At 47.2% G+C, this 86197-nt stretch carries 69 protein-coding genes and 2 tRNA genes; 40 read left to right on the top strand and 31 right to left on the bottom strand.

Annotated features, from left to right (window positions below; translation table 11 throughout):
- Window positions 1–190: 190 nt before the first annotated feature.
- Window positions 191–1009: an enoyl-CoA hydratase/isomerase family protein gene (locus Q1A08_RS20205; RefSeq protein WP_299776215.1), complete on the bottom strand. Its 819-nt coding sequence runs from the start codon at window positions 1007–1009 to the stop codon at window positions 191–193.
- Window positions 1010–1201: 192 nt separating this feature from the next.
- On the opposite strand from Q1A08_RS20205, the gene Q1A08_RS20200 reads away from it, so the two are divergent.
- The 3 genes from Q1A08_RS20200 to Q1A08_RS20190 are packed head-to-tail and all read left to right on the top strand — an operon-like array spanning window position 1202 to window position 5260.
- On the top strand, window positions 1202–2857 hold the full coding sequence (locus Q1A08_RS20200; protein ID WP_299776214.1) for a caspase family protein: 1656 nt from the start codon (window positions 1202–1204) through the stop codon (window positions 2855–2857).
- A gap of 18 nt (window positions 2858–2875) precedes the next feature.
- Window positions 2876–3688, top strand: coding sequence for a dienelactone hydrolase family protein (locus Q1A08_RS20195; RefSeq protein WP_299776213.1), 813 nt, complete (start codon window positions 2876–2878; stop codon window positions 3686–3688).
- 12 nt (window positions 3689–3700) lie between these two features.
- A complete protein-coding gene (locus Q1A08_RS20190) occupies window positions 3701–5260 on the top strand; it encodes a serine/threonine-protein kinase (RefSeq protein ID WP_299776212.1) in 1560 nt (519 codons plus the stop codon).
- A gap of 41 nt (window positions 5261–5301) precedes the next feature.
- Here Q1A08_RS20190 and Q1A08_RS20185 read toward each other — a convergent pair whose 3' ends face one another.
- From Q1A08_RS20185 to Q1A08_RS20170, 4 genes are all read right to left on the bottom strand, one after another.
- Window positions 5302–6525, bottom strand: a complete 1224-nt coding sequence (locus tag Q1A08_RS20185) for a hypothetical protein (protein WP_299776211.1) — start codon at window positions 6523–6525, stop codon at window positions 5302–5304.
- Window positions 6525–7127: a hypothetical protein gene (locus tag Q1A08_RS20180; RefSeq protein ID WP_299776210.1), complete on the bottom strand. Its 603-nt coding sequence runs from the start codon at window positions 7125–7127 to the stop codon at window positions 6525–6527. The genes Q1A08_RS20185 and Q1A08_RS20180 overlap by 1 nt, the downstream gene beginning before the upstream one ends.
- A gap of 34 nt (window positions 7128–7161) precedes the next feature.
- Window positions 7162–8343 carry a matrixin family metalloprotease gene (locus Q1A08_RS20175; RefSeq protein ID WP_299776209.1) on the bottom strand — a complete coding sequence of 394 codons (1182 nt, stop codon included), beginning with the start codon at window positions 8341–8343 and terminating at the stop codon, window positions 7162–7164.
- 289 nt (window positions 8344–8632) lie between these two features.
- The gene (locus tag Q1A08_RS20170; RefSeq protein ID WP_299776208.1) at window positions 8633–9772 is read right to left on the bottom strand and encodes a matrixin family metalloprotease; all 1140 of its coding nucleotides are present in this window, start codon (window positions 9770–9772) and stop codon (window positions 8633–8635) included.
- A gap of 281 nt (window positions 9773–10053) precedes the next feature.
- Between Q1A08_RS20170 and Q1A08_RS20165 the strand changes: the two genes are divergently transcribed.
- From Q1A08_RS20165 to Q1A08_RS20120, 10 genes are all read left to right on the top strand, one after another.
- A tRNA-Met gene (locus tag Q1A08_RS20165) sits at window positions 10054–10130 on the top strand.
- Window positions 10131–10304: 174 nt separating this feature from the next.
- A complete protein-coding gene (gene rimP / locus Q1A08_RS20160) occupies window positions 10305–10757 on the top strand; it encodes a ribosome maturation factor RimP (RefSeq protein ID WP_299776207.1) in 453 nt (150 codons plus the stop codon).
- 55 nt (window positions 10758–10812) lie between these two features.
- Window positions 10813–12306, top strand: a complete 1494-nt coding sequence (gene nusA, locus Q1A08_RS20155; protein WP_299776206.1) for a transcription termination factor NusA — start codon at window positions 10813–10815, stop codon at window positions 12304–12306.
- Window positions 12307–12327: 21 nt separating this feature from the next.
- Window positions 12328–15024 carry a translation initiation factor IF-2 gene (gene infB / locus Q1A08_RS20150; RefSeq protein ID WP_299776205.1) on the top strand — a complete coding sequence of 899 codons (2697 nt, stop codon included), beginning with the start codon at window positions 12328–12330 and terminating at the stop codon, window positions 15022–15024.
- Between the two features lie 15 nt (window positions 15025–15039).
- Window positions 15040–15438, top strand: coding sequence for a 30S ribosome-binding factor RbfA (gene rbfA / locus Q1A08_RS20145; protein ID WP_299776204.1), 399 nt, complete (start codon window positions 15040–15042; stop codon window positions 15436–15438).
- A 5-nt stretch (window positions 15439–15443) separates the two neighbouring features.
- Window positions 15444–16397: a tRNA pseudouridine(55) synthase TruB gene (truB, locus tag Q1A08_RS20140; RefSeq protein WP_299776203.1), complete on the top strand. Its 954-nt coding sequence runs from the start codon at window positions 15444–15446 to the stop codon at window positions 16395–16397.
- A gap of 172 nt (window positions 16398–16569) precedes the next feature.
- On the top strand, window positions 16570–16839 hold the full coding sequence (gene rpsO / locus Q1A08_RS20135) for a 30S ribosomal protein S15 (protein ID WP_299776202.1): 270 nt from the start codon (window positions 16570–16572) through the stop codon (window positions 16837–16839).
- A 259-nt stretch (window positions 16840–17098) separates the two neighbouring features.
- Entirely contained in the window at window positions 17099–19234 is a 2136-nt protein-coding gene (gene pnp, locus Q1A08_RS20130; RefSeq protein WP_299776201.1) for a polyribonucleotide nucleotidyltransferase, read from the top strand.
- Between the two features lie 192 nt (window positions 19235–19426).
- A complete protein-coding gene (locus Q1A08_RS20125; RefSeq protein ID WP_299776200.1) occupies window positions 19427–19780 on the top strand; it encodes an SPOR domain-containing protein in 354 nt (117 codons plus the stop codon).
- Window positions 19781–19893: 113 nt separating this feature from the next.
- Window positions 19894–21825, top strand: a complete 1932-nt coding sequence (locus tag Q1A08_RS20120; protein ID WP_299776199.1) for an SPOR domain-containing protein — start codon at window positions 19894–19896, stop codon at window positions 21823–21825.
- Window positions 21826–21866: 41 nt separating this feature from the next.
- On the opposite strand, the gene panB is transcribed toward Q1A08_RS20120, so the two are convergent.
- From panB to dksA, 9 genes are all read right to left on the bottom strand, one after another.
- Window positions 21867–22694 carry a 3-methyl-2-oxobutanoate hydroxymethyltransferase gene (panB, locus tag Q1A08_RS20115; RefSeq protein ID WP_299776198.1) on the bottom strand — a complete coding sequence of 276 codons (828 nt, stop codon included), beginning with the start codon at window positions 22692–22694 and terminating at the stop codon, window positions 21867–21869.
- A gap of 21 nt (window positions 22695–22715) precedes the next feature.
- Window positions 22716–23372, bottom strand: coding sequence for a deoxynucleoside kinase (locus Q1A08_RS20110; RefSeq protein WP_299776197.1), 657 nt, complete (start codon window positions 23370–23372; stop codon window positions 22716–22718).
- Complete coding sequence (gene folK / locus Q1A08_RS20105) at window positions 23369–23866, bottom strand: 2-amino-4-hydroxy-6-hydroxymethyldihydropteridine diphosphokinase (RefSeq protein ID WP_299776196.1); 498 nt, start codon at window positions 23864–23866, stop codon at window positions 23369–23371. Before folK ends, Q1A08_RS20110 begins: the two co-directional genes overlap by 4 nt.
- Window positions 23863–25218: a polynucleotide adenylyltransferase PcnB gene (pcnB, locus tag Q1A08_RS20100; RefSeq protein WP_299776195.1), complete on the bottom strand. Its 1356-nt coding sequence runs from the start codon at window positions 25216–25218 to the stop codon at window positions 23863–23865. The genes folK and pcnB overlap by 4 nt, the downstream gene beginning before the upstream one ends.
- Window positions 25219–25949: 731 nt before the next feature.
- On the bottom strand, window positions 25950–27344 hold the full coding sequence (locus Q1A08_RS20095; RefSeq protein ID WP_299776194.1) for a sigma-54 dependent transcriptional regulator: 1395 nt from the start codon (window positions 27342–27344) through the stop codon (window positions 25950–25952).
- Between the two features lie 80 nt (window positions 27345–27424).
- Window positions 27425–30352 (bottom strand): ATP-binding protein, encoded by a 2928-nt coding sequence (locus tag Q1A08_RS20090; protein ID WP_299776193.1) that lies wholly within the window; start codon window positions 30350–30352, stop codon window positions 27425–27427.
- A complete protein-coding gene (locus Q1A08_RS20085) occupies window positions 30349–30528 on the bottom strand; it encodes a hypothetical protein (protein ID WP_299776192.1) in 180 nt (59 codons plus the stop codon). Before Q1A08_RS20085 ends, Q1A08_RS20090 begins: the two co-directional genes overlap by 4 nt.
- 117 nt (window positions 30529–30645) lie before the next feature.
- The gene (gluQRS, locus tag Q1A08_RS20080) at window positions 30646–31527 is read right to left on the bottom strand and encodes a tRNA glutamyl-Q(34) synthetase GluQRS (RefSeq protein WP_299776191.1); all 882 of its coding nucleotides are present in this window, start codon (window positions 31525–31527) and stop codon (window positions 30646–30648) included.
- A 36-nt stretch (window positions 31528–31563) separates the two neighbouring features.
- Window positions 31564–32010, bottom strand: coding sequence for an RNA polymerase-binding protein DksA (gene dksA / locus Q1A08_RS20075; RefSeq protein WP_299776190.1), 447 nt, complete (start codon window positions 32008–32010; stop codon window positions 31564–31566).
- Window positions 32011–32230: 220 nt separating this feature from the next.
- On the opposite strand from dksA, the gene sfsA reads away from it, so the two are divergent.
- Window positions 32231–32941 (top strand): DNA/RNA nuclease SfsA, encoded by a 711-nt coding sequence (sfsA, locus tag Q1A08_RS20070; RefSeq protein ID WP_299776189.1) that lies wholly within the window; start codon window positions 32231–32233, stop codon window positions 32939–32941.
- Window position 32942: 1 nt separating this feature from the next.
- Here sfsA and Q1A08_RS20065 read toward each other — a convergent pair whose 3' ends face one another.
- From Q1A08_RS20065 to Q1A08_RS20055, 3 genes are all read right to left on the bottom strand, one after another.
- Window positions 32943–33845: a hypothetical protein gene (locus Q1A08_RS20065; RefSeq protein WP_299776188.1), complete on the bottom strand. Its 903-nt coding sequence runs from the start codon at window positions 33843–33845 to the stop codon at window positions 32943–32945.
- A 131-nt stretch (window positions 33846–33976) separates the two neighbouring features.
- Window positions 33977–34315 carry a Rieske 2Fe-2S domain-containing protein gene (locus tag Q1A08_RS20060; RefSeq protein ID WP_299776187.1) on the bottom strand — a complete coding sequence of 113 codons (339 nt, stop codon included), beginning with the start codon at window positions 34313–34315 and terminating at the stop codon, window positions 33977–33979.
- Between the two features lie 236 nt (window positions 34316–34551).
- The gene (locus Q1A08_RS20055) at window positions 34552–34839 is read right to left on the bottom strand and encodes a TfoX/Sxy family protein (protein WP_299776186.1); all 288 of its coding nucleotides are present in this window, start codon (window positions 34837–34839) and stop codon (window positions 34552–34554) included.
- Window positions 34840–35034: 195 nt separating this feature from the next.
- Here Q1A08_RS20055 and Q1A08_RS20050 point away from each other — a divergent pair, with 195 nt between their 5' ends.
- The 3 genes from Q1A08_RS20050 to Q1A08_RS20040 all read left to right on the top strand — a co-directional run bounded on the left by Q1A08_RS20050 (window position 35035) and on the right by Q1A08_RS20040 (window position 37358).
- Window positions 35035–35688, top strand: a complete 654-nt coding sequence (locus Q1A08_RS20050) for an HAD-IA family hydrolase (protein WP_299776185.1) — start codon at window positions 35035–35037, stop codon at window positions 35686–35688.
- 30 nt (window positions 35689–35718) lie between these two features.
- Window positions 35719–36522 (top strand): serine O-acetyltransferase, encoded by an 804-nt coding sequence (cysE, locus tag Q1A08_RS20045; protein WP_299776184.1) that lies wholly within the window; start codon window positions 35719–35721, stop codon window positions 36520–36522.
- Window positions 36523–36596: 74 nt separating this feature from the next.
- Complete coding sequence (locus tag Q1A08_RS20040) at window positions 36597–37358, top strand: hypothetical protein (protein WP_299776183.1); 762 nt, start codon at window positions 36597–36599, stop codon at window positions 37356–37358.
- Window positions 37359–37455: 97 nt separating this feature from the next.
- Here the strand turns inward: Q1A08_RS20040 and Q1A08_RS20035 are convergent.
- Window positions 37456–37530: transfer RNA gene (locus tag Q1A08_RS20035), tRNA-Asn, on the bottom strand.
- A 166-nt stretch (window positions 37531–37696) separates the two neighbouring features.
- Window positions 37697–38233 (bottom strand): inorganic diphosphatase, encoded by a 537-nt coding sequence (ppa, locus tag Q1A08_RS20030; RefSeq protein ID WP_299776182.1) that lies wholly within the window; start codon window positions 38231–38233, stop codon window positions 37697–37699.
- 246 nt (window positions 38234–38479) lie between these two features.
- Between ppa and msrA the strand changes: the two genes are divergently transcribed.
- Entirely contained in the window at window positions 38480–39124 is a 645-nt protein-coding gene (msrA, locus tag Q1A08_RS20025; RefSeq protein WP_299776181.1) for a peptide-methionine (S)-S-oxide reductase MsrA, read from the top strand.
- 43 nt (window positions 39125–39167) lie between these two features.
- Here the strand turns inward: msrA and Q1A08_RS20020 are convergent, their stop codons facing one another.
- On the bottom strand, window positions 39168–40427 hold the full coding sequence (locus tag Q1A08_RS20020) for a 6-phosphofructokinase (RefSeq protein WP_299776180.1): 1260 nt from the start codon (window positions 40425–40427) through the stop codon (window positions 39168–39170).
- 186 nt (window positions 40428–40613) lie between these two features.
- Here Q1A08_RS20020 and mpl point away from each other — a divergent pair, with 186 nt between their 5' ends.
- Together mpl and Q1A08_RS20010 are read left to right on the top strand one after the other, a co-directional pair.
- Window positions 40614–41972, top strand: a complete 1359-nt coding sequence (gene mpl, locus Q1A08_RS20015; RefSeq protein ID WP_299776179.1) for a UDP-N-acetylmuramate:L-alanyl-gamma-D-glutamyl-meso-diaminopimelate ligase — start codon at window positions 40614–40616, stop codon at window positions 41970–41972.
- Window positions 41972–42571 carry a flavin prenyltransferase UbiX gene (locus Q1A08_RS20010; RefSeq protein WP_299776178.1) on the top strand — a complete coding sequence of 200 codons (600 nt, stop codon included), beginning with the start codon at window positions 41972–41974 and terminating at the stop codon, window positions 42569–42571. The genes mpl and Q1A08_RS20010 overlap by 1 nt, the downstream gene beginning before the upstream one ends.
- A 26-nt stretch (window positions 42572–42597) precedes the next feature.
- Here Q1A08_RS20010 and Q1A08_RS20005 read toward each other — a convergent pair whose 3' ends face one another.
- Window positions 42598–43554 (bottom strand): D-2-hydroxyacid dehydrogenase, encoded by a 957-nt coding sequence (locus Q1A08_RS20005; protein ID WP_299776177.1) that lies wholly within the window; start codon window positions 43552–43554, stop codon window positions 42598–42600.
- A 358-nt stretch (window positions 43555–43912) separates the two neighbouring features.
- On the opposite strand from Q1A08_RS20005, the gene Q1A08_RS20000 reads away from it, so the two are divergent.
- The 3 genes from Q1A08_RS20000 to Q1A08_RS19990 are packed head-to-tail and all read left to right on the top strand — an operon-like array spanning window position 43913 to window position 47610.
- Window positions 43913–46426, top strand: coding sequence for an MMPL family transporter (locus Q1A08_RS20000; protein ID WP_299776176.1), 2514 nt, complete (start codon window positions 43913–43915; stop codon window positions 46424–46426).
- 24 nt (window positions 46427–46450) lie between these two features.
- A complete protein-coding gene (gene xrtH / locus Q1A08_RS19995) occupies window positions 46451–46963 on the top strand; it encodes an exosortase H (protein WP_299776175.1) in 513 nt (170 codons plus the stop codon).
- Window positions 46960–47610: an exosortase H-associated membrane protein gene (locus Q1A08_RS19990; RefSeq protein ID WP_299776174.1), complete on the top strand. Its 651-nt coding sequence runs from the start codon at window positions 46960–46962 to the stop codon at window positions 47608–47610. The genes xrtH and Q1A08_RS19990 overlap by 4 nt, the downstream gene beginning before the upstream one ends.
- Here Q1A08_RS19990 and Q1A08_RS19985 read toward each other — a convergent pair.
- From Q1A08_RS19985 to Q1A08_RS19975, 3 genes are all read right to left on the bottom strand, one after another.
- The gene (locus Q1A08_RS19985; RefSeq protein WP_299776173.1) at window positions 47582–48844 is read right to left on the bottom strand and encodes an ATP-binding protein; all 1263 of its coding nucleotides are present in this window, start codon (window positions 48842–48844) and stop codon (window positions 47582–47584) included. The two genes, Q1A08_RS19990 and Q1A08_RS19985, sit on opposite strands and share 29 nt — an antisense overlap.
- Window positions 48845–48940: 96 nt before the next feature.
- Window positions 48941–49621 carry a response regulator transcription factor gene (locus Q1A08_RS19980; RefSeq protein ID WP_299776172.1) on the bottom strand — a complete coding sequence of 227 codons (681 nt, stop codon included), beginning with the start codon at window positions 49619–49621 and terminating at the stop codon, window positions 48941–48943.
- Window positions 49622–49725: 104 nt separating this feature from the next.
- Complete coding sequence (locus Q1A08_RS19975; protein WP_299776171.1) at window positions 49726–50043, bottom strand: hypothetical protein; 318 nt, start codon at window positions 50041–50043, stop codon at window positions 49726–49728.
- Between the two features lie 451 nt (window positions 50044–50494).
- On the opposite strand from Q1A08_RS19975, the gene Q1A08_RS19970 reads away from it, so the two are divergent.
- The 12 genes from Q1A08_RS19970 (at window position 50495) to lipA (ending at window position 61712) form a co-directional block, all read left to right on the top strand.
- Window positions 50495–51775 (top strand): glutamate-5-semialdehyde dehydrogenase, encoded by a 1281-nt coding sequence (locus tag Q1A08_RS19970; RefSeq protein ID WP_299776170.1) that lies wholly within the window; start codon window positions 50495–50497, stop codon window positions 51773–51775.
- Window positions 51756–52439 carry a nicotinate-nucleotide adenylyltransferase gene (gene nadD, locus Q1A08_RS19965; protein WP_299776169.1) on the top strand — a complete coding sequence of 228 codons (684 nt, stop codon included), beginning with the start codon at window positions 51756–51758 and terminating at the stop codon, window positions 52437–52439. Before Q1A08_RS19970 ends, nadD begins: the two co-directional genes overlap by 20 nt.
- An 18-nt stretch (window positions 52440–52457) precedes the next feature.
- Window positions 52458–52814, top strand: a complete 357-nt coding sequence (gene rsfS, locus Q1A08_RS19960) for a ribosome silencing factor (protein ID WP_299776168.1) — start codon at window positions 52458–52460, stop codon at window positions 52812–52814.
- A gap of 7 nt (window positions 52815–52821) precedes the next feature.
- Entirely contained in the window at window positions 52822–53289 is a 468-nt protein-coding gene (gene rlmH, locus Q1A08_RS19955; protein WP_299776167.1) for a 23S rRNA (pseudouridine(1915)-N(3))-methyltransferase RlmH, read from the top strand.
- A 137-nt stretch (window positions 53290–53426) separates the two neighbouring features.
- Window positions 53427–55298: a penicillin-binding protein 2 gene (gene mrdA / locus Q1A08_RS19950; protein ID WP_299776166.1), complete on the top strand. Its 1872-nt coding sequence runs from the start codon at window positions 53427–53429 to the stop codon at window positions 55296–55298.
- Window positions 55298–56443, top strand: a complete 1146-nt coding sequence (rodA, locus tag Q1A08_RS19945; RefSeq protein ID WP_299776165.1) for a rod shape-determining protein RodA — start codon at window positions 55298–55300, stop codon at window positions 56441–56443. Before mrdA ends, rodA begins: the two co-directional genes overlap by 1 nt.
- 180 nt (window positions 56444–56623) lie before the next feature.
- Window positions 56624–57637, top strand: coding sequence for a lytic murein transglycosylase B (gene mltB / locus Q1A08_RS19940; protein WP_299776164.1), 1014 nt, complete (start codon window positions 56624–56626; stop codon window positions 57635–57637).
- A gap of 4 nt (window positions 57638–57641) precedes the next feature.
- Window positions 57642–58496 carry a septal ring lytic transglycosylase RlpA family protein gene (locus Q1A08_RS19935; protein WP_299776163.1) on the top strand — a complete coding sequence of 285 codons (855 nt, stop codon included), beginning with the start codon at window positions 57642–57644 and terminating at the stop codon, window positions 58494–58496.
- 22 nt (window positions 58497–58518) lie between these two features.
- On the top strand, window positions 58519–59661 hold the full coding sequence (locus Q1A08_RS19930; RefSeq protein WP_299776162.1) for a D-alanyl-D-alanine carboxypeptidase family protein: 1143 nt from the start codon (window positions 58519–58521) through the stop codon (window positions 59659–59661).
- Between the two features lie 124 nt (window positions 59662–59785).
- Window positions 59786–60058: a DUF493 domain-containing protein gene (locus Q1A08_RS19925; RefSeq protein WP_299776161.1), complete on the top strand. Its 273-nt coding sequence runs from the start codon at window positions 59786–59788 to the stop codon at window positions 60056–60058.
- Window positions 60059–60721 carry a lipoyl(octanoyl) transferase LipB gene (lipB, locus tag Q1A08_RS19920; RefSeq protein WP_299776160.1) on the top strand — a complete coding sequence of 221 codons (663 nt, stop codon included), beginning with the start codon at window positions 60059–60061 and terminating at the stop codon, window positions 60719–60721.
- Window positions 60702–61712 (top strand): lipoyl synthase, encoded by a 1011-nt coding sequence (gene lipA, locus Q1A08_RS19915; RefSeq protein WP_299776159.1) that lies wholly within the window; start codon window positions 60702–60704, stop codon window positions 61710–61712. Before lipB ends, lipA begins: the two co-directional genes overlap by 20 nt.
- Before the next feature lie 99 nt (window positions 61713–61811).
- Here the strand turns inward: lipA and Q1A08_RS19910 are convergent, their stop codons facing one another.
- Window positions 61812–62594 carry a glycerophosphodiester phosphodiesterase gene (locus Q1A08_RS19910; protein ID WP_299776158.1) on the bottom strand — a complete coding sequence of 261 codons (783 nt, stop codon included), beginning with the start codon at window positions 62592–62594 and terminating at the stop codon, window positions 61812–61814.
- A 307-nt stretch (window positions 62595–62901) separates the two neighbouring features.
- Between Q1A08_RS19910 and Q1A08_RS19905 the strand changes: the two genes are divergently transcribed.
- The 3 genes from Q1A08_RS19905 (at window position 62902) to Q1A08_RS19895 (ending at window position 67605) form a co-directional block, all read left to right on the top strand.
- Window positions 62902–63801 (top strand): hypothetical protein, encoded by a 900-nt coding sequence (locus Q1A08_RS19905; RefSeq protein WP_299776157.1) that lies wholly within the window; start codon window positions 62902–62904, stop codon window positions 63799–63801.
- Between the two features lie 18 nt (window positions 63802–63819).
- Window positions 63820–65238, top strand: coding sequence for an SLC13 family permease (locus Q1A08_RS19900; RefSeq protein WP_299776156.1), 1419 nt, complete (start codon window positions 63820–63822; stop codon window positions 65236–65238).
- Between the two features lie 84 nt (window positions 65239–65322).
- Window positions 65323–67605 (top strand): bifunctional diguanylate cyclase/phosphodiesterase, encoded by a 2283-nt coding sequence (locus tag Q1A08_RS19895; RefSeq protein ID WP_299776155.1) that lies wholly within the window; start codon window positions 65323–65325, stop codon window positions 67603–67605.
- Between the two features lie 26 nt (window positions 67606–67631).
- Here Q1A08_RS19895 and Q1A08_RS19890 read toward each other — a convergent pair whose 3' ends face one another.
- The 6 genes from Q1A08_RS19890 to Q1A08_RS19865 all read right to left on the bottom strand — a co-directional run bounded on the left by Q1A08_RS19890 (window position 67632) and on the right by Q1A08_RS19865 (window position 75177).
- On the bottom strand, window positions 67632–68768 hold the full coding sequence (locus Q1A08_RS19890; RefSeq protein WP_299776154.1) for a methyltransferase: 1137 nt from the start codon (window positions 68766–68768) through the stop codon (window positions 67632–67634).
- 14 nt (window positions 68769–68782) lie between these two features.
- Window positions 68783–69832 carry a DNA polymerase III subunit delta gene (holA, locus tag Q1A08_RS19885; RefSeq protein WP_299776153.1) on the bottom strand — a complete coding sequence of 350 codons (1050 nt, stop codon included), beginning with the start codon at window positions 69830–69832 and terminating at the stop codon, window positions 68783–68785.
- Between the two features lie 2 nt (window positions 69833–69834).
- On the bottom strand, window positions 69835–70344 hold the full coding sequence (gene lptE, locus Q1A08_RS19880; RefSeq protein ID WP_299776152.1) for an LPS assembly lipoprotein LptE: 510 nt from the start codon (window positions 70342–70344) through the stop codon (window positions 69835–69837).
- Window positions 70345–70364: 20 nt separating this feature from the next.
- Window positions 70365–72989, bottom strand: coding sequence for a leucine--tRNA ligase (gene leuS / locus Q1A08_RS19875; protein WP_299776151.1), 2625 nt, complete (start codon window positions 72987–72989; stop codon window positions 70365–70367).
- 96 nt (window positions 72990–73085) lie between these two features.
- On the bottom strand, window positions 73086–74021 hold the full coding sequence (locus Q1A08_RS19870; protein ID WP_299776150.1) for a lipid A biosynthesis lauroyl acyltransferase: 936 nt from the start codon (window positions 74019–74021) through the stop codon (window positions 73086–73088).
- Between the two features lie 103 nt (window positions 74022–74124).
- Entirely contained in the window at window positions 74125–75177 is a 1053-nt protein-coding gene (locus Q1A08_RS19865; RefSeq protein ID WP_299776149.1) for a methyltransferase domain-containing protein, read from the bottom strand.
- 134 nt (window positions 75178–75311) lie between these two features.
- Between Q1A08_RS19865 and Q1A08_RS19860 the strand changes: the two genes are divergently transcribed.
- Entirely contained in the window at window positions 75312–76439 is a 1128-nt protein-coding gene (locus tag Q1A08_RS19860; protein WP_299776148.1) for a PatB family C-S lyase, read from the top strand.
- 628 nt (window positions 76440–77067) lie between these two features.
- A partial coding sequence (locus Q1A08_RS19855) for a retention module-containing protein (RefSeq protein WP_299776147.1) occupies window positions 77068–86197 on the top strand: 9130 nt, incomplete at its 3' end.

Raw genomic sequence — 86197 nt, 5'->3', positions numbered from 1 at the left:
GCGCCGATGGTAGTGTGGGCTTTGCCCATGTGAGAGTAGGTCATCGTCAAGCTTTTATTCCAAAGAACCCCTGTCGGATATCCGGCAGGGGTTTTTTATTGCCTGTGGTTTATGCAACGTTTTTAGACATCTTTTTTTGGGTAATAAAAAGGCGCCTACGGCGCCCTTTAACGTGTTTTGAGTAAGCCGCTTAGTCGTCTTTAAACTCAGGTTCAGATTTACTGAGGAAGGCCATAAGGGCGGTCATTTGATCGCTGGAGTAGCCACTCAGGATCTGCTGCCTGTCTTCAAGGGCTAAGGCAGCCTCTAAGCTTTGCGCATTACTATTCACCCGAATTCCCTCTTTGGTAAGTCTAAGGCCCATAGGTGAATTGCGTAGCATATCGTTAGCTGCTGCCAGTGCTGTTTCAATAAGGTTTTCTTCACTTACGATGTCAGCCAAGAAGCCTTTATCCATGAGCTTTTTAGCGTCGTAAAATCGTCCAGTTAGCATCATTTCATTAGCTGCTGTACTGCCGATTATTCTGGGGAGAAAGTAACTAACGCCCATATCGCACCCAGTGAAACCTAAGCGAATAAATGCAGCGTTAGCCTTAAGACTCTCACTGCCATACCTCAAGTCACAAGCACACATTAGACCGAGCCCAAATCCACAGGCGGCGCCTTTGGCGATTGCGATGGTGGCCTGTGGAAGCTCATAAAGGAGCTTTAGTAGTCGTGAGAGTCTCTTTTGAATTTTTATGCGCTCTTTGTTATTCAGCGTTGCTCCTTCAGATAGGGGGCCCTCTAAGTCTAAACCTGCGCAAAACGCTTTGCCTTCGCCACAAATAATTACCACGCGTATATCATCATCGTAGCTTAGCGCGCTAAATACGGTCCAAAGCTCTTCTAGCATATCTAAGTTGATAGCATTGAGTTTGTCTGGTCGGTTTAGTTTAACCTGTAATGTTTTATCTTTATCGTTGAGGCTTAGAAACTGATAGTGGGCTTGTTTATAGTTATTGCTCATAGTGAATTTGCTTTTATTACGGTTGATGTTGTTTATGTTCTTATCAGGTTAAATATGTCATGCTGATTAGTCATACTAAGTTTTGGTGGTGTATAGACCTTACACACTGATTTAGACTGGTAAGCAATGGTAATGGAGCTACGTTCTTTACTATCTTACGCTCTTGATGTTATGGCACAAAAGGTACTTAACATGCATTCTCATTTATATGGCCAGTTTTCAAATAATATACGGTCAGCAGTTTTAATCTTTGGCACTGTATTGTTGGCATCAGCGGAGCTCACAGCAAAGCCTGCTAATGTACAGGATGAAATAAGCGGTTTATATGTTGTCGATTGTCTTTTGCCCGGTCAATTGCGAAAACTGGGGCGCACCACCTATATGACAGCAAGGCGGCCAATTAAGACAACTGCTGCTGACTGCAACATACGTGGTGGTGAATATACAGCCTATGACAGGGCAAATTATAAAACCGCTCTTAAGGTATGGATGCCAGCTGCCGAGCAGGGGGACCCAGAAGCGCAGGTCAATGTCGGTGAGATATTCGAGAAAGGCCTTGGCGGAGCGCCTAACTATGAGGCTGCCCTTATTTGGTATACCAAGGCGGCTGAGCAAGGTAATAAGCGTGGCCAATTCAATTTAGGCACTATGTATGAACAAGGGCTGGGTATTGAAAAAAACCAAGTAGTGGCACTTAACTGGTATCGTAAGGCTTGGGGTTTACCTGAAGATAGTGTGATGTTCCAGTCAGTCGCTAATGAGCAGCAAGCGGAACTTCGTAAACAATTAGAGGATGAACTGGCTGAGAAAAATGGACAGTTGAAGCTGCTTGAAACCCAAATTCAAAACCTTGAAGAAAAAAATAAAGGATTGAAGTCGACGCAAGCATTAAATACTCAGCAAAAATCAGAGCTTGCTTTATTAAAAGGCTTGGTAAAGGGCCTGCGGGAATCACAGAAAGAGGCAAAGACTAAACTAGAGGGGTTAGTATTAAGAACACCTGTCGCAGTTAGTCAGTTTGAGGCCCCTGCTACCGTTGAGGTGCAAACCAGTGGCGCCGCTGATGATATAAAACTAGATGATTTAAATTTTGGTAAATACTACGCCCTAATCATTGGTAACGAAGATTATGCAATGCTGAATGACCTCAGCACGGTTAGGAATGATGTAAAACAGTTAGCTGATATATTAGATAAGCAATATGGATTTGAGGTGCAATTGCTGCTGAATGGGGATCGCTTGAGTGTAATGAAAGCGGTTAACGCATTAAGTGAAAAACTCGAGGAAAACGACAACCTCCTAATTTATTACGCAGGTCATGGTAATCGTATTAGCACGGGTGAGCGAGAAGCGGGTTACTGGTTGCCAGTTAATGCTAACCCGCCGCCAGATGACAGTAGTTGGGTTCCCAACGAATTTGTAACTAATCACTTGGCTCGCCTTAAGGCCCGTCGCGTATTTGTAATCTCTGACTCATGTTACGCCGGCTTGTTGTCGAGCTCCCCAGGCTATTTGTTTTTCGCTGGCCAGCAAAAGAGTGAAAAGCAAACTAAAGAATATATTAAGTATAAGCTGCCTCGCCGTTCGAGATTGTTATTGACCTCTGGCGGAGATCGTCCAGTAATTGACAATGGTGATAATGGCCATTCCGTATTTGCCACAGCGTTATTGGATAAACTGAAAAGTAATAATCGTATATTAGCTGCACCTGAGTTATTCCAAGGTATTAAGTCAAAAGTTACCGATGAAGCCGGTAAATATGAATTTTTACAAGAGCCGGTGTACAAGTCGATCAAAGGTGCAGGACACGAAATCGGCGACTTTTTCTTTGTCCCCAAAGGTGTTTAGCTTTAGAAGCCTAGTTTAATGTCGCTTGAAAGATACCAGAGTGCCTTCATTGTCTTATGGGCGCTCATTGCCCAGGGCTGCGGAACGCAGCCCTTTAATTATGATGAATACGTGGACAACAATGGCCTTAATGCCTATTGGCAAGATGGTAGTAGTTTTCGGCATTGGTTAGTTGAAAAAAAAGGTGTTCGATCGAACGGGGTACTTAGGGTGTATATTGGTGGTGACGGGACCCCTTGGTTGCTGGGGCGCTATGTCAACGATGACCCAACGCCGCTAAACCCAATCGCATTGAAACTGATGAAATATGATTCTCAGCAGAGTTTGTATCTGGGGCGACCTTGCTACCATGGCTTGGAAGCTGCTTGTAACAATAGCTTGTGGACGAGTGCAAGGTATTCGCGAGAGGTGGTCGACTCCATGGTGAGTGCCCTTGAGGGGTATTTGTCTGATCGCGCTGGGAGCGAAAAGGGCGTCGAGCTTGTTGGGTATAGTGGAGGTGGCGCACTAGCTATGCTATTAGCATCTCGTGTAGATGCCGTGACTAAAGTGGTAACAGTGGCTGGAAACTTAGACCACTTTACCTGGACAAAGCGCTTGTCATATCTGCCTTTGCACGAGTCGTTAAATCCGATAGATCAAGCTCCGTTGGTAGATGTTGATGCTGTGCATATTATTGGCAGAGAAGACAGAAATATTCTTGCTGCAACGGTTAAAGAATTTGTTTCCCGTAAGGGTGGGAAGTACATTGAGCTAGATGGTTTTGATCACAGCTGTTGCTGGGAAACCGCATGGCCTTCACTGTTAAATGAAATAGATAAAGTTGACTAGAGATTTTCAAATATGAGCGATGATAAAACAACAATTAAAAGCAATGCTGATTTAGAGAAGACTCAAATTGCTTCAAACAATCAAGACAAGACTGTTGTATTGCCAGCTGAGGGTGAAAAAACAACGATTGTTGGTGATGAGACGACGATATTAGCCGACACTGTAAGCGGCCATGATGACGCTACTACAGTCCTAGCGCCAGCAGGCGGTGAAGATGCTACGATTGTTGCTAATGAGGCTGCGACCATAGTAAAAGATGATGCTACTGTTGTTAGCACCTCAGCCAAAACCTTGCTGGCAGAGGGCACGCGAGCCATGCCAAGGGTCGATGCCTCGCCCTTAGCTAAAATGGTGCAGGGATACGTTATCAAAGACCGCTTTGTTTTGGAGCGAAAGCTTGGCGAAGGCGGTATGGGAGCGGTATTTCACGCTAAGGACCTGCGCAAAGAGGAAGCCCGCGATCCAAACCCTTACGTTGCTATTAAGGTTATCACCGGTTTATTGCAAAAAAACTCAAAGGCCGTAATTGCACTACAACGTGAAACCAAAAAATCACAGACTCTAGCTCACCCCAATATTATTACTGTCTACGATTTTGATAGAGATGATGATATTTACTATATGACGATGGAGTCACTCAAAGGGCAAACTTTGGATGACTATATTCAGTCCGGGAAAGGAGAAGCGACTGAGAAAATTCGTTTTATCAATGATATTGCTAACGGAGTCTCTTATGCCCATAAGCGCAATATTATTCACTCAGATCTAAAGCCCGAAAATGTTTTTGTCACCGATGAGGGTGAAATCAAAATTCTGGATTTCGGTATTGCTAGGGCTTACGCCCAAGGTGAAGAGCAAGCCGCAGATCCTGATGAGCTGGTTGGTTTGACTCCTACCTATGCGAGTTATGAAATGTTTGAGGGCAGCGACCCTCACCCAAGCGATGATGTATATGCACTGGGCTTGATTGCCTATGAGCTGATGCAGGGTGCACATCCGTTTGGGAGAAGATCAGCACTTGAAGCTGAAAAAGAATCCCTTTCTGCAAAGAAACTAAAAAACCTTAAAGGTTATCAGTGGCAAGCTATCAGCAAAGCCTTGCAGTTTAAAAGGGCAGATCGCTTTGACGATGCCATTAGTTTTCAAAAGAAATTCTCTGGCGCAGGCTTATTGGTTAAACGCTTGAGTTTTGCCATGGCGGCAATGTTAACGGGCTTTGCGGTTTATATTGCTTTCTTTCAGCCAGAGGCTGGGCCAGATATTCCCTTTGATGAACTGCCGCCTGCTCAGCAGCAAAGTGTTTTGGCGAAACTTGAAGAAGGCAGGCAAGCAATACAGTTTGGTGACATCAACGGAGCACTATTTTATTTCGATGCGGCCTATCAAGAACACCCTAGGAACAAAGAAGCTGTTTTAGAGCTGCAAAAAGTAGTAGATCAATTAGTGGAAAACTTTGCTTCTGAAGGTATTTCTAAGACAGCTCAGTACGAAGCTGTAATCGAATTACTTAAATATGAATCTTTGTCCCAGAATAAAGGTCTTGTTGATTTAAAGGCTGAGCTGGAGAATTAGAAGGGGAGGTATCGGGCCCAAAAGGCTGGGCCCGTAAAGTATTAATTAGCTTGTGTGCTGACAATATTAAATTTTTGAGCGGCGTTGTCCCACTCTAGCTTAACAGTGTAATTTTGATTGTCGGCATTAACATTGTTCAGCGTGACCGTTTTCTGGTTGCTGATTGAAGAAGAGCCTCCAATGTTGACTGCGCTTACATAGCTGTCGTTAAAACTGGCAACCGTTACATTGCGCGTTATTGTTGCAACATTATCGTCAATGTCGTGAGCACGTACGCGAATCTGATGTTGGCCAGGGCTTAGTAGGCCCCAGTTAAACAGCATGGAATAGCCTGAGTTCCCAGATTTAGGGTACTGGCTAAAAGCCGATGCTACATCAGTTCTAACGCCTCCGTAAGGGATGCTCTGATAGCTACCGTTATCGATGCTGACTTCAACCAAGCGAATATCTTTTAAGCCAATAGCCCAGCCGCGAATATTGCTAATCCCGCTTTTCACTTGACTGCTATTTGGCTCTTCAATTGATAAGCGTACATCAGGGTCGTTGCTAGAGACGGGGTTAGGGTAAAGGATTCTCATCCCAGCCAAGTCGTCAGAAGTAGGACTAGTGATCGTACGGGTAGCAGCATTTGGGTGCATGATAGAGGGCTGATTGCTCTCGTCCCTAAGGCCTAAAGCATAGCCAATTTGCTTAATGGCAATTCTACGGACGTCTAATGGGTTTCCTGCAGTGCCCGGCTCGCTCCCCGATCCAAAGCCGTTATTATGACGGTCATATTGATACGCTTGGTTAAAAACAATATCTGCTTCACGATAAAACCCTGGCTGGCTTGGTCGGGTTTGCAATAAAGTAACTGCGTAAACGCCGCTGCCAAATACTTCACCGCAGACATCTGCGCTTAGGCCAATTCCGTTCTCAAATGGGGCTGTGTCGTTTCTAGTAGGAGCGTCTTCATTTGTTGCAACTGGCGAATTTGCTATTTCAGTATTTACACCGGTATAGCCCTCGCAAGGATCTCTGGTTTCATCGACAATTTCTATGTTTAACCCTTGGACTGGGTTGTTCCAAGCGCCCAGTGCTTCTTGAACAATGCTGTTCCAAGTTATAGGGTTGTCGTCGAAATCTAGGGATGGGACTGTCGCGGCGACGCCTACGTACATTTTAAATTGTCCGTTTTCCCATCTTGAGCCGCTAACCTCATACGCATTTGCAGTGGTAGCAATAGCTGCTCCTAATGAAATGCCTATTGTTTGCCAGGTTTTCATTATTTTAAGCCTCGGATCGCATCCTTAAATGAGCCTAAGTCCATAACTTGCTTTGCACCTGTGTCAAACTCAACACCCGCAGCAGTGTGATTGTTGATCTTTACAGCGCTGCTGATATTAGCTTGTTTGCCAGTATCAATTTCAGTAATCGCTTTGCCTAGGCTGTTGTAAATTTTGTCGCCGTTACTGCCTTGCTTAACAATGAAATGACCTTGCCCCCAACCTCTAAGCGGGTGTACGGTGTTGCCGCCAAGCTTCTCAACAAAGTAGATACCTCTTTCACCATAAGATGGCAGTTTCATGTCGCCTACTCTCATGGTGGCGCCATTGGCGGTGCCACCTAAGTAGCGTAGCTCAATTGTATCTTGAGCATATTTGCCTCGAACGACATCATTAACCTCAAAGCTGATGTAGGTATAAACTTTTTTACCTACCGCCTCGGAGCGAATGCCAACTACTTGCCCTTCGAAAATCATGTCTGATGTGGTCGCCAGATCGTTAATCGATTTTTGAGCGACACTGCTCGCAGAAACATTTAGAGCAGGTAGGGCCAAGGCGCAAGCCATTACGGCGGTGGCAATAGTACTGCGTAAAGTGTTCATTGTGTTTACCTTTTGTGTCGGTAGAGCAGGGCTCTTAAAATAATTTAATAATGTTGACGATATCAAATTGCTGGCTTGATGCGTTCCACTTAAGCTCAACTCGATACGGCTTGTTAATCACCATCACATCGTCGAGGGTTACCTTGTCGCCATTGGTGCTAACGCTTCCGGCTAGCTTTACTAGGTCAGCTGAAGATACAAACTGAGTGTCAAACTTTTCTACAATAGCTAGACCGCTGTCCGTTTTGATGTTGCCTAAGTTATCGATTGCTCGAGCGATAACCGTATGCGGACCTTCATCTAGGAGCGACCAATTTACGGCCATTGAGAAGCCAGAGCGGTCAGAGTTAGGATAGTTAGGGTAGGCACTGCCTACGTCGCCTCTAGCTGCCCCATAAGGGCTATTACCTTGCAAAACATTATCTATGTATATTTCTACTTCAGCGATACCTGCGTTAGCCACCGCCCAGCCGCGAATATTGCCGATTCCTGCGGTAATTTGGTTTGAGCTCGGTTCTTCAAGGTTGATAGCCATTGGAGAATTTGCACTTGAATATAGAGCGTTGAGCCCCTCAAAATCATCAGGGGTTGGCATTTCCATATTCATGTCGTCAATATTGTCAGCGTCATCGTAAAACGGCTGCATAATGGCTAGGTTTTCGGTTTCATGTCCTAGGCCAAATAGGTGCCCAAGCTCATGGACAGCTACACGCTTGAAGTCAAAGATATTTGGGCGAATCGGGCCGCTGTAGACATCCCAATTGACGGCGGTATTGAAGAGGATGTCACTATTTGAATAAAAGCCGCCGCTCGAAAAGGATACATTTACTGCTAGCGTTCCTGCATTCCAAGCTGTGCCGCAAATATCCCCCGCGAATGCTACGCCTGATAGGTCCCCGTCGTGAGGTGAGACAAAGCCCCCTGAGCCATTAGATATTCCGGCGCAGGGGTTGGCGGTGGCTTGAATCTTATTAATCTTAAGGCCTGGAGCACCTTGTGCCCAAGAGTCGATGGCCTCAGACATTGCATTATTCCAGTGGCTGAGCCCAGCAAGTGGCACTCCCGGTACAATTGGGATGTAGTTAATAGTAACTTCGCTATCCTGCCAACGCGGGCCTAGCAGTTGAAAAGATTGGGCGGGCATAACCAGTGCGGTACACAGGGCCCCTGCCAACAAAACTCTAGCTGATTTCTTCATGGTCTCATGTTTATCCATTTGAGCCTGAGTCAATTATAGACGTAGTTTGAAAGCTTTGCTTTCTAAGCGTCTGATTTTGCGGGATTTTCACATAGTGAAAATCAACCTTTAGTCAATGGTCGATTATTGGCCATATATGAGGATAATGCAATCATATAGGGTCTTAAAAGCGTATGTTAGTTCACTAAAAGGGCAAGTTTTAAGTGTGAATGGTTCATACATCCCGCTTTTTGCGCATTGAGTCATCTTTATTTATCTGGCTATAGAGGCGCTTCAGGGGCTCATTCATCTATCAGTTTTTTTACCCTTAGTCGATTTCGGCGACATCCCATTTTTGGGTGGCTGTGTTCCAGCGTAAAACGACTTTGTAGTTTTTACCTTCAGCTCTTACTTGGTTCAAGGTGATAGTATTGTTGCCGCTTACAGTTGCGCTGCTCAGGATCTGAACTTGGCTAGGGTCGCTGATGAATGCTGTGTCAAAGGCGTGAACCGTAAAGTTAGAAGACGTTGACTCTGTTCTGCCGGCGCTGTCGTAGGCTCTAACTTCCATATTGTGCTGGCCTGCTGGTAAGTTGCCCCAATTAAATATCATCGAGAAACCGGATTTGCTAGAGTTTTGGTAGCTAGGAAATCTTTGGCCTACATCTGCCCGGTCCCCACCGTAGGGAATATTTGTTGCATAGCTTCCGTTAACATAAAGCTCAATCCTTTGAATTGTGCTGATCCCTACGGCCCAGCCGCGAATATTTGTTACGCCGTTTGCAGCTTGATTGCTAGAAGGTTCCTCCAGGCTGATTTGGATGGCTGGAGTTGAATTGCCGCCGCCAGAGTTCCCTCCTCCACCGGTCGCGGGAGAGTAGATATCTCTGGCTCCATTTAAGTCATCTGTAGTTGGATTGAATATACTTCCAATAAACGGCGCCATAATGGCAGAATTTGTTTCTTCGTGATCAAGTCCAATTAAGTGCCCGAACTCATGCACAGCGACACGGCGAAAATCTAATGCGGATTGGGTGGTGCCGTCATAGACGCTCCAGCTTTCATTGCTATTGAACACAATGTCTGACTCGACATAGAAAGAGCCGAAGCTACGCGACAGTGTTACCGCAATTACATCTGTACCAAAGGCTTCATCGCAGGCTTGGGTATAAAAGCCGCTCGCGTTTTGATTGCCGTCTTCTGGGAATGCGCCGGTATAGCCAGCGCAGGCGTGAAAGCCATTATCTGTAAAGGTGATATTTAAGCCTTCGACCTGATCGCCCCATTTATTCGCAGCTTGCTGCATGGCACTGCTCCAATTTTGGCCTGCTGGGGTGGCGCCAGGAAAGGATGTGTCATAAGTCACGCTACCATTTTCCCAAGACGGGCCTAGCAACTTAAAAGCATTACTTGCGCCGCTAAAGACAATGCAGGTGACTGCAAGGGGTAAAAGACACTGTTTGAGCATAATACAGATCCATCAACATGTTTTAAAAACCTCGGGCTTTGAGTCGAGGCTAATGAGCTAATTCCACTACTATATAATGATATCGTCGCTTTTTGCCAATGCTTGACCGTGCAGCGGGTAGTTCTGCCGTTAGGCGAAAGTCGTTATTTCGGCAGCTTGTACTATTATTAGCCAAGGTCTTGAGAAATAAGACAAATCTATAATAAAGGGCTTGACGCCGGTATACCACCTCCCTATAATTCGCGGCCTTGGTTGAGGGCAAGCCCAATAAACCATGTTGATGCGGGGTGGAGCAGCTTGGTAGCTCGTCGGGCTCATAACCCGAAGGTCGTTGGTTCAAATCCAGCCCCCGCTACCAAATTCAGCGCGTGGCATTACTTAATTTGGTAGTGTGGACGCCTTCGAGAGGCCCCTTATTAGGGGCTTTTTCGTATCTGAGCGTTGGCGATTGAGACGCCAAATGTAGGAAATGGGCTATAGGCCCATTTTTTGTAGCTGTCTATAGGCGGTGTTGACCGTCGGGAAAAATTTTATGGCATCTAAACAGCAATTGGAGGAGCTACTGCGGCCAGTGGTAGAATCCCTTGCTTGTGAACTCTGGGGTTTGGAGTATTTGTCACAGGGTCGTCATACTACCTTACGACTCTATATTGAGTCTCCAGATGGCATCGGTGTTGAACACTGTGAGCAGGTCAGCCGCCAAGTGAGTGCGGTCATGGATGTAGAAGACCCAATTACTGGAGAGTATACCCTTGAGGTGTCATCCCCAGGGCTTGACCGTCCTTTATATACCTTGGAACAGTTTCAGCAGTATGTTGGAGAGAAGGTAAGTATTAAGTTGCGTCAGGCATTTGAAGGGCGCCGAAAATTTCAGGGCCGGTTAAATGGCGTTGAAGGTGATGAAATTCTCGTGGTAGTGGATAACGATGAGTATGTACTGCCGATCGAGTGGATAGAAAAAGCCAATGTCGAACCAAGCTTTTAGTGGTTTCGATTTTAATTAATGCGATTGCAATTAAGTGGTGGATTAAGAGGCACTTATGAGTAAAGAAATTTTATTGGTTGCTGATGCGGTTTCCAATGAGAAAGGCGTAGACAGGGAAATTATTTTCGAAGCTATTGAGTTAGCTTTGGCGACTGCGGCTAAAAAGCGATATGACGAAGAGTCAGACATCTATGTGGTGATTGACCGTCGTAATGGTGATTACGAGACTTTCCGTCGTTGGGAGGTTGTGGACGATGACACTTTGGCAATCTTGGGAACTCAGTTCACCACAGAAGAGGCCGCTGAGGCGAACCCAGATCTAAAAATTGGTGATGTTCACGAAGAGCAGATCGAAAATGTTGACTTCGGTCGTATCGCCGCCCAAACAGCAAAACAAGTTATTGTACAAAAAGTTCGCGAAGCTGAGCGCGCGCAGATCGTTGATGAGTATCGCGATAAAGTAGGCGAGCTAATCAGTGGTACCGTTAAAAAGGTCACTCGCGACAATATTATCGTCGACCTTGGTAATAATGCCGAAGGTTTGTTGGCTCGCGATCAGTTGGTTGGTCGTGAAGTCTTCCGTATGGGGGATCGAGTTCGTGCTTTCTTGGCTGATGTACGCCCAGAAGCTCGTGGCCCTCAGCTTTATTTGAGCCGCTCTGCGCCAGGCATGCTGATCGAGCTGTTCAAGATTGAAGTTCCAGAAATCTCTGAAGAAGTAATTGAGCTAAAAGGCGCTGCTCGCGATCCTGGTTCTCGTGCGAAAATTGCAGTTTCAACCAATGATGGTCGTATCGATCCAGTTGGAGCTTGTGTTGGTATGCGTGGTTCACGTGTACAAGCGGTTTCTAACGAGCTTGGTAATGAGCGCATTGATATTGTGTTGTGGGATGATAATCCTGCTCAATTTGTTATCAATGCAATGGCGCCGGCTGAGATTGAATCCATTGTGGTTGATGAAGATTCCTCTTCAATGGATGTTGCTGTTGAAGACGATAACTTGGCACAGGCAATTGGCCGCGCTGGTCAAAATGTTCGTTTGGCTTCTGAGCTTACCGGCTGGGAAATCAACGTCATGAGTGTTGCTGAGTGGGAAGAAAAACAACAAGCAGAAAGCGGCAACTATATGGAGCTCTTTATGGAAGCTCTGGATGTTGATGAAGATGTTGCTGGCGTGTTGGTTGAAGAGGGCTTCACTTCTCTTGAGGAAGTGGCGTATGTGCCGCTTGAAGAGATGTTAAATATCGAAGGCTTTGATGAAGACATTGCTGAAGAATTGCGCGCTCGTGCAAAAGATGCCTTGTTGACCCAGGCTTTGGCAACTGAAGAAGCTATTGAAAGTGCTCAGCCTGCTGAAGACCTGTTAACTATGGAAGGCATGGATAAAGCACTGGCTGTTCAGCTTGCAAGCCGTGGCATCCCAACCATGGAAGATTTAGCCGAGCAATCCGTCGATGAATTAATGGAAATTGATGGAATGGATGAAGAGCGTGCCGCGGCCTTAATTTTGAAAGCGCGTGAGCCCTGGTTTGCGGAAGACGCGGAATAATTGATTAACTGAGGAAAGATAATGGCTGAAGTAACAGTAAGCGAACTTGCCAAATCCGTAGGTGCCTCAGTTGAGAGGCTCCTCTCTCAAATGAAAGATGCTGGTTTGCAACAGACGTCTGCGGAACAGACCGTGACCGATGAAGAAAAGCAAACGCTTTTGGCTTTTTTGAAAAGTAGTCACGGTGATACCGGTGAAGCTCCTAAAAAGATCACTCTCAAACGTAAAACCACTACGACCTTGAAAACAGGCAGTGGCTCGGCCCGTAAAACTGTAAATGTAGAGGTACGTAAAAAACGTACTTACGTTAAGCGGGATCCTTTGGAGGAACAGTCAGAAGCTGCCGCTCCGGTAGAAGAGACTACTGTTGAGCCTGTGCTAGAAACTGAGCCTGCTCCGGTGGTTGAACCTGTGGTAGAAGAGCCAGCTGTAGAGGCTGCTGCAGAGCCAGAAGAGCCTGAGACTCCAGAAGTTGAAGAGGCGCCCAAGCAAGAAGAACCGGCATCTAGCTTTGTCGATGAAGCTGAGCAAAAGCGCCTTGCTGCAATTGAAGCTCGCCGCCAAGCTGAGGAAGAGGCTAAGCGTAGCAAGCAGGAAGCCGCCGAGAAGAAGAAACAAGAGACTGCTAAGAAGGCCGAATCTGCACCAGCAGACCCAGCGGCTATCGAAGCAGCTGCAAGCAAGCAGGAAGAAGAAAAAGGCAAACATGGTCAGGCTCCGAAGAAGCGTGCTAAGCATGAAGAAGCATCGGAAGAGATTGATAAGCCTAAAAAGGTTGTTAAGAAACCTACTGGCACCAAGAAGGCGCCAAAAGTTGACCTTTCTGTTCTAGATGACGAGATTGAGCCGGTACTTAAGGAGAATCCTCGTCGCAGCAAACCTGCCAAAGCGGCTAAGCCTGCTAGGCGTGCAGCCATCAAGCTGGCAGGTAATAAACACGGCTTTAAAAGGCCGACAGGAAAAATTGTGCACGAAGTAGAAATTGGCGAGAACATTATTGTTTCAGAACTCGCTCAGCAGATGAAGGTGAAGGGTGCCGAAGTTGTTAAAGCGCTAATGAAAATGGGCGTAATGGCTACCTTGAACCAAGCTATTGATGGCGAAACAGCAACATTAGTTGTTGAGGAGATGGGACATAAAGTAGTCGAGAAGGTTGAGAATACCCTTGAGTCCCAACTAGAGCAGAGTTTGTCTACTGAGGACGGTGAAAAAGCTCCACGTTCTCCGGTTGTTACCGTAATGGGTCACGTTGACCACGGTAAGACTTCTTTGCTGGACTATATTCGCAAAACCAAGGTTACCTCTGGCGAAGCGGGTGGTATTACTCAGCACATCGGTGCTTACCGAGTACCAACCAGTCACGGTGAAATTGCCTTCTTGGATACACCAGGTCACGCAGCCTTTACTGCTATGCGTGCACGTGGTGCTCAGTGTACCGACGTCGTTATTTTGGTGGTCGCTGCTGATGACGGTGTGATGCCGCAAACCGAAGAGGCTATTCAGCATGCTCGTGCCGCTGGTGTGCCTTTGGTTGTGGCTATCAACAAGATTGATAAAGAAACCGCTGATCCAGATCGTGTTAAAAACGAATTGGTTGCCAAAGAGGTTGTGCCAGAAGATTGGGGTGGTGATACACAGTTTATTGCTGTTTCTGCCCATACCGGTCAGGGTATCGATGAGCTTTTAGAAGCGGTTTCTCTACAAGCAGAATTGCTAGAGCTAGAAGCGCCAATTAATGTTCCTGCTCGTGGTGTTGTTGTTGAGTCGCGTATGGAAAAAGGCCGCGGTGTTGTCGCTACCCTATTGGTTCAAGGTGGCGGTTTGAAGCGTGGTGATGTCATTCTAGCTGGTCAAAGCTATGGTCGCGTTCGTGCGATGGTTAATGAGCACGGCAAGCAAGTTAAAGAAGCTGGGCCTTCTACTCCAGTTGAGATTTTGGGCTTGGATAGCGCCCCGAATGCTGGTGATGAGTTCGCGGTATTGGCCGATGAGCGTCAAGCTCGTGAGCTTGCTACCCAGCGTGCAGACAAGGCTCAGCAAGAGCGTCAGCAGCGTCAACAGGCAGCTAAACTTGAAAATATGTTTGCCAATATGGGCAGCGCCGATAAGAAAGTTTTACCAGTTGTTCTGAAAACTGACGTGCGTGGTTCCTTGGAAGCAATTGCGGCAGCACTTGCTGATATTGGTAACGATGAGGTAGAAGTTAACGTTGTTTCTTCTGGTGTTGGTGGCATCACCGAAAATGATGTCAACCTGGCTTTGACTAGTGGTGCAATTGTAATCGGATTTAATGTTCGAGCTGCGGCGGCGACTCGTAGCTTGGCCGAAGCGGAATCCATCGAAATTCGTTATTACAGCATTATTTACCAGCTAATCGATGAAGTGAAAGGCGCTCTTTCTGGCATGTTGGAGCCAGAGCGTGTTGAAGAGATTGTTGGTATTGCGGATGTTCGTGAAGTGTTCCGTTCACCGAAATTTGGTCAGGTTGCCGGTTGTATGGTTACCGAAGGTACCGTATATCGCAGCAAGCCAATTCGCGTACTGCGCGACAATGTTGTAATTTTTGAAGGCGAACTAGAATCTCTACGTCGCTTTAAAGACGATGTCCAAGATGTGCGTAATGGCATGGAGTGTGGTATCGGCGTTAAAGATTACGACGTTAAAGTTGGTGATCAGATCGAAGTTTATGATGTGAAAGAGGTAGCGCGCGAGCTCTAAGCTGGCGCCCCAACGATGGCTAGAGAATTTAAGCGTACTGACAGGCTGGGTGATGCAATTGCACGCAGCCTAGCTCAGCTGATTCAATTCGAAGTTCGCGATCCGCGTGTTCCCATGGTGAACGTTAACGATGTGCAACTTAGTCGTGACCTTTCTATGGCTAAGGTGTACGTGGCGTTTGTTGGGGAAGATGACCCCAAGAAATGCGAAGAGGCAGCTGAAGCATTAAATAATGCGGCTGGTTTTTTACGTAGCCAATTGGCTCGAGAGCTTGATGTGCGCACGACCCCTCGTTTGCAGTTCTTTTATGATGCAACTGCGCTTACCGGAAATCGCATGAGCAAGTTGATTGACGATGCGGTAGCAAAGGATCTCGCCAATAAGGGCGATGAATCTGAAAATACAGCAGAATAGTTATCATGGGTCGTAAACGTTTTAAAGGGCGCGCCTTAGACGGCGTGCTGGTTCTGCATAAAGATGCAGGCATGACATCGAACGATGCTCTACAGCAAGCTAAACGCTTATTCTTTGCGGCCAAAGCCGGCCATACCGGTGCTTTAGACCCTTTAGCTACCGGTGTTCTGCCGCTTTGTTTTGGTGAGGCTACCAAGTTTTCCCAGTATCTCTTGGATGCCGATAAGCGTTACAAAAGCACCTTTTGTTTGGGGGTGAGCACCGAGACAGGGGATGCCGACGGAGAGGTTAGAGAGCGTCAATCGGTGGATGGTCTTAACGAACCCGCTGTGGCTAAGGCTTTAGAAAACTTTCGCGGTGATATCAAACAAGTCCCTTCGATGTACTCGGCGCTTAAGCATAATGGCCAACCTTTGTATAAGCTGGCCCGTCAGGGCATCACGGTAGAGCGAGAAGCTCGTGATGTAACTGTTTACGAGCTTAAGTTGCTGGAGTTTCGCAGTGCAAAGGCCCTAGGTGAGGAATACGCCGAGCTTGATGTCGAGGTGTTTTGTTCAAAGGGGACCTATATTCGAAGCATCGCAGAGGATCTTGGTGAACTTCTAGGCTGTGGGGCCCATGTAAGTATGCTGCATCGTATGGCTGCTGGCCCCTTTGAAGAGGCCAGCGCTGTTAGCCTTGAGCAGCTTGCAGAGGAGCGCGGTGAAGGTTTGGCCGAAGTGTTAGATCACCACCTGCTAGCGACCGATGCTCCGGTGGCCCAGCTGGCGAGTATTGTACTGCAAGATGATTCTGCTTATTACTTCAAGCAGGGCAATGCCGTTATGGATGCTCAGGTCTATCGTATTGGCGATGAAGGTGATATGGTGCGGGTTTTTGACTCCGCTGAGCGCTTTTTAGGCGTTGCAGAGTTGACAGATGATGGTCGAGTGGCGCCTAAACGCTTATTGGCCAACTAAATATTTAGGTTTAGTCGTTAAAAACGGCTAAAATACAGGATCCAACCTCGTGTTGGTTGTTCTGCGTCCCTTTTAGAAGGGCTCAGGCGATATGCCCGCAAGGGCTTAGCCCCGCTGTAAATATGCACGGCTGGGCCGAATGACTTTATGCATATTAAACGAGGATATGACTATGGCACTAAGTGCTCAAGAAAAAGCTGCGATTGTACAAGAACATGCTCGTGGTGAAGGTGACACTGGTTCTCCAGAAGTTCAGGTAGCTTTGTTGACTCACAACATCAACAAGTTGCAAGGTCACTTTTCTGATCATAAGCAAGATCACCACTCTCGCCGCGGTCTGATCCGCATGGTAAACCAGCGTCGTAAGTTGTTGGATTACTTGAAGGGTAAGGACTTGAATCGTTACGCTGCCCTAATCAAGAAGTTAGGTCTGCGTCGATAAGACCTTCGGAAGTGCCCGCTTGCGGGCACTTTTTTTTGCGGCTGCGTTTAGCGCTAAGGCTTATTAGCTTTATCCAGAATTTCCCAATGAGTCTCAAGGACTAATTGGTTAATCCGACACTGTCGGTTTGGGTTGTCAGAACTTATCTGCAGAAGAGTTTGCTTCTGTCTAGTAAAGCTGCGCCCAGAATGTATAAATCCCTCCGGCAATGGGGCCTGAGGGCAGAGAAGATATATAGAAGATAAAAGAAGGAAACGTCGTGAATCCAGTAATCAAGACATTCCAATACGGTAATGAGACCGTAACCCTAGAAACCGGCCGTATTGCTCGTCAGGCAACCGGCGCGGTCATGGTAACGATTGGTGAAACCAGCGTATTAACCACCGTTGTAGGTGCAAAAAGCGCTCGTGAAGGCCAAGACTTTTTCCCACTTTCTGTGCATTACATGGAGAAGGCTTACGCTGCCGGTAAGATCCCTGGTGGATTCTTTAAGCGCGAAGGTCGTCCATCTGAGAAAGAAACTCTGACATCTCGTTTAATCGACCGACCAATTCGTCCGCTATTCCCGAATGGCTTTATGAACGAAGTTCAGGTCGTTTGTACAGTGATGTCAACTGACAAAAAGACCGATCCTGATATTGCTGCCATGATCGGTACCTCAGCGGCTCTAGCTGTTTCAGGTATTCCTTTTGCGGGCCCAATTGGTGCTGCTCGCGTAGGTTATTCTGAAGCGGGTGGTTACTTGCTAAACCCAAGCTATGAATCCCTAGCGGCTTCTGAGCTAGACATGGTTGTAGCAGGTACCAAAGACGCAGTATTGATGGTTGAGTCCGAAGCGGCTGAATTGCCTGAAGATATTATGTTGGGCGCGGTATTGTATGCTCACCAAGAGTATCAAGCTGTTATCCAAGCTGTTGCAGAACTTGCCTCTGAAGCGGGTAAAGATACTTGGGAGTGGACAGCTCCAGCCGTTAATGAAGAGCTTACTGCGAAAGTTACTGAGCAATATGGCGCTGGCATTGGTGACGCATATCGCATCACCGACAAGATGGAGCGCTACAATGCACTGGGTGCATTGCGTGATCAGGCTGCTGAAACCTTGGCGGATGATGAAGCTGGTGTAAGTGCTGATGAAGTTCGCTCTATTTTCAGCAAGCTTGAAAAGAAAACTGTTCGTTCTCGTGTTGTTGCGGGCGAGCCTCGTATTGATGGCCGTGATAGCACAACCGTTCGCGCGATCGAAGTTGAAGTGGGTGTTTTACCAAAAGCTCACGGTTCAGCTTTGTTTACCCGTGGCGAGACCCAGGCTTTGGTTGTTAGCACTCTAGGTTCTGCTCGTGACGCACAGATTATTGATGCCTTAGAAGGTGAGCACCGCGATAACTTCATGCTGCACTATAACTTCCCTCCTTACTCTGTTGGTGAGGCTGGTCGTATGGGTGGTACAGGTCGTCGTGAGATTGGTCATGGCCGCTTGGCACGTCGCGGTGTTGCTGCGGTTCTACCAAATGAAGAGGCTTTCCCATACACAATGCGTGTAGTGAGTGAGATCACTGAGTCTAACGGTTCTTCTTCAATGGCTTCTGTTTGTGGTTCTAGCTTGGCTTTGATGGATGCTGGTGTTCCTCTTAAAGCTCCTGTTGCGGGTATCGCGATGGGTCTTGTAAAAGAAGACGAAGGCTTTGCCGTATTGACCGATATCCTAGGTGATGAAGATCACTTGGGTGATATGGACTTTAAAGTAGCTGGTACTTCTTCTGGTATTACTGCTCTGCAGATGGATATCAAGATTGAAGGTATTACTGAAGAAATTATGAGCATTGCTTTAGAGCAGGCTCTGGCCGCACGTTTGCACATTCTTGGCGAGATGAACAAGGTTATTGAAACCGCTCGTGAAGAAGTGAACGACAACGCGCCACGCTTTGAAACCATCAAGATCGATCCAGATAAGATTCGCGACATCATTGGTAAGGGCGGTGCTACTATCCGTGCTTTAACCGAAGAAACTGGTGCATCTATCGATATCGAAGATGACGGTACCGTTAAGATTTACAGCGATGACGCTGATTCCTTAAAGGCCGCTCTTGATAAGATTCAAGCCATTACGGCTGAAGCTGAGATTGGCACGATCTACGAAGGTAAAGTTGTTCGTATCGTTGATTTCGGTGCATTCGTTAACTTCTTGCCTGGTAAAGATGGTCTAGTGCACATTTCGCAAATCGCTGAAGAGCGCGTTAATGCTGTGACTGATTACCTTGAAGAAGGTCAGACAGTTAAGGTTAAATGCCTTGATGTTGATCAGCGTGGCCGTATCAAGCTATCCATCAAAGAAGCAGCTGCTGATGCGGCCGCAGCTGAAGGTGGAGAGGCAGCAACTGAGGGCGATGCTGAGTAATTAGCAGAGCAATAGTTGTACTAAAAAGCCCGCCATTGGCGGGCTTTTTATTGTCGAAAAAATCTTTTGCGTAACGATCTAAAAATAAAAGTGATCGCATCAGAAGCCGCGATAAATAATTCATTTCAAGGACGACACCTAAAATTAGAGGCAGGGTATGCTTCTGTGAAGTAGATAGTCAAAGGTGTTATTGTGATATTTAGGTATGTTGTTTTGTTTTTGGCGGTACTTTTTACTGCTAAAAGTGGTTTGTCAGAGGCAGCTCAATACGACCGAGTATTTAGTATCCAGTTGGGCGCATATCGAACTGAGGCCGCAAGGGCTGAATTAATCGATAAATACCAGCAATACCCGCTCTATTGTCGCCGCAACAGCCGAAATGCCTATGTTGTTTATTACGGCGTTTATGAAAGCTTTAAAGATGCCCGTCCTCACTTGTTTGACCTGCCTGGGCAGGAAAAGTTGGGTGCTTATATTGTCAAGTTGGATAATGTTAGCTTAAGGCCTTGCTTGAATCTCGAGGAGAGACTTAAGCAATTGCTCTAAATGAACGCTTACTCTGAGCTTAGGGGTTCTTTCAATCTTTCGTACGGCTGTGAATCAACTCAAAGTGACGTAGAATCGGGGTACTTAAGAGCTACAGAACAATAGGAATGCTTATGGCTTTAGGGAAGGGCTTATTAGGCCTCTTAATGGTATTGGGCAGCTGGCAGCTGGGGGCAGTCCCAAAATCAGCAGATTTAGCGGTAGAGGACGAGCTGCTAGATACTGCGGAAAGTCAGTCTATCAACAGTACTAAAACTGAAGACTTTAATGAAAGCTTCTGTCTAAGCGCAGGCTTACTAAAAAAATACCGTTGTGATAGTGACACCGTGGAAGCTCAAATCGAAGCTGGCCAACGTTACTCTATTCAATTGCTTACCTCTGGGGATGCCATGCCCCAGTTACCTGAAGAACTGCCTGTTTTCCACCGCACCCAATTATCTGGGCAACAAGCTTTTGTTTATGTCGGGGAGTTTATTAAGCAGCAAGAAGCGCTAGATACCATGGTAGCTCTAGTCATGGTTGGTACTCTTGAGCCTAGTTTGTGGCGCCCTGCAGTCGTGCAAGTAGATAAAAGCCGAGAAGTCCCCGGTGTTCGCCTTATTCAAATGTATGACGATAAGAACTACGGAAACTTAACCGCGAAGTCTAAAGAGGTTTCTACTGAATCAGCCGCTACAGTTTCAATAGCCCCAACAAGCGGTGCAGCAGTCATGGCCAGCTATTACACCGTTCAGCTGGCAAGTTTTGAAGGGCAAGAAGCGCGAAATAGTTTCGTTGCTGAAAACAAAATTGAAGAATTACTTTGTCGACAGAGGCGTAATGGCCGCTACACCGCTTATAGTGGTGCATTCGAAACGGAGTCTGAGGCGCGGGCTCGCTTAAAGAGTTTACCAAGTCGGATCAAAGGTGCTTATGTTTTAAGGCTTAAGCAAGAGGATATGTTTAGTTGTGATGGTGCGCGAGAATTGTGGCTGGTATCGCACCCAGATTCGATTGCAAAGGTTTCACCTGCTCAGCTACCTTATCAAAAGAGCTACTTTACCTCCCAAATAGCTAGCTTTGCGACCCACGAAAAGCGCTTGCAGTTTATCAACAACAATAAGCAGGTTGATTTTATTTGCCGCACCAGACGAAATGGTAAGTTTGTAGCCTATAGTGGTGTGTTTGAAAGTCGTAAACAGTTAAAAAGCTACATCAAAAACTTACAGCGCAAAGGTGTTAACGCCTACGAGCTTAAGCTTAGTGAAGAAGATATGTTCGATTGTAGCGATAATGATAGGGTCGTACTCTACTCAAAAACCCGACCTAAAGTTGATATTGTTAAAAAGCCTAAGCCGAGCTCAATTGCTCAAGCACTTGCTGGAACTACAGAGGGTGTGATGCCAGCCTCCAGTGCATTGAAAAAAGAACCAAGCAGTGCCACTAAAAGAGTGTCAGGTTTGCAAAGCCTTTCTCAAATTAATTTGGGGGATTCATCTATCAGCCAAGCGCTCGCCAATCAAGGCGGCGGCTTGCGATCTCGTAACCCGGTGGTTCAGCTTGATGTAATAGCGCCGGATAAAAATCCAGAAAGAAGAAGCCCTTCGGTTGTTGAAGAAGAAGCAGCGCAAACACCTGCTTTTTATCGGAGGCGGAATATAGAACTTGTCGCTTCCAGCGAGAGATTCGCAGAGAGTTCACAAGGGCAGCTTCAATATCAGCAAACGGACGACATTTCTGCCAATACGGAAAAGTTTGTAGAGGATCAGGAAACAATTTTTGATAATGGCAGGCTGGATAATCTTTGGCAGCCACAGGAAGGCCAGGTATTTTACACAGTCCAGCTGGCGACTTTTAGGGGGCCAATTAATGAAGGGCGTTTTGTAAAGCAGAATCAGGATCTCGAACCGTTATGTAGAGTTCGCCGTAATGGCCAGTTGGCCGTCTATTCTGGAAAATTTCTAGATTTTGAAAACGCTCGCCAATATTTACGTAGTTTCCAAGCAAAGATTGATGGCTATGTCGTGAGGTTGAAGGGAGAGTTGTTGCCCCCTTGTAGTATCTAGATACAGTATCTAGGGGCAACAGTCATTAGGATCAAAGCTTTCTAGTTGAAGCTGTGCTCGTCGGCAGGAAATACCTTGGATTTAACGTCAGCCGCATACTTATTTAAAGCGCTGGGGATGTCTCCTGCTTCGATTAAAAAGTTCTTAGAGAACTTTGGCGGCTTTTCAGTCAAACCTAGAATGTCGTTTATAACCAAAACCTGAGCATCAGTGTCTCGGCCGGCGCCAATGCCGATCACAGGCATGGAAACAGCTTCGGTAACGCGCTTAGCAAGCTCGCTGGGAACACACTCTAAAACCAGTAAGTCTGCTCCGGCTTCATTGAGTAGCTTTGCGTCACGCAGGATAGTTTCGGCCTGCTTATCATCGCGCCCTTGAATTTTAAAACCACCCAGTTTATTCACGGATTGGGGGGTTAGGCCTAAGTGTGCGCAAACAGGAATGCCTCGTTCACCGAGCATTTTTACGGTTGGTGCCAGCCATTCACCGCCTTCGATTTTCACCATGTGAGCGCCCGCTTGCATAATGCGGGTCGCATTGATCATGGCTTGTTCTGGTGTGGCGTAGGTCATAAAGGGCATGTCACCCATGATTAATGATTTGTCATTGCCTCGCCTTACCGCTTCAACGTGATAAATCATTTGTTCCATAGTAACGGGGACTGTGCTGTCATAGCCTAGAACGGTCATGCCTAAGCTGTCGCCAACTAGCAGAACCTCAACACCACAGCGTTGCGCCATCGCAGACATGGGGGCATCGTAAAGGGCAACAGTAATAAACTTTTCACCCTCAGCTTTCATTTTGCGCAGCGTGCTTGTCGTTACAGCCGTTGTAAGTTTGCTTTCGGCTTGTGGGCTGGCGTAAGGCATAATTGACTCCTTAGCAGTGAATTAAATCGCAGGGTTCGGGTTATAGTAATGGCGGCCTGAGTGAATATTTTGCATGTATTCAAGCAGCTCTAAAAAGTGCTCTTCATTATTGATCGGGTCAATCTCGCTTGCATTTACGAGCAATAAGGGAGATGACTGGTAGTGATGGAAAAACTGTGTGTAGGCTTCATTTAAGCGCTGTAAATACTCTAAGCTGATATTTTGCTCTTGCTCAACTGCGCGTTGATTAATACGCTCCATTAAAACTTCAGCAGGTGCTTGCAGGACAACGACTAAATCGGCACTAGGGGCTTTGAATTTTAAGTGGCTAAACACCTGCTGGTAAATCTTTAATTCGTCTTCGTCGAGAACGACATGTGCGAATAGCTGGTCTTTATCAATTAAAAAGTCGCAGACAGTATTTCCTGCAAAGAGGTCACTTTGCTGCAGGCCTTCAAGTTGCCTAATGCGTTCAAATAAAAAGAACAGTTGGGTCTGCAGTGCAAGTGACTTGGGGTCGTTGTAGAAGCGAGTTAGAAATGGGTTACTCTGAGTATTGTCCAATAAAGTGCTGGCGCCGATATGTTGAGCCAGCTTGCTGGCAAAAGCGGTTTTTCCTACCCCTATTGGCCCTTCAACCGCGATCAAGCGACGCGATAAGCTCTCAGTATGACTCATTGTGCTTCCTCTGGCAGACGCTCTAAGCCTTCCCAGCCTAAAGCCTTTGCAGATGTTTTTAAAGAATCCATTGTAGGAATCTTTAAATCTTCATCCAGCTCTAAAAGTGGTTGCATGACAAAGTTTCTATTGCTTATTTGGGGGTGGGGGACAGCCAGTCTTGAGCTGCTGATTTGCTGTTGGCCAAATAGCAAGATATCTAAATCAATGGTCCTTGCGCCCCAGCGTTTTTGGCGAACTCGTCCGAGTTTGTCCTCAATAGATTGCAAAAAATCCAATAATTGAATGGCTTCAAGTTGAGTTTCTATTTTGCATGCGGCATTAAGATAGTCATCTTGAGGCTCGTCATCTAAGGTCAATGCTTTGCTGCGATAAAAACTCGAGCAAGCAAGCAGCTGGCATTGTTCATGAGCCTCTATAAGCTTTAAGGCACTCTTCAGGGTCGTCAGCACATCGCCCTGATTGGCGCCTAAGCCAATAAAAGCCTCTGTCATGAGGAGGCTTCTTTATTGGCAGGCTTACGTCTTTTTCGGCGTGGTCGCTTCCCTTTAGGAAGAGCTGCTAGCATTTCCTCTTGTCTGGCCTCATCAGCATCCTGGAACTCAGTCCACCACTTGCCCAAACCTTGGCAATCTTCCCCGGCGTTTTCTCTTAACAGTAGGAAGTCATAGGCTGCACGGAAGCGTTGATGCTCCATTAGGCGTACAGCGCGTTTTCCTGCACGTAAGGGCAGGCGGCCCTGTAAATCCCAGATCTCTCGCATGGTAATCAAAAAGCGCTTGGGAATTGCAGTATGCTTTAATTGTGCATCGATGACTTTTTGGGCGGCCTTATGCATCCGCATTGCGGGGGGATTTTTAGGGTCCTGTTGTGCGAGAGCATCTTGCAAAGGCCCCCAAAGTAAGGCCGCAAGAATAAAGGCTGGAGTAACTCTTTGCTCATTGGCAAGTCTGCGATCGGTGTTTTGCATCACCAGTTTTAACAGGGCTTGATCGAAGCCCTCGTCACGATCGAGTCTTGCCGCCGTAGCGGGAAACAGGGGCGCTAGTAGTTCATATTCTCTTAGCTTATCCAGTGTAGCCTGGGCCTTGCCACCTAAGAATAGCTTTAGACATTCATCAAATAGGCGGGCAGAAGAAATATTCTCTAATAGGGGCGCCATTTGCTTAATGGGGGCGGCGGAATTCGGCTCGATATCAAAACCTAGCTTGGCAGCAAACCTTGCTGCACGCAGCAAGCGCACAGGGTCTTCTTGGTAGCGGGTTTTGGGGTCGCCAATCATACGAATAAGTTTATTGTCGAGATCGCTAACGCCATTGGTGTAATCGTGGATGCTAAAACCATCTAAAGAATAGTAGAGTGCATTCACAGTGAAATCACGGCGCAAGGCGTCTGAGCGTAAATCGCCGAAAACGTTGTCGCGTAACAGCATACCTTCTTTGGACTGGCGTGACTCGGTGCTGTTTGAGGAGCTGTCGTGATTGGCTCTAAAGGTTGTAACTTCGATGATCTCGCGGCCAAAGCGTACATGAACAATTCGGAACCTACGGCCAATTATCCGGGCGCTTCTAAAGAGCTTGCGCACCTGCTCAGGAGTTGCATTAGTGGCAACATCAAAATCCTTAGGACTGCCTCCCAATAAGGTGTCGCGCACACCTCCGCCAACCAGATAAGCTTCGAAGCCTGCTTCATTGAGCACCTTCATTACTTTGATCGCACTGCGGCTAATGCGCTTTCGTGAAATACTGTGTTGATCACGAGGGATAATCTTAGCTTCTTGCGGGTATTCATACTGGCTAGAAGACTTAAACAAGCTATTAATAGAACGGATAACGCGTGTAAACATATTATTAGGACAGGGCCTGATTCTCGGCTCAATAAGGCAATAAAGGCCGCTCTTTAGGGCAGGCTAGGTATTGCGTTTTTAGAATGGGGCAAAGTGTAACATGGTTATTCGAATAGGCCCATGTAAGGGAATAAAGGTAGCAAACTAGAAATACTGATATCGGAGATAGCAAAACGGGAAGCATAAAGCTTCCCGTTCAAGCAAGGTGGTAACTTGTACTAACGAATACCTCGTTATTGTTATTAGTGGGGCGAGTCCTTGCCCCCATTAGCAACTTGCTTTTCTGGCAAACCCTGTCCAGTGCAGTCAGTCAGTTTTACGCTTGTTATTGTTATTTTTTGTTGTTGTGCTTATTTTTAGAGGTCAGCAGTATCAATATATTCACTACTGTAATCACTATGCATTAACCATGCATATTAAGTATCGTTATTATTATTGTGTCTGTTGATTTATTTTTATTATTTGTTGTTATTATTTGGCGACTATAAAAGCATTTAGCGTGCCAATATTTAAAATTCTTTTAAAAACAATGACTTATAAAAATTTCTTGAAAAAAGCAGATTATTTGCTACCCAAATTCGTTACCGAAAATCTCGCAGAACGTTACGTATTGGCTTGCGCGGGTAACACTTTGGGTCAAGATGGGGAACTTTTTGGTCAATCGTATGCCAGCCCACCATGGGCTTGGCACTTAAGTTGTGCTTAGGACTGAGGTGGGCTTGAGAGGTCTACTATTTTGCTTGATTGGTTTTTTTGCGTGGAATGCCCAAGCGCTGACGTCGTTCCCATAGGCATTTGCGGCTGACTCCCAACTTGCGAGCGAGTTCTGTTTCACTCATTGTGTCTTGGTGTTCTAACACAAAGCGTTGGAAGTAGTCTTCTAGAGAGAGGTCTTCCGCTGGTTCTTGGGTCGGTTTGCGGGGTCTTAAAGTAGATTGAATAATTTTAATATCGGTCGGGTCGTCTATTTCGACAAGGTCGAGGTCGATCCCTAGAAGGTCGTGTGAGATCTCTTTGTCGTCCTCGCACAATATGACGCTGCGCTGCATGGCGTTTTCCATTTCGCGCACGTTACCAGGCCAGGTATAGGTGGTTATCGCCTGTATCGCTTCAGGGCTTAGACGTAAAGCTGGCTTTTTAAAGGCTTCACAGTAGCGTGTGAGCATGTGTTCGGCTAATGAAATAACGTCTTTGCCTCGCTCTCGCAAGGGCGGTAGATCCAGTTGCACTACATTAATGCGGAAGTACAAGTCTTGGCGAAAGCGCCCTTCATCGGAAAGCTTCCTCAGATCACGGTGGGTAGCCGCGACGAGACGAACATCCACTTTTTGAGAGTGGATAGAGCCAATAGGGCGAACCTCTCCTTCTTGTAGCACCCGTAGCAGTCTCGCTTGAGCTTCAAGGGGGAGTTCACCAATCTCGTCCAGAAACAAGGTGCCACCGTCAGCGGCGGCAATAAGCCCTTCACGATGGCTGTCAGCACCGGTAAATGCCCCTTTCTCGTGACCAAACAGCTCTGATTCAATCAAGGTTTCTGGAATCGCCGCGCAGTTTACGCTGATCAGTGGGTTCTGGGCGCGAGGGCTCTCTTGGTGAATAGCTTTTGCTGCGAGCTCTTTACCTGTGCCGGTTTCACCATGTACCAATACGGTTGCGCCTGTCGGCGCAACTTTGTGTATGCGATTGTAGAGGTTCTTCATTACCTGGCTGCTGCCAATCATGCCGGCAATAGCTTGGCTTGAGGATTTTGATTGATTGAGGGCCTTTGCGGCAGCGTTGGCTTTACCTATTGCTCGACGCACCGAGGCTAGCATCTCATCGTGGTCAAATGGCTTGGCGATATAATCAACGGCACCCATCCGCATAGAGTCTACAGCGGAGCGCAAGCTGGCATAGCTGGTCATAATCAATACTGGGATATCACCAGCTAGTTGAATGAGGTCGGTCCCCGGTCCGCCAGGCAGGCGTAAATCACTAATGATCAACTCGAAATTGGTGAGCTTATACTTGGTGGTAGCTTCTTTAACCGAGCTGGCTTCACTCACGGTATATTTGTGGCGCTCTAATAGCTTGCGCAAGGCGGTCCGGATAATGGCTTCATCTTCCACAATCAAAATGTTGCTCATAGCTTAGCTGCTCACCAATTGATCAGTGTTACTGTTACTTTTTCAGGGGAGGCATAGTGTTACCTCCATAGCACACAGTTTCAAGGCTTAAGGGGGAATTTTAAGATGAATTGCGCGCCTGAGGGGTTCTCTTTAGGGCCTAGGTTGCGTATTTCGACGCTTCCAGAATGCTCCTCCATGATGCTATAAACCATTGCGAGGCCAAGGCCGGTGCCTTCTCCAGGGTCTTTGGTGGTAAAAAATGGTTCGAGTATGCGCTCCATTATCATTTCGGGTACACCTGGGCCCTGATCCGTTACTCTCAGTATCAACTGATCTTTGCTTGGCTCTGCCTCTACTGTAACTTCGGCCCCAGCAGGGCTTGCGTCTCTAGCGTTACTGAGCAGGTTGATAAACACTTGAATCAAGCGTTGGCTGTCACCCAGTATCAGATACTGCTCGGATACCTTATTGATGAACTGCAATTCTTGCTTCTCTGGGTGTAATTCCAGAAGGTGGATAGCCTCGGCTACACACTCACGAATCTGAATACTTTGAAGTTGGCTTTGATCACCTTGGCCAGTATGAGAGAAGTTAACTAGTGACTGCACTATTCGGGTAATACGGTCGGTTTGCGAAAGAATCTGTGCAACCGTTTCTTGAGTGTCTTCAGGTTCTGACTCATAGCGTAGGTTTTGTGCTAGACAGGCAATGCCTGTTACTGGGTTGCCAATTTCATGGGCGACCCCTGCCGCTAGACGACCAACCGATGCTAGGCGCTCATTATGCATAAGCTCCTGTTCAAGTCGGTGAGTTTCGGTAACATCTTCTAACAGTATGACGGTGCCTTGGGCGCGGCCTTCCATAGGCGTTTGAACTTTTGCCACATGCAAGCTGATCCAATGAGGCTGGCCATCAATCTCTACTTCTTGATTAGCCCAGTGAGTTGCTCCACTGTGGTAAAAGTTTCTAATAATCGGCCCCCATGGAGGAGGCAATTCGTTTAAGTGTGAGCCGCTAATTTTGTCGCCAGCTAGGCGTGTTAAATGTCCCATTGCTTTGTTCCAAAGTACGACCTCTAAATCTTGGCCAATGGAACAAACGGCCATGGGAAGCTCTTGCAGGGTTTGGCGGTGATAAAGTCGCAGATTGTTTAGTTCAGCCGGGAGGCCTACCAGTTTGTTTTGATTCTGCTCAAGCCGCTCTTCCATAAAGGTAACATCGGTAGATGAGCCTTTGTGTTTTCGCAGCGGGATGTACTTGCTGATAATTTCTTGAGCCATATTAACGCCCAAAATTCCGCTCAGGTTCGCTTCAAGTTGATCGCGTAATCGTCGGAGTGCGTATGGACGTCGTTCATTTTCATCCAGTTTGAGTTGGCTCAAGGCTTTGCTGATAGCTTCACGGCTTGGTTGATTGCCGAGCGCGGAGCTTAAGCGCCGCTCAACATCGCTGACAGAAAAAACGTCTAAGCTGCTGCGCTTCGGTTGGCTCAGCTCGTTTTCCGCACAAAGCTCTGCGCTATAAACTTCTTCTGCTGTAGCCTGGCTGCGATAAGATACCCAGGCAAATATCAGGCTGTTGATGGTAAGTGATAAGAGCGCCACTGTATCCCAATGTTCTAAACCCAGTTGAAGGTGCGGCCCGTAGCCTAAATTAATACTCTTAATATTAAATAGTGTGGGCATGGCCAAGCCTAAAAGCCAAATCGCGGCCCCCGCACTCAGTCCTGCTAAAAATCCTTGGCGATTACCGCTGGGCCAATAACTGATGGCAATTAAACCAGGCACAAATTGTGCCCCTGCAATAAAACTCAGCAAGGCAAGCTCGGTTAAACTGTGTTGGCCTTGCCACAAACTATAAAGCCCAAGGGTAATAATCATTAAGCAGCAAATAGCGATTTGCTGTAGCCTTTTCAATTGCTTGCTGAGCCCACTACCACGGCGGATTCCAGCCATAGGCAATAAGCAGTGATTGACGACCATAGTGCTAAGGCTGATCAATATCGTGATCAAAGCTGTTGCTGATGCCGATGCGCCAGCGATAAACATAATGAGTGTCCAGGCGGGTCGCTCCATAGAGATTGGAAGCCCTAAAGCAAAAAATTCTGGTTGAGTTAGTACGCCTCTCTCAAAGCCGGCCCAAAGTACAGGGAAGATAGGAAAGGCAAAAAGCAGCAAAAGCGTAGGGAAGGCCCAGGGCAGAATTCTCCTGATATTACTTCTTGGTTGCTGAATAACGGCACTATGAAAGAGATTGGGGGTGATCAGAGAGCTGGCAATAAAGACAAGTAGCAGAGTGTGAGATGATGTTTCTCGTAACGGCGAATACAGAAGGTTAACGTTTTCTGGGTGCTCTAATAGCCAATTGTCAAGTTGATCAAAGCCGCCAAATACAGCAAAAATCGCCAGCAGACCGATTGCATTAAAGGCAAAGATTTTAACAATGGTATCGGCGGCCAGTACCAGCGGTAGTCGAGAATAATGTTGTTTGCTAGCGGCAATCAGGCTGATGATGAGTACTAAGACAGCAAAACCTAAAGTAGCAAAATCGTTACTGTGAATGCTATCTTCGGCGTAATGATTGCCATGGGTGATGAGCTCATAGCTCAACGAGAGACTTTGCAATTGCGCTGCCAGCAAGGGCATTAATGCAAGCGCGAGGAAGAGGGTGGCGAGTTGTCCAGCGCTATTGCTGTGATACCTAAACACCAATAGATCGGCTAGCGACTGCAATTGATAGCGTCTGCATAATTCAGCTAGTGGAGCCAAAGCTAAGGGCGCAAAGAGAAATAAGGTGCCGGTTCCTAGGTAGTAAGCAAATGCACCATAACCGTACTCTAAGGCCAATTGACTCGAACCGTATAAGCTCCAAGCGCTGGCAAAAACGCCTAGAGCTAAAGTTTGGGTTGCAGGGTGCTGGCTTAAGCGTCGTAGCCAGCGAAATTTTCCCGCGACTAATAGAATGGCTAAAAAAGAAAGCAAATAAGCTGTGGTAGCCGCTATTACCAAAGTTTCTGACAGAGTCATGATTGATCGTCTTTACGCCATGGTTGGTAAACAAAAATTGCCGCAATAATCATAAAAAACCAAATGATGTAGGGCCTCAACCAGCTTCCTTCTGGGTTGATCATCCAATTTAGCAGGGTGGGCGAAAAGACATAGGCAATGATGAGCACGGCGATCAATGTTTGTTGGTTGTTCATATTGTTCGTGCTCGTCTCTTAATTGCAGCTTATGACTGTTTTCGCTTTAGACATTTATTGGATATTACGGTAAGCCCTGCTTTTTTTAAACGTATTAGTAATATCGCAATCATCAGTTTAACTCGCCGGCTCTGGCAGCTTGCCCGGGATATTTTCTAAGTTCCAATTATCAATACCCCATTGTATTAATTCTTTGCATGGGGCGCCCTTGAATTCTGCCTTTGGATTTTGGCCTAGCAATTGTAAACAGTAATAAATATTCTCGGATGCTTGGCTAGATTGAATTGCTGGAGCATGGTTTTGCTTGCTGAGCTTTTGTCCCTGAGTATTCAAGATCAAAGGTAAATGAAAGTACCTAGCAGGAGTGCAGTTTAAAAGCTCATAAAGATAAATCTGTCGAGCTGTTGAGCTGAGCAGGTCCTCTCCGCGTACAATATGACTTACATTGAAATCTATATCATCGACGACGACTGCGAGTTGATAGGCAAATAAGCCGTCTTTACGTAGCAGTACAAAGTCGCCCACCTCTTCAGCTAAAGCTTGCTCTTGTTTGCCTTTGAGTCCGTCGTCAAACTGTAAGTCGATTGCTCGGATAGCGGCTCGCCAAGCCCAGCCAGGGCTTTGCAGTTTTACTTCGCTGCTGTGGCATCGGCCGTTATGAATGCCTCTGTTTGCTGCCAGCTCTTGGCGGGAGCATTGGCAGGGGAAGATAGCATCAAGCTTTAACAGTTGTTCCAAAACTTCAAGGTAGCGCTCATGGCGCTGGCTTTGAAAGCAAATCTCGTCATCGTGCAGAAGGCCATGGGCTTCCAGGGAGTGTAAAATTGAGTCTGTTGCGCCGGCTTGTTCTCGTGGTGGATCTAGATCTTCAATTCTGATCAGCCATTTGCCCTGCTGTGAGCGTGCATCTAAAAAGCTCGCTAATGCTGCAAGCAAAGAGCCCATATGTAAGGGGCCGGTAGGTGAAGGCGCAAATCGGCCAATATAGGAAGTAGACATGGGAAATGGCGCGGCCTCATGCCGCGCCAAACGGGATTAGCCGCCGATTTGTTTTTCTTTAATCTCGTCGAGTGTTTTGCAGTCAACACACAAAGTAGCTGTTGGACGAGCTTCTAAACGACGAATGCCGATTTCGACGCCACAGGCATCACAAAAGCCATAGTCGTCATTTTCGATGCGCTCCATGGTGGAGTCGATCTTTTTAATCAGCTTGCGTTCGCGATCACGAGTGCGCAGCTCAAGGCTGAACTCTTCTTCCTGGCTGGCGCGGTCGGCTGGGTCAGGAAAATTAGCTGCCTCATCTTTCATATGGCTCATGGTGCGGTCAACTTCTTCCATGAGTTCGGTTTTCCACGCTAACAGCAGGCCTTTGAAGTGCTCCATTTGAGCATCATTCATGTATTCTTCGCCTTTTTTCGCTTGGTAAGGCTCGAATCCTCTCAAGGTGAAGCCTGCTGCGGCCTCTTTTTTATTGCTGGGCATATTATGCGCCTCTACTTATTTCTACAGACCCGCATGTTGGGGCTGTTTTCCTTAATTCAAGGGTCCCTAAATCGAACGGTGCAAGCTACCAGAAGTCATTCCTAGGTGCCAGTAATTTTTAGCCTAATCAATGTTTTCTTGGCGCGTATCACCTTGACGGATACCGCTGTCATAGCATCAACGTTAAACTATCTTGCTTTGAAACTATAGAGCCTTTTATATGTTATTTTCTCCGCCGCTTATCCAAGGGCAGTTAATTCGGCGTTACAAACGCTTTCTAGCCGATGTTATCGGCCCGAATGGTGAAAAATTAACCATTCACTGCCCAAATACCGGCTCGATGACAAACTGCATGGTGGAAGGCGGTAGGGTTTGGTATTCCACCTCTGATAACCCAAAGCGCAAATATGCCCATACGTGGGAAATTGCTGAAAATCAGTGGGGCCACCTTGTGGGTGTAAATAGCGCTCGCGCTAATGGGCTCTTGGAGGAGGCTTTGATGGCCGGGCTTATTGCACCTTTGGCGCATTATAAAAGCTGTCGTCGAGAAGTGCGCTTGCCGAGCGGCAAACGATTGGATTTCCTGCTGGAAGAGTCAAAAGATGACTCTAGGCCTTGTTATATTGAAGTAAAAAGCATGACCTTAATGAGGCAGCATGGCTTGGCTGAATTTCCAGACGCCGTCACCAAACGTGGTCGTGAACATCTTGAAGAGCTCGCTACAATTGCCAAGTCTGGAGCGCGAGCCATATTGTTTTTTTGTGTGCAGCACAGTGCTGTAGAGCAAATATCTGTCGCCCGCGATATTGATCCGGAATACACAGAGAGCTTGTTAAAGGCTCAAAATGCTGGCGTAGAGGTGCTGGCTTATTCGGCTAGCTTAGATGATCAGCAGATCAAGCTTAGTGGAAAGCCCTTAGACTGGGCTTAGCTTATGATTTTCTTGGGGCGAACTGCCTTAACAGCTGAATGGGAAGCTGCCATTGTCTCAGATAATGTGCCGCGGCCTCTTCGTTAATCACTTCTTGGTTGAACAGCAAGCAGCTGCTGCTGGCTATATCACAATCTTCCAGCGTTTTGCTTAGTAGGGAGTCAGATGTCCCCGTCGTGCTTAAGGATTGGCAAACTTCTTCGCCTAGTTGCCAGTCCTTGGCGATTTTTTGAGAAAGCTCAGGGGCTATATTTTCTAGGCTGTCATAGGCCAGCCATTCTATAGCGTCAGATTGGTCGGGGCGCTTCTGCAGGGCGGTTGCTAAGTAACGCAAGCAGCAGAGTGCGCCGGCAAGTTGCATGCAGCTTATCAAGTTTACAGTGAAAGTGTGGCCAAGTTTGTGCAGAGCAAGGTGGCGGCCGATAGTTAAATTAAAGTTTAGGTGGAGCCAGTGTCTTTGGTGGAGCTCAGGGGCGACGTCGCGGCTGGCTTGGAAACTCGCCTTTAATGCTGGAAGTAGCATTTTGCTCGCATGCATATCAATACTGCGTTCATTAGCTAAGCTTTCATCCAGTACAGTGAGTTTACACTTGGGGTTGTTGTTTAGTAATTCTTGCTGCAGATAGTCGTTTAGATTTTGTAAGTGTTCGCTTTGATCTTTTTCTTGTATCTGAATCAATTCAAGAGGCCAGGGTGGCAGATAGGCTTTACGAGCACGACTTGATCTTAGCATTAGCTGCAGATCCCGTTTGCACTCTTCTATCCAGACATTGCTTTTGGCAGGGGCTGCTGGTTTGTATTGGCTAATAAAAGAATAGAGTAGCTCAGACAGCTCTTTCTTGAGCTGGCTTCGCGCTTGCCCGATAAAGCTCGACGGGCTTGGTCGTTGTGTTTGATTTGACATCCTTGATACCTCTTGCGGGCCCCTTCCTGGGCTTGGTTACGTATCTTCCTACACTAAAACCATTGTAGATGCTGTTTGCTTGTTCGGTAAATACTCAAAAATGCTTAGTAATTGTTGGTCTTATATTCAAATTACGCTTCGGCTTGCCAGCTGTGATCTAGCTTTCTTAGCTTCAATGGCTGCAAGCTTTGCCCTATGCAGGGGCCAGAAACGCATTTGCCATCTTTTATGTTAAATAGCGCTCCGTGGCTTGAGCATTGAATTAGGCTCTTGTCGAAATCGAGAAAGCTGTCCGGCTTCCACTCAAGGTTTATCTTTAAGTGTGGGCAGCTATTTTCATAGCCGTAAACTTGACCGTGTTTTTTGACCAGAAAATAAGCCTGCTGGTTTAACAGAAAGCCTTTACTTTGACCTTCAGCGATATCTTCGGGGCTAAATGGGAGATCGTGCCATTGCTTATCAGTATTCATCGCGACACTTTAACACATAAAAAAACGGCTACCCGAGGGTAGCCGACAACCGTGATTAGCCTGATAAGGAGAAGTGACTCGAAAAGCCGCTTCAAGTTGAGCGTTGCCGCCCAACGGTTTAAATAATAATGGTTTTCATTATCATGTCAATAGCAAATGGGAATTATTATTGTTTCTGGGCTAGTGAAGTGCCTTTGCGCATTAACTTTATCGCTAGATTAGCTTTGGACGTCGACTTAATGGGCGGCGCTTTCTCCGGCGGCAAGATCGTCAGCGTCTTGAACCAATTGGTCTTTGGTCTCTTGGCTGAGCTCATTCCAATGTTTGTCATCAAGGGCGCCTTGTAGGGCATAGAGCATAACTTTGGATACATGGATGCCGCGCTGTTTGATGCGGACATAGGCCTGCACAGGCCCCATGGAATGGAGCTCCTGACGAGAGTGCACGCCAATAGCGTTAAGGATATTGACCGTAGCAATCCCTAGATTTTTGAGCTCAAGTAGCTCACTATCGCGGTCGGACATAAGGCTAGATTCCCATTTTCGTTATATTTATTGTTAATAACCCGGCGGGTCTTAATGGAGAAAGCTAAGCGTTATAATACATCCTAACGCCCTAAGAGCAAATTTTATGCAGCTAAGAGTTGCTTTTGTTGATTAGGGTGTCAATCACTGTTTCGAGCTGCGGGCTGTTGCTATCAGGTTTTAGGGGTTAAGTGCATGTTGGTTATATTCGATTGTGACGGTGTCATTGTGGACAGTGAGACCATCGCCGCAGAGGTCTTTGCTGAGCACTTGCAGAAGTTGGATTTAAATGTCAGTGCGCAGGAGTGTTTTGATCGATTCAAAGGCTACTCAATGAAAAGCTGTATGAAGCAGCTCATCGAGATGCTTGGTGGCCCCATTCCCAGTCACTTTTTGACGGCGATGCAAGAGGATACATTCAATCGTTTTCAGTCAGACCTAAAGGCAATAAATGGCGTTGAGTTTGCGATCGATCAGCTTGAGCTTGCGGGGTGGCGAACCTGTATTGCTTCGGGCGGGAGTCATGGCAAGATGAGGGTTACTTTAGGCAAAACCGGTTTGTGGGACCGCTTTGCTGGCCGTATCTATAGTGCTGTAGACGTTGCTAACGGTAAGCCTGCCCCAGATATATTTTTACATGCTGCAAAAGAGCAGCATGCTGCGATTGAAGATTGTGTGGTTATTGAAGATTCCCAGGCGGGTGTCGAGGCGGCAATCGCTGCAGGTATGAAAGTGTGTTTCTTTGATCCAGAAGGGCAGGGTTTACGTAATCAAGAGTTGCTGCAGCGCCCGGGGGTTTATCAATTTTGCCAAATGGAGCAACTCCCACAATTGTTAAAAATGGTCTAATCAGCTAATTGGCTGAAAATGGGGGAAAAAATGACTGCAGAGGCAATCTCCGAAGCCAGCCAGATCTGGTCCCAGTTATTAACGGAAGCAAAATTAGCGGGCGAGGCAGAGCCTTGCTTGGCCAGTTACTATCATGGCTCGATCTTAAATCATCAGGATTTGCCTGCTTCACTAAGCTTTCATTTGGCTAACAAATTAGATTCCCATGCGGTGCCTGCGATGATGTTGCGAGAAGTCATTTCAGCAGCCTATTGCCAAGAGCCGCAAATGATATCGGCCGCCGTAGCTGATATGAAAGCTTATTATGAGCGCGATCCAGCTTGCGATCAGTACTTAATGCCGTTTTTGTACTACAAGGGCTTTCAGGCCTTGCAGTCATATCGCGTAGCCAATTATTTGTGGCGAAGTGATCGCAGGGGCTTGGCTTTGTATTTTCAAAATCAAATCTCGCAAGAATTTGGTGTTGATATACATCCGGCCGCCACGATTGGGCAAGGTATTATGATCGACCATGCTACCGGGGTGGTGATCGGTGAAACGGCGATAGTACATAATAATGTTTCAATGCTGCATTCCGTTACCCTTGGTGGCTCAGGTTGTCAGGGTGGAAAGCGCCATCCGACGGTTTGCGAAGGGGTCTTAATCAGCGCTGGTTCAAAAGTCTTGGGTAATATTTGCATTGGTCGGCAGGCTAAAATTGGTGCTGGCAGTGTCGTTTTATCCTCTGTTGCGGCTCATACCACGGTTGCTGGTGTGCCCGCTAAGCCAGTAGGGGCGTCACCTGGTCGCCCAGCACTGGATATGGATCAGCAGTTGGATGATTGTTGCGAGTAGCGCTAGAAGGGTCTAGCTTTAAACGAAAGCAACATCTTATATAAGGAAAATAAGGGCAAAGCCCTAGGGTGTTTATGTCAAACGAACGATACAACTTAGTTTTTCGCGGGGATATTGTGCTCGGGCACAATATTTCAGATGTTAAGTTGCGTCTTGGTAAGCTTTTTAAGGTGAATGATACTCAGCTTGAGCGCTTGTTTTCTGGCCGGCCTGTGGTTATCAAGAAAAACCTCCCAAAACTGGAAGCTGATCGCTATACAGAAGCCTTGCAGCAAGCTGGCGCCCAAGTAGAGATTCAAGAGCTCAATAAGGCGCCACCAACCCCGATTGAGTCAGCGGCCGATAAAAAACAGGCCAGTAAGCCGAGCCTGGCAGAAAGGCTTGCTGAGCAGAATAGTGGGGCAGGCCTGCAGGAGCCGAGTGGTACTTTAGCTTTTGCCCCGAAGGTCCAGGCTCGTCAAGAGAGCGCCTTAGAGGAGGGCTTGATATTGGCGCCTGTTGGCAGCGACTTACTGGCGGATCAGTATCGTGAAGATGAAGTGGTTGTGGAGATATATCCAGTTGAGGCTGACTTGAGGCCAATGCAGGGGAATCTTTTAGATCATGATGAAATGCAGCAGCAGGTTCCGCCTATAGGTGTTGATCTCAGTGGCATTAGTTTGGCGGAAGCTGGCGAGGATTTGCTTGATGAATCGGAGCGTCCTTTGCCGGTGCCAGAAATGGAAGCCCCGAGCGATATTGAGCTGGCACCAGTTGGTGAAAATCTCGGAGAGCAAAAAGAGGATTCAGCACCATTGAATTTTGATTTGTCAGCGATTCAATTGGCTGAGCGTTAGTCGCGAGCTTAAGCTCGCCCAGTTTGCTTAGCTGGTGAATTTCCATAAAAAAAGGCCATCCGAGGATGGCCTTTTTTATTGCCCGCTTGGGCTTGTATGGCTCCGGCACCTGGGATCGAACCAGGGACCAATAGATTAACAGTCTACTGCTCTACCGCTGAGCTATGCCGGATTTGCGTCTGTCTTCGTTGACAGCGGCGCGCATAGTACCACAATGATGGCTTTTGAAAAGCTTTTTTTTGCAATTTAGTGATTTTTTTTCAAGGCCGCTGATTGTTTGTACAGGATGAGCGGCTTTGATACTAAGTCACTAAGTCACTGAGTCAAAAGCAAAAAATTTACTTTTCTTGGGCCAGGTGGCGCTCACGTGAATCCATGATTTCCTTACGAGCGGCGTCTGCATCGGCCCAGCCATCTACTTTAACCCACTTCTCAGGTTCAAGTGCTTTGTAGTTCTCAAAGTAATGCTCGATCTGCTTGATTAAAAGCTCTGGCAGGTCACCAATTTCGTTTACATCTTCGTATAGCTTGGTCAACTTGCTATGTGGCACAGCCAATAGCTTAGCATCTGGGCCAGACTCATCAGTCATGTTAAGTACGCCAATTGGACGACTACGGATAACAGCGCCTGGCATTACTGGGTATGGGCTCACTACAAGCACGTCCAGCGGGTCGCCATCTTCAGATAAGGTGGCAGGGATATAGCCGTAGTTGGCAGGGTAGAACATTGGAGTCGCAACAAAGCGGTCGACAAAGACGGCGTCGGCGTCTTTTTCAATCTCGTATTTAATAGGGTCTGCGTTGGCAGGGATCTCAATGACTACATTGATGTCGTTAGGCAAATCATTGCCAGCTGGGATCTTGTCGAAGCTCATGATGCTACTCTACTGGTTGGTTTGGCCCCAATGGTTGGAGCATAAATAAGTTGGTGGCGAATTATATACGTCCAGCGCGGGCTGTGGCTATATAGATTAAGGTTTAATCACGGGGACAGTCGTGCGATTTGCCTTGTACGTCTATGGCAATACAAACATGTGAGAGTTTTTGGATAACATTAGTGGTCGAAAGGGGTACATTGCGGCCTAGACTAGATATGGGGCTCAATGAAGTAGGGGTAAAGTATGTTCAGTAAGCGAAAAGTAACAGTGAATCTATCGGCGCTTGCGGTGGCGATGAGTGCCGCCTTGGCTGGATTAAGCAGCTCTGCTGCGGAGTTATCATCGGCAACATTTGCCGGCGGCTGTTTTTGGTGTATGGAAAAGCCCTTTGACCAAATTGAAGGTGTTCAGAGTACGGTCTCAGGCTATATTGGTGGTCATAAGCACAAGCCTAGCTACCGTGAAGTTTCGGCGGGTACAACCGGCCATACCGAAGCGGTGGAAATAAAATTTGACCCAGAAAAGGTCAGCTTTGAAGAATTGTTGGCGGTATTTTGGCGCAATGTGGACCCCTTTGATGGTAAGGGGCAGTTTTGTGACAAGGGTAGCCAATATCGCCCAGGGATCTTCTTTCATGACGAGCAGCAAAAAGCAAAGGCAGAACGCAGCCTTGCCAAGCTAAAGTCCGGCGAACTGAAGGCTGCTTTAGCCGGCGGTGAAAAAATTGCTATTGAGATTACTAAGGCCAGCTCTTTTTATGCGGCTGAAGATTACCACCAAGACTATTACCAGAAGAACCCAGTGCGCTATCACTACTATCGCTACCGCTGTGGTCGAGATGCGCGTTTGGAGGCGGTTTGGGGACCAGCAGAAAAGACTGAAAAATAAAAAAGGCGGCCAAGTGGCCGCCTTTTTTATTTTAGTTTAAGGATTAAACCTTAAACTTTTTCTTAAGTTTTTTATCTACCATAACTTTCTTCAGCTTGGCGTATTGAGGCAAGCCGTTTTTGAATGGTGGCAGGTCTTCACCCTGAATCAGCGGTAACAGATAGTCACGCCCAGCTTCGCTGATGCTAAAGCCATCTTTACTGATGTAGTTGCGAGGCATCATTTTCTCAACATTAGCGACTTGATCTAATGGTGCTTCACCAATGCTCCACTTATATTTTTTGCCTTTGCCGCGAATAATGGCTGGCATAACGGCGTTCTTGCCAGCTAAAGCCATTTCTACAGCGGCCTGGCCTACGGCGTAAGCCTGTTCAACGTCAGTGCCTGAAGCGATATGGCGTGCAGAGCGCTGCAGATAGTCAGCCAGTGCCCAGTGGTATTTGTAGCCAAGTTCTTCTTTCACCATATTGGCAAGAGTCGGGGCTACGCCGCCTAACTGTTTGTGGCCAAAGGCATCGGTAGTGCCGGCATCTGCTAAGAAAGTGCCGTCTTTGTACTGCGCGCCTTCAGAGGCAACAATTGCGCAGAAACCATATTTTTTGACGCACTGTTTTACTTTCTTTAAAAACTTTTCTTTGTTGAAAGCAATTTCTGGGAACAAAATGATATGTGGAGCGTCGCCTTCTTCTTCAGCGGCAAGACCGCCGGCGGCGGCAATCCAACCTGCATGGCGCCCCATAACTTCCATAATAAACACTTTGGTAGAGCTTTCGCACATGGAGGCAACATCTAAGCCTGCTTCTTTGATCGATACTGAAACGTATTTTGCAACCGATCCGAAGCCTGGGCTGTTATCGGTAATCGGCAGGTCATTGTCGACCGTTTTAGGCACGTGAATAGCCTGAATCGGATAACCCATAGTTTGTGAAAGTTGAGAAATTTTCAGGCAGGTATCGGCAGAGTCGCCGCCACCGTTATAGAAAAAATAGCCGATGTTATGAGCTTTAAATACCTCGATCAGGCGCTCATATTCTGCGCGATTTTCTTCCACGCTTTTAAGCTTGTAGCGGCAAGATCCAAAGGCTCCTGACGGAGTGTGGCGCAAGGCCGTGATGGTTTTTGCACTTTCTTTGCTGGTATCGATTAGCTCTTCGCGCAGGGCTCCAATAATTCCATTATGTCCTGCGTACACCTTTCCTATTTGTTTGCTTGCGCGGGCAGCTTCGATAACCCCGCAGGCACTGGCGTTGATGACAGCGGTTACACCGCCAGATTGGGCATAAAAGGCATTCTTTTTAGCCATTAGCTTCTCTCAGACTCGTTTTTAGTGAAAAATATGGAGCAGATACATCGTCCTGTGGAACTGGCAGGCCAGTCAGCGTGCTCAGTGGCGCGCATCATACTGTAAACTGATCACAATTGCATCGATTTAGGCCGCCAATTCTAGGCCTTTCGGTACCCTCTTTGGGGGACATGCTATGAGGAATTTATGCACATTCATTTTTTAGGAATCTGTGGCACCTTTATGGGGAGTTTGGCGCAGCTAGCTAAGGCGCTTGGCCATCAGGTGAGTGGCAGCGATGCCAATGTTTACCCCCCAATGAGTACGCAGTTGGAGCAGGCTGGCATCACGCTTCACGAGGGCTATGACAGTGACGTTTTAAACCCTGCGCCAGATCTGGTGATTATCGGTAATGCCATGTCGCGCGGAAACCCAGCTGTTGAATATGTCTTAGACAAGCGCTTGCCATACTGTTCTGGGCCTGAATGGCTATGTAATCATGTGTTGCAAAGCCGTTGGGTGTTGGCGGTTTCAGGCACCCATGGAAAGACTACTACCAGCTCGATGTTAGCTTGGATTCTGGAGTTTGCTGGTATGTCACCCGGTTTTCTGATTGGCGGAGTGCCTGCTAATTTCCCTGTGTCAGCACGATTGGGTGAGTCGGACTTCTTTGTTATTGAAGCCGATGAATACGACAGTGCCTTTTTCGATAAGCGATCTAAGTTTGTTCACTACCGCCCCCAGACATTGGTGATTAACAACTTGGAGTTTGACCATGCGGATATCTTCGATTCATTAGCTGATATCCAAAAGCAGTTCCATCATGTTGTTAGAACAGTGCCGAGTGTGGGGCAGGTTATTTACCCAGCGGATGTGCCAGCGGTGCAAGAGGTGTTGGAGATGGGGTGCTGGAGCGATATTCAATCGCTAGGAGGCGACTGGAAATTGCTGGCCTGCAATGCCGATGGTAGTCAATTTACACTGCAAGATCCTCAGGGACAGCAAGCTGACATTGAGTGGGATTTAAATGGCCAGCACAATGTGGCCAATGCGATGGCGGCTATCGCTGCCGCTCGGCATGTTGGTGTTGAGTTGGCTCATGCTGCTGAGGCCTTAGGGCAGTTTGCTGGCGTCAAACGACGCTTGGAAAAGCTGGGTGAAGTAGCGGGTGTAACGGTATACGATGATTTTGCTCATCACCCAACCGCTATTGCTACAACGCTAGAAGGTCTGCGGAATAAGCTGGGGGACAAGCGTATAGTGGCTGTTTTGGAGCCTCGTTCTAATACCATGAAGCTTGGGGTTCACAAGGAGACTCTTTTTCAGTCTTGCGTAAAAGCAGATCAAGTATTTTGCCTGCAGCCTCAAGGTATGGATTGGCGTTTAGAAGATTATGCTGACTCGGTCGCAAGCTCTTTGTTGGTGGCTGACAGTATCGATGACTTGTTGCAGCAGCTATTGCAATCGATAGAACATGGTGACCATGTAGTACTAATGAGTAATGGCGGCTTTGGTGGCCTGCATCAGCGTTTATTAAATGCTTTAAGTGAAAAAGAGGTGGGCTAATGCGAACAATCAGTCTAGCTATTACCGGTGGTTCTGGAGTGCAATATTCATTGCGCTTGCTGCAATGTCTTTTAGCCGCGAATTGTCGTGTTAATTTGATGGTGTCACGAGCCGCAGCTGTTGTTATCAACACTGAGACAGAATTCAAATTGCCTGAAGATGAATCGCTTTGGGGATCGTGGTTTTGCCAGCATTATCAAGTAGACGCCGAACAGTTGCGTTACTACAGTCGAGAAGATTGGTTCTCACCGGTGGCCTCGGGCTCAAGCCATTGCGCGCCACTGGTAATCTGCCCGGCGAGTGGAGGAACCTTATCGGCTATTGCCTGCGGAGCAAGCAATAATCTTATTGAGCGGGCGGCTGATGTAGTTCTGAAAGAACGCAAGCCGCTGTTGTTGGTGCCTAGGGAAATGCCCTACTCGGCTATCCACCTCGAAAACATGTTGAAGCTCACTCAGCTTGGCGCCATTGTGATGCCAGCGAGCCCAGGCTTCTATCACAATCCCAAATCTATAGAAGACTTGATTGATTTTGTGGTCGCACGAATTCTGGATCAACTGGGTATCGAGCAAAGCATTATGCCGCGTTGGGGAGAGTGATAGGGCCCATTTGCAATATTGGGCCGTTAGGCTAAAACATTTTGTTCTCGGCCAGCTAAAAAACTCTCGAGGTTGGCAGCCATAATGTTTAGTAGTCTTTGCCTAGCTTCTTGGCTGCCCCATGCAGAGTGGGGGCTCAGTAGTAAGTTTTGATCATTCAAATGAAGCAAAGGGTGGTCGGCTGGGGGAGGTTCTTGGCTGAGGGTATCTAGTGCTGCACCAGCAATTTGATTAGATTCTAGTGCGTCTTGTAATGCCGCTTCATCGATGAGTCCACCGCGTGATACGTTGATCAACAGTGCGTTGTTTCTCATGCTTGCTAGCTCGGCCTTGCTAATCAGTGACAAGGTGTCCTCATTGAGGGGGCAGTGCAGGCTGATAACGTCGCTTTGTTCCAATAGCTTATTAAAGCCTACTCGCGGTGGTTGCGCGGCTTCTCCTTTGCGCGCGGCAATCACTACCTTCATGCCTAAGGCTTTACCTATGTCGGCGACAGCTTTGCCAATACTGCCGTGCCCTATAATCCCAAGTGTTTTACCACTGAGTTCGGTAATTGGAAAATCCAGCATGCAAAAAAAAGGGCTTTGGCTCCATTGGCCTTCTCGGCAAGCCTGGTGGTAACGACTCAACTGAGTGGCCAGATTGAGAATCATCGCCCAGCAGTGTTGGGCGACGCTGGCGGTCCCGTAGCCTGCCACATTGCATACTCTTACGCCGTGTTTTTTGGCAGCCTTAAGGTCTACGTTATTACTGCCTGTGGCGGCAATTAAAATGAGTTTTAATTGGGGGCAGGCTGAGATTAACTCTTCATCAAGAAGCACCTTGTTGCTAACGATTAGCTCCGCATTTTGACAGCGAGTTAGTCGCTCTTTCATGTTCGTCGTACCGTGTATCTCCCAATGCTCTACTTGGTCGAGTAGTGGACTCAGGTCTAGGTCTTTTGGGCCTAGACTATCGGCGTCGAGAATTACGGCGTTGTGCATAAAAATTGACCTTTCTTCAGATGTTATTGGCTTGCGCTGTGGAACCATTCGGCAATGAGGGGCTCAATTATTTGGCCTCTTGGAATAGCAATAAGCGGCTGAGGGCGTAAATGCTAGGCTTGGCTTGGCTATTAAATCAAGGTTTCTTGTGTGGTCGCTCAGAGTAAGCCCTTGTAATCGTCGTAAGCTGAGCTCTAAGTTACTGTTTTCACAGGTGTAAAGTTCGGTGAATTTCTGTCTTTTTCAGGCTATTAGCGCCTCAATAGGATATTATTCGGCTTTTATAGCAATCTAGCCCCAGCGGCTGTAACAATTTAGCCCCCGCGGCGGAGGGGGAATTCGGAGTATAAGGTCTATCATGCTAAGAGGTTTAGCGGCAATTTACCAAGGATTAGTGATTCAGCGCCCTTGGTTGGGTTTAATTTTGGTTATAGCGTTGACTGTCTTGGCGGCAGCTGGTTTGCCAAATTTCAAGCTGGATGCTTCATCAGAGTCGCTTACCCTTGAAAACGATAAAGACTTAGATTACTTCCGCGAGGTTTATAGTCGCTACCAAAGCGGTGACTTCTTAGTTGTTACCTATCGTCCAAACGCCGATTTATTTTCAGATCAGTCGATCAGTGACCTGCGCAGCCTGTCAGATGAACTAGCCCAAATTGAGGGGGTAGATTCTGTATTGGGTATGCTGGATGTTCCTTTGCTTTATAGCCCCAAGCTCAGCTTGACCGATTTAAGCGACGAGCCTCGAACGCTGATGAGTGAAGGAGTTGACCGAGAGCTCGCCAAGCAAGAGTTTTGGAATAGCCCAATATATCGCGACATGTTGCTGAGCCCAGATGGTCGCACAACGGCAATCTTGGCGAACCTAAAGGTAGACAATAAATACTTGGCGCTGGTGAAACAGCGTGACGAATTGCGAGCACTTTTTAAGGCTGGGCAACTGAGTGCAGAACAGCTGCAAGAGTATGAGCGTGTCAGTGCGGAGTTTTTAGATTATCGCACCCAGGCGGCTGTTAAAGATAAGGCTAGGGTTGCTAAAGTACGGGAGGTCGTAACGTCCTATTCCGATCGAGCCGAAATGTTTGTTGGTGGTGTGACGATGATCACCGCCGATATGATTGACTTTATCCAAAGTGATTTGATTGTTTTTGGTTTGGGTATCGTTATTTTTATCGTGCTCTTGCTAGCGGTTATCTTTCGCCAATGGCGATTTATCATTTTGCCGCTGTCGACCTGTATTCTGACGGCTGTTCTGATGTTGGGGCTGCTGAGTTGGTTGGATTGGCGTCTGACGGTTATCTCCTCGAATTTCGTTGCCCTACTATTGATTACCACTCTAGCCATTACTATTCATTTGGTAGTGAGGTTTCGTGAGTCCTATGGTGAGCACCCGCATTGGAGCAAGGGTCAGTTGGTCATGGACATGGTGCACTATATGTTGCGCCCTTGTTTATTTACGGCACTGACCACGGTGGTTGCTTTTGTCTCCTTAGTGGTGAGTGGAATCCGCCCGGTTATTGATTTTGGCTGGATGATGACCATGGGTTTGGCCGTTGGTTTTTGCATGGCTTTTATTCTATTGCCGGCCGGTTTGATGCTGTGGCCTCTGGGCGATCCCAAGGACAATGGCGATCAGTCGAAAGCCTTTACCCTGGGCTTCTCTCGTTTTGCGGAGCAACGCGGTGGTTTGGTTATCACACTTTCAATTTTGGCGGCATTAGTATCGGCTTACGGTATAAGCTTACTTAAAGTAGATAACCGCTTTATCGATTACTTCCATAAGGACACTGAGATCTATCAGGGGATGGAAGCTATTGACCGTCGCTTGGGTGGTACTATGCCGCTCGAGATTATTATCGATATAGCACCTGAGGTTGCGGTCGCTGAAGAGCTTGAAGCTGAAGAAGATGATGAGTTTTCGGACGAATTTGATGATGAGTTCGGTGATGATCTATTTGCTGATGAATCTGCCGAAGCCGATACGGTTTATTGGTTTACCAGCGCAGGCTTGCGCAAGGTCGAGTCTTTACACGATTACTTAGAGTCGCTACCTGAAGTGGGTAAAGTTCAATCGTTGGCTATCGCCTATAAAGTTGCAAAAGATGTGAATGGCGGGAGCTTGAGCGATTTCGAGTTGGCGATCCTCCGCCAAGCCTTGCCGGATAGTATTAATGATGTCTTGGTAAAACCATATTTGGCTATCGAGCAGGAGCAGACACGAATTTCCATGCGTTTGGTGGAAACCAGTGCAGATCTTGATCGTATGACGATCATGGCCAAGATACGAGACCACGCAATTAATGAGTTGGGCTTTGCGCCTGAGCAAATCCACTTTAGCGGTATGTTGGTGTTGTACAATAATATGCTAAACAGCTTGTTTGACTCTCAGATCATGACTCTTGGCGCGGTCTTTATAGCCATCATGGTGATGTTTGTTATCTTGTTTAGATCATTCTCTTTGGCTTTGGTCGCTATCGTGCCTAATATGCTGGCCGCCTTTATGGTTTTGGGGGGAATGGGAATTGCCGGCATTCCTTTAGACATGATGACGATTACCATAGCGGCCATTACCGTAGGTATTGCCGTTGACCATGAAATTCACTATATAACCTGCTTTAAACGTGAATTTGCAAAGGATGGTAATTATATTGCCACTATGCATAGATCTCATGGCACCATTGGTAGAGCGCTTTACTATACCGCGATCACTATTATTGTTGGCTTTTCAGTGCTGTCGCTGTCAGAATTTATCCCGTCGATTTATTTTGGCTTGTTAACCGGCGGTTCGATGATTGCAGCAACTTTGGCTTCCTTGGTGTTGTTACCCAAGTTGATTATTTTATTTAAGCCTTTAGGTCCAGAGCCTGCTTAGAGCAAGCTATTAAAAGGAAATTACATGCTTCGCTACAGTGCTTGGTTTTTCGGCGTTCTAGTTGTGCTATTTGGATTGGAAATGCTTGGCCCTGTGCAGCAAAGTGTGATCCTGCCTTTTACAGCATTTATCGCTAAAATTTGCGTCGCAATTATTATCCCTTTCGATGCTGATGTATTGGCCTATGGCAAGATATTGCAGAGCTCGGCAAATGGCTTTGCGGTGTCGATAGAGCCTGGCTGCAATGGGGTTGAAGCGACCATTATGCTAATCGCTGCAGCAGTTGCATTCCCTGCAACCATAAAGCAAAAGCTCGCGGTTGTGGTTATTGGTTTTTTTGCCATTCAACTAGCAAATATCTTGCGCATTATCAGTTTGTTTTATCTTGGCCAGTGGAATATGGAGGTGTTCGAGTGGGCGCATTTATATCTGTGGCCAGTGTTGATTATGGTAGATGTGCTGGCGGTTTTTTTGGTGTGGTTGAGAATCATAGCCAAGGGGCAAGAAGAGGCTCAGCCTGAAGTGGCTGCTGCATGAGTGTTCAAGTAGAGCCGCAATTGGGTGCGGGTAAATTTTTTCTAAGAATTATTTTAGCCATGATCCCCTGCTTTGCTATTTGGTGGTTTATTGGTGATTGGTGGTTGCAGCCAGCAGTAGACGTTTCGGGTTGGTTGTTGGCTTTGCTTTTATCTGAGTCCTTTCATAGCCTACAGTTGCTTGATGGTAGTTTGCAGGCGGCTACCAATTGGGGAGAGGTTCAGGGGCGCTTGGTTCCTGCTCGCGCTGCGGGTTATGCCTTGGCTTTTGAGTCCAATGTTCGTGTGTTGAGCTATTCCGTACCATTCTTTTTCTCTTTGCAGGCGGCCCTGTGGAATTGGCAGCCTAAGAAGCATATCGCTATATCCGTGCTCGTTATGTACCTTGTTATTATTGTAAGCATGGTCTTTCTTTGTGCTAAGTCAGTAATGGTTGGGCTTGGCGGAGCATTTATTGAGGCAAATCGCTACTGGTATGCTTCGCGAGACTTTATTGCACTTGGTTTTCAGTTGGCCACTTTGATGTTGCCTGTTTTGGTGCCCGTTTTTTTATGGGTAATAACAAATCAGCAGCAATTACAAAGCCTGTTTGTTTCAGGGGTAACGAAAGCAGAGTCGGCTAACGCTGCACCGGAAGGGTCAGAATAAAAGAAGCTCCGCCCAAAATTGGAGAGCGGCCAACCTCTACACTACCGCTGTAGGCACTTACGATATCAATTGCAACTGCCAGTCCAATTCCTTGACCTTTATTGGCGGTGTCGGCGCGTTGGCCACGGGTAAGAATGCTTTGCCTTTGGTTGCCTGCTACCCCGGGTCCGTCATCCTCCACGCGGATCACCCACTGACCGTCCATTTCCTCGGCGTCGACAAATACTTGTCGGCGCCCATATTTGCAGGCATTGTCGAGCAGGTTGCCCATTAACTCCATAAAGTCAGCTTCTTCGCCTTGAATGCGACAGTCCGCAGGAATCAATAATGAAAAATCTTTTTCATCTCGGCCGTACACTTTACCTAGGGCAGTAATCAGGCGCTTGCAAAGTTGGCGTAGATCAATGCTGTGGTTGATGTTTATCTTTGCGCCTAGGCTGGCACGGCTGAGCTGGTGGCTGATGATTTCGTCCATTCGGCGCAGCGGATCAGCTAGCTTCTTTTCGAATTCGGGGTCTTGTTGGGCGAATCCCGAGATTACCGCCAGCGGTGTTTTCAGGCTATGGGCCAAATCGTTCAGGGTGTTTTTATAGCGTTCGCTTTGCTGGCTTTGATTGGCCAGCACTTGATTCAAACTATGAGTTACTGGAATGATCTCTGAAGGATAATTTCCAGGTAGTTGCTGCTCTGAAGATTCTCTCAGTTTATCGATATCATCTTTTAATCGTTTTAGGGGTTGTAAACCCCAGCGCATGATGAGTAGTTGTGCAAAAATGATAAAGATACCCAAGCTACCAAGCCATTGGCCAAGCTGTTGCCGATAAGTGCTTAGCTCGGCATTCCAAATTGCGCTATCTCTCCATATGGTCAGTCGAATAGGAAGGTTGCCGTCTTTGCTTTCCCACTCCACGTCAAAGCGCAAGCTGAAGACGCGGCCTTGGCTGCTATGTCTTATCTCTTCAAAATGCTGTGTTCCAGCCTCGATACTTTGGGGCATTAGGTTGCTGGGCGTTGGAAATAAAACGGATGGAGATTGCCATTGCATACCAAGGGGGGTATGCACCCAGGCATAGAGACCAGAGCCTGGGCGGCTAAAGTCTGGGTCATTTAGTTCTTGTGATAGCTTGGGTTGGCCTGCACTGATATCTATTGAGCCAAGCAGCAAGTACATCTGGCTATTAAGGCGATTCTTTTCTGCGGTGCTTAAACTGCGTTGAAAGGCTTGGTCGAGCATATAGCCGCTTAACCCTAGTACTGCAGGTAAAACCAAAAGTGACGCTAGGGTAAAGCGCGAGGCGAGAGAGCGAAATAGACGCAAAGGAATGAAGCCTTAATTTTGTGTTTCCAGTGCAAAGCGATAACCTTGGCCGCGAACCGTATCGATAGGTTTTAAATCACCATTGGGATCGATTTTCTTTCTTAAGCGACCAATAAAAACTTCGATGACATTACTATCACGATCAAAGTCTTGATCATAGAGATGCTCTGTTAATTCAGTTTTTGAAACCAGCTTGCCGGAATTGAGTGCCAGGTATTCAAGGGTGTTATATTCGAAGCTGGTGAGCTCCAGCTTATTGCCATCTCTGCTAACAGTTTTGGCGGTGGTGTTGATGACTAGTGGGCCATAATCCAGGCTTGGGCTGGCGTGGCCTGCCGCGCGGCGGAGCAAGGCATTGATTCTGGCGAGTAATTCTTCGTTTTGAAATGGCTTAACAACATAATCGTCGGCACCAGCTTCGAGGCCCTCAACCTTGTCCTGCCAATTACCGCGAGCTGTTAGGATTAGGATTGGGAATTTTTTGCCTTCTGCGCGTAGTGTTTTCACTACTTCAAGACCGTCGACTTCGGGAAGGCCTAAGTCGATGATAGCCAGGTCGTAGGGGTGTTCAGTACCTAAAAAAATCGCTTCGCGGCCATCGCCGCAAGCATCGCTAACATAGCCAGCAGATTTGAGTTGCGTGCATATTTGCTCGCGGATATGTGGCTCGTCTTCGACAACAAGTAAGCGCATAACTGGTCTCGTAATGATCTCTCGCCACGTGAAATAGTCGGTGGTGGCGTATGTTTTTGTTTTATGACGCCAATTAGTATTGTTGGCATTCTAGGCGCTGATTTTTAATCGGCAATCCATATTTGTTGTACTTTACCAGAGGCTGTTAATACTTTCACAGTGTATCCGGCCTGTCCTCTTTGAACTTTGAGAACTTTCCCCTTGGATTTTTTAAGGGCCTTTTGTGCGGCTTCTGCCTGCCCGTTTGGGGTCGCTTTGCCGTCGTCTTTGCTACCGGCTTTGGCCAGTTGAAACATTATCCGCTGCTCAAGAGCCTGCTTGTCGGCCTTTAACGACTCGTCGCCATTGGCTGCTCCGCTAATTGGTGAGGCAAGGCCTATAAGTGCGAAAAGCGAAGCAATTAGGATTCGATGCTGTGTCATTTAATGTGTTCCGGTTAGAGCATTGGCTGCTATTAAGCAGTCTAGAACAAGCGAGCTGATAGCGAGCGATATTTGCCGCTTATTTTAATCAGTGCTGTTATGGCACCGCATTTGGCGTTGGCGCCTGCAACTACGTCTAAGGCCATCTTACACCGGAATGCCTGAAATGTCGGCCGGTTATATGTGCCACCTTGCTTGCCTTTTTTGTGTGATCAACCAGATCAGAGTTTCAGGCTAAAAGTGTTTCCCTGAACCTTGGCTGAAACTTGGCGTTTATTGTTGTTTTAAGGTGCCTAAAATTGCTGGCTGTTCGGCGCAGTCAGCTGCCCGGAAACAAGGTATAATGCTCAGTTATGCTCGTTTATTGGATGGCAGGTGGTAAATTACTGCCGTCTCGGGCCAAAAGCTTGAAAATACAAGCCGATAAACTTACCAAGTAAATAGCAAAGTTATGAATATTGATAGTTATATGCGCCAGTTGGGGCAACAGGCAAGAGCGGCTTCGCGGGAGCTGCTTTTGGTTGATAGCGGCCAAAAGAATCAGGCCTTGCTTGCAATAGCCGCCGAGCTTAAGGCTCAGCAAGAACAAATTTTACAAGCCAATGAAACCGACTTGCAGCTGGGACGAGAGTCTGGCTTAGAGGACGCTTTATTGGATCGCTTGGCGATTACAGGCACTGGTATTGGTCAGATGGTGGAAGGTTTGCAGCAGGTAGCAGCATTGCCGGACCCCTGTGGCGAAATCAGTGATATGAGCTATCGGCCGAGTGGCATTCAGGTCGGTAAAATGAGAGTGCCGCTTGGGGTGGTCGGGATTATTTATGAGTCGCGTCCAAATGTGACCATTGATGCAGCCAGTTTATGCTTAAAATCCGGCAATGCCACTATATTACGCGGTGGTAAGGAAGCGTTTCATTCGAATCAGGCAATTGCCAAATGTATCACTGCGGGTCTTGCCTCAGCGGGACTGCCTGAAAATGCTGTGCAGGTTATTGAAACTACGGATCGAGCGGCCGTTTCGGCGATGATTACTATGCCGGAATTTGTCGATGTCATTGTTCCTCGTGGGGGCCGAGGCCTAATCGAGAGAATAAGCAATGAGGCCAAGGTAAATGTTATTAAGCACCTAGACGGCATATGCCATGTCTACCTTGATGATAAGGCCGATTTGGATAAGGCAAAAGCTATCGCTGTTAATGCCAAAACACACCGTTATGGTGTTTGTAATGCGATGGAGACCCTGCTCATACATGAAGATTTGTCGGGTGAGTTTTTAACGGATTTGGCAAAAGCTTACTGGCATAAAGGTGTGCAGCTACGCGCCTGTGAAGCTTCTTACTCAAAGCTTCATGAAATTAATGAGGCTGATGGTGACTTGCTCGTTCAAGCAAGCCCAGAAGATTGGGACACGGAATATTTGGCTCCAGTGTTAGCGGTAAAAGTAGTGTGCGACATGGCCGAGGCGATTGCCCATATTGCACGCCACAGCTCAGGTCACACCGAGAGTATAGTGAGTGAAGACTATAGTCGTATTCGATCATTTTTAGCTCAAGTTGATTCGGCGTCGGTTATGGCCAATGCCTCAACTCGCTTTGCCGATGGTTTTGAGTATGGCTTAGGTGCGGAAATTGGTATCTCAACGGATAAAATTCACGCTCGAGGGCCTGTTGGTCTGCAAGGGCTTACTTCTCAAAAGTGGATAGTGTTCGGTGATGGCCACATCCGCAACTAAACTTTCGGCTTATGGCTTGTTCGGGGGAAGCTTTGACCCTGTGCATCGTGGCCATATATACCTTGCTGAAAAGGCGCAGCAAAGTTTGGGCTTGCAGGATATGGCCTTGTTGCCAGCTGCTCAGCAGCCCTTGAAGGGCTCGGCCAATGTCTCTGCGCAGCAGCGCTTAGCAATGTTGAGTTTAGCGGTGGCAGAGGCTCCTAGTTTATCGGTGGATGCTAGAGAGTTGAGGCGCAGTGGGCCATCTTATACTGTGGATACGTTGCTGGAGTGGCGCCTAGAACATGATGAAAAAGCCTGCCTATGCTTTTGTATGGGGCTAGACTCATTAATGCAGCTGCATCGCTGGCATCGTTGGGAACAGTTGTTTGAACTGGCTAATTTGATCGTCTTGGCTCGCCCAGGTTGGAGTTGGGCTGAGGGCACAAAAACACAGCCGCCGCAGTTACAGGCTGAGCTAAATGCTCGGCAGTGTTTTGATATTGCGCCATTGCTAGCGGCTCCAAAAGGCAGGTGGATGTTGCTTGAGGCGCCTTTAATGGATATTTCATCAACAAAAATTAGGCAGCAGCTTGCTGCCGGTGTGCCTGCTTCGCAATTGTCTGAATTGCCGCAAAGTGTGGCGAATTATATTGAAGAGCACAGCCTATACTGTGCGAACTAACTCAAAGAGGTTTTATTTTTGGATCTAAATCAAGTTGTCATCAATGCTCTGGAAGATGTCAAAGGGCAAGATATTGTAAGTTTGGATGTCGCTGAATTAAGCGATGTAATGGATACCCTTGTTATTGTTACGGGAACATCTAACCGTCATGTGAAGTCATTAGCCAACAATGTTGTGATGGATGCTAAGGCGGCCGGTGAGCAACCTCTTGGGGTTGAAGGTATGGAAACCGGTGAGTGGGTGTTGGTAGATCTAGGTAGCATTGTAGTGCATGTTATGTTGGAGCAAAGCCGACGCTTTTATGACCTGGAAAAACTTTGGTCCATGGAGCCCGCAAATCGCCAAGATGAAAGTGACGAAGACGATCTGAACTAATTCAACTATGCGTACTCGAATTATAGCTGTTGGTACCAAAATGCCCGCTTGGGTAGAAACTGGCTACAAAGATTATGCAAAGCGACTGCCACGGGATTTTCCGGTGGAGGTGCTTGAACTGCCGCTTGGCCCTAGAGGCAAAAACGCCTCAATAGAAAAGGCCATTGCTAAAGAAAGTGAGGCAATGCTTGCGGCCATTCCAGATGGTGACAAGGTGATCGCTCTTGATGTTAAGGGCAAGCCTTGGGGTACCGAACAGCTAGCCGATAAATTGGCAGACTGGCGCATGGATGGTAATAATTACAGCTTGTTAATTGGTGGGCCAGACGGCTTATCGCAGCAGTGTTTACAGCGCGCGGATGTGCGCTGGTCGCTATCAGCGCTGACATTGCCGCACCCGCTGGTGAGGATTGTCTTGATCGAGCAGCTGTATCGGGCTTGGACAATTTTAAATAATCACCCCTATCACAAATAACAAAAGGGTGATGTAGTGAAGAGCTTTGACGGCAGTGGTTTAGCTGCTTGGGGACGGCATGGAACAAATCCTGGCTAGGGGGCTTATTCAACAGCTCCCACAAGTTAATGTCTTGAGCAGAGCTGAAGTATTCCGCCATGTCTGAGCATCTGCGTTTTAAAGATCATTACAATGAAGCTCGAATCTTTTTTCGACGCGCTATTATCGTCGCTGCCTTAATTGTTGCGCTTATCGTTGTGCTTATTGCACGCCTATATACTCTGCAAGTTGTTGAGTATGAGACCTATGTTACCCAATCTGATCGTAACCGGGTGCAGGTGCAACCCTTACCGCCGACGCGCGGTCTAATCTATGGGCGTCGTGGCGAGCTGCTTGCCGAAAATCGTCCCAGTTATACGCTTTCAATTGTAAAAGAGCAGGTTGGTTCATTGGAATCAAGTTTGCGCTTGCTACGCCAGCTAGTGGATATCAGTGACGATGAACTGGAAGACTTTTATAAACGCTTAAAGCGCCCTAAGCGTCGCCGTCGTCCCTATGAACCAATTCCTTTACGATATCTTTTGGGTGAAGAAGAAATCGCCAAGATTGCGGTCAACGAATACCGCTTAAAAGGAGTGGTGGTTGAGGCTCAGTTGGTACGCTACTACCCGCAACAAGATCTGTTTGCTCACAATGTTGGCTATGTGGGGCGAATTAATGAGCGTGAACTTAAATCGCTGACCCCTGAAGAATATGCCTTGTACAACGGCACAGACTCCATTGGCAAGATCGGCCTGGAAAAACAGTACGAGAGGCTTTTACTTGGGGACGTTGGCTATCAGCAAGTGGAAACCAATGCTAGAGGTCGAGTGTTAAGGGTATTGGAGAGAACAGATCCTACTCCGGGCCAGAACTTGCAATTGTTTCTGGATGCTCAGTTACAGAGAAAAGCTTATGCTGCACTCGGTGGTCGGCGTGGTGCTGTAGTCGCTATGGAAATTGAAACCGGCGGTGTTTTAGCCATGGTGAGCGCACCTAGTTATGACCCTAATTTATTTGTGACTGGTATTAGTTATAAAAACTATAGAGCTTTGAATGAATCGCCGGACCTGCCGCTTTTTAATCGAGCCATTCAAGGTGGTTATCCGCCAGGCTCGACCTTAAAGCCAATGTTGGCTTTGGGTGGGCTAGAAGCCAAGATAATCGATGAGCATTATTCGGTGCGTGATCCGGGCTTCTATCAGCTTGAAGGTGAAGAACGCAAATATCGAGACTGGAAGAAGCGTGGTCATGGTCATCGTATTGCCTTAAAGCAAGCTGTTGCACAATCTTGTGATGTTTATTACTACGACTTGGCGTTTCGCATGGGCATCGATCGGATGCACGATTTTGGCGATAAGTTTGGTTTAGGTGAGCGTACGGGTGTTGATATCCCCAGTGAGCGATCTGGTTTATGGCCTTCCCGTAAATGGAAAAGAGCGGTTAGGGGCTTGCCTTGGTTTCCGGGCGACAGTTTGAATATGGGGATTGGTCAGGGGTTTGTTTTGACGACGCCTTTGCAGCTGGCTTCAATGACCGCAACCTTGGCATCAAAAGGTGTTCATCGCCAACCTAGATTGGTGAAAAAAGTGGGCGAACAAGAGCTGTCGGATAAAGCGACTAAGGCTGTCGAGGCCAGTGAGAAAAACTGGTCGCTGGTTATGGAATCAATGGAAGAAGTGGTGCACGGGCAAAGAGGCACAGCTAAGTCGATTGCTAGAAAGGCTAATTTTCGAATGGCCGGAAAGACCGGAACAGCCCAGGTGGTTGGGATTGCACAAGATGCGGAATACGATTCGGAAGCGCTAGCAGAAAGACAGCGGGACCATGCCTTATTTGTTGGCTATGCGCCTGCGGAAAACCCAAAGATAGCAGTTGCTGTCATTGTAGAAAATGGGGAAAAGAGTTCTTTGGCTGCGAAAGTTGCACGCGAAATATTCGATGAGTATTTGCTTCATGGGCAGCTCGACAATGTCGAGGTAGGCCGCTAATGGTACAGCAAGACTTTCAACGCCGAATGCCGGAGGCAAGCCGTGATTTACGCAAGCCGATGGGCGTGTGGCAGCGAATTCATATTGATGTGCCTTTGCTGCTTGGTTTGTTGGCGCTTACCGCTTTTGGCTTGATCGTATTGTATAGTGCCAGCGGAGAGACCAAATATTACATTCAACGCCAAACAGTTTTTATCTCCCTTGGCTATGTCGCCATGTTTACTGCGGCGCAGTTTAAGATGAGCTTTTTGCAGCGCTGGTCACCTTGGTTTTATCTCGGGGGTGTTGGCTTGCTGGCTCTTGTGCTGATTATGGGTTCTGGGGCGAAGGGCGCGCAGCGTTGGTTGAGTATAGGGGGTTTTCGATTTCAGCCTTCAGAGGTCATCAAACTCGCTGTGCCGATGATGGTGGCCTCCTACTTGGGGGTGAGAGTATTACCTCCAAGCTTTAAGCATATTGTCGTGAGCTTAATGATTGTTGGTCTGCCAACGGTGCTTATTCTGGAGCAGCCTGATTTAGGAACCTCTTTGTTGATTGCGGCTTCTGGCTTGATAGGTCTGTTTTTCGCAGGGCTGCGGTGGCGCTATATTTTGGGGGCCGCCTTGCTAGCCCTAATGAGTGCTTGGCCTATGTGGCAATTTGTATTGCGGGATTATCAGAAGCAGCGCATCCTAACCATGTTCAATCCTGAGGCCGATAAACTTGGGGCGGGCTGGAATATTATTCAATCAAAAACGGCTATTGGCTCCGGAGGAGTGTACGGAAAAGGCTGGATGAATGGTACTCAGTCCCAGTTGAATTTCCTACCAGAAAGCCACACAGATTTTATTATCGCAGTCTTAGCTGAAGAGTTTGGCTTATTGGGTGTGTTGTTACTATTGCTGATTTATTTATTTATCTTAGGTCGCGGCCTATTGATAGCTGCTAGAGCGCAATCAAGCTTCAACCGAATATTGGCAGGTTGTATTACCTTCACTTTTTTTGTTTATATTTTTGTAAATATTGGAATGGTGACGGGTTTATTGCCAGTAGTAGGAGTGCCTTTGCCCTTGGTTAGCCATGGTGGCACAGCCTTGGTTACTCTGCTCACAGGCTTTGGTTTGCTAATGGCGATTAGTACTGAGCGTAGAAAGGTGAGTATTTGATATGTCGATGGCAGCTCTTTAGTTGCGGCATTGGCCTTAGGGACGGAGCTAAAACGTCGCTTATTGAACACTTTGATTGCTGTATGGGTTGCTAAAATTTATTGAATGGTAAGTTGGCTTTATAAAAAGACTAACTGGTTTTATTGAAAGATATGCAGAGATACTAGAAGAGCCTTATAGATGATTACAGGTTTAAAGAATATTGGAGTGACGATGCTGGCAATATCGGCGTCGCTGACATCTACCTTAAGCGTTGCTGAAAATTATGCCCAGCACCCTCAGGCCATTAAGTTGATCGATGAAATGGTCGCTGAGCATGATTTCGATAGAACGAAATTGGAAGCATTGTTTGCCGAGGCTAAGAAAAAACAGTCGATTTTGAAGGCCATGTCGCGCCCGGCAGAAAAAGCTCTAGAGTGGAAAGATTACCGCAAGTTATTTCTCGATGGTAAGCGCACGCCTAAGGGGGTTGAGTTTTGGCAGAAAAATCAACCGGCCTTAGATGCTGCCTCAGAGAAGTATGGGGTACCACAGGAAATTATAGTGGCCATTATTGGCGTTGAGACTCGCTATGGGCGCATTATGGGTAGCTATCGAGTGCTGGATGCTCTTGCTACCTTGGCTTTTGATTACCCTAGAAGGAGTGAGTTCTTTACTAAGGAACTCAAGCACTTTTTGCGACTCACTCGCGAGCAACAGCAGGATCCATTGGCACTGAAGGGTTCCTATGCAGGTGCGATGGGTTACGGACAATTTATGCCGTCCAGCTTCCGCTCTTATGCCGTTGATTTTGATGGTGACAAGGTTGCCGATATATGGAAAAACAAAAGAGATGCCATTGGCAGTGTCGCTAATTATTTCAAACACCACGGCTGGCGTCAGGGGGCACCAGTGGTTGCCCGGGCCGCTTTGGAAAAGAACTTTAAAGCAGAGTTGGCTAATCAGTCGCTTAAGCCAAAGTACACAGTTTCATCTTTAGACGAGGCGGGTTTCAAGGCAATGCTAGAGCTTCCTGGCGACGAGGTTAGCAGCCTTGTTAAATTGGAAGGAGCTAAAGGTACCGAGTATTGGTTGGGCTTGCACAACTTTTATGTTATTACCCGTTATAATCATAGCCGTATGTATGCTATGGCGGTTTACCAATTGGCTCAGGAAATTCGTAAACAATACGATTTAAAAAAGGCTAAAGGATAATATAGTGGATTTTTTACAGGCTAAGCATATTGCTAAATTGGGACAGCTGGCTGTTCTGCTATTGCTTACTGCCTGTAGTCAACAAGAAGTTAGAGATAGTGGTCCCTCTCGACCACTTGATTTCTCAGGCTTGGCGGATGCTACCCCTAAAAAAGAAAGTCGTGGGCGTGCGGGCAATAAAAGCCCCTATGAAATTTTTGGGATCAGCTATTATGTAATGGCTGATTCGAAAGGCTTTCGCCAACAAGGTGAAGCGTCTTGGTACGGTAAAAAATTTCATGGCCGTAATACTTCCAATGGCGAAGTATATGATATGTACGCAATGACCGCTGCCCATAAGACACTACCAATTCCCAGTTATGTTAGGGTCACAAATCACCAAAATGGCCGTTCGGTAGTGGTGCGGGTTAACGATCGAGGTCCCTTCCACGGTGATCGAATAATTGATTTAAGTTATGCTGCCGCCAGCAAGTTAGGTTTTGCAGAGCAGGGTACAGCTATGGTTTCGGTAGAGGCTATAGATAGCGGTAACCCTCCACTGAATTACCCGGGCTATGTGGCGGCTTCACAAACTAACACGCCAGCCCTCGCTGCCGTTGATGTAGAGCGCCAAAACAAAAATGAAACGGTTGCAAGCAATCAGTCATTTTTGCAAGTTGCCGCGTTTAGCCAAAGAGCGGCGGCTGAAAAATTAATGGCGGATTTGCGGCAACAAATTGCTGAGCCTATGCGATTGCAACAAGCGAAAGGCTTATTTAAGGTGCATATTGGCCCACTGCAGAAAGTGGGTGATCTTACGGCTGTAAAACAAACTTTACAGGCCCTGAGCTTAGGTTCGGGGTTTGTGGTAAATGACTAAATAAATAGGACTGTCTAGACACATGAGAACTATTGTTACTTTTTTAATCTTGTGCCTAAGTGTAACGTCGGCATTGGCTCAACAGCTTATACCGGCTCCACCGCAATTGGCAGCAACGGCCTATTTACTGATAGATGCTGAAACCGGTGAGGTGCTGGTTGAGCATAATGCGGACGAAATGCTACCGCCCGCAAGCCTTACAAAGATGATGACTAGCTATATCGTTTCCAGTGAGATGGATAGGGGAAATGTAGCGGCTGAAGATATGGTTAATATCTCAGTGCGAGCTTGGAAGATGGGCGGCTCTAAAATGTTTATCCGCGAAGGCACTCAGGTTAGCGTTAAGGATTTATTGCGCGGTGTCATTATTCAATCCGGCAATGATGCTAGTGTTGCTTTGGCTGAGCATATCGCGGGCAGTGAAGAAGCCTTTGCTGATGTGATGAATCAGCAGGCGGCGATATTGGGGATGACCAGTACGCAATTTTTAAATGCCACCGGCTGGCCAGCTGAAGGCCACTACACCACGGCTCGTGATTTGGCGATTTTAGCGAAAGCCATCATCAATGATTATCCTGAGCATTATGAAATCTATGCGGAGCGATCTTTTTCTTACAACGGCATCGATCAAATGAATCGGAATCGCTTGCTGTTTTTAGATAAATCAATTGACGGTTTGAAGACTGGCCATACCGAAGAGGCGGGTTACTGCTTGGTGGCTTCTGGTGTGAAAAGTGGTATGCGTTTGATTTCTGTGGTGATGGGTACCCGTTCAGATAAAGCTCGTGCTGCAGAGTCTCAAAAGCTAATGGCCTACGGTTTCCGCTATTATGAGACGCATCAAGCCTTGGAAGCAGGTCAACAGTTTGCCTCTCAGCGTGTATGGGGTGGACAGGCCAAGGAAGTTGCTATTGGTGTTAACAAGGCATTGTCCTTAACGATTCCAAGACGTGGGCAAGAGCGTATAAAGCAGAGTGTTAAGCTCGATGAGGTTATTGAGGCGCCTATTGCCGAGGGGCAAGAGCTGGGGCGTTTGCAGCTTGAGCTTGATGGTAAACAGCTTGCGGAGGTGCCGTTGGTCGCTCTAGAGCCAGTTCAAGAGGCGGGCTTCTTTGCGCGCTTATGGGATACGATCAAGCTATTTATCTTTAATCTCTTCGCTTAAGTTTCTTTTTAAGTCGTTTTTTACGGCGAATTTAGTACAAATCCCTGAATTCGCCGCTTCCTCTCTCTCTGGCTAGCTTTGCGGTATAATGCTTCTTGTACTTTGATCTACTCGGAACGACAAGATGAGCCAGCCAGACGCCCCTAAAATTGAATTTCCTTGCGAGAATTACCCCATTAAAGTTATGGGTGATGCAGGTGATGAATTGCACGCGCTAGTAATGCGTGTATTCAATGAGCATGCGCCTGGTTTTGATCCGGAGAAGATTCGCCTAAAAGACAGTAGCAAAGGTAGCTTTCAATCTTTGACTGTACTTATCACGGCCACCGGCGTAGAGCAGCTTGAGGCTCTGCATAAAGACCTTCAAAGTAGCCCCTTGGTTAAAATGGTTTTATAAATGCCAGCAGTACAAGTTCGTAAGCTTGACTTAATGGACTACGAGCCCGTCTGGCGCTCTATGTCTAACTATACTGATCAGCGTGATTCCGACAGTGCTGATGAGTTTTGGTTGGTGCAGCACCCGCCGGTTTTTACTCAGGGGCAGGCCGGTAAGGCAGAACATGTATTGATGCCTGGAGATATTCCTGTGGTACAGGTAGATCGTGGTGGTCAGGTAACCTACCACGGGCCGGGGCAGCTAGTATTGTACCCGCTAATTGATCTCCGTCGTCTAGGTATTGGTGTTCGAGATTTGGTAACGGCTATCGAGAAGGCTTTAGTAAAAACCCTTGCCAGCTTTGATCTGGAAGCTTACCCGAAAGCTGACGCTCCTGGAGTCTACATAAATGAAGCAAAGATTGCGTCATTAGGATTGAGGGTAAGAAAGGGGTGTAGCTTTCACGGCTTAAGTTTGAATGTTGAGATGTCGCTGGAGCCGTTTTTAAGAATAAACCCATGTGGTTATCAGGGTTTGGAAATGGTGCAAATGGCTGATCTGATCGAGCCAACGCCAAGTATGGATAGCATTGAGAATGAATTGGTTCGCTGCTTAATGGAGCAGTTGGGCTACGATAAAAAAACATTAGTAGCAGGCCTGCCTGATGCTGGGGCCTGTGAGTGAGACAATCGTGAGTGATAGATCTGAGAATACGCCAGTAAAGCGCACCCGCCGACATAAAGCCGGCGAAAAACTCCGTGATGCCGACAAAGTGGAGCGCATCCCCGTAAAAGTTATCGCCAGTGATGAGGTTAAGCGAAAGCCCGAGTGGATTCGAGTTCGTATGACGGCCTCGCCTGAAGTGGACCGCATTAAAAAAATCCTCCGTAAAAACGGCTTGGCCAGTGTTTGTGAAGAGGCGAGTTGCCCCAATTTAGGTGAGTGTTTCGCCGGTGGCACCGCGACTTTTATGATTATGGGAGAGATCTGTACAAGGCGCTGCCCATTCTGTGATGTTGGCCATGGTAAGCCATTGCCGCTTGATCAAGATGAGCCTAGAAACCTAGCCGAAGCGATTGCTGAGATGCGTTTGAAATACGTGGTGATTACTTCAGTTGATCGCGACGATTTACGTGATGGCGGGGCTCAGCATTTTGCAGATTGTATTCGTGACGCCCGCGAATTATCTCCAAACTTACAGGTTGAAATCCTGACTCCAGATTTTCGCGGCAGAATGGATAAAGCCCTAGATATTTTAGAGGCTGAAGCACCGGACGTATTCAATCACAATTTGGAAACCGTTCCTCGTTTATATCGACAGTCTCGCCCCGGCGCAAATTACGCTTGGTCACTTAAGTTGCTGAAAGAGTATAAGAAGCGTCGCCCCGATGTGTTGACTAAATCAGGTTTAATGGTGGGCTTGGGTGAAAGCAAAGAGGAAATCTTTGAGGTGATGCGGGATATGCGTGAGCATGATATTGATATGCTGACAATTGGTCAGTATCTGCAGCCATCCAAAAGTCACCTAGCGGTAGATCGCTACGTTCATCCTGACGAGTTTGATGAGTATACCGCCATGGCGAAAGAGTTAGGCTTCACGCATGCCGCTTGTGGGCCTTTGGTTCGCTCTTCTTATCATGCTGATAAGCAGGCCCATGGCGAGGAAGTTTCCTAGGCGGCTTTCAGCTAGACGGCAAAGAGGCTCTTTACCAAGTTCTCAAAAGAGCTTCTAAAAGTTTTAGATTTAATTATCAGCTCAAATCTTCAGCGGAAACTAAAAGCTTCCGCTTTCCACTTTCGGGTGCCTTAGTAGGTATTCAGTGTTCAGCGCCAATACCTTTTCAGGAAAATCGGTAAACACGCCGTCTACCCCCATTGCAGCTAAATGCCCCATATCCTCTTCATGATTTACGGTGTACACCCAGGTTTTTAGCCCTCGGGCACTGGCGTCATCGATAAGTCCTTGCCGCAAGAATCCAAGACAGGCATGGAGCGAGTAGGCGCCAAGTTGCTCACAGCAGGCGGCATAGTCTAACGGTACGCCAGCGAATAGTGCTCCGCGTTTAACTTCAGGCAAACGCTGGCTAAGCTTGTGTAGCTGAACATGGTCGAAGCTTGAGATTAGGTAGGACTCGTAGCTGCCTTGCTTATAGAGTACAAAGTCCTCTATCTGTTGGCTGACTGATTTCACACAACCGGGTCCTTTTAACTCGATATTGAGCAATGCTTTATCGGCAACCAGCTCCATGACCTCTAGCAGGGTCGGAATGTGCTCGCCACAAGATAGTGGTGTCTTCCTGAGCTCTTCTGGATCTTGTTGTACCAGTAACTCGCCATTAAAAGGCCCTGAGCTTAGCCTTCGGTCATGGAAGACCAGAAGCTCGCCCCGCACATTCCAAACATCGATCTCAATGGCATCCACTCCAAGCTCTAATGCTCGGCTTATGGCGCGTAGAGTGTTTTCGTAGCGTTGGGATCCGCCACGGTGTGCAATACAAAATAATGGCTTATCGAGTTCCATAAGCGCCTGCTGTCGCTGTTGAGGGTAGATGCCCATACTTTAATCGCCATCGGCCAATTTGTGAGCAGATTGTTAGCGGTAAGTGTGACATTTATATGTACAAGAGTAATAACCCGCTACACTTTTACCAATATTATTTATTTCTATGCTGCTCATTGTGCCGACTTAAAATAAGTGTAAGTAAGTGCATACATCTCCGCTTGTGGTTATTATATATGGCTCTGGCGAAACTTTTAGCCTGAAAAGCAGCGCTTGGCTAAATAATGGATTTGTCCATAAGCATTGATAGCCTGAGTGAGCTGGGTAGAATAGAGAATTCGATCTAAAGAAACGGGTGCACTGGATGTTGCAAGGCTTACGCAAGTTGAAAAATCTACTGATTGGCGCAGTGCTGTTGCCCCTTTCAGTGCTTGCTTTTCCGGCCTTTGCAGATGGCGAAACCGTTATTTTGGCGCCTGCTGCTGTGGTTTCTGGCTTTCGCGACTTTACCGCTGGCCGCCAGCTGGGCGATATTCGCGATTATCGTTTCAGTGCCGACTACACCCTGAAACATCAAGATCCCTTCATTAACCTAGAAGTCATCGAGTTGGTGCTTCTGGTGCAGGCTCTGCAGTTAGGTGGGGTAAAGGGCGAAATTAAGATTAAATCCGCCTCGAGCTTCAGCATCCTTTCTAAGGTAGAAAAAGGTGATGCGTTGCTGGGTGGCGTTTCTATTTGGCGTGAGCGAACCCAAAGCCGAGCGAAATCCCTGTGGGTGAGTGACCCGATTATTCGTCAAGGAGAATTCCATTTAGGCTTGTATAGCTGCGGTCGCCCTATGTCCATCATCGATCTGTCAGGTTTACAGCAGTTTAGACTGAGCTCACACGCTAATTGGCCAATGGTCACTGAATTGCTGCAATCTTTAGAGGTTGCAGATCTCTCTTTAAGCTCAGATTGGAATCAAATAGCTAAACAGTCTTGCAGTGGCGCGAGTGATTTAATTGCCGCACCCTTTACGGCATCAGCTGATAGGCCCTTACAGTACTTAGAAAAGTTTTTGAGTCCTGTGCCCGGTGTTAAGCTGAAGGTGAGTGGTACTCGCCACTTTATCATCAGTCGCTTGCATCCCAAGGGTAAGCGAACCTATTTTTCTCTCCAGCGAGGAATGCGTAAGCTGCGGGTTAAAGGTAATATTGCTCGGGCTCTAAGGCAGTCGGGTTTCTTACCTTCAACGACCGCAAACTGGGCCTTTCTCAACTAAAAATAAGAATAAAATCTCATGTCTGAAGCGACGACTTCTGTGCCGGCTCTTGCTTGGCTCAAGCGCAGTATGATTTGGCTTGCTCCAATACTGGCGGCATTACTGGGTGCTATGATGTGGCAGCAAGGCTGGCCTATCGATGCAAGTATGACCGCCGGGCTCACTCTGCTGTGTGCACTTTGGTGGATGTTCGAGCCCATCCCTATTCCTGCCACCTCGCTAATTCCTTTAGGACTATTTCCACTACTGGGGATTCTTACCCCCAAAGATGTCGCCCTGGCTTACGGTAGCCCCTTAATTATCTTGCTGATGGGCGGAGCAATGCTCTCTAAAGCGATGGAAAAAAGCGGCGCGCATCGACGTGTGGCGCTGGGGATGGTTGGTCTTTTTGGCGGAGGCAGTCAGCGGCGCTTAGTACTGGGTTTTATGGCAGCGTCAGCACTGTTATCGATGTGGATATCAAACACAGCAACCACTCTAATGTTGTTACCTGTAGCCTTGGCTGTGCTTGAAAAAAGCACAGATCGAAAGCTGATGATCGCCTTATTATTGGGCATTGCCTATGCAGCGAGTATTGGTGGTTTAGGAACCCCAATTGGAACACCTGCCAATGTTATTATGATGCAGGCCTATCAAGATGCTACCGGTGTTGAATTAAGCTTTGTCGATTGGATGCAGTGGTCTATTCCTGTGGTGATATTGCTGGTGCCCTTAGCCGGTTTTTGGCTGAGTCGTTCGCTCGGCAAAGACACTAGCATGCTTCAGTTGCCAGACCTTGGGCCATGGCGAAAAGCAGAGCGCAGAGTGTTGTTTGTTTTTGCCTTAACCGCAATCGCCTGGGTTACGCTAAAGGGACCTTCTGGTGGCTGGGGACAGTGGTTGCCTAACGCTAATTACGGCTCTGTCGCACTTTGTGCGGTCCTTGTTCTATTTATTTTGCCAGACGGTGAGGGTGAGCGTTTACTGGATTGGCAGAGCGCCAATCAAATTCACTGGGGCGTGCTACTGCTTTTCGCCGGAGGTATTGCAATCGCAAAGGCCTTCACCAGCACGGGCCTAAGCCAAGCTATTGGTGAAGCGCTCGCAGGCTTTAATCAGTTGCCAGTTTTACTGCTGCTAATTTTGCTGAGCTTTGGGGTGGCTTTTTTGACGGAAGTTACCAGTAATACGGCGACAGCCACTCTGCTGATGCCTATTTTGGCGGCGACAGCAATTGCAGCAGGCATGGAGCCAGCTTTAATAATGTTGCCCGCTGCCTTAGCCTCAAGTTGCGCCTTTATGTTGCCGGTAGCTACAGCGCCCAATGCAATCGTGTTTGGTACCGGTCAGGTCAAAATTGCCGATATGGTGAGCAATGGCTTTGCTATTAATCTGATTGCAGTATTAGTAATCAGTCTTAGTAGCTTTGCGCTATTGAGCTTAGGCGCATTCAATTAATCTCAAACTAAAGTTTAGGCGTCTAAAGCCGCTACTTTATCTACTGATTTATTCCTGATTCTGGGAAGTAGTAGGGGTGAGCGGATGCCAAAACAACTAGCGGCCGTCGATCTAATGCGGCGCTTTTACCAATTAGTGGTGAGCAAGCCTCATCGCGAATTGGTTTTGTGGTTGCTGAAAAATTGGTCGGATTTGCCCTATGTTTCTCGCGTTGTATTACTTACCAATGAATCTGGAGAGCATTGGGTGCGTGGCACCGGAGTAGGTGAAAACCTCACGGTGCTCAATACGGACCTAAGCAATTTTCGTCGAATTGCCTCCGAACAAGTCCATCATTGTTATAACTCCGCTGCCCCACAGTTTTATGCCGTAAGCGATCTTGCTAAGGACAAGAAGGGCTTTCTTGATTCAAGCCTGACTTTAGCCTGTGTGCCTATTGGTGAGGGGGATGAGCCAATAGGGCAGTTGTATCTGGAGCTAAATGTTGAAGCGGCTCAAGCTGAGCAGCTATTGCAGGAGCGACAGCAACTTCAGGTATTTTGCGGGCTTGTGTTACAGCATTTGATTGTAACCTGGCAGCATCAGCAGCAGCTCGAAAAAGCAAAAGTCGCCGAGCAAGCACTTTGGGCTAGCGAGGTCTATCTTCGATCCATTTTGGATCATTCGCCCGTGTTTATCTCGGTAGTAGATCTTGGCGGCAATGTTATCCTCAGTAGTGATCATCATCTGAATGATGAGCTTTCGCAGTCGGCCAGTACACGTTACAACGGCCATCATGTCTACGCTCTTTTTCCTGAAAAAATCGCCCAAGCCCTTTGGGCTGGAAAGCCCGAAAGCGAAGATGATGTAAATGCAGACTGGGAGTTTTCTTACTGCTCGGAAGATGATGGCGAACCCAAGTACTACTGGATTAATCGCTTTCCTTTGCTTGATCAGCAAGGAAAGTTGTTTGCGAGCTGCGCTATATGTACCGATATTACAGAGCGTAAACATTCCGAGCTTGCAATGCAGGAACAGCAAAAGCGCCTCAACTATCTGGCGTTTCATGATGAGCTCACGGGCCTTCCAAATCGCACATTATTTCATGAGCGCTTATTACATAGTTTGGCGAGGGCAAAGCGCAACCATACTCAAGTGGCTATTATGTTGCTTGATGTTGATCGTTTTAAATACATCAACGATAGCTTTGGACATGATGCTGGGGATGCCTTACTAAAGGTGATCGCTGAACGTTTAGTCTCTTGTGTGCGTGAAGTAGATACAGTAGCGCGATTAGGTGGTGATGAGTTCGTCTTGGTGATTGAAGATATACAGCATCAAAGCGATGTGGCCTTGGTGACTGAAAAAATACTAAATATTAGTACTGAGCCTTTTGAATTAAGAGGTTACGAGATTACCAGTACCCTGAGTATTGGCGTGAGTGTTTTTCCTGCTGATGGTGAAGATAGTGAATCCTTGCTTAAGCATGCCGATGTGGCGATGTACCGAGCGAAGGACGACGGTAAGAATACTTATCGTTTATTTGATCATTCCATGAATGAGCAGGCAGTGCAGTCTTTGTTGCGTGAAAATGAACTCCGTAAAGCCATTAAAAATAATCAATTAAAGCTCTTATATCAGCCTAAAATTGATCTTCACAATACCGACGTGATAGGCGTTGAAGCTCTAGTTCGCTGGGATCTTGGTGATGGTAGTTTTATGTCTCCAGCAGATTTTATCCCCCTTGCAGAAGAGACGGGATTGATTGTGCCGCTGGGTGAGTGGGTGTTAGATGAAGCCTGCAGGCAGCAGCGCGCTTGGCTGGATAGCGGCCTAAATATTGGCTCTGTTGCGGTGAATCTGTCGCCCAGGCAATTCCTGCAAGGTGAGTTTTCAGATTTCATTAAGTCGGTCTTGGATAAACACTCGCTACCGCCAGCTAGCTTGGAGCTGGAAATCACGGAAACATCTGCGATGGAAAATGCAGAGCAATCTGTTTTAATGTTGAAGCGTTTGCACGCAATGGGTGTCGCTTTAGCCATGGATGACTTTGGTACAGGTTATTCTTCACTGGCCTATTTAAAGCGGTTTCCCATTGATACTTTAAAAATTGACAGAAGCTTTATTCGTGACATCTACCAAGATAAAAATGATGCCGCCATCGCCAAATCAATTATCGATCTTGGGCACAATATGGGCTTGAAGGTGGTAGCAGAAGGTATCGAAACCAGTGATCAGAAATTCTGGTTGAAAAAACAGGGTTGTGATTATGCCCAGGGTTTTTACTTCTCTAAACCGATTTCAGCCCAAGAGATTGAAGAAAGCCTGTTTTCGATTAAGCGTAAACTTGAGCTGGTGGCCAACAATAATATTGGTCTAGGTATTTAGCTGGGCGCTGTTTGTTGTTTGCTAGACTATTTTCTCGCTTTTAAAATCACAAACTTGCTGTTGCTTTTTACCAGCTTGTGACCACCGAAAATTTTATCTAAGTCCTTGTGATAGCCTAAGTGTCTATTGGCTATTACCCACAATTCTCCCCCAGGCTTTAGAACTTTTTTGCTTTGCAGAAACATTTGTTTGGCGATATGGCCGGATATACTGTGTTGCTGATGGAATGGGGGGTTGTTTAACACTAAATCGGCGCTGCTTTCATCTGCACCATCTAGACAATTGCTTAAGTGAAAAGAAAGGCGATCACTATTTAGATTGTTGTGCTGGACGTTCAGCTTTGCGCTGGCAATGGCTGCCTGAGATTCATCGTAGAAATCAATGTTAGCTTCGGGGTGTAATTGTGCGGCGCGTATCCCCAGCAGCCCATTGCCACAGCCTAAATCGACTATGTTCTTATAATTGTGATTCTCTGGGAAGTTCTCTAGCAAAAAGGCTGTGCCAATATCCAGCTTTTGTTGAGAAAAGACAGCTGCATGATTGAATACTTCAAGTTGGTATTGCTTGAGCTGATAGGACTTTGGATAAGGCGAGTCCATATGGTCAAGCTGTTCTGCTTTGGCAAACAGTAAGCGTGCTTTCTTTTGGGCTAAAGAGGTGTGGCTGCTACCAATGAGCTTTTCAAATAGCTTAATGCTCTGGCTGTGTAAGTTTTTGCTCATTGCGCAGGCGATGATGCGAGTATCTTTATGGATACAATCGCGCAGGCGGTATAGCTGGTCTTCCAGTTGGGCATGACTTTTAGGAAGCTTTATTAACACCCAATCAAACTTTTGCTTTGGCCATTCTTGAGCATCGTCCCAGCTTATAAAAGTTTCACTAAGCTGATTAAGCGTCAAGTTTTGTTTGCAGGCTTGTTGGCTGATAAAGGAATCGCTAATCCAGTGGGGTTTAACATCCGCCAGCACTGTAGATATTGCCCCAAAACTATCGTTGATGATTAGCACCCTGTGTTCGCTTTGAATCTTTCCTTGAACTTCTTGCAGGATAAACTCATCGGCCGCATCCCAAGCCCTAAGAGGGTCGTTTTTTCTGGCGGGAAAGCGTTTTAATGTCCAGCTTTTATCCAAAAGATGGAATTGGGTCTCTGCAGCTTGTGGCATGGCGATGGACTAACTTAAAGGCTAAGGGATAGCCGTTGTAAACTTGGGTGGATGCTGTTCTGGCCGCATAAGCATAGGCATAAATCCATAAGCTCACTCCAGGCGTCGGCTTTGCGCATACCTTTGGCTGCCTTGTCGATGCCGTTAGCTTTTCGCAGCAGCAGTTCCAGCTGGGCTTTGTTTAAACGTCTTAGTGCGCCGGCAACGAGCGGTTTACGTTTGTCCCAAACGCCGGCGCTCTTGGCAGCCCAATCAAAATTTTGGCCCTGGTCTTGAGCGTGCGCTATTTGGTTTAGGCTACGAATCTCGCGTGCCAGTGCCCAAAGCACAGGGATGGCATCTGTGCCTTCGCTTTTCAAACCTTGTAGTGTTCGAGTGCAGGCTTGGGCATCACCCATTAAAGCTTTGTCAGCAAGATCAAAAATATCGTAGCGTGCACTATTGGCGACCACGCTATTCATTAGTTCGCTGCTGATGTGGTGGTCTTCAGCAAGTAGTTTGAGCTTTTCAATTTCTTGAGCGGCCGCCAATAAATTGCCTTCAACTCTAGCACACAAGATTTCAATAGCTTGAGGGTCTGCCGATAGATTTGCTTGTTGTAAGCGCTGCTTTATCCAGTGGGGTAGCTGAGCTGCCTTGATGGGCCAGACTTGAACGCTGTGGCCAAGTTTCTCAATAGCCTTGAACCATTTTCCTCGCTGCTGCCCTTGATCCAGCTTGCCGCTGTGAATTAACAGGATGTTATCGTCATTAGCATTATCGCAATATTGCTGTAGAGCCTTGCTGCCTTCTGTGCCGGGCTTTCCGCCAGGCATGTTTAGCTCGATAATTTTCTTTTCTGCAAAAAGTGACATAGCGTTAGCGCTATCGAGCAAAAGATTCCAGTCAAAGCTGCGATCAACATGTAGAACTTCGCGTTCGCTATAGCCTTGCTTGCGCGCCGCGGATCGAACCTCGTCAGCCATTTCCTGGGCCAGTAGAGGTTCTTCGCCGCTGATGATGTAAACCGGTTTAAGTTCTTTTTTTAAACTGGTTTGTAGTTGTTCGGCGCGCAGCTTTGCCATATTTAAGCTTCGTTCTGCTGGCTGATTAAGGCGAGGCGGCGCAGAATTTGCTGTACGATCTCATTACGCATTTCACGGCGCAATTGACGCTCTTCTTGATCCTTGCCGAGTGTGTTGTTTGGATCGTAGGCGTAGCTTCGAATTGTGCTTGCTCTGGCTGAGTCAAGATAAGGCTTATCGCCTTCTTTGTACTTCATTTGAGAGATCTGATAAGCAACTTGCATATTCAACTCGTACTCGGCTGCCAAGATTTGGCTGCCTACTGATGCGGTTCTGCGATCGAAGCGCATCTTTTCCAAGTTGAGTCTGTAGTCGGGATCTGAGTCGCTCAGAGTGATGTTGTTGCGTAACAGCGCACTCTTCAAATCTCGTAGCAACTCATCGTCACTTGAGCTGACCTGTAGGGAGCCAATGTCAGCCGCGAGATCAACATGCCCGCGCAGTTGCCAGCCGCAAGCAGTTAGCAGGGTGATGATGCTTACAACTAGCGCTGAACGCATGAAAAGTCTCATTATTATCATTCCTTACAATGCTATTTAACGGCAAAGGTAACCAGTTTATTGGGGATCACTTTGCACATTTTGATTTCTTTATCAGCTAAGAACTTCGCCACATTACTATCGGCCTTGGCTGTTTCGATTATGCTTTCTTCAGTAGCGTCAGCGGCTACGGTAATTTTGCTGCGGATTTTGCCGTTTACCTGAACCACCAGCATGATGTTAGATTGTACTAAAGCACTTTCATCGGCGGTTGGCCACTGGGCATCAATCACATCTTCGCCATTGCCCAAAGCAGCCCATAAATGCTGTGAAATATGAGGGGTGACAGGCGCTAACAGCAGAGCTGCTGTTTCTAAGGCTTCACGCTCCACGGCTAGATTTTCAGGTGTTGAACGATCGGCCTGACGACCTACTTCATTCATCATTTCCATGACAGCGGCGATAGCGGTATTAAAAGTCTGACGACGGCCATAGTCATCGCTGACTTTCTTAATGGTGCTGTGTACTTTGTGACGCAAAGCTTCTTGCTGATCATTCAAACCGCTGCTTGAAATTTGTCCTGGCTCACCCGCTTGTAGATGACTATAAACCGTTTTCCATAGGCGGCGTAAGAAGCGGCTAGCGCCTTCTACACCTGCATCGCTCCATTCTAGAGTCTGCTCCGGTGGCGCAGCGAACATGGTAAACAAACGAACTGTATCGGCGCCGTATTGATCAACGGCTGTTTGCGGGTCGATACCATTGTTTTTAGATTTCGACATTTTAGTCATGCCGCCAGCAATAAGCGCTTGGCCCTCGGCTGATTTAGCGGCGATCACTTTGCCCTTATCGTCTTTTTCTAAATCTACCTCGGCAGGGTTAAACCAAGTTTTGCTGCCGTCGTCGTTTTGCTGGTAGAAAGAGTCGGCCAATACCATGCCCTGGCAAAGCAAACGCTTAAAGGGTTCGTCAGAATTTACTAAGCCTTCGTCGCGCATTAATTTGTGGAAGAAACGAGCGTACAATAAATGCAGAATTGCGTGCTCAATACCACCAACATACTGATCGACCGGCAGCCAATAGTCTGCTTTTGCAGGGTCAAGCATGGCGTCATCTAAGTTGGCGCAGGTATAGCGAGCGTAGTACCAAGAAGATTCCATAAAGGTATCGAAGGTGTCAGTCTCGTGCTCAACGGCTTGACCGTTGTGTTCGGCTTTGCGCCACTCGGCGTCAGCTTTAATTGGGCTCTGTACGCCATCCATCTGCACATCTTCCGGTAGTAATACCGGAAGCTTTTCTAATGGCACAGGGATCTCGCCACCTTCAGGCAGATTGAACATTGGGATAGGTGCGCCCCAATAGCGTTGACGAGAAACGCCCCAGTCGCGTAGGCGGAAATTGGTTTTTAAGCTGCCCTTGCCTAAGGTGATTAATTTCTCAGCGGTCGCATCAAAAGCGGCTTGGAAATCTAAACCGTCTAGCTCTGGAAAATGCTCGCTAGAATTGATGGTTTCAGTGTCGCCTTTGCGCCCATACCACTCCTGCCACTCGCTGCTGTCAAAGGCTGAGTCATCGGCTAGCTTGCTGGCAATCACCTGTTTGATGGGTAGCTGATAGCTGTTGGCGAAAGCAAAGTCACGTTCATCGTGGGCAGGTACGGCCATGACAGCACCTGAGCCATAATCCATCAATACATAGTTGGCCACCCAGATGGCGACTTCTTCACCGCTAATCGGGTGAATCGCTTTCAAGCCGGTATCCAAGCCTTTCTTTTCCATGGTGGCCATATCGGCTTCAGCCACAGAGTTGCTCTTACACTCTTTTATGAAGTCAGCAAGTTCGGCGTTTGTCTCAGCTAATGCAAGGCTGATTGGATGCTCGGCGGCGATGCTCACATAGGTTACACCCATTACGGTATCGGGGCGGGTAGTGTAAACATCGATTTCGCAAAGGCCGGCAATTTCGTTGGCCAAAGCAAAGTTCATCTCAACGCCGGTGCTTTTGCCAATCCAGTTGCGCTGCATGGTTTTCACTTGCTCAGGCCAATCTGGAAGCTGATCTAAGCTGCTGAGAAGCTCTTCGGCATAGTCGGTGATTTTGATAAACCACTGAGGGATTTCTTTACGCTCAACTAAAGCACCTGAGCGCCAGCCTCGGCCATCCACAACTTGCTCGTTAGCAAGTACGGTTTGGTCGACTGGGTCCCAGTTAACGGTGGCCATTTTCTTGTAGACCAAGCCTTTCTCGTATAAGCGTGTAAAGAACCACTGCTCCCACTTATAGTAGTCATCACGACAGGTCGCTAGCTCACGAGACCAGTCAAAGCCGAAACCTAGGGATTTAAGTTGCCCCTTCATGTACTCGATGTTGCTGTAGGTCCACTTGGCTGGAGCGGTTTTGTTTTGAATAGCCGCGTTTTCAGCCGGCAGGCCGAAAGCATCCCAACCCATTGGGTGCAGGACGTTCTTGCCTTGCATACGCTGGTAGCGAGAGATTACATCGGTAATGGTGTAGTTGCGCACATGGCCCATGTGCAGCTTGCCACTAGGGTAAGGGAACATCGCCAGGCAGTAGAATTTGTCTTTGCTTGGATCTTCAGTAACTTCAAAGCTGCGTTTGGCATCCCAATGTTTCTGGGCATGCTGTTCGATGTTTTGTGGCAGGTATTGCTCTTCCATATCTCTCTATCAACCGGGGTGGCAAAAAGGTCAGATTATACTGCCCTAGGCCCCCGGCTGTCAGGTGATTTGCTTGAGCTTTATAGCTGGAAAGGGCTATTTCTTCTTGTCTTTCTTCTGGTACAAGCTTTCTTCGCCTTCTGGGCGAGTTTTAAAGCGGCGATGCATCCAGAGATACTCTGCGGGGTGCTTGCGCACATGGGCCTCAACTGTGGCGCTAAATCGCTCGATATCAGCGTGAATATCTTCGCTAGGAAAATTCTCCATGGGGCTGATTTCGACCTCATAACCCTTGGCTGTGCGATAGCCGCAAGTAAATACAACTCTGGCATTAGCCGCTGTAGCTAGGGTGCTTGGAGTGGTAACCGTGGCGGTTTGAATACCGAAAAACGGCACAAATATACTACTCTTCCGACCTAGGTCATGATCAGCCGCAATAAGCCCGGTGTGGCCTTCGCGCATATATTCGACAAATCTACTTACACGCTTATTGGAAACCAGCTCTAAGTTGTAACGATTCCTTCCTTTTTGCGCCACATACTCCCAGAATGGGTTGTTATGTACGCGGAACAGTATTTTCATGCTGTGCTCAAGGGCTAGAGGGCCATAGGCAGGCTCTAAACAGCTGTTATGCATTGCTAGAGCGAGAATTGCTTCATCGTCTTGTTTTTGGAGGTACTCCAGGCCGATGATGTTGTGCATCTTCCGAATACGGGAGAGGCGACCAAACCAAATTAGGCCAGACTCCCATAGTGCCATTCCTGCATTGGCAAAGCTTTGCTTGGCTATGTTTTCTCGCTCGGCTTCACTCTTTTCAGGAAAACATAGCTCTAGGTTGCGAAGTGTCACTCGACGTCTGCTTTTGGCAACGCTATAAACCAGTTTGCCAGTAGCGCTACCCAAGCCACGAATCGCTGGAAGTGGCAAGCGCCCGACTAGCCATAATATGGCGAACCAAAGCCAAAGTGGCCAAAACTTGGGGTGTAAAAAGTACCCGCGAAATTGGTCTAGATTTTCGTGTCGACGCGACATGTAGTGTTACCAGTGATTAAAAACTGGGATGGTACCCCAGACGCCTTCCATTGTGGAGCGGCGCACACGGGGATTAGGTCACTCTATTCGGGTAAATAGGCTGCTAGCAGCAGCCACCTGAAGGACTTTGTATTGAGCCTGTTTCTTGATCGTAAGGCAAACTTGTGCCGCAGCCCTCGAAAATACCAAAGTGAGTATCCCAGTTACCGTAAAACTCAAAGTGCTTGGCAAAGCGGCTTTCATTGAGCATTCGGTAAGTGTTACCGCAGACTGGGAACAAACGACCTTTATCGATATGGTGGTGCTTATCTAAACTGAAGGCTTGCTCTTGTCCTTCAACGCCGCCTAGGTATTTAACGGCCTGACCGTAATCTTCGCAAAAAGGCTCCAAGCCGCTAATTTTAAACAATCGATAAGTAGCAGAGTAAAAACCAATATGGCCGATGCGCTCTACTACAGAGTCATTGTTGAGCCCAAGAGGGCGATCTTCGACCAGTCGTGGGTCGGCAAAGCCGCAGGCCTTGGCGAGATTGTGAAAATCGTTCCAGTATAAAGCTCCGCTTAAGCATTCGCCGTATAGCTCTGGGTCTGTGCGCAATGTATCGGGTACGCGGCGATCGCTATAAACATCCGAAAAATACATCTCGCCGCCTTCTTTCAATAGGCTGTGGCAATGTTTCAATACGGCTTCTTTATCTTGGCAGAGATTAATGACGCAGTTAGAAATAATTAAGTCGAAACTGCCAGGCTCAAGATTGAGCTCATCCAGTTGCTCCAGATAGCCTTTGTGGAATTCAACATTGCTTTTTGAATAGCCGAAGGCATCAGCATGGTAATCCCGGTGTCGCTCTGCAATAGCGAGTTGTTCGTCGGTCATGTCGACACCTGCAATATGACCTTGTTCGCCGACCATCGCTGACAGTGTGTAAACGTCCATTCCAGAGCCAGAGCCTAGATCCAGAATTTTAAGCCCCTCAATAGATTGGGGAATAATAAGACCGCAGCCATAATAATGACCTGATACCTCAGGGTGAATCTTATTTTGTATATCCCTAATGTTTTGCGGCGGGGCCTCTAGGGTACAGCAAGCATCGGTTTTCAAATCTTCGCTACCTGCTAATGTCTTGCCGTAATATTCTTTAACGTCTTCGCGCATCGTTGCCAGCCTATCCAAAAATACAATATTGGCAGGCACCATAGCGGTAGTACTTGCCCTGTGCAAGACGCTGCTACTATGATTTGTCTAATTGTTTGTTCACAAAATTATCACCGCCACGCTTAAGGTTTGTTATGAGCTTTGAATTCGACCGCATTATTGATCGCGATCCTAAATACTCCTTTAAATGGAACCGTTATAAGGGGCGCGACATCATCCCTTGCTGGGTGGCTGACATGGACTTTGCGGCGCCCGAATCTGTACGCTCAGCGATTAGCGAGTTCAATCAGCAAGGTGTACTGGGCTATTTAAAGCCGGAAGAGTATGACGAGGGCCGTCAAGCCATCGTGGATTGGCTCGAATATCGCCATGGTTGTCGGATTCCTGAAGAATGGATTGTCTGGATGCCAGGCGTAGTACCTGGTTTTAACATAGCTTGTCGAGCTTACTCGGAGCCGGGCGATAGCCTAATTGTACAGACTCCAAACTACCCACCTATTTTACAGGCACATAAGAACCACCAGTTGGAAAATTTAGCGGTTCCGGTCCTGCAGACGGGTAGCGGCGCTGAGCTGGATTTTGATCTTATCGAAAAATATGCCGCGCGCAGTCGCAGTAAAATAATGATTCTTTGTAATCCCATGAACCCAAACGGCAAAGTGCTTAGCTTAGATAGTTTGCAGAACCTAGGAGATATATGTGACAAGCATGGGTTGATATTAGTCAGTGATGAGATTCATTGCGATCTGATTCTAGAGCCCGGAGTTAAACACAGCCCGGCATTTAGCCTTGAGTCATTGCAGCAGCGTTCGGTAACTTTGATGTCTGCAGCGAAGACATTCAATATTGCGGGCTTAGGTGTATCGTTTGGGGTTATTCCTGATGCTGCGTTGCGGCGTCGTTTTGCGAAAGCGGCCAATGGGCTGGCTCCTTGGGCAAATGTACTGGGTCTATTGGCAACTACCGCAGCTTTTAATGGTGGGCGTCAATGGCATGCAGAATTATTAGACTATTTACGTCGCAACAGGGCCATATTAAAAGCAACAATCGATAGCACCTCAGGGCTTGAGATGCATAGTGGTGAGGCTACTTTTTTAGCTTGGATCGATGCTCGAGGCCTTGGGCATGCAGACCCGCAGCTATGGTTTGAGCAGAAAGGGATTGGCCCATCTCCAGGTGCAGACTTTGGTGCGGATGGCTTTGCCAGGGTTAACTTCGGCTGTTCAATCAATCAATTGCAACAAATCACTGATCGCTTGTAGGGGTTTCTTGCTTCGTTTCTAAATCAGACCTAAATTCTCATTGGTATATATCACCTATGGCTTTTCGGTATGGGTGATATGGCAGATAAAAGTATTAGTTCCTTTCGTCAATTTGATTCTTTGGGCTTGGGCTATAGGCCCATTTAACTTTCCTTTTCGTAGCTTTGTATGGTTTTTCGCTGGGGCTACTTGAACCTATTCGGGCTCTTAATATGATTCGATTGTTAGTGTGATGCGCGTCACATTTGCGATCGTTTTTAAGCTAAGGGTTTGCTCTCTTTTAAGCCCGTTTTAAAGAGTAGTTTTCAAGGGATGAAATATTTTCGAGTGGTGATTCTGTAGTGGTTACCGTTTGACTCCCCTCTTTAAGCAATGCTCTGGTCTCTCTATTTGTCAATGTCGCGCAATCTCTATTACTAGGGACACCTAGCCAAATTCAATTGGCCCGTTGTATGGGCAATGAATTCTTGCAGTTTTAAGCATGGCCATCGGCATTCGGGCGCGCATAACCGTTTATCAATAGGCTTTGCTTCGGGGAAACAAGCGCGCACATGCGCGGCGGTTGTTGCCTATGCTGAATTGAATAGGCACAAGATTAATCATCATCGAAAATTTTCAGGAAGCTGTCATGGTTGACTTATCAGTTGGAATTAATGCCCAAAACCTTTCATCAGCTGGCGTAGTTGTTGCCGTACAGGGAGTTGTGAACAATATAGCAAATGGCGAAGTCATGCAGGCGGGTATGGCCGTAAATCTCGGGGATGCCGTCAAAACGGCTAGAGATGCCAGTATTGTGATCCGCTTTCTTGAAGGTGGGGCGCTTGCAGTGGGCGCTAACCAGTCAGCATTAATAGATGAAGAGTTAATTGAGCGCCTGCAATCCTTCGAAGAGCCCTCTGATACTGAGGAAGATGTAGAGTTTGCCAGTCTAATTGAAGCTCTGGAGCGCGGAGAGAGTATTGAAGATTTGCTTCCTGCAACGGCTGCGGGTGGTGAGGGTGCTGGTGGTAGCTCCCTTGGAAGCGGAGTGCGCTTTGAATACACCGGTGGGCAGGTGCTGCCTCAAGCAGGCTTTGGTTCGGGGGCAGGCATTGGCGGTGCTACGTCTCTGAGTGATGGAACCGGAGCTGATGACGGTAGTGGTGTTCCTGCGCCAGGCGAGCTGTCGCTTACGGTAGTTCAGGATGCCAATGGAGATGGCTTCATTAATATCGCTGAAAATGATAGCCAGGTAACCGTTTCGATTGCTTTGCCAGATGGCTTACTGCCAGGTTCAACAATTGTTGTTAATGGTGTGGTGGTGGGGCTTACCCAAGCTGACATTGAAGCTGGTAATGTAACTGTTAATTTGCCTTTGCCAGAAGATGGTGAAACTCTAGAAATTTCTGCAACACCATTTAACCCTGCTGGTGTCTCAGGCGAAACATCAACTACCTCTATCACGGTTGATATCAGTCCGCCGCTGCTAACAGTTGATCCATTAGCTCCTACTAACGATACCACACCAACTATCACTGGGACCGGCGAGCCAGGAAATCAGGTCACTATCACTGACCCGAGCGGTAAGGTGATTGGAACTACAACGGTTGATCCAGAAGGAAAGTGGGAAATTACCCCGACAGATCCGATTGAAGAGCCTGGTACGGACGTAACGGTTAGTACCGTAGATCCTGCTGGTAATGAAACCACTGAAGAAGAAAATATTGTTATTGATACAACTCCACCGGGTGGCGGCACTGAAAAACCGACAGTGTCAATTCCTGAGGCAGAAAGCGGAGTTAACAAAGAAGAGTTTGAGAATGGTATTCAAGTAATTGTCGGCTTGCCATCAGGTACAGGGCCTGGTGATGAGGTAGTTGTTACGGTTACTTTGCCAAGTGGTGAAAAGGTTGATGTTAAGGCCGTTGTTGAGCCTGGTGAAGAAGGTTCTAAAGAAGTAACTATTCCTGTAAATGTCTTACCTTCGCCTCCTGATGGTGAGTATGTTGTGCAAGTTACGGTGGTTGACCCTGCAGGGAATGTAAGTTTGCCCAGTGACCCAGTTGATATTGTTATTGATACGATTGCTCCTGGCGAGGGCGGTGAAATTACGGCGCCGATTGTCACGATCCCTGAAGCGGAAGATAACGTCGATGAAGAAGAGCTTGAAGATGGGGTGCAGGTACAAATAGTTCTTCCTAGCGGCACGGAACCTGGAGACAAAGTTACCGTTAAGGTGACTTTGCCTGGCGGAGGAACAGAGGAAATAGAATATATCGTTGGCCCTGAAGACGGCGGAAGCGTTGAGGTGACTATTCCGACAAGTATTTTGCCTGAGCCTCCTGGGGGTGAATACCAAGTCGTTGTTGATGTAACCGATAAAGCTGGTAATACCAGCGAACCGAGTACTCCAGAGCCTTTTGTTATTGATTTAGTTGATGAAACTCCACCGCCACAACCAAGTATTTCTTTTGTTGAAGACTCTAATAAAGATGGCTACTTCAATTTTGATGAGTCTACAGCGAATGTTGATGGTGAAATTGATGTGGTTGTCACGCTTGACCCTAACACTCCAGTGGGAAGCACATTAACAATAACAATTGATGGTGCAGAGACCTCTGTACCCGTAACTCAGCAATTACTGAACGAAGGCCAATTCACCATTACCGTTCCTCAACCAAATGATGGTTCAGTATTGTCGGTTGTGGCTAAGGTAACGAGTGAAGCGAATGTTGATAGCCCAAATGCTGAGGGTAGTCTAATTGTCGATGTGACAGACTTCAAAGGGGCTAATCCTGGGCTGAGTGTTGAACTCAGTACCGATGATAATGACGATGGTACGATCAGCTCTACAGAATTGCTGAACTCAAGCAGAGCTGGTGGTGTTGATGTGCTTATCAATCTACCGGCTGGAGCAAAAGCTGGCGATAAATTAATTGTAGATGTTACTGGCCAATCTCCTCGAGAGATTATTGTTTCTGATACAGATATTAGTAATGGAACCGTACAGTTCTCTGTTGACGCTTTAGGGCATGGACAAACACTAGAAGTGGAAGCGCAGATTTTTGATGCCGCGGGTAATGTAAGTGATGCGGCTAGTGATTCTGCCACAATGAATTTACAGCCGGTGCGCTCTCCTGCGATTGTTTTTGTAGATGATACTAGTGGCGATGGTGAGGTAAACAAAGAGGAAGTTGGCGCGAAGACAGAGTTAACGGTTGATATTATTTTGCCAACCGGAGTTGAGCCGGGGGATAAATTAATAGTTGTTGTTGATGGTAGTGAAAGAGAGATACCAATTACCCAGCAAATTATTGATGAGAAAAAAGTCTCTATTACTGTGCCAACGCCGGATGATGGCGAAACAGTTAATGTAAAGGCTAAGGTTGAAGATAAAACTGGTGAGTCAGGCCCCGAAAGCGAAAAAGAAGTTGAAATGAAAGTGCCTGACTTAAGCTCAGGCTTGTCTGTCTCAATTTTAGAAGATGCTGATGATGATGGAGAGCTTAGTGCTGCGGAGTTAAACGGGGCGAGCGAAATAACAGTAGAGGTGAACTTACCGGATGGTGCCAAAGAGGGTGACACCTTAATTTTAGAAGTAAACAATGTTCCACGAACCATCACCATCACAGGCGCGCATGTGCAAAGCGGCTCTATTGAGGTGTTAACTGCAGCACCTTCTGCAAATCAGACAATTCAGGTTAAAGCCGAAGTATTTGATGCTGATGGCAATTCATCTGAGCCGGCGACGGACAGTGTTAGCATGGCAGCCAACACAGTAACTGGTGCGCCAAGTGTAAACTTTAGCGATGACCTTGATGGGAATGGTTTCCTGAATGCCGCAGAGGCAGCGGGCTTAGCGAATTTGAGCATACAGTTCGATTTGCCTGCGGGTCTAAACGATGGCGATAAGTTGGTTTATCAGCTAAATGGTGGCGCGCCCATCACGTTGAATATTAGTCAGGCTGATATTGATACAGGTTTTATAACGACAAACAGTCTTGTTCCACAAAGCGGCACAACAGTTTCTATCAGCTCCCATGTAGAGCAAGCCGGAGTGGCGGGTCCGATAGGTCAGGGAGAGCTTGTAATTGATACCTCTGATTTAAGTGCGCTGAGCGTTGAGATCATTGAGGACGCCAACAATGACGGCTTTATTAATACCGCAGAGCGACAAGGCGCGCTAGATGTAAAAATCGATTTGCCTGCCGATGCAGCAGTTGGTGATAGATTGGTTTTAATCAGTAACTCGAGCGCCCCTCGCGCCTATACCTTAACCGCAGAGCAGGTAGCAGCTGGGGAGTTGTTGGTTTCTTATGATATGCCTACAGATGGTGCGACTTTTGAAATTAAGGCGACCTTAACAGATACCGCTGGAAATACTTCCGGAGAAGTTAGCGATAGTGCACAAATTGATATTAGTGGTTTGGATGCGCCAATTATTACGTTTGTTGATGATAATAACCCAGGGGATGGCCTGCTAAATACAGGGGAGTTGACAGGTAAGTCTAGCGTAGCTGTTGAAATCAGCTTGCCAGTCGGTACTCAGCTTGATGATGTTTTGGTTTACAGCGTAGACGGTGGGCCAGAGCAAACCGTTGTAATCACACAATCTCATATCGATGCTGGTTTGGTTTCAATTAGCCTTCCAGCTCCGCAAGATGGCTCAAGCATTGAGGTAAGTGCGTCGGTACGAGATAAAGCAGGTAACGAGGGGCAGCAGGGCGAAGCGAGTGTTAAGGTAGATTTAAGTGATCTAAACACTGGCTTAAGCGTTAGCATTTTAGAAGATGCTGATAATAATGGCGTTATTAGTATAGCGGAACAAGATGGTGCGGTTGATGTTCGTATTGAGCTACCAGTAGGTGCTCAAGTAGGCGATAGTTTAAGAGTTGAAGCTGCGGCAAATACTCCAACCCTTATTACAATTACTGCTGACCATCTAAGCAATGGTTATGTCGACATCTCCTTAAACTCTGTTAGTCAAGGTAACGACTTCGTAGTTAGCGCTTCCATCAGTGATGCAGCTGGTAACAACTCCGACCCCGTCTCTGCAAGTGCGCTTGTTGAGGGTAAGGCGCAAGTTAAACCTGGTATTCGTGTAGTTGAAGATGAGAATAACGATGGCAAAATTGTTGCCAAAGAACTGAATGGCGATGTAGATGTAGAGGTAACACTGCCTGCAACCGTTCAGCTTGGTGATAATGTTGTATTAAAAACAAATACAGGCCAAGAACTGTCCCAAGTTATCACCCAAGCCGATATAGATCGCGGGTCTATACTATTTCAAGTAGATCCAGTAGCTGATGGTGAAACTTTAAGCCTTGAAGCCTTTATCGAAAACTCAGACGGCGAGGCAGGAGAGTCGGCGACAGAATCTGTAGACTTTGTAACATCTTCAAGCTCGGTGCCCCTTATTACTTCCATCTATGATGATGTGGCTCCGATCGTTGGTAAGATGGCCAGCGGCGCCATCAGTAATGATCCAAAGCCACAACTGCAAGGTTTAGGTGAAAGAGGCGATGTCATCAATGTTTATCTTGATGGTGTTGTGATAGGCAAGACAGATGTTCGAGATGACGGGTCTTGGGTCTTTGATGTGCCAAACGAATTGGCAGAAGATGATTATATCTTCACGGTTAGTAGCACCAATAGTGATGGCAATGAGAGCGCACAAAGTGCGTCATTTGATTACACCGTAGATCTTACAGCACCGACTGCGGTTATCAACTTTGTTGGTATTGATGATGTTGGTCCGGTTACCGGGCCAATTTCGGATGGCGATACCATCGACGATAGTGTGCCGACTTTTAGTGGTCGCGCGGAGCCCGGGACAACGATCAATGTTTATGACAATGGCAAGTTGATCGCAAGCGGCATCGAAGTTGGGCCTACAGGAAACTGGTCCTTTGAACCGAGTCCTGCGTTAGCTAATGGCGGTCATGCTATCAGCGTAACTTCAGTAGATAAGGCGGGCAATGAATCTGCCCCTGTTGGTTCGCTACGCTTTACTATTGATACTGCAACTCCAGGCTCGCCAAGTATCGTAAGTGTTATTGATGATGTGCCCGACGTACCTGGTGGTGAAAATGAAACCATCGCTCATGAAGGAATAACTAACGATAACTTGCCAACAATAACCGGTACAGGCCCTGTCGGCGCTACTATTACCGTTTACAACAAAGATCCAAACAAAGGCGGAAGCAAAATTGGTGAAGCCATTGTTGATGGTGAGGGCAAGTGGACCTTCACTCCAGCTGCGGGTGAAGAACTGGCCGATGGCAAATACGAATTTTATGCTGACGCCAGCATTGCTGGTGGACCAGCTAGTGATGTTACCGGTCCTTATACCATCACCGTAGATACGGTTTCCCCTGACAAACCAGGAACCGATTCACTAAAAGCTGAAGATGATATTGGAGCTGTAACTGGCCCAATTAATAACGGTGAAACCACGGATGATTCTAAGCCGCGTTTGCACGGCAAAGTGGATGAGCCTAATGGCAAGGTTGTTATTACCATAGACCCAGGTACCGACAATGAACGTGTTGTTACTGTCGATGTCGATGAAGAAGGAAACTGGGAATACACTCCAGAACCGCCTTTAGTTGATGGTCCTCATTCTGTTCAAATTGCGGTAATCGACGAAGCTGGTAATGGTCCAGGCGATCCAAGTGATCCGCTTACATTCACTGTTGATACGAGCGATATCACTGTATCAATTGATAAGGCGGTTGATGATGTACCGGGCCTAGGGGAAGCTCCGGGTACAACAAGCGACATCAACGATGGTGGTTTAACTAACGACCTTAGGCCATTAATTGTCGGTAGTGCAAAAGTCGGTGCAGAAGTTACTTTAGAGGTAAATGGTAAAACTTATGGGCCAGTTACCGCTGATGGCGATGGCATTTGGAAAATCCAAATTACCGATGATCTTCCTGAAGGTGCTGTTGAACTTACCGCGACAGCCAAAGACGCTGCCGGTAACGATGTTAATGATACCTTTACGCTGAATATTGATGTTACCGCCAGCCCTGCTCCGATTATTAATGATGCTGACGATAATGTGGGTAAGGTACAAGGCAAATTAAACAGTGGCGATCACACTGATGACAATACTCCAAAAATTAATGGTACGGGTACGCCTGGTGAAACCATTCGTATCTATAAAGATGGCGGTGTTGTTGATGAGGTTAAAGTTAAAGATGATGGCAGTTGGACTTATACGCCAACTGATGCATTGCCAGAGGGTGAGCATGCTTATACGGCGACCAGCGTAGACCCGGCTGGTAACGAGTCGCAGCCAAGTGATCCTTTTGTTCTGACAATTGATCGTACTAATCCTGATGCTGTTGAAAACTTTAAAGGTTTCGATGATGTTGGCTCAGTAACTGGAGAGATCATCAACGACAGTACTATTGATGATGCGGTACCTGAGTTTACTGGTGAAGTTGCTTCCGCTGAATTTGACGCAGGTTCAACCGTAACTGTCATTATTAGGGATGACAGTGGCCAAATAGTTCAGCTTATTGAGGGAGTAAGCCTTAACGCTGGAGCGAATGTTGGTGATCCGGCTACTTGGACGGCTTCTCCTAGTCCGGCGCTAGGTAATGGTTCGTTTACCGTTACCGCCAAGGTCGTTGATAAAGCAGGTAATGAGTCTGATGAAAGCAACGGTTTAAATTTTGATATTAATACTGCGTCGCCAGGCTCTCCAAGTATTGTTCGCGTTCTTGATGATGTTGGCAATGAAGATGGGCGTACGGAAACAATTTCTCCGGATGGCGTGAGTAATGACAATCGGCCTACTGTAGAAGGCACTGGTCCAATCGGTGCCACCATTACTATCTACGACAAAGACCCGAGCAAAGGCGGAAGCAAAATTGGTGAAGCCATTGTTGATGGTGAGGGTAAGTGGACCTTCACTCCAGCTGCGGGTGAAGAGCTGGTCGATGGAAAATACGAATTTTATGCTGATGCAAGCATTGCTGGCGGACCTGCCAGTGAGGTTACCGGTCCTTATACCATCACTGTTGATACGACAGCCCCTGACAAGCCAGGAACCGATTCACTAAAAGCTGAAGATGATATTGGAGCTGTAACTGGCCCAATTAATAACGGTGAAACCACGGATGATTCTAAGCCGCGTTTGCACGGTAAAGTGGATGAGCCAAATGGCAAAGTCGTCATTACAATAGATGCTGGCACGGACAATGAACGTGTTGTTACTGTTGATGTCGATGAAGAAGGAAACTGGGAATACACTCCAGAACCGCCTTTAGTTGATGGTCCTCATTCTGTTCAAATTGCGGTAATCGACGAAGCTGGTAATGGTCCAAGCGACCCAAGTGACCCGCTTACATTCACTGTTGATACGAGCGATATCACCGTATCAATTGATAAAGCGGTTGATGATGTTCCGAGTCCAGGGGAAGCACCGGGTACAACAAACGACATCAACGATGGTGGTTTAACTAACGACGTTAGGCCATTAATTGTCGGTAGTGCAAAGGTCGGTGCAGAAGTTACTTTAGAGGTAAATGGTAAAACTTATGGGCCAGTCACCGCTGATGGTGATGGCATTTGGAAAATCCAAATTACCGATGATCTTCCTGAAGGTGCTGTTGAGTTTACCGCGACAGCTATAGACGCTGCCGGTAACGATGTTAATGATACCTTTACGCTGAATATTGATGTTACCGCCAGCCCTGCTCCGATTATTAATGATGCCGACGATAATGTGGGTAAGGTACAAGGCAAATTAAACAGTGGCGATCACACTGACGACAATACACCAAAAATTAATGGCACAGGTACGCCTGGCGAAACCATTCGTATCTATAAAGATGGTGATGTTGTCGATGAGGTTAAAGTTAAAGATGATGGCAGTTGGACTTATACGCCAACTGATGCATTGCCAGAGGGTGAGCATGCTTATACGGCGACCAGCGTAGACCCAGCTGGTAACGAGTCGCAGCCAAGTGATCCTTTTGTTTTAACGATAGACCGCACGAATCCAGAAGACATGCTCAGCTTTATCGGCACGGATGATGTGGGCTTGGTACAAGGGACTATTGTAAACAACTCGACAATAGATGACGCCACGCCTACTTTTAGCGGAACTGTAGAAAGTGCAGAGTTCGAAGCAGGAGCTACTGTAACAGTAATTATTCGCGACGAAAGCGGTAACCTCGTTCAAGTTATTGAAAACGTTAGCTTGAACGCTGGCGTGAATGCGGGGGATCCTGCAACTTGGGAGGTAAACCCAAGCCCTGCACTTACTAGTGGTAACTATAGTGTGTCTGCCAAAGTTGTGGACAAGGCAGGTAATGAATCTAGTGAAACAGCGCCTCTAGCCTTTGAACTGGATACCAGTACGCCAGGTGCGCCAAGTATTGTGAGTGTGATTGATGATGTGCCTGCCGTAGCCGGTGGTCCAGATGAAACCATCGCTCATGAAGGCATCACTAATGATGATCGCCCAACCATTACTGGTACCGGTCCTAAAAATGCCACCATCCGTATTTACGATGGTGATCCGGCTAACGGTGGTACTAAGTTATTCGAAACCACCAGTGATGGTCAGGGTAACTGGAGCTACACACCAACCGCTGCAGAAGCACTTGATGATCGTGGGTACGACTTCTATGCCGATGCCAAAGCGGCCAATGGTCAAGAGAGTCCAGTAACGGGTCCTTACATGATTACCGTGGACACTGTAGCGCCGGAGAAACCGGATCTTGGAAACGGCACCTTAAGCGCAACCGATGATCAAGGTC

Source organism: uncultured Pseudoteredinibacter sp. (assembly GCF_947500695.1).
GTDB lineage: Bacteria > Pseudomonadota > Gammaproteobacteria > Pseudomonadales > Cellvibrionaceae > Pseudoteredinibacter.
This window is presented reverse-complemented; position numbering and strand designations above follow the sequence as displayed.

Bases quoted from the DNA above. Each gene is read 5' to 3' on its own strand.
- Q1A08_RS20205 (WP_299776215.1), bottom strand. From the start codon at position 1,009: ATGAGCAATAACTATAAACAAGCCCACTATCAGTTTCTAAGCCTCAAC.
- Q1A08_RS20200 (WP_299776214.1), top strand. From the start codon at position 1,202: ATGCATTCTCATTTATATGGCCAGTTTTCAAATAATATACGGTCAGCA.
- Q1A08_RS20195 (WP_299776213.1), top strand. From the start codon at position 2,876: ATGTCGCTTGAAAGATACCAGAGTGCCTTCATTGTCTTATGGGCGCTC.
- Q1A08_RS20190 (WP_299776212.1), top strand. From the start codon at position 3,701: ATGAGCGATGATAAAACAACAATTAAAAGCAATGCTGATTTAGAGAAG.
- Q1A08_RS20185 (WP_299776211.1), bottom strand. From the start codon at position 6,525: ATGAAAACCTGGCAAACAATAGGCATTTCATTAGGAGCAGCTATTGCT.
- Q1A08_RS20180 (WP_299776210.1), bottom strand. From the start codon at position 7,127: ATGAACACTTTACGCAGTACTATTGCCACCGCCGTAATGGCTTGCGCC.
- Q1A08_RS20175 (WP_299776209.1), bottom strand. From the start codon at position 8,343: ATGGATAAACATGAGACCATGAAGAAATCAGCTAGAGTTTTGTTGGCA.
- Q1A08_RS20170 (WP_299776208.1), bottom strand. From the start codon at position 9,772: ATGCTCAAACAGTGTCTTTTACCCCTTGCAGTCACCTGCATTGTCTTT.
- rimP (WP_299776207.1), top strand. From the start codon at position 10,305: ATGGCATCTAAACAGCAATTGGAGGAGCTACTGCGGCCAGTGGTAGAA.
- nusA (WP_299776206.1), top strand. From the start codon at position 10,813: ATGAGTAAAGAAATTTTATTGGTTGCTGATGCGGTTTCCAATGAGAAA.
- infB (WP_299776205.1), top strand. From the start codon at position 12,328: ATGGCTGAAGTAACAGTAAGCGAACTTGCCAAATCCGTAGGTGCCTCA.
- rbfA (WP_299776204.1), top strand. From the start codon at position 15,040: ATGGCTAGAGAATTTAAGCGTACTGACAGGCTGGGTGATGCAATTGCA.
- truB (WP_299776203.1), top strand. From the start codon at position 15,444: ATGGGTCGTAAACGTTTTAAAGGGCGCGCCTTAGACGGCGTGCTGGTT.
- rpsO (WP_299776202.1), top strand. From the start codon at position 16,570: ATGGCACTAAGTGCTCAAGAAAAAGCTGCGATTGTACAAGAACATGCT.
- Q1A08_RS20120 (WP_299776199.1), top strand. From the start codon at position 19,894: ATGGCTTTAGGGAAGGGCTTATTAGGCCTCTTAATGGTATTGGGCAGC.
- panB (WP_299776198.1), bottom strand. From the start codon at position 22,694: ATGCCTTACGCCAGCCCACAAGCCGAAAGCAAACTTACAACGGCTGTA.
- Q1A08_RS20110 (WP_299776197.1), bottom strand. From the start codon at position 23,372: ATGAGTCATACTGAGAGCTTATCGCGTCGCTTGATCGCGGTTGAAGGG.
- folK (WP_299776196.1), bottom strand. From the start codon at position 23,866: ATGACAGAGGCTTTTATTGGCTTAGGCGCCAATCAGGGCGATGTGCTG.
- pcnB (WP_299776195.1), bottom strand. From the start codon at position 25,218: ATGTTTACACGCGTTATCCGTTCTATTAATAGCTTGTTTAAGTCTTCT.
- Q1A08_RS20095 (WP_299776194.1), bottom strand. From the start codon at position 27,344: ATGAGCAACATTTTGATTGTGGAAGATGAAGCCATTATCCGGACCGCC.
- Q1A08_RS20090 (WP_299776193.1), bottom strand. From the start codon at position 30,352: ATGACTCTGTCAGAAACTTTGGTAATAGCGGCTACCACAGCTTATTTG.
- Q1A08_RS20085 (WP_299776192.1), bottom strand. From the start codon at position 30,528: ATGAACAACCAACAAACATTGATCGCCGTGCTCATCATTGCCTATGTC.
- gluQRS (WP_299776191.1), bottom strand. From the start codon at position 31,527: ATGTCTACTTCCTATATTGGCCGATTTGCGCCTTCACCTACCGGCCCC.
- dksA (WP_299776190.1), bottom strand. From the start codon at position 32,010: ATGCCCAGCAATAAAAAAGAGGCCGCAGCAGGCTTCACCTTGAGAGGA.
- sfsA (WP_299776189.1), top strand. From the start codon at position 32,231: ATGTTATTTTCTCCGCCGCTTATCCAAGGGCAGTTAATTCGGCGTTAC.
- Q1A08_RS20065 (WP_299776188.1), bottom strand. From the start codon at position 33,845: ATGTCAAATCAAACACAACGACCAAGCCCGTCGAGCTTTATCGGGCAA.
- Q1A08_RS20060 (WP_299776187.1), bottom strand. From the start codon at position 34,315: ATGAATACTGATAAGCAATGGCACGATCTCCCATTTAGCCCCGAAGAT.
- Q1A08_RS20055 (WP_299776186.1), bottom strand. From the start codon at position 34,839: ATGTCCGACCGCGATAGTGAGCTACTTGAGCTCAAAAATCTAGGGATT.
- Q1A08_RS20050 (WP_299776185.1), top strand. From the start codon at position 35,035: ATGTTGGTTATATTCGATTGTGACGGTGTCATTGTGGACAGTGAGACC.
- cysE (WP_299776184.1), top strand. From the start codon at position 35,719: ATGACTGCAGAGGCAATCTCCGAAGCCAGCCAGATCTGGTCCCAGTTA.
- Q1A08_RS20040 (WP_299776183.1), top strand. From the start codon at position 36,597: ATGTCAAACGAACGATACAACTTAGTTTTTCGCGGGGATATTGTGCTC.
- ppa (WP_299776182.1), bottom strand. From the start codon at position 38,233: ATGAGCTTCGACAAGATCCCAGCTGGCAATGATTTGCCTAACGACATC.
- msrA (WP_299776181.1), top strand. From the start codon at position 38,480: ATGTTCAGTAAGCGAAAAGTAACAGTGAATCTATCGGCGCTTGCGGTG.
- Q1A08_RS20020 (WP_299776180.1), bottom strand. From the start codon at position 40,427: ATGGCTAAAAAGAATGCCTTTTATGCCCAATCTGGCGGTGTAACCGCT.
- mpl (WP_299776179.1), top strand. From the start codon at position 40,614: ATGCACATTCATTTTTTAGGAATCTGTGGCACCTTTATGGGGAGTTTG.
- Q1A08_RS20010 (WP_299776178.1), top strand. From the start codon at position 41,972: ATGCGAACAATCAGTCTAGCTATTACCGGTGGTTCTGGAGTGCAATAT.
- Q1A08_RS20005 (WP_299776177.1), bottom strand. From the start codon at position 43,554: ATGCACAACGCCGTAATTCTCGACGCCGATAGTCTAGGCCCAAAAGAC.
- Q1A08_RS20000 (WP_299776176.1), top strand. From the start codon at position 43,913: ATGCTAAGAGGTTTAGCGGCAATTTACCAAGGATTAGTGATTCAGCGC.
- xrtH (WP_299776175.1), top strand. From the start codon at position 46,451: ATGCTTCGCTACAGTGCTTGGTTTTTCGGCGTTCTAGTTGTGCTATTT.
- Q1A08_RS19990 (WP_299776174.1), top strand. From the start codon at position 46,960: ATGAGTGTTCAAGTAGAGCCGCAATTGGGTGCGGGTAAATTTTTTCTA.
- Q1A08_RS19985 (WP_299776173.1), bottom strand. From the start codon at position 48,844: ATGCTCGACCAAGCCTTTCAACGCAGTTTAAGCACCGCAGAAAAGAAT.
- Q1A08_RS19980 (WP_299776172.1), bottom strand. From the start codon at position 49,621: ATGCGCTTACTTGTTGTCGAAGACGAGCCACATATCCGCGAGCAAATA.
- Q1A08_RS19975 (WP_299776171.1), bottom strand. From the start codon at position 50,043: ATGACACAGCATCGAATCCTAATTGCTTCGCTTTTCGCACTTATAGGC.
- Q1A08_RS19970 (WP_299776170.1), top strand. From the start codon at position 50,495: ATGAATATTGATAGTTATATGCGCCAGTTGGGGCAACAGGCAAGAGCG.
- nadD (WP_299776169.1), top strand. From the start codon at position 51,756: ATGGCCACATCCGCAACTAAACTTTCGGCTTATGGCTTGTTCGGGGGA.
- rlmH (WP_299776167.1), top strand. From the start codon at position 52,822: ATGCGTACTCGAATTATAGCTGTTGGTACCAAAATGCCCGCTTGGGTA.
- mrdA (WP_299776166.1), top strand. From the start codon at position 53,427: ATGTCTGAGCATCTGCGTTTTAAAGATCATTACAATGAAGCTCGAATC.
- rodA (WP_299776165.1), top strand. From the start codon at position 55,298: ATGGTACAGCAAGACTTTCAACGCCGAATGCCGGAGGCAAGCCGTGAT.
- mltB (WP_299776164.1), top strand. From the start codon at position 56,624: ATGATTACAGGTTTAAAGAATATTGGAGTGACGATGCTGGCAATATCG.
- Q1A08_RS19930 (WP_299776162.1), top strand. From the start codon at position 58,519: ATGAGAACTATTGTTACTTTTTTAATCTTGTGCCTAAGTGTAACGTCG.
- Q1A08_RS19925 (WP_299776161.1), top strand. From the start codon at position 59,786: ATGAGCCAGCCAGACGCCCCTAAAATTGAATTTCCTTGCGAGAATTAC.
- lipB (WP_299776160.1), top strand. From the start codon at position 60,059: ATGCCAGCAGTACAAGTTCGTAAGCTTGACTTAATGGACTACGAGCCC.
- lipA (WP_299776159.1), top strand. From the start codon at position 60,702: ATGCTGGGGCCTGTGAGTGAGACAATCGTGAGTGATAGATCTGAGAAT.
- Q1A08_RS19910 (WP_299776158.1), bottom strand. From the start codon at position 62,594: ATGGGCATCTACCCTCAACAGCGACAGCAGGCGCTTATGGAACTCGAT.
- Q1A08_RS19905 (WP_299776157.1), top strand. From the start codon at position 62,902: ATGTTGCAAGGCTTACGCAAGTTGAAAAATCTACTGATTGGCGCAGTG.
- Q1A08_RS19900 (WP_299776156.1), top strand. From the start codon at position 63,820: ATGTCTGAAGCGACGACTTCTGTGCCGGCTCTTGCTTGGCTCAAGCGC.
- Q1A08_RS19895 (WP_299776155.1), top strand. From the start codon at position 65,323: ATGCCAAAACAACTAGCGGCCGTCGATCTAATGCGGCGCTTTTACCAA.
- Q1A08_RS19890 (WP_299776154.1), bottom strand. From the start codon at position 68,768: ATGCCACAAGCTGCAGAGACCCAATTCCATCTTTTGGATAAAAGCTGG.
- holA (WP_299776153.1), bottom strand. From the start codon at position 69,832: ATGGCAAAGCTGCGCGCCGAACAACTACAAACCAGTTTAAAAAAAGAA.
- lptE (WP_299776152.1), bottom strand. From the start codon at position 70,344: ATGAGACTTTTCATGCGTTCAGCGCTAGTTGTAAGCATCATCACCCTG.
- leuS (WP_299776151.1), bottom strand. From the start codon at position 72,989: ATGGAAGAGCAATACCTGCCACAAAACATCGAACAGCATGCCCAGAAA.
- Q1A08_RS19870 (WP_299776150.1), bottom strand. From the start codon at position 74,021: ATGTCGCGTCGACACGAAAATCTAGACCAATTTCGCGGGTACTTTTTA.
- Q1A08_RS19865 (WP_299776149.1), bottom strand. From the start codon at position 75,177: ATGCGCGAAGACGTTAAAGAATATTACGGCAAGACATTAGCAGGTAGC.
- Q1A08_RS19860 (WP_299776148.1), top strand. From the start codon at position 75,312: ATGAGCTTTGAATTCGACCGCATTATTGATCGCGATCCTAAATACTCC.